The organism is Pseudoalteromonas sp. S3178, from assembly GCF_005886985.1.
Lineage (GTDB): Bacteria > Pseudomonadota > Gammaproteobacteria > Enterobacterales > Alteromonadaceae > Pseudoalteromonas > Pseudoalteromonas carrageenovora.
Window position 1 is genome coordinate 115,344 of sequence record NZ_PNCW01000019.1, and the last position, 84,543, is coordinate 199,886.

Consider the following 84,543-nt stretch of genomic DNA (forward strand, 5'->3'; position numbering starts at 1 on the left):
TCACACTTGCACCAATCGCTACGGTACTTGGTTTAGCCTTTAAAGTAGTTGATCCAGATGGCCTACTTGGCGGTAAAGAAAACCTGGGCATTACTTGTGCACTTATTCCAAAAGAGCACCCAGGTGTAGAGCTTGGTAACCGACACGACCCAATGGGTATTCGTTTTTACAACGGTACTACACGTGGTAATAAAGTATTTGTACCAATGGACTTCATTATTGGTGGTCAGAAAAACATCGGCCGTGGTTGGCAAATGCTGGTTAGCTGTTTAGGCGCTGGCCGTGGTATTTCTTTACCTGCGCTAGGTGTAAGTACTGCACAAGTTGCATTTAAATCAGCATCTGAATACGCAGCAGTGCGTGAGCAGTTTGGTTTAGCTATTGGCCAGTTTGAAGGTATTCAAGAAAAACTAGCCGACATTGCAGGTAAAACGTACCTACAAGAAGCAATGCGCGTGCTTACAACTGAAGGTTTAGGCATGGGCTTAAAACCATCAGTCGTTACTGCAATCGCTAAATACCACATGACAGAGCTTGGTCGCGATGTGCTAGATTCAGCTATGGATATTCAAGCAGGTAAAGCAATTCAAAATGGTCCGCAAAATACACTTGCGAGCGGTTATGTTGCACAGCCAATTGCTATAACAGTAGAAGGCGCTAACATTCTTACTCGTAACCTGATGATCTTTGGTCAAGGTGTTATGCGTTGTCACCCATACTTACAATCTATGGTTGAATCTATCCATAGTGAAGACAAAGGCGCAGATAAAGAGTTTAACGGCATTTTACGTAAAACAATTGGTTACAGCACAGCAAATAGCTTACGTGCGTTCCGTTTAGGTGTTTTACCATTTACAGCAAGCGCCAACTCTGATTTACCAGAAGTACGTGAATACGAAAAAGCAGTTCATAAGTTATCAGCTAAATTAGCGGTATATGCAGACTTCTCGTTACTTGTACTTGGCGGTAAATTAAAGCAAGCTGAAATGCTTTCTGCACGTTTAGGCGATGTTATGAGCTTTTTATATGCGGCAATGGCTTCAATCAAATATTACGAGCAAAAAGTAGCAAGCAGTGAACGCGAGCAAGCAGCGCCGTACTTCCATTACGCAACTCGCTTTGCTCTACAAAGCGCTGAAGAAGCACTGCATAAGTTTTTAGATAACTTCCCTGCAAGCGGTACGCGTAAGTTTATACGTTTTGTAACTATGAACTACTCAACTAAAATGCCAAAAATTAGCGATGACTTAATCCGCGAACTAGCTAAGCAAGCTCAGCTAGATACCGCATTTAAAGCGCAAATTACGCATTTAGTTAAACCAGTAGAAGGCGATGGTCATTACATTAATGAACAAGCTTACAAAGCTAAAATGGCATCACTTGGTGAGCTGGCTAAAGTTAAAAAAGCACTGAGAGCTAAAACAATTAAACCAGGCATTCGCTTTAACATTACGCTTGATAATGCACTAGCTGCAAACGTGATTACCGATGCTGAGCATGCTCAGTTAATTGATTACAACATTAAACGTGAAAAAGCGATTCGTGTAGATGAGTTCGACTTTGATATGAACTTACTAGATGATAACGCACAGCCAGTTAACCCACTTAAAAGTGTAGTTAACCAATAACATTAAATTCAATGATGCAAAGCGCCCGCAGTACCGGCGCTTTTATTCTCATTAAAAAATTAGTGTGGAGCCCCGCTTGTGTAAAAACAAGCGGGGCTTTTTTATGTGTGTTTCAAAGTAGCAATAGATAGCGGTATTGATTTGTAAGCGAGTATGTATGTGTAGGGGGTTGAAAAGAGACGTTTAGAATCCAGGGTCTAGTTTAGCTCCTTTTAGTATTCAATAAGATACGCATGCTAAGTATCATTACCCTAAGGCTAGATATTGATTGAAGTTGTGGATAGCTCAGTTAAATATCACTTAACTGATTGATAATACGGCAATGATGATGTTTTTTTGATTTACTTTATGGCATTTTATTAGTTATTTGTTTGGCTTGATAATTGGCTTTTTATCTGGTTTACGGCCTCCTAGGGAGTCTCTTAGCTCTTGAGTTAATTCAGCGAGTGTGTGTTGTTTTTCTTTGCCAATACGCGCTTGTATGTATTCGTCTACACTTGCCCATGCCATTTCTATGTCATCAATTATTGCTATTCCTCTGGGTGTTAGGCTAAGTAGATTTCGTTTAGCGTTAACTGGGTCTTTTTGGGTGGCGATGAACCCTAACGCAGTTAAGCGGCCTGTCATTGTGCTCATGCTAGCGGCGGTAATATCAAACTCTTTTGCAAGGTCTATTTGCGATGTTTTTCCTAAATGGTTTAACGCCTTAATAACACGTGCTTGGGATGAAGTAATGCCCAACGTTAATAGTTTTACACTTAGATACTCTTGAATTAAATCGGCGGAGTGCAGTAATAAATGAAACTTATGTTTAGATGGTTTAATAGTCATAGTCAGGTATTCCTTTATTTATAGTTAGCGTGCTAACATAGGCTATTATAGCGTCGTTAAAATTTTAATAGAAGCGACATTTTATTACTTATAGGATTTAAAGGAAGCAACATGGGTCAAGGTTCCTCGCGTATTGGCACTATTTTATTGTCCATTACTTTTTTATCGGTGTTAGCCGTTTTAATAATGATGTTTGGCGCTCGATTAGATTTTTGGGAGCCTATTGTTGGCTTTGGCTACTTTAGAACTTACCTTAACCCGATTGGTTATGTATTAGTTGCGCTAGGAGTTATTGGCTTTTTATTTATTCGTCGCGGCTCAGGTGCGACTAAAGCGATAATTACAGCCTTAGTTGGCCTGTGCATGTTAGCACCCATGATCTATGGGGTTGTTAAGCCAGTAAAACGCGGACCTCCTATTCATGATATTACAACAGACACTAGCAACCCTCCAGTGTTTCTATTTTTGGATGACAGCCGTGAAGGAGCTAAAAATACTTTAGTTTATGCCGGTGAAAAAGAAGCTGAAATTCAGAAAAAGTTATATCCACATATTGCGCCGATTGAATCTGATATAGCACCCGATTTAGCGTTTGAAAAAGCATTGAATATTGCAAAAGAAAAAGGTTGGGAAGTCGTTGCGCAAGATCCTGCTGCACTGCGCTTTGAGGCAATTGCGAGAACACCTGTGTTTGCGTTTGTGGATGATGTTGTTATTGTCGTGACTCCTAAAGCTCAGGGTAGCCGCTTAGACATACGTAGTGTGTCTCGTGTTGGTCGCAGTGACCAAGGTATTAATGCCGCAAGAATTAGCGATTTTATTGAAGCCTTTAACCTATAATGCAAATACGTATTTTACGCTTTTTGTTAATTTAAGCAAAAAGCGTAAAAAGGTTTTATTGCGTTAACCTCAACTCTAGCATTTAAGTTAATATCCCCGCTATTTATCTAATATAAGCAATTATTGCTTCATTAAATTCTGAATTACTTTTATCCATTCAATACCTAAAAGTTGGGTTTGTAATAGTGTGCTTAATTTAACTATGCTTTACATCTTAGCCAATCATCTCCACCTTTTGAGGCAGTAAAATCAGAAAGCTATCAATGCGTGATATATTTCCGCCGACTTTTTTAAATAATTGTTTTTTAAATGAAATATTTAATTTCTTGACCTTTTACAGGTTCTTCTTCTTTCAGTTTCTTCTGATATGCATGTGAGTATAAATGGTAAAAATCGTAGTCTGACCCAACAATAGCAATCAATAGAATAGAAAGTATTAGTTAATTTTATAATTTTTAAGACTTTAACCCAGTCTTAACCTTAGGGCTTATAAAGTGTGCTCATTATTGATCTATAGTAAAAGTGCGCATTTGCTCATTTGAGCGTTTGAATAAGTTAATTGAAATAAATAAGGACTACTATATGAAGATGTACCCGATAGCCTCATTAGGCTTTATGATGACGGCATTGTTACTATTAAATGGCTGTGATGATAAACCTGATATGCCTCCAATATCACGAGTTAATGAGGTATCTTATATTAATGTTACTTCTTCAAAGTATGAGATTGATACTCAGCTTCAAGGTCGTGTTTCAGCTTCACTTTCTGCTGATGTTCGCCCTCAGGTAAGTGGTATTATTCAAACCCGATTATTTAGTGAAGGGCAAGCGGTAAAGCAGGGCGATACACTTTACCAAATTGACTCTAAAACTTATCAAGCCGCTTATAACGAAGCTAAAGCTACATTAAATAGTGCAAAAGCAGCGCTGGCCTCAGCTAAGTTAAAAGATGAGCGATATGCGAATCTGTTAAAAATTGAAGGTATTTCCCAACAAGATGCTGACGATGCACATGCTGCGCATTTAGAAGCAAAAGCAGATATAGAAATGTATCAGGCTGCATTAGAAACTGCGGCTATTAACCTTGAATACACCCATGTACTTGCCCCTATATCGGGACGTATTGGTATCTCTGAAGTTACACCAGGCACTTTAGTTACGGCTCAGCAAGACACCAAATTGGCAACTATTCGTGCGTTAGACCCAATATACGTTGACTTAACTAGAAGCAGCAAAGCGTTATTACAACTACGAAAATTAATGCGCCAGAGTGAGATAAAACAAGGCACAGCTGAGGTTAAATTAATACTTGAAGACGACAGCACTTATGAGCATGTAGGTAATTTAAAAGTACAAGAAGTTGCAGTAGATGAGTCAACCGGTGCGGTCACTTTACGCGCCGAGTTTCCTAATCCTGATGGGTTATTATTGCCAGGTATGTTTGTACGCGCTTCGATAAGTGAAGCGGTTAATGAAAATGCGATTTTAGTACCCCAGCAAGGTATTTATCATAGTGCAACTGATCAGGCATACGCGTATATTATTTCTGCAGATAACAAAGTAAAAAAACGCATTGTTGAAACTGCTAGTGCCGTTGGTAATAAGTGGGTTGTTACGAGTGGCTTAGCTGTTAATGAAAAATTACTTGTTGAAGGGTCCTCTAAAGTAGGGCCAGGTAGCGAAGTAAAACCAGTTCAGGTCGGGTTAGATCAAGATGGTAATGTAGTTGCCATTGCTGATAACACAGCTGCAACGTCTATGGCTGGGAGTAAATAATTTATGTTAGCACGTTTTTTTATTGATCGACCTGTGTTTGCATGGGTCATATCAATTATTATTATGCTCAGTGGAATAGCGTCAATTATGTCGCTGCCAATTGCGCAATATCCAAGTGTTGCTCCACCGGTAATTAGTGTCAGCACAACTTATACAGGTGCTGATGCCCAAACCGTCGAGAACAGTGTTACTCAAATTTTAGAGCAACAGTTAACAGGGCTCGACGGTTTACTTTACTTTTCATCCTCGAGTACGTCTGCTGGTTCTGCAACGGTAGATATTACGTTTGAGCAAGATACAGATGCCGACTATGCGCAGGTTCAAGTTCAGAATAAAGTTGAACAAGTTACCTCTCGGTTTCCTGAGTCTGTGCAATCTGAAGGTGTAACGGTAACTAAATCAAATACCGATTTTTTATTGGTTGCTGCGTTATTTGATAGTAAAGATCAATCGACAGCTTCAGATATTTCAGATTATATTTCTTCAAATATGGAAGATGCATTAGCTCGGGTTGAAGGAGTAGGGGATACACGTGTGTTTGGCTCTGAATATGCGATGCGTATTTGGCTAGACCCAGCAAAGTTAGCAGCTTATGAACTTATGCCCTCTGATATTACTACAGCACTAGAAGCGCAAAATATACAAGTGCCTGCGGGTAATATTGGTGCAAGTCCTTCTTTAGCAAACCAAGAGTTAAATGCAACGGTGACGGCTCAATCAATGATGTCTAAACCAGAGCAATTTAAAAATATTATTTTAAAGTATGATGCTACCGGCGCAAATGTATTACTTAGTGATGTGGCTCGCGTTGAGTTAGGGAGCGAAAGCTACGATATTATTTCTAAACTTAACGGTCACCCAGCTTCGGGTATTGCAATTATGCTTTCGCCAGGCGCAAATGCTTTAGATACTGCAACAGCCGTAAAAAATAAAGTTGCGCAATTACAAGAAAGCTTACCAGATGGTTACGATATTGCTTTTCCACGTGACAGTACTGATTTTATTAAAATCTCTATCACCGAAGTAGTACACACACTAGGTGAAGCCGTAGTACTTGTTGTATTAGTTATGTGGATATTTTTGCAAAACTGGCGTGCAACATTGATCCCAGCAATTGCCGTACCGGTCGTATTGTTAGGTACGTTTGGTGTGTTATCTGCGTTTGGTTTTTCAATTAATACGCTAACAATGTTTGGTATAGTACTGTCGATTGGTTTACTTGTTGATGATGCGATAGTCGTGGTAGAAAATGTAGAACGGTTAATGGAAGAGGAAAACCTATCGCCACGTGATGCGACTATCAAGTCTATGTCTGAAATTACGGGTGCACTTATTGGTATAGCGGTGGTGTTATCTGCGGTATTTTTACCTATGGCATTTTTTAGCGGCTCTACTGGAGTGATTTATAAACAGTTTTCGGTGGCAATTGTATCTTCAATGATTTTGTCAGTTATTGTTGCACTTACACTTAGCCCAACTTTGTGTGCTACTTTTCTTAAACATAAAGCTCCTAAAGAAAACAACGGTACTGGCCGTGTAACTTTGTTTGCTCGCTTTAATATTATGTTTGATAAATTATCAGAGTCTTATTCGAATAAAGTTGCTCGTATCATCAACAAAAAAATACGTTGGGTTATTGTATATGCGGTGATCATTGGTGTACTTGGTATGCTTATAATTCGAATGCCAACGGGTTTTTTACCTAATGAGGACCAAGGCAGTATAATGTTCCAGGTTAATTTACCTCAAGGTGCATCAATAAAGCGCACGCGTGCTGTAGTGGATCAAGTTCAAGAGTACCTAATGGATGAAGAGAGCGAGGTCGTTAATAAAGCATTTGCAATCTCAGGCTTTAACTTCTCAGGTTCAGGGCAAAATGCAGGCATGGGTTTTGTTGCCATGTACCCATGGGATGATCGAACCGAAGATGATGAAAGTGCTGATGCACTCATCGAGAGGATCAATAGAAACTTATCGGGTATTCGTGATGCAAGTGTATTTGCTTTATCACAAGCAGTTATACAAGGCCTTGGCCAAAGTAACGGTTTTACCTTTGAGCTGCAAGCTTCAGCAAATACGAGTCGCGAGGAGTTAACGCAGTTAAAAAATGAGCTATTAGTTCGCGCTAGACAAAGCGAGTTATTAACTAGCTTGCGCGAAGGCATATTAAGCGATACGCCACAGCTTAATATAGAAATAGATAACTCTAAAGCGACTTCTTTGGGATTAACCTTGTCTGATGTTTCATCTACGTTGACTTCTGCATGGGCAGGTTCGTATGTGAATGATTTTATTGACGATGGAAGAGTGAAAAAAGTATACATAGAAAGCGATGCACAATTTCGATCAGAACCAGAGGATTTAAATCATTGGTATGTGCGCGGTCAAAATGATGAGGGCGAAACGACTATGACTTCATTTGAAGCTTTTAGCACCTCGTCATGGTCTAGTGCGCCGCAAACGCTGTCACGATTCAATGGTATTGCGTCGTATCAAATTCAAGGTTCTGCCGCCAGTGGTGTTAGTTCTGGTCAAGCAATGGAGGAAATGGAGCGATTAGCTGATGAAGTAGGTCAAGGTAAATTATCGTACTCTTGGAGTGGTTTATCATACCAAGAAAAGATTTCGAGTGGGCAGTCGACGACCTTGTACGCTATTTCTATTTTAGTCGTATTTTTAGCCCTAGCAGCTTTGTATGAAAGTTGGTCTGTTCCATTTTCGGTTATTATGGTTATCCCATTAGGTCTGATAGGTGCCGCTTTAGCATCTACTTTACGTGGTTTAGATAATGATATTTACTTCCAAGTTGCACTGTTAACTACTATTGGGCTTTCTGCTAAAAATGCAATATTGATTGTTGAGTTTGCTGAGGCGTCTTATCAAAAAGGCATGTCATTACTTGATGCTGCGGTCAATGCAGCTAAATTAAGACTTCGCCCTATTATTATGACCTCGCTGGCATTTATGTTTGGTATTTTACCTTTGGCTGTTTCTACTGGAGCGGGTGCTAATAGTCGTATTTCTATAGGTACTGGTATACTTGGTGGTACTTTAACTGCAACGTTATTAGGCATATTTTTAGTGCCAATGTTCTTTGTATTAGTTCGTGGTTTGTTTCCTAGCCGTCACCCTGTTTATAGTGACAAGAGCGATGATCAACAATCACTCGCGCAACCTACTAAGCAAGCGGAGAATGGCCATGAATAATGTTTTTAATGACTCAAGTTTTTATACTGTTAACACGATGACTAAAAGCGCGAAACAATTGACCAAGCGTGGTTGTAATCTAACATTTTTACCTCTTTTAGGCGCAATGATGTTAGTAGGGTGTAGCACGATGGCCCCCGACTATGAGCGTTCGCAGATGACTGAATCTAGCCAATGGCAAGTTAAACCATTGAAGAAAACCTCAGGAATATCAACGCAAAAAGCGTTAGATATTCCTTGGCAAGACTTTATTAAAGAGGAGCGTTTAACGCAGGTTATTGAACTAGCACTAAATAACAACCGCAGTTTACGCGAAGCATTAGCTGATGTTGAAGCTGCACGTGCTACATATCGAATTCAACGATCTGATTTATTTCCAGATGTAGATGTTAGCTTAAGTGGCAATCGAACTAAGTCATCAACGGGTGACATTAGCACGACCTATGAAGCTCAAGGTGGCTTTAGTAGCTACGAACTAGACTTATTTGGTAAAAACCGCAGTTTATCAGATGCAGAAATGCAAGCCTATTTAGCGAGTGCTGAAACGGCTAAGGCTGCCAAAATTACCCTTATAGGTGAAGTAGCAAATGCTTGGTTAACATTAGCGGCTGATAGTAATTTGTTAACCTTGGCCGAAGAAACGGCTAAAAATGCTCAGCGTGCTTTAGAGATCACAAATAAACGTTTGTCATATGGGGTTGATACACGAATAGATGTTACGAGTGCTGAAACTATCTATTATTCGGCATTATCTGATATTGCCAATTACAAAACACTAGTAGAGCAAGACAGAAATGCACTGAGTTTACTGGTGGGCGATAAACTAGATGAAGACTTGTTGGCTTATAGTCTTCCTGAAAATGAAGCGTTGGTTACTGATGTGCCAGCCGGCTTATCATCAACAGTGCTGCTAGAACGGCCAGATGTTTTATCTGCAGAGCATGATCTAAAATCAGCTAACGCGAATATTGGTGCTGCACGAGCGGCGTTTTTTCCGAGTATTTCGCTTACAGCAACAGGTGGCTTAGCTAGTTCTGTGTTGTCTGATATATTTACAGGTGGTGCTAGTTCAATTTGGAATATTGCTCCGAGTATTAGCTTACCTATATTTGATGGAGGCGAAAATAAAGCTAATTTGGCTTATTCTCAAGCGCAGCAACAAAAGTATTTAGCTGCATATGAGTATGCTATTCAAAGTGCGTTTACCGAGGTTTCAGACGCACTTGCAAGGCGAAGCACAATACAAGATCAGCTTAGTGCTGAAAATGCATTAGTTGATGCTGCAACACGTAGTTATAATCTTTCGTTTTCGCGTTATAAAAATGGCGTTGATAGTTTTCAAACTGCACTTGAATCACAGCGTACTATGTACAGTGCTAGTCAGTCGTTAATTACGACTCGCCAAACAGATTTAGAAAACCGTATTTCACTTTATAAAGTGTTAGGTGGCGGCTTAGCTGTAAACGAACAGGATCGTGATAGTTCACCACAATAACACTTATTTACTGCCATAAAAGCCGAAGACATGTTATTTGTTTTCGGCTTTTTGTTAGGCCCATTTATAGGAAACAGCTACCCTACTGCATTAACTCTGCTTTGCCTAAGCATGCTGCTGTAAATTCAACCAACAAACATGCCCTAGACGATATTAAAATTTTTTAAAAAATAAACTAGACACCCATCTTACATAAACAACTACATAAACAACTACATAAACAACAATGACACCCACACAAATATTTTACAGCAATAAACTCTAAAAAATAAAATAAGCAAAACCACAAGGCCAAATAGAACGTACCTTACTAATAAACTCTATTTTTAGGTTATGTTATGAAACACATCAAATACCTTGCCTTACTCGCATTCAGTTTGTTATCAAATGCCAGCGAAAGTATTCCATTAGATGATATTTTCACTTTACGGTGGAAAAACCGCCTAATAATTGTCAATCAACCTACAAATCCAGATAATGCATTAAGCCTTATGAAAAAATATTCAAAAGATATTAATGAGCGAGACATTGTTTGGTTTATTTTGAAAGAGGGTGGGGCTTTAACTAACTACTCTGGTCGGTTATCTGATTCATTCATGTCAAATGTCCAGCAGCAGTACCGACTCAAAAAAAATACTGTTACTTTAATAGGAAAAGACGGCGGTATTAAATCTCAAGAAAAGAGCATTGATGTTCAAACGCTTTTTTCAACCATAGACGCCATGCAGATGCGCCAAAGAGAAGTACAACTAAATCAATAAAAAACTAAAAATCAATATTAAACTCTGAAAGCTGTTTGTTATTTTTACTTGAGATTTTAGCATTCAGCGAAAAGTACAATAAACTAGACACCCATCCTAAATTTTGCGTCCTTAAAAGTTAAATAATAGCCTTTATTTAGCGCGAAAAACAAGCTAGGTGTCTTATGGCAATCGCAAGAAAGCGTCAAGTAAGTTTGGTTGATACAAAATGCTATCATTGTATTTCACGTTGCGTGCGTCGTGCTTTTTTGTGTGGTGAAGACCGTTTTACAGGCAAGTCTTGTGAACATCGACGAGGCTGGGTTGTAAATAGATTGCTTGTATTAGCAAAAATATTTTGTATTGATGTATGTGATTATGCCGTAATGAGTAATCATACCCATTTAGTACTGTATGTTGATGATAAAAAAGCGAGTAGGCTAAATGATAAAGCGATTGTTATCCGTTGGCATAAACTCTGTAAAGGCACATTGTTAACGCAAAAATATATACAGGGCGAAAAGCTAAGTAAAGTTGAGCTTATCTTATTTAATCAAACAGTCAAACAATACCGCGAACGTTTATCAAGTATTAGCTGGTTTATGCGGCTATTAAATGAAAATATTGCTCGCAGAGCAAATAAAGAAGATAACTGCACTGGTAGGTTCTGGGAGGGACGATTTAGCTCACAAGCACTTCTTGATGAAGTCGCACTTGCAGCTTGCATGGCCTATGTCGACTTAAATCCCATTAGAGCTAAAATGGCTAACACACCAGAAGAGTCAGACCATACCAGCGCTCAAGTACGCTTAATATGCGCAAAAGATGGCAAGCAGCCAAAACAACTACTTCGCTTTGCAGGTATGCCACGTAAGATTATGCCCAAAGGGCTGCCGTTTGAGCTTAAATCGTACCTTGAACTTGTTGAATTAACAGGGCGTTGTATACGAGAAGATAAACGCGGGTATATTGAAAGTACACACTTGCCTTTACTAGAAAGAGTGAATATATCTCCAGAAAACTGGTTAGAGCTTACAACCCAATTTACGCGCGTATTTCATGGCGCAGTGGGCAGGCCAGCCTCACAAGAAGGTTATTGTGAAAACTTAAAGCGAAAGCGGCGAGCGAATATCAGTAACTGCGAAAAGCTACTAGCATAAAACTTAAACTACTCAGTAAAACTATTCAGTAATAAATCACAACTGCACCATGCAGTCATTTTCATGCGTGCAATTTAGATTAGAGTGGGAGTCTAGTTTATCTGTTTCCTCTTTTATATGTTACGTAATAATACAGTAATCGATTGAACCAAAATAGGAACTCAGCTATGGTTTGTTTATCAATAAAAACAAACAAAAAACGAGTTAATCTACAGGCTCGTTAGGTGTTTCTCAGGTTTGGAATTCAAATGGGATTTAAGTTTTGGTTCGTTAGAGCAATAAAAGTTTTTCTTGGAGTAACTGCTTTACTTTTTATAGTTGAGTTGCTTAAACAGCATTCAGTCCAAGAAGCATTTTAAATAGGTGAATGAATGAGTGAACGGGAAATTGCTCTAACCATATTTATCATCATTGGTATTTATTTGATGATTACGGGTAAAATTAATGTCACTGTTTCTACTGGTCAGTCTGGAATTAATTCTCACGTAAGAGCCGACTCCCCTGAAACACCTATTAAAACTCAAGGAATAGCCGTCAGGATTCTTGGGTTTGCGATTTCTGTAATCTCTTTGTGGTGCTATCTGTATCTATAGCATTGTGGTGAAAGCGCTTTTTAGCTATAAAACATAATAATCACATTAAGTCGGTCGCAAGCTTTCTTGGGCATTAATGCCCTTGGAAATAAACAAGATGGAAATAAACAAGACACCCATTTTAAATTTTGCATTTCCAATAAGAATTTAGTGTACGCTTTGGGCAGGTAAATTAAGGTGAGTGTCTCCTTGAAAATATTTATTTTAGCCTCTGCTGTTTAGTTAATTGACAAACTAATTATGGCTCTGGCTCTGGCTTTGAATTAAGTTAACCCTCGCAAAGTGAACGCTAACACCGAGTGGGAGCCATTTTACCTATGTTTTAAAGGAATTTACACAGTATGGATATTGTTACAAATAATCTATTTAGTGGTGCTGATATTGTTCTAGCACTGTTCTACATTTTATTTTTTATCTTATGGCTTGCTGTTCCAATTTTCGTTTACTTGATTAATAAAAGGGTGAAGGAAATGAGAGACAATTCTCGTGAGTATCGTTTAGAAATCAAAGAACTCAATGCAAACCTCAAATACCTAAAGAGAAAGTTCAATGAAACAAACGAGTAACAAACATAATTATCGCCAACGACCAACTTCTGCTTAGTGCGGCGTTAGGCAATCATATGAGAAACCGAAGTGCTATATTGAGAGTAGTTTTGGGAGCACTCATTGCTCCATGTATTTACGTTATAGTCTGGAACCTTGCTGTGCTGGAGCATTCTGCACTCTATAAATGGACGGTTATAAACACTCTTACGGCATACATTGCATTCATTGTACTGTCGGGCATGTCGCATCTTAACTTGGCTCGCCTTAGAGCAACAAAGATAGGGTCGTACTGTCTTGTAATGTTCGGGGTGGCAGTTTCAGTGGAGCTTTTGTTGTCTCTATGGTCGTTAAGTGGCTATACCTCATTGTACTATGCGCAGACGCACGTGGTTGATAATCATGAAATTACAAAGGCGGGTTATTTGCTGAAAATCCAAGAGATGCTAATCTATGGTGCAATTCTAGCGTTTGCTAGGGCATTTTTTTGGTTCGTAGCGGTGTATATCCAATACGTAGGACGCATCATGTCAAATAATCGCAGTCATGGCGACGTGTTTGTCATTGAGGCAGTGTCTCCATTACAAAGCCCTACGTGTTGCGGACGTTAGGCGAATATGAAAAAGCAACGACCCACAATCCCAATTGCCGAATGGAAATTGGCTACTCATTTAGAGGCTACTCGACAAATTCAAAATCAAAAGTGTGTGCCTGCCTACGGCTGCTATTGTGAGTTTTGTTTTAACTTGAAACACAGCTTAAAGATTGTGCTTCCTGAAGAGTTGCAGCATCAGCTTACAAGGGTTGGGGTGGTGCTTGAACATCCTACTGAACTATATGAATTTGAAAGTGACGAGATTGGATCTTGCATAAGGGTTGTCTATCATGTCGTTGGCAAAATTCTAGAAGGCCCCTGCCAATGGAAAAGTACTGAACTAGGTAAAATGCTTATGTATTTCACAATCAGAAAGCAACCATATTTATCGTTGGTAGTGTTACCTCAAAGTTTGTCCCATGATAAAGCTCCGGTTCTTAATAATGAATCTGCAGGAGAGTTGGTGCGCATTGATTTACGCCTTGTAATACCAAACGAGGTAATGTTGAACAATGTACCAACTCTAGCCTAACAAATAGGGCTTTTAATGCCGTAGTTTTATTAAAAACGCCCAATAATGTTAAACTACAAAAAATTTAATTACTTATTATAGCAATGGCATTTTACATTCCTTTATTACAACCTCACTTTAAGCACATTGAAGTTGGCGATACACTAACATCGCTTTGGAGTGGGTGTGGCAGTATTGTTCAGTGCATGCTTGATGATGAGTCATGTGTTGTTAAGGCTATTAAAATACCACGATACATAAACCATCCTAAAATTAAGCAAAGCGAATTTGCACTTAAAAGAAAGCAGTACTCTTATAGCGTTGAATATAATTTTTATAAGCGTTACAGCCCGTTTTTACCTAGCACAGCAAAAAGCATCGAATGTATAAGTGCTATCAATAAGGTTGATGAATATGCGCTGGTGTTTAAAAACTTTACCCAACATGGGTTTACTCAAGCAGGGCCGCAACATGTTAAAGCTATATTAAAGTGGCTGGCACACTTTCATGCGTTTAACTTAAATAAACCCGCTAACGGATTATGGCAGCAAGGTAATTATTGGCATTTAAGCACACGACCCGATGAGTTTAATAAATTAAATGAACACGTCGATAAAAAGTCCGATATTAAAAGTGCTGCACATAAAATAGATAAAATACTGCAAACATCACACTACAAAACGCTGATTCATGGCGATGCTAAACTTGCCAACTTTGCAGCTAATGAGCAAAGTGAAGTACTAGGGTATGACTTTCAGTATGTGGGTGCTGGGGCAGGGATTATAGATGTAATGTACTTTATGACCAGTTGCTTTAATGATAGGCAGCTGCATGATTGTGCAGATGAATATTTAGCTTATTATTTTACGCATTTAAAAAGTGCGCTTACAATTTACCAGCCAGCTATTAATGCTGATGATGTTACTGCTCAGTGGCAAAAATTATGGCCGCTAGCATGGGCTGATTTTTATCGCTTTTTAGCAGGCTGGAGCCCTGAGCATTTTAAAATTAATAGTTACATGCTTAAGCAGGTAAATATCACGTTAGCAAGTAACATTTAATAAACGCAACGGGTTGGTGGCTTGCATAAATATCAATCAAATCAGTCAATTTTGGCACGATCTATGAAATCTTTACTAAAACTACAGGTCAAATGACCTTTTTTAATATAAAATACCGCAAATTCTTGTATCAGTAGGTTTATATCATGGCTATTCACGTTATTTCACACCCTCTTGTTCAACATAAACTAGGCCTAATGCGTGCGCATGGTATTAGTACTAAAAGCTTTCGTGAATTATGTTCTGAGGTGGGTACATTATTAACCTACGAAGCAACTAAAAACCTACAATTAGAAGATAACGAAATTACAGGTTGGGATGGCAACAAGTTAAAGGTTGAACACATTAAAGGTAAAAAAATTACCGTAGTGCCTATTTTACGTGCAGGCCTTGGCATGATGGATGGTGTAATGCAGCTTTTACCTGCAGCTAAGGTGAGCGTTGTTGGCCTTGAACGTAACGAAGAAACACTTGAGCCTGTTCCCTATTTTGAAAAGCTAGTGGGTAATATTGATGAGCGTTTAAGCTTAGTGATTGACCCTATGCTTGCCACTGGCGGCTCTATGATTGCAACAATCGATATGCTTAAAAAAGCGGGCTGTAAAGAGATTAAAGTAATTGTGCTTGTTGCTGCGCCAGAAGGCGTTGAAAAAACATTAGCGGCTCATCCTGATATCGAAATATTTACAGCATCAGTCGATAGCCACTTAAACGAAAAGGGCTATATTATCCCTGGTTTAGGTGATGCGGGCGACAAAATTTTTGGTACTGTTTAGGAGTATTCAGTGCAAAAAAATGACACTTTTTCAATAAAAACTATTTTAACTGGCGCGCAAATGCTGTTTGTAGCATTTGGTGCGTTAGTATTGGTGCCACTTTTAACTGGCCTTGATCCTAATGTGGCACTTTTTACTGCGGGTATTGGTACGTTACTGTTTCAATTAGTGACCAAAGGCCAAGTACCTATATTTTTAGCCTCTTCATTTGCCTTTATTGCACCTATTATAGCTGCTGTGCAAATGTGGGGCGTACCTGCCACTATGGGCGGCTTAATGGCGGCAGGCTTTGCCTATATGCTTTTAAGCTTATTAGTTAAGTTTAAAGGAGTAGCAACGCTTCATAAAATTTTACCGCCTGTTGTTGTAGGCCCAGTAATTATGGTGATTGGCCTTGCACTTGCACCTGTTGCAGTAAATATGGCAATGGGGAAAAGTGGTGACGGTAGTATTCAAATTATTGATTACAACAGCGCTATTTATATTTCGTTGCTCTCGTTAGTAGTTACGCTTATTTTTGCAGTGTGGGGAAAGGGCGTATTTAAGCTTATTCCTATATTAGCAGGCGTTGTAGCAGGTTATTGTTTATCGCTTGGTATGGGCGTTGTGCAATTTGATGCGGTAACTAACGCACAGTGGTTTGCTGTACCAAACTTCACATGGCCTGAGTTTAAATGGCAAGCTATTTTGTTTATGGTGCCTGTAGCAATCGCCCCTGCTATTGAGCATATTGGCGACATGATGGCTATTAGCCAAGTTACCAATAAAGACTTTTTGAAAAAGCCTGGACTTCATCGTACTTTGTTTGGTGATGGCCTTGCTACTTCTGCTGCATCGTTATTTGGTGGCCCGCCTAATACTACATATTCAGAGGTTACGGGCGCTGTCATGCTTACTAAAAACTTCAACCCAAAAGTAATGATGTGGACAGCTGTTATCGCCATTATTTTAGCCTTTGTTGCCAAAATGGGCTCTGGTTTACAAACCATACCAGTACCGGTAATGGGCGGCATTATGATTTTACTGTTTGGCTCTATTGCTGTAGTAGGTTTAAATACATTAGTTAAGTCGGGTGATGATTTAACCGCACCGCGTAATTTAAGTATTGTTGCACTTATTTTGGTATGTGGCATTGGCGGTATGCATATTGGTGGCAGCCAATTTAGCCTAGAGGGTGTAAGTTTATGTGCTATTTTAGGCATTGTTCTAAACTTAGTTTTACCCAAGGCGCAGCCTCAAGAAAATGAGTAATGCACGCAAGTTGAAAATATTGCACCATAATAGCGCATTTTAAATGCGCTATTTTTTTAAGTAACTAAAATATATACAAAAAAAATAATGGTCTAGTACCTGCATTTAACTCTTAGAACGCATTGTATGCAAAGGAGTTACTATGTCAGAGGCCAATATTGTGGATATAACCCCGTTTTTAACAAAACACCAACTGCCTTTAAAGTATCAATATTTAAGTGAACAATATTTTGTTCCACTTGCGCATGACATCCTAGAATCTAAAAAAACAAATACTCCTATTTTTGTTGCTATAAATGGATGCCAAGGCTCAGGAAAAACAACACTCGCCGATTTTTTAGTTACTTGGTTTTCTAAAAACACACCTTTTAATAGTGTTGCGTTGTCTATTGACGATTTTTATTTAGCAAAACAAGCACGCGCTGAACTTGCAAGCGATGTACACCCTCTATTTACCACACGTGGCGTACCTGGGACTCATGATGTGGCGCTTATGAATAGCACAATTACTAATCTACTCGCTGGCGAGACAAACGTACCGCTTCCTCGTTTTAATAAACACGAAGACGACTGCGTACCTAAAAGCGAATGGGTTACAAACGACAAACCCGTCGATATTGTTATTTTAGAAGGCTGGTGTGTAGGCAGCGAGCCGCAGCCACCATTTTCACTAAGCGAGCCACTTAACGAACTAGAGCAACAATACGATAAAGAAGGTGTTTGGCGTCGTTGTGTAAATAGTTGTTTGGCAAACGAATACAAATCTGTTTTTAGCTTAATTGATTACACCGTGATGCTTAAAGCGCCCAGTTTTAGCGATGTTTTTACATGGCGACAAGAACAAGAACAAAAACTAATTGCTAAAAAAGGTGAAGGCTCAGGCACGATGAATAACGAGCAGCTGGTGTATTTTATTTCTCATTTTGAGCGCATTACCCGTGAAAATTTAAATACACTAAGCGCTAAAGCCAATGCCTTAATTGAACTTGATAGCAACCGTGATATTAGCGGTATGCACCTTACAAGTGACGACACACTACAGCCTATTATATTTACAGATTTAGATGGCACATTGCTCGACCATGCTGACTACAATACAAATAATATCAGTGAGTTACTACAGCAATTACAAAGTGCGCACATTCCTGTTGTGTTTAATACTAGTAAAACATTTTGTGAAGTGGTTGAGCTTAAAAACGATTTAAATATTCAACAGCCCTTTATTGTAGAAAATGGCGCTGCTGTTTACATTCCTGAAGATTATTTTGAACTCAAGCCTATTGGTTGTAAAAAAGTAGGCGCATATTGGTGCTATGCACTGGCTAAGCCACTATCTAGTTTATTAAAGGATTTAGATACTTTAAAAAGCGATTATAAAGCGCATTATAAATTGTTTAGCGATTTATCGAGTGAGCAAATATCTGAACTTACAGGCCTCGATGATGCGCAAGCAAGGCGTGCGCAAACCCGCGATTATTCAGACCCACTTTATTGGTACGGTGACGATGAGTTACTCAGTGCCTTTGTACAAGATGTAAAAGCACTCGGCTACGATATTAAAATTGGTGGTCGATTTATTCACATTGCCAAAAATACCGACAAAAGCGTTGCGCAGCAGTGGTTAGTTAAACAGTTTACCCATCATTTTAGAAAGCCTCTCACGGTCATTGCACTAGGTGATAGCGATAACGATAAGCAAATGTTAGAGCACGCAAATATCGCCATTATTATTGCCAATCCGGCCAGTAAAAAGCCGGTTAAATTATCGCACAACAAAGCACGTTATTCTCAATCGCCAGCGCCACAAGGGTGGATTGAAGAAATAACGTCGCTGCAGTGCATTAGCAGTATTTTAAGTATTTCTGAGGAGCAAACATCTCATGGCTGATTTTTATCAAAATGGCATTATTACAACACTACATAATATTGCCGATAGACCAATAGAAGATCTAGAACAAGAGCTACTTAGCTTTAGCAAAAAACGCCCAATGGGGTTAATACTCCCGTCTTTATTTAGTGAGCTTGAAGGCCCTGCGCTGCAAAATATAGTAAGTGAACTACGTGATGTGCCTTACTTATCGCAAATTACGATAGGGCTAGATAGAGCCGATGAAGAACAGTATCGTCATGCACTTAGCTTTTTTAAAGAGTTAAATCAAAACCATAAAGTATTATGGAACGACGGACCACGCTTACAAGCGCTTGATAAAGAATTGCAAGAACTTGGTGTTGCCCCAAGAGAGCTAGGTAAAGGTAGAAACGTATGGTATTGCATGGGTTATAAGTTAGCCACTGCTGAGGTTGAATCAATAGCGCTGCACGATTGCGATATTTTAACCTACGATAGAAGCTTACTTGCGCGTTTAATTTACCCTGTAGCACACCCTCGTTTTAACTATGAATTTTGTAAAGGGTTTTACCCACGTACTGCAAACGGCAAAATTAACGGCCGTGTATCGCGTTTATTAGTTACGCCATTATTACGCTCATTTAAAACTATTTTGGGTAATACCGACTACCTTGAATATATGGATTCATTTAGATATCCATTAGCAGGTGAATTTTCGTTTAGACGCGATGTATTAAATGATATTCGCATTCCAAGTGATTGGGGCCTTGAAATTGGTGTACTGAGCGAAATGTACCGTAACTATTCACATAACCGCTTGTGCCAAGTAGATATTGCCGATAACTACGATCATAAACATCAAGCGCTTTCACTAGATGATCAAAGTGCGGGTTTATCTAAAATGTCTATAGATATAACTAAAGCATTATTTAGAAAACTGGCTACACAAGGCGTTACTTTTACAAGTGAAACCATTCGCTCATTAAAAGCAACGTATTATCGTATTGGGTTAGATTTTATAGAAACGTATCATAACGATGCACTTATGAACGGCTTAACGCTTGATGTTCACCAAGAAGAAAAAGCCGTTGAAATGTTTGCGCAAAACATTATGGAAGCAGGCCAACACTTTTTAGAAAACCCAATGGAAGCGCCATTTGTGCCAAGTTGGAACCGTGTTGTATCAGCAATGCCAGACGTACTTGAGCGCTTAAAAGAGGCCGTAGAGCTAGACAACGAAGAATATAGTTAAAATTAAAACTAATAAAAAAGGGGCGCATGTGATTTCAGTTAGCGATTTATTTTTACAACGAGTTGAGCAGCATCTTCATATTATTTACGAAGGTGTTGAACTGCCATTATCGGTTACTGAGCTTGCTCAGCAGCTTATTAAAATTATTTTAGGCAGTAATCCACTGCGCGACCCTACACCCCATACAAACCGATGGGATGAGCAAGATATAATATTAATTGCCTACGGCGACTCTATTATAAAACATGACGATAGTGAATTTGCTGTATCAAGCCCAATTGAAGCGCCGCTTAAAACGCTACATCGCTTTATTAAAGAGCGCTGTGATATGCAGCTTAATGCGCTGCATATTTTACCATTTTATCCGTACAGCTCAGACGAAGGCTTTGCGGTTATGAACTATGCCCAGGTAAATGAATCGCTGGGTGATTGGAATGATATTCAAAATATAGCTAAAGACGTAAAGCTTATGGCTGATTTAGTTATTAACCATTGCTCAAGCAGAAGTGTGTGGTTTGAAAACTTTTTAAACGACTTACACCCAGGTAAAGATTATTTTAAAACAGCCAGCTTAACAGATGATTTAAGCCAAGTGGTACGCCCGCGAACGTCACCGTTGTTAAATACGGTTACCACACCAAGCGGTGAAAAACACGTGTGGTGTACGTTTAGCCACGATCAGGTTGATTTTGATTTTGGTAACCCAGAAGTTTTAAAAGAATTTATTAGCATTATTCGCCATTATTTAGATAACGGAGTTCGCTTATTTAGACTCGATGCGGTTGCATTTTTATGGAAACAGCTTAATACCAATTGTATTAATTTGCCGCAAACACATGAGGCAGTTAGGCTAATACGTACCCTGATTGAGCATACTGAGCCAAGCGTGGTAATTATTACCGAAACAAACATACCAAACCAAGAGAATCTGTCTTATTTTGGTAATGCTAACGAAGCGCACAGTATTTATAACTTTGCCTTACCGCCTTTATTACTACATACATTACTTAGTGGCGATAGCACCGCAATTAAACACTGGATGATGAGCATGCCACCGGCGCAAAACGGTACCGCTTATTTTAACTTTATCGCATCGCATGATGGAATAGGGCTTAGGCCCATTGAAGGTTTGTTACAACCCAGCGAAGTTGCTTCGCTCGTAAGTACTACTATGCAATTTGGTGGTCGCGTATCTATGCGCACCAGTAACGATGGCACACATACACCGTACGAGTTAAATATAGCGTTATTTGATGCAATGCAAGGCACACACAATGGCCCAGATAAGTTTGGCCTAGAGCGATTTATGTGTGCACACGCCATCATGTTTGCACTAGAGGGGATCCCAGGGCTTTATATTCATAGTTTATTAGGTACTACTAACGATTACGATCGCTTTGAAAACTCACAGCATAACCGTGCTATTAACCGTCATCGCTGGCAAGAGTCAAAGCTACTCGCTGCAATTGGTGAGAAATACAGTCATCATCATAAGGTCTTTAATGGTATTAAGAGCTTATTGGCTGTGCGCAAAAAGCAAAGTGCCTTTCATCCTAATGCGACACAGTTTACGCTGCATTTAGCGGGTGGATTATTTGGTTTTTGGAGGCAAAGTATAGACAGACGCCAAAGTGTATTTTGTGTCTATAACATTAGTGACAAACCACAAACACTCACATTAGCTGATTTAAACTTAATTAATACTCAGCAATGGTTTGACTTAGTCGCTGATAAAACAATTGAAGAAGAGCAATTAACAATAGAACTTGAGCCCTATCAAAGTGTATGGCTAAGCAATATAAAATAAGGCGCAAGAATTACCAATCCTCAAAATAGAACACTTAATTAAGCGGATTGATATAAAAAGGCTCGCAGTGCGAGCCTTTAATTTAATCAATAACGTTGTTACTAATTATAAGCTGTAGCTTAAGTTAATGTAGCCAAAGCGGCCAATATTGTCGTAACTTGCGCTACCCGCGCTTGTACCACGTGAACCGTACGGAAGTTTACGGTTAAATAGGTTATCAACACCTACTTTAACGCCTAAGCCGCTATCGAAGTTGTAACCCACAGTCATATCGGTAATAAAGTATTTACCGTAAGACATTTGGTTACTTGGGTTCGAGTTGCTCTCAAGGTCAAAATTCGTGTAAAGATCGACTTCACTTAAAAAGCGTGTTTCAACTGTTGAGAAAAAATTATCCATAGCATAAGTTACAGATAGGTTAGTTTGCCACTTAGCTTCACCAGTTGTCCCTGCATATTCAATGTAGTTACTAGGGTCATCTTGGAACGGGTAGTCTTTACGTTCGATTAAGTAAGTACCAATTAAGCGTGTTTTAAAGCTACCTTCAAGCGCTTCAAAGTCATAACCTAATTCAAAATCAACCCCTGATGCTTTTTGACCAGCAACATTTAAAACAGAGTTTTGAATTAAAGTGATTTCGCCACTGGCGTTACGCGTAATTAAATTACAGTATTGGTTGTCTATGCCTGTTGTGCTATCTACACAACGGTCAAGAATATCTTGCGCGTCGATTGTGTCAATGGCGTCTTCAAGTTCAATTTTCCAGTAATCTATTGTAAGTACAGCGTTTTCTAAAAATTCAGGTTGGTAAACAATACCCACAGTTGTACTTGTTGACTCTTCACCTTTTACATCGCGGTTACCACTGCTTAAACCATCTAAAGAGGCTGCATCGTAACCTGAGTTAAAGTCACTCGCTACACCTAATGCGGCACAGTTTGCAGTACGTATTGCACCGTTTGATAAATCACCTAGGTTATCTGCGCGACACGGGTCGTTAACATTATAAAAAGTTTGGCTTGCTGCACCAAATACTTCACTAATGTTTGGTGCGCGAAGCGCAGCAGATTGTGTTACACGTACACGAAGCTCATCGTTTACAGTCCAATCAAGGCCAAGTTTCCAGCTAGTTGCTTCGCCAATTGTACTGTAATCGGCATGACGCACTGCGGTATCAAATACTAAATCTTGAATAAGCGGTAAGTCAGTTAAAATTGGCATTGTTGCTTCAAAAAATACTTCACGTACGTTGAACGATCCTTTATCTTCGCCCAGTGCGTTAAAAAATGTACCTTCTGCGTTATCAGGCTCTTTTGTTTCGCTTTCTTCTTTACGATACTCAGCACCAAATGCAACACCTACATAACCTGCTGGTAATTCAAAAATAGCGCCATTAGCAAGTGAACCAGAAACAACCGTTTGCTTAATAGTTGAGGTACCAACCGATACCGTATTTATATAATCAATCGCTTGTTGAGATGGTGCGCCAAAACCCATGATGTTTACGGGTACACAGCCATCAGCTTGTGCAGCAGCGCTGCGACATACAACGTTGCCATCTGCATCTTCAACAGCATCAAGGGCATTAAAGTAGTTGGCTAAAATCATATTAGCGCCGTTTTCACGCTCTAAGTCAGTTTGGCCGTATACAACTGACGTATCTAATTCCCAGTCTTCAAACACAGTCCCTTTTAAGCCTGTAACAAAGCGTGTTGTTTCGCGGGTATTGTTTTCAACACGACGTCCAAGGTCACTCATCATGCGGTTAATCATGATCGAATCAACGCCTTCTTCTTGCATACGCGCTTTAATAGTTGGATCTAGGTAAGGGTTATCAATTTTAATGCTGTTGTCGCTATCAAAAAAGAAAAATGCTGGTTGACCAATGCTTTCGCCTTGGCTGTTTACGTATTTAGCATCAAAGTAAACGTTTAAGTCGTCGGTCACATCGTAGTTAACTTTAAAGTTTACGTTATAACGCTCAAACTCAGGTTGAATTTCTTCAAATTGGCCTAAGTTAAAAAAGTCACATTCTGCACATGAATATAAATCTGCGTTATTACCTATGTATAAGTCGCGTGCGCTGCTATCAGCGTTAAAGCTATTAATATACTTAGTTTGATTTTCAAGTGCATAAACGCCTGCATCATTGATGGCGTAATAACCTGCATTAGGTGTTAAAATATCGTCTGGAAAGTCCGCGCTATTTTTGTTCTCATCCGTTTGGGCTTGGTTAGGTAAGCTGCTAAAAGATGTGCTAGTCCAAGGGTGGTCAAGTGCGTTTAATGAATCTTGGCCTGAGTACTCTATAGCGAAAGCTGCATTACCACGGTCGTTATCAAAATTTGAGCCGTACGAGAACGTTGCTTTTTCGTTGTTGTAGCTGTTTAAATCGGCAAAACCTCGGGTAACACTAAAATCCATACCTTCAATGTTGTCTTTTAATATAAAGTTCACAACACCTGTAACCGCGTCAGCACCGTATACAGCTGATGCACCACCAGTGATAATTTCTACACGCTCAACCCACACACTAGGAATAGTGTTTGTATCAACCGCTTGAGAGCCAGCTGAACTTGATACGTGACGCTTACCATTTACAAGTACTAAGGTACGATCAGTACCCATATTACGTAAATCAAGAATGTTTAAACCAGCAGTACCAATAAAGCGGCCTGAGTTAGCCATAGAATATGTATTGCTAAGTGCTGGTAAATTGTTAAGCGCTTCACCAATGTTTACAGCGCCAGTATTAATTAGCTGCTCGCCGCTTATAACTGTTACTGGTGCAGGAGCAATAGCACCTTCACGTAAAATACGTGAACCCGTTACTTCAACGCGTTCAATTTTTGTAGCTTGCTCATCTTGCGCAAGCACAGAATTACTTGCTGTTGCAGCAGCAGTAATTAATGCACATTTAATGCTAGTAGAAAGTAAATTATGACGTTTCATGTGTTTCCCAAAGGAGATTTCTAATAATTAAATACAATATTTCTTTTTACCGAATACAGTGTGTATTTGGTAAAAACCAATAACTTTTGTTACGAGGGCGGCGATTATTGCATGCTGATAATTTTATTAAAAGTAAGTAACTTACTGTTAAATAAGCAACTTGAAATAATCTTAATGGCCATAATTGTTTTTTTTACATTAGTTTTTGGGTGTACATAAATAACCATTTAAAGCTGGGTTACATTGTGTGTTTGTTATGTTTTTATATTATTTACATGTTTATTGTTTTAATAATTTTTTAGCTGGTTTTTATAGCGTTTATTTTTTATTTAAAAGTATTTAACTAGATAAGTATTAAGCTACGAAATAGGTGTTGGGCGTTATACGTACATATTTGTAAGTATTGTGTATGTAAATACTGTTTTGAAGTGTTTTTTATGTAAGATTTTTTTTCAAAAAAATGCATAGTTTGAATTTTTTTCATTACTAAAGAGCAAAAAAAGTAGTTGTAATGTGTAAAGCCCCTTTACAGTTTTAATAGCCTGAATCGCTCCATAAGTTACTTTGACACGTAAACTTGGTACAATTTGGCTGCTTTCAATTAATAGGTTTGATCATGAAGTTTTTATTTATTATTTTTACAATGCTGTTTAGTACAAGCTCTTTTGCACAGCAGGATGTCGATCTTGAAGTCAATATGAAAAACACAGGGCTTGCATATAAGCAGGCAGTACAGGCTAACGATTTAGCTGAGTTTAATACAGCAATTAATGAATTTATAAAGCTTGTTGAGGTAAGCAAAACGGCTAAATTTCATAAAGAGCCTGAGCAATCATTACAAGGTCTTGATAAGGTAATTACGCAAGCTAGGCTTGCTAAAAAAGCGGCTAACGAGCAGGGGCTTAATGCGGCCAAAGCGCCCTTAAAAAACATTGATAATTTACGTAAAAAATATCATGAATTACATGAGCCACCGGGGTTTTTTGAGTTATTATTTGGTTCATAGTTTAAATTTAGAATAAAAAGGAAAAACAATGGAAATTTCAGTTTCAATGTTAGAAGGTCAAAAGCAAAGTGCTAAATTTGGCGATTTAGAAGTAATAAGCGATCAAAGTGTAAATGCTGGTGGCGGTGCAGAGCATCCAGAACCGTTCGATTATTTTTTAGTAAGTATGGTTTTATGTGCTGGCTTTTATGCACGTAAGTTTTGTGAGCAGCGAGACATCTCTACCGAGGGTATGACCCTTACACAAAATAATGAAAATGTAGATGATAATGGTAAAAAGCTATTCTCGATTGAAGTTAATTTACCTGATGGCTTTCCTGTTAAATATAAAAAAGCACTTATTGCTGCTGTAAATACCTGTACAGTTAAAAAGGTGATTCAAGCCGTTCCTGAGTTTTCGGTAGTAGTTAAATAACCACAAATAAACTATAAAAATACCGCCGAGTAACATATAAGCCCGGCGGTATTGCTACAACAAATTAGTTACTACCTCTTCATACTTCTATTGCTTTAAGCTAAGTTTTAAAATCAGCAAGTTATTTTAACTTACAATACAAAACCCAAAGCGCACCCAAGCATGAAAAAAACTATCAATCAGCTTTTTTAGCCGTAGATAGATTTTTAAAACGACGATTAAATTGCGCCACACGGCCATCAGTTGCGACTGTTTTTTGCTTGCCAGTGTAAAACGGATGCGAGTCACTCGATACATCGATAGGAACATATGGGTAAGTATTACCGTCAATTTCTACCGTGCGATCTGTTTTAATTGTAGAGCCAATAATAAAATACGAGTCGGCAGCGGTATCGTGAAAAGCAACCACTTGGTAATCAGGATGAATATTTGGTTTCATAATACGCCTCATTAAATGATATGTGATAATATATCATTTAATTTAACGTATTTAAATTTGCATTGCAAGTGTGTATGTTCCTCAAAAAGGCCGTGATTGCTGGCTAATTGCGCAAACAAATCAAAAAATAGGCACTTGAATCAAAAATGCTGGCTATTGCTGTTTAGGCTGTTATAACTATATTTAAGAGTTAAAAACGGTTAAAAAGTTATTACAGAGGTTATGTATGAGCGACGCAATACAACAAGAACAAATTGATCAAGGGGTGATGGAAACCCTTAGAGAGCGTGACCATAGTGCCTTAGCACAACAAGTAAATCCTTTAACATGCAATCATAACGATATTGTAGAATTACTAGCACGATATATGGCGCTTAGTGAGCAGGACGATGATGAGTTGTTTGACGACTGGTTTGACAACCTAACAAAAGAGCAACACACAGTGCTAAAAGTATTTGAGGTTTACCGCGGCCAATACGAACACCAAAATTAAGACAGATTAAAAATTTAGTGGCTATTTAACGATTCTTATTTAGCTACTAAATGCTCCAAATTTACCACCTTACATTAGTAATTGGCGTTAATTACTGGTTTCTTTTTAGGTTTTTCTTGTATTGATTTATCTCACTTCAATTATTGCTATTTTTAAGTAATGCTCTAATTTTAAAGAGTTAGATTATTTATCGGCTAATAAAAATTCACCTCAATTTATATTAATAATTAATAGACCTCTAATGATTAAACCAGATACGCCAAGTAACGAAATAGAAAGATTACATGCATTAAGAGCGCTGCGGATTCTCGATACCGCGCACGAAGAGCGTTTCGATCGTGTTACTCGTATTGCCAAACGGATGTTTAATGTATCTATTTCTTTAGTTACTTTGATTGACGAAGACCGTCAGTGGTTTAAATCAAGGCAAGGACTAGATGTATGTGAGCTCCCGCGAGAGTCTTCTTTTTGCGGACACACAATTAATCAAAATGAATTGTTAATAATTCCTGATACGTCAATTGATGAGCGGTTTTTTGATAACCCTTTTGTTATTAGCGATCCTAAAATTAGGTTTTACGCGGGCTTCCCATTAAAGTTAAAACAGGGAGTGGTAATAGGCACGCTGTGCCTTGCTGATAATAAACCTAGAAACCTCAGTGATGAAGAAAAACAGCTACTAAAAGACTTAGGCACTTTAGTTGAGCAAGAAATACAATCAATTCAGCTGGCTACCATTGACGAGCTAACTAAAATTTCTAACCGGCGTGGGTTTTTAAACCTTGCAGAGTACACATTAAACCGCTGTAAGCAAAATAAGGTATCAATGTCTTTAATATTGTTTGATCTTAATAAGTTTAAGCAAATTAATGATGTGTATGGACACCACGAAGGTGATTTTGTATTAAGCACATTTGCGCAAATTATGCTTAGTTCATTTTGTGATTGTGAAGTAATAGGGCGCCTAGGCGGTGATGAATTTGTAGCGATGCTAAGCGATTCAAATCAAAAAAAAGCAAACGATGTGTTACAGCGCTTTGCTGAGGCTATTAAGCAAACTAATAATGTTTTAAATAAGCCATATAATATTGATTACAGCTTAGGGCTTGTAAACTTTAAATACGATACTGATAAAACAATAGTCGAAATGATTCAAGATGCTGATACCGCAATGTATAAACAAAAAAAGCAGTGTAACCCCTCTTAAATAAAACTAAAGGGCAGAGCATGTTTAGCTTATATGCTGCGTGAAAGCCAACTGATAGTAAATAATCACACAACATAGTCACTGATTTGCTTAATACATATAGCTCAGCTGTAAATTTAACCTCAAAAAATAAGTAACCCCTGATAAGTTAGGTCTATTGAGCTTAAATTTTATTTGGTAAATAAAGTTTAAGCTGAATAGTTATTTATTGCTGCATCTATTAGCCACTAAAGAGACATTTGGGTTCCAAATTCTATCCCATATTTTACTCATACTTCTTAAATTAGAGCGCTGGCTTATTTTTTCAAAGTTACCCACGTTCACGCCTAAATCGGTTTTTTCTCCCACAAGAAAGTTAAATACATAATTACACTCCATACCCATTCGTAAATCAGAAAGTATTATATTACTTTGCTGCAGGCGTACGTTGTAAAAACCTTTAGTAAACCACTGCAAGCGTTTGATGCCCCACTCATTATTTATATTATCTAATAATGAGGGCGTGGTGTTATAGGCATTTATTGTAACCTCATTTGGCTCATCAAATACCGACGCATATGCTACGTAGTATTGCCCATCAGACATAACGACTACACGCCATAACAATGTAGTGAGTGGCGCAGGAGTGCTTATATAATTGTTAACTTTTATTTGCCTGTCAGAAAGGGCCGTCGTTACTTTATCGTCAATAATTACTTTTAAAATGAGTGAACTACATAAATACAAACTGCTAAGTACAAGCATTGTGGTGTTTACTTTATATGCACGTGTACTATTTATTCTTGGCAATAATGTACAAGCTACACCAAATAATAAGGGCAGCGTATAGAGCGGGTCGACTATAAACATGTTTGAAATAGCAAAGGGGTGCTCAGTAAAAGGCCAAAGTAACTGTGTGCCATATACGGTTAAACTATCGAGTAAGGCATGGGTAGATAAACACAAAAATACCAGCCAAAACCAACGTGCTTTATAAGCTTGCATGCCGGTGTGTACTTTTAAAATAAGCCAAACAATGAGTGGGCTAATTAATAAATGTATTAATAAAGAGTGGCTAAAACCACGATGGTAAGTAAACGCTTCAACAGGGCCGCCGTAAGGTATAAATACGTCTAAATCGGGTAAAGTCCCTAGGGCTGCTCCCCATAAAACGGCTTTTCGGCCAACTTTATTACCTAAAACGGCATGGCCTACAGCACTGCCAAGTACTATTTGCGTTAACGAGTCCATAGTGTCCCTTTGTTTTTATAATACTGTTTATACTAACTTAACGCCCAAATGCGTCACTTATAATGAAAGCTTTGGCTTTATAAAATCTAAAAACGCGACAATGCGCGACGATACCGCGCTATTTTTATAATAAACAGCTTGCACAACCTCACGATTATTAGGTGTGACTATACTATTAGGTAGTACTTCTATTAACTTACCTGTTTTTAAATCATCACCAATCATAAAACGCGAAAGCAATGCAACCCCTTGGTTTGCTACACATAATTGGCGCACGGTTTCACCGCTACTGGCCATTAAACTAAACTTTAAGTGAGTAGTGGATTTTAGCGGCCAGTTATTTAATTTAGGGGAGTCTGTAAAGCCAATAAGTTTGTGTTGGTTTAAGTCACTGATTTTTGAAATACCTGGCGCAGTTTTTAAATAGGCTGGGCTTGCTACTAAATATAATTTACTAACGCCGAGCTTTTTAGCGTTCAGGTTAGAGTCCTTCAAATCTCCAATGCGAATGGCCAAGTCGGTTTTATGTTCTAGCAAATCAATAATGCTGTCGTGGGAGGTTATATCAAGCGTGATATGCGGGTATTGCTTTGTAAATTCATCAATGTGCGGCACTAATTGGTGTAATACAAACGGGCTTGCTGCATCTATTCTTAACTTACCGCTAGGCGCCTGCTTTAAAAGCTTAATTGCTTCTTCGCCAGTTTGCAGAGTGTTTAAGCCATCACGTGCATATTTTATAAAAGTATGGCCTTCTTCAGTAAGCTCTAATCTGCGTGTTGTTCTGTTTAATAAAGTGCACTGCAGTGTATTTTCAAGGCGAGACACCGCACGCGACACCTTAGCTACTTGTTGATCAAGCAAATTAGCCGCAGCAGAAAAACTACCGCTATCAACCACCGTTAAAAACATTTCTAAGTCTTCTGTTTTGGCATGTTGAGCCATACGTTAGCACCTTACTTTTGCATTAATTACAAAAGTATTTTGTCACTAATGCTATTTTTTGCAAATGCTTTTTTGGTCAAACTGCATGCCTAAACTAATTACGAGGATTTAACTATGCCACTGGCTTTGTGGGCGCTCACCTTAAGCGCATTTGCAATAGGAACAACCGAGTTTGTAATAGTAGGCTTAGTACCTACCATTGCAAACGATTTAGGCGTAAGCCTACCTTCAGCGGGTTTACTGGTGAGTTTGTATGCGGTAGGTGTAGCCATTGGTGCACCTGTACTTACTGCACTCACCGGGCGATGGAACCGTAAAATTGTATTAATAAGCTTAATGGGCTTATTTGTAGTAGGAAACTTACTTGCATGGCAAGCGCCGAGTTACGAAACACTCATACTGGCACGCATACTAACAGGCCTAGCTCACGGGGTGTTTTTTTCAATTGGCTCTATGATTGCCACAAGCTTGGTAAGTAAAGATAAAGAAGCCAGCGCTATCGCGATTATGTTTACTGGTCTTACTGTTGCACTTGTAACGGGTGTGCCGTTAGGTACATGGATTGGCCAACACTTTGGCTGGCGTGCAACGTTTTTAGTAGTGTCGCTACTGGGCTTAATTGCTCTAATTGGTAGCGCTATTTTAGTACCAAAAAACTTAAAACAGTCTATTCCGGCCACATTTAAAGAGCAGCTTCAGGTTATTGTTAAGCCGCGCTTATTGCTCGTTTATTTAATGACTATATTAGGCTACGGCGGTACGTTCACCGCGTTTACTTATTTAGCACCTATATTAGAGCAGCAAACTGGCTTTGAACCATCAGCTATTGGTTTAATAATGCTGGTTTATGGTGTGTCGGTAGCGGTTGGTAATATATGGGGCGGGAAATTGGCCGATAAACGCGGCCCAATTAGCGCACTGAGTATTATATTTAGCGCGTTAATAATTATTTTATTGGCTTTCACCTTTACCATGGAATCAAAAGTAGCCGCTGTACTAACTATTTTAATATGGGGGGCACTTGCATTTGGTAACGTACCAGGCTTGCAGCTTTATGTAGTAAAACAAGCTAAAAAGCACACTCCTAATGCGGTAGATGTCGCATCGGGCTTGAACATAGCGGCATTTAATATTGGTATAGCACTGGGCTCAATTATTGGCGGTAGTGTAGTAGAGAGCATGACCTTACAAGACACCGCATGGATAGGCGCAGCAATTTCTGCTTTAGCATTAATAGCAACCCGTTACAGTGGCATGCTTGATAAGCGAGAAGTTCAGCAAGCGTAAACTATCTTCTGTTAAGGTTGAAACTTAAATTAATGGCCTCATTACCTGTATTGAGGTCATAGATTTTTAAGTGACGACACAAAAGAAGTAAAAGGTGTATTTTGTAAAGCTTTAAAAGAGCTTGTTTTTAACCGATTATTTTATAAGGATAGAGCCATGACACAACGTGTAATTGAAATGCCAGATTTAGGTATGGGAACATTCCGTTTAGAAGGCGACACCGCCTACAATTCAGTAAAAATGGCGTTAGAAGTAGGATTTCGTCATATCGATACTGCGCAAATTTATGGTAACGAAGAGCAAGTAGGCCAAGCCATAAAAGACAGCAACATTCCGCGCAGCGAAATATTTTTAACCACCAAAGTGTGGAACAATAAACTCAATAAAACTGACTTTATTGCCAGTGTAAAAAAATCGCTTGAAAAGCTACAAGTAGAGTCGGTTGATTTACTGCTTATTCACTGGCCTGCGCCTTCAAATGATGAGCCAATGAGTGAATACTTAACTGAGTTATTAAAAGCTAAGCAGCTTGGTTTAACTAAACACATTGGTGTATCAAACTTTACCATTGCAAACTTAAACGAAGCAATGCAAACGCTTGACTCGCGTGAAATATTTACCAATCAGGTTGAGGTTCACCCATACTTAACTAATACTAAATTGCGCGCATTTTGTGCTCAGCACGATATACACGTGACTGCGTATATGCCATTTGTAGTAGGTAAAGTACTTAAAGACCAAACGATTATTGATATTGCCAATAAACATGATGCATCGCCAGCGCAGGTGGTTATTGCATGGGTAAACGCCAATGGCATGACAACCATTCCATCATCAACTAAGCGTAAAAACTTAGAAGATAACTTTAACGACCACGTTAAGTTAGATGATGAGGACATTGCCCGTATCGATGGCCTTGATTGCGGCGACCGCCAAGCAACGCCAGATTTTGCGCCGCAGTGGGATCAGTAATAAAATACGCAATATGACATTAGGTGCAGAAAATCTGCACCTTTATTTTTTAAAAAGGACTCAGCATGTTAACGGTAATCGCCACTATTTCGAGTAAAAATATTGATGCAGACGTTGTATTAACCGCACTCGAAAATCTACAAAAGTACTCGCGCCAAGAAGTAGGCTGCCTACGTTATGAGCTATCGGTTAGAAGTGATGCGCAGCAAACGACTTATTTAGTGAGTGAGCAATGGGCATCTGATGAGCATTTTGAAGCGCATAAAAATGAGCCGCATTTTAAAGCCTTTGGTACACAAGCAACAGGCTTAGTAACCAGTAGTAATATTGATGTGTACAAATCTATTGGCTAAGTATAACTAATTGATTCAATTAATTTAAGCGGCGGCGTAATTTTACATCGCCCTTTTTGTACTGCTTATTTATATTTGGAGGTTGAATTTGCAGCCATATGATTGGTTTTTAGCTAAAGTAGAGCCTATTTAATGTAGTTGCTACTTACAAATAGGCGATAACACAGGAGCAGTTACCAGTCCCGCGTGGCTTCAAATAACCCCCGGTAGAACAAACTTAAAAACATTAAAGTGATACCTAATATATAACTATCAAAACATTCCTCCCTGCATCATTAATTTCTTGTTTATATAAAAGTTAACTTGTGTGATTATAAAATATAATATTCAAAAATTATGATGTGTTATAAATATTGGACGTAATAAGAGCCTCTAAGTTCTAATAACTGAATTTGTTACTATGTTGCTCACTATATAAAACAATAAAACCTCAGGATATAAATAATGAGAAACTCAAGAAATGAGATAGTAAAATATGGTGTATCCTTCGGTACGGCGTTAGCAATTGCAATTTCGTGGAGTGAAAACGAATCTGTTATATGGGCAATTTTGCACGGTTTTTTATCTTGGTTTTATGTGATTTGGCATGTAATTACTCGCTAAGTGTTATTGCTCTTTAAGTACTTTATTTTTCTTATTATGGGTAAGGTAAAAGTTGATAAAGAGCGGCTTCAATGTAGAGGCTACGAAGTAAAAGCACTATTTAAGTAGAACCATTGCATTGTAAAAACATCTAATAAAAATATAAAAGGAATAAAAATGAAAGGTGCAGGCGGAAGCTCTGGTGGTATAGGGCATTTTTTTATTGGATTAATAATGATGTGTGGTGGCTTTTATATGCTGCTAAACGCAATCTCGGTAACCTCTAACTTTGGCCTTAGTTCTCGTATTTACAGCGTTAATGCATTAGGTGGTTTTGGCATTACAGGTGGCATGGTAATGATCCCGTTTATTTTTGGCGTGGGTTTAATTTTTTATAATTCCAAAAATATTTTAGGCTGGTTACTGTCTTTAGGGTCATTAACGGCTTTAATATTTGGTGTTATATCAAGCGTACGTTTTAGTATGCGTACAATGACCTCGTTTGATTTAATAGTAATTATAATTTTAGCGTTTGGTGGTTTAGGGCTTTTTTTACGATCACTTAAATCTATTGATACTTAAATAATTACCAATTTTTGCCTTAGAGATAGTTTTAATGCAGCCGTTTTGCTTGATGTATTAATGCTTAAATTAATAATCGCCCCTTTGCCGATTACTGCTTAACCAGTAGTTGCGTACTTTAAAGAGATTTTTGTGAATAACTCAATACAACTAAAATTAATTGCGACTCATTTATTAGCCCAAAGAGAAGAGAATCCAGCACGTTCAAATTTTCCTAAAGAGTTAATACTAGACTCGACTGATGATGCAATAGAAGTACAAAAGTTGATGATTTATTTAAATGATCAAACAGTATATGGCTGGAAGTGTATGCTGCCGTTAGATGATGGCTCAATTATATTAGCGCCTCTTTTACATGCACCTATAAAACAAGCTGAAAATTGCCCACTGTATACAACAAATAATAAAGCGCTGATAGAACCAGAAATTGCATTTATTTTGCAAAGCGATTTACCAAGTAATAATACCTATACAAATGAAGACGTGGATACTGCATTTGCCAGCGCCCACTTAGCACTTGAGCTTATTCAAAAAAGGTTTGATGAAAGCACTCCAAACACTCACATTGAAAAGCTGGCCGATGGTTTATCTAATCAAGGCATATATGTAGGCCCACAAATAGATAAAGCCAAAGCTTATAACGCAAGTAGTGTAAACATTAACGTTAAGCAAACTGAGATGGAGTTAAACCTTGCGGGTACTCACCCTGCCGAACTTGCGCAGCTTCCACTTTATTGGGCGGTTAATTACTTATCAGCCAAAGGAATCAACTTAAAAGCAGGGCACGTGTTTATAACTGGCTCTTATTGTGGTGTGGTTGAGCTTAATACTGATCAGTTAACCACCATTAGCTACGAAGGTTTAGATGCCTTTAGTACTACGTTTATATCAAAGTAAACTTAAATGTTATTTAATAGACAAATCGTATTTTAAAATAAGCGCATCTATGTAACGGGTGCGTAGGGTTTGTTGTTTTTCGTGATCAGCCCCGTGGCCTATCGCTTTGTTTAATAGCTTCATTGCGGGGTGTAGCTGTGTACGCTCCTGTTGATTTAAGGATGCTTTAGTGCGCAGCTCAGTGATGTCGTCAACTAATAATCTGCCAATATCAACACTTACTATTTCGTCAATTAAACCATTTTGTGTAAGCACACCATATTTACTACATAAAAACTGCTGCCATACTTGTTGTAGGTGTTCATCTATTTCACAACCAAACAATTCTTCGTTAAAGGTAAAACCTTGCTGAGCAAGTTTAGTAAGGCTTGCCGTATATTGCTGTGCAAAATAATTAAAGGCATTACTCGATGATTCAATCTTTTGTTTTATAAGCCCTTGGCCCCAATTTACGCAACCGCGCGGATAATAGTCATCGTATTCCTCACACTCATACAATCCAGAATACGAACTGCAACTTAATTGACTTTTTATACAATAACTTGGCTTAGGAAATACGCTGTGTTGTTGCCACGTATCTAGTTGCTCGGCATCAATATTTAAAGCATGGCAAAGCTCATCGGTATTATAAAAATGAGTGGCTAAGTAGTTAGATAAACGCATAAAGGCTCGCTTAAAGTTAAAAATACAGATACTGTTTAAATGTACAGTGTTTGTATTTTGTATTATCAAACTAAATAACACAAGCCATTTTACGTTTATTATTAGCTTAGGCCTGCAAAAATGCGTGCAAGTATGTTACAAATAGCGCAAGTTTTATAAATAATGAATTTTTATGCGCACCCTAGAACAAATTAAACAAGCAAGCTTAATTACCGCTATTAAAACCCCGTACTTAGCCAATGGTGAAATAGACCTAGCAAAGTACGACGAACTCGTTGAAATACAAATAGCAGCGGGAGTAGATGGCATTGTGGTTGGTGGTACAACCGGCGAAGGCCAGTTAATGAACTGGGAAGAGCATTTAATGCTTATTGCGCACAGTGCAAACAAGTATGGCAATAAGCTACTGATTGTAGGTAATACAGGCAGTAACAATACACGCGAAGCAATAAAAGCCACTAAATATGGTTTTGCCAGTGGCATGCATGCAGCGCTGCAAATTAACCCATATTATGGCCGTACGTCTATTGCCGGTGTTAACGAGCACTTTAAAAGAGTACTCGATATAGGCCCTGCGTTTATTTACAACGTAGCAGGGCGTACAGGGCAAGACTTAACGCCAGATATTATTGAGCCATTAGCACAGCATCCTAACCTAATCGGTATTAAAGAATGTGGCGGCAATGAACGTATTGCACACTACGAGCAGCAAGGTATTGCGTGTTGGTCAGGTAACGATGACGAAGCGCACGACGCGCGCCATGTACACAAAGCACACGGTGTTATATCGGTTACCTCTAATCTTATACCTGGGTTGTTCCGCCAATTAATGGATACTAAAAATGATGCGTTAAATAGCTCATTACAACCTTTAATGAACTGGTTATTCTGCGAGCCAAACCCTATTGCTATTAACACCGCAATGATGATGACTGGCGCAGTAAACCCGGTATTTAGATTACCGTATTTACCACTGAGTGATGAGCAGCAAAAAATCGGTTTACCACTTATAAATCAGTTAAATGAAGCTGATGTAGTTGGCGGGAAAGCGCAGTGTTTAAGTTTAGATGATGTTTTAACACTATCTTAATTAAGCTTTAAGGTAAAAAGTGAAACGTGCTTATACGGTTTCACTTTTGCCGATTTTATTGCCAGTAATAATTTAATTTAAGTTTCCAGCTTGTTAGGTTTGAATGTTTGTAACTAATGCGAATGTCAAAATTTTGATTTATAGGAATTGATATTTCAGCTTGAGTTGATGACTTATCATCATTTTCTAAAATAAATTGTTCGTGAGAAGCTCTTAATTTAATATCTGAGTATAGTGTTGTTATTAAACCTAGTTCTAACGATGCATCATAAATATCGTCTGTAGCAGCAAGATCTCCAATATACCCGTTAGCAAGCGTAAAGATCAGGGTTTTATTATTATTGGTCAGATAAGATTTACCTATTCCACCCATTAAAAACGTGTTTGTGCAGCTTTTGCAAAGTGTATTCTGCCTTTCAAAACCAGCATTGACCTTCCATGAAAGGTTATTCTCTTTTGGCCATTTAACATAGGCTGGTGAAAATGACTCTAAATCCAGTAAGTGCAGTTTATCTAGATACAAATTAGAGCTTGAGATAGAGACTTCAGTATCAACCATTTCTAAATTGGAAAACGCAATGCGTGCAACATCTGACGCTAAAGAGTCAAAATAACTGAGTCTAAATCCCAAACCAAAGTTGTGTTGTTTGTTTACCTGAGTTGAAGAAACAGACATATTTGATGGTTTTTGTCCTTTGTGAGGTGCCTGCTGGGTATATGATGAAACGAGCACTTCATTGCCAATTGGGAGCGTTAAACGCGTTTTAATAAGTGCTTTTTTTAAGCTTTTAATATGGTCAATATTGTGTTTTTTTATTTGCTGTAATTGGACTAGCTCAAATAATGTTTCAATAATTCGTTTTTTACTTTTTATATTGAGTGAGATGAAATCATCTTGCTCAAGAAAGTCAGGTGTTTTGTATATCTGCTCTGCAATGGTTGATTCGTTGCCAGTCAGCTTTTTCATGTACTCAATAAAAACAGTACTTCGAGATGGCGTAAAGCGTACCTCTTGAACCAGCTTTTTATTGTTATAAGTAGCCTGATTTAATTTTGAAAAAACAGTTGTTGGGATCATCCATGGCGAGTTGTTATTTGTTAACTGCTCTCCTATAACAAGCTCTATTAGTTGCGCAATATGAAACGCGCAGTTTTCATCAGCAAAATAGTAATCGAATTGCGCACCGAGTATTTCCCATAAATGATTAGCAATAAACTTTGTATCGTCATTTTTTAAGGCAAGCTTATATTCCCAAAGATCTCTGAGTTCTATTTCACCGTAATTATGTTGATGACGGTAAAATAATTGATCTGAAAACCCTGCTTTATAACCGCCAAACAAGCCTTTTGTTATATAAACTAGACCATTTTCGTTATCCGGTACATGAGCACCATAATTTATGCTGTAATCGAGTAATTTATTGTTTTTGGCCGATGACCGATTTAGTTTTAACAACAAATGCCCATAAAGTGATGCCGGATTACTCATATAACCAGATGCAAATATTAGGCTTATAGAATGTATAGGTTGCGCATCTCGCCATTGTTCTAGTTGAATACAGGAGGAGTTAGGCTGCGAAAATGTTAACCCTTGTTTTTTTAGCCAGGTGTATCGTGCAGGATATTTACATTGTGTTAGTGGGTCTTTGTTAAAGCTTTGTACTGTCGCTTTTAGCTCTTCAAAAGGACTTGTTGGTCCGCGAGAAGATATAAAAAATGATGTGTTTGTAATATAGCTTTCATTAAACGCGGGTTTTTTGTAATGGCCTAAACTTAACCACGTGGGATGTTGAGCTAATTGTTTTAATGTTACAGATGCTTGAAGATTAAATGAAGCAATAAAAAAGATAAAAATTATAAGAGAATAAATTTTCATAAATACCCAACGTGCTTGGGGTAGAAAAGGCTAAAAGGGCTAAAATTAGCCCTTTTATATATTATATTGCAGAACAGTTAGCTGAGAACTGGCTAGCAATATTGCTTTCAACAAGTGTATAAAGAGCCTGAGCATCGTTTACAGATGTTTGAGCAAAATCATTACGTATCGTTGAGATCATTTGAGAATGAGCTGAGCTATCACACCCACGTACATTTAACATTGCTGAGATGTACTCGCCTTCACCCTGTGCAATTTCTTGCTCTAGGATTGGGAATGTTTGTTGAATAAATTGTGCAGTTTTAACGTTTGCACCTTTACAGCTTTCTACAGATGAAACATTTGAAGAAACAGCAGTTGTACCTAAATCCCAAATAACATTTGAGATAGCAGCGGCTGTGCCATTATCAGGAAAAACCATTGCACCAATACCACATTGCTGCCATGGGTTAACATCTGCTTGCGCTGGGGTTACTACGAAAGTACTTGCTAATACTGCTGCAGCTAAACATCTTTTTATCATTATTAAATCCTTATTTATATGTCCCTTAAATGGGGCTTGAATTCTATAGATATCTTGGCTTTAGTGCAATAATACTTCTTATGAATTTAATGAAAAGTATATTTTGTTAAATTAAATGAGGGTAAGGCCTGATTTTAATCTGGCTTTACAGCATTAATTCGAAGATGTTTTTAAATCAATGGCTTTGTGATTCAACAAAACAAAATATTTAATTAGTAATATTGTTTAAAACTAACTGTTGACTCATTTTTACTGTATAATTTGCGACCCTTGATAATGTGGCCGCAGGTTATACAGCATGAATTTTAAATCTTTTAGTTTTGCCCCTGAACTTATTCAGGCGTTAGACGAACTTAATTACCACACCCTTACGCCCATTCAGCGTTCAGCTATTCCGGCTGTCCGTAAAGGTAAAGACGTTTTAGCAAGTGCCCAAACTGGTACTGGTAAAACGGCAGCGTTTGCTTTACCTATCATCCAAAAATTATTTGAATCAGAGCACAGCACAACGAATGCACCAAGTGCATTAGTACTTGCGCCAACTCGTGAGCTTGCAGAGCAAATAGCTAATAACTTTAAAGCTTACGCAAAACACACACCTTTAAAAGTAGTGAGCTTGTTTGGTGGTGTTAATACCGCAGGCCAAGCTAATTCACTAAAAGACGGTGTAGATGTTGTTGTTGCAACACCTGGGCGCTTACTTGATCATATCCGTTTAGGTAATTTAAGCCTTGCAAGCGTTAAACATTTAGTACTTGATGAAGCCGACCGTATGCTTGATATGGGCTTTATTGAAGATATGCAAAGTGTTATTAAAAGCTGTGACGAGCAGCGTCAAATTTTACTTTTCTCGGCTACGTTTCCAGCTGCGATTAAACAGTTTGCTTCTAAAGTATTAAAACAGCCTGAGATTGTGCGTGTTGATCAAACTAATAGCACAGCAAGTACCGTTCAGCACGTTGTGTACCCAGTAGAAGAGCGCCGTAAACAAGAGCTTCTTTCAGAGCTGATTGGTAAAAAGAACTGGCAGCAAGTACTTGTGTTTGTAAACATGAAAGAAACAGCCGATGAGCTTGTAAAAGAGCTTAACCTTGACGGTATTCCTGCCACTGTATGCCACGGCGATAAGTCGCAAGGTAACCGCCGACGTGCACTTCGTGAATTTAAAGAAGGCAAAGTACGTGTTTTAGTGGCAACCGAAGTGGCAGCACGTGGTATTGATATTGATGGCCTCCCACGTGTAATTAATATTGATTTACCGTGGCTTGCAGAAGATTACGTACACCGTATTGGCCGTACAGGTCGTGCTGGTAACCAAGGCCAAGCAATTTCATTTGTAAGCCGTGAAGAAGAAAATACTTTATTTGAAATCGAAGCGTTAATTGGTCAAAAAATTAAGCGTGTATATTTAGAGGGTTACGAAGTAAGTAACCGTGAAGTACTTATTGATAAAATTGGTAAAAAACCAGCGCATTTACGCCGTAGCCGTACTAATAAGCCTACAGGGCAAGCAACAGGCGAAGCACGTGCTGTAAATCGCTCGCGTATTTCAAATGTACGTAAAAGCTTAAAAGGCGCCAAGCTTACCCTTAAAAAGTAAGCTAAAACGCGAATTTTAATTAAAAAAAACCTGAGTTTACTCAGGTTTTTTTGTATTTAATGAAAGTGTTTTATCAATTATTTCAGCATAGGTGTACGCAGCTTGCTCTTGGTTTATATTAGCAATAATAGATAACCCAACCGGTAAGTTACTTACCTTGCCCACAGGGAGTGTTATATGTGTGCTTCCTGCTATTGCGGGCAAAGAGCTGCTGCTGCCTTTAAAATTATCACCGTTAATGAGGTCGGTTTTCCACGCTGGCGATACTGTTGGGGCAATAACGATATCTATATCATTATTTTTATATAAATTAGTAATTGCTGATTTAGCCAGTGCACGGTAGCGTGTTTTAACACGCTGGTATTTATCTTTATTTGTTAAATCAATTGCCAGCGATTGAGTAAGTATATCCTGTCCGAAGTAGGGCATTTCTGTTTCTTTATTTTGATTATTAAAGTTAATGAGTGCCTCTAAGCTTTTAGTTTTTACTTTTTTTGGTGTGTTAGATAAGTAATGATTTATTTCAACTTTAAAATCGTAAAGTAAAATGTAGTATTCATCAGCGAATAAAGTATCTAGATTGTCAGTTACCTCTATTTCAGTAACGGTATGCCCTGCTTGTTTAAGTGCATTTAATTGCTTTTTATAAAGCTGCTGAGTTTGAATGGTAAATTTATCACTTGGTAGCGCACCAATTTTGAGTGCTGATTTAGCCGTTAACTCTTTTGAATTTAAAACAAACTCATGTGTTGATACATCTTTTTTATCTTCGCCTTGTAATACTGCAAGCACAAGTAGCGCATCTTTTAGGGTATGAGCCATAGGCCCAACAGTGTCTTGGCTGCTTGAAAGGGGAATAACCCCATTGCGTGATACTTGGCCCATGCTTGGTTTTATAGCATATACACCGTTAACTGATGCGGGGCAGGTAATAGAGCCATCGGTTTCTGTGCCCAGTGCAATTGGTGCAAAGTTAAGTGCTACGGCCACTGCAGAGCCAGCACTAGAACCACACGGGTTTCTAGTTATATCGTGAGCATTATGTGTTTGTCCACCTACAGCGCTCCACCCAGAGGAAGAGTACGAAGATCGGAAATTGGCCCATTCACTCAAGTTTGCTTTACCTAAAATAATAGCACCCGCTTCTCGCAGTTTTTTAACTACAAAAGCATCTTTATTAGTAATATTGTTTTTTAAAGCCAAAGAGCCCGCTGTAGTCGGTAATTTACCTTTGGTCTCTATGTTATCTTTAAGCAGAACGGGTATACCGTGAAGTGGCCCGGCCCATTTAGAATTTGCATAGAGTAAATCTAAAGCTTTAGCCTGTTCAATAGCTGAGGGATCGATATTAATCACAGCGTTATATTGTGGGTTGAGTTTTTCTATTCGGTTTATATAAGCTTGTGTAATGTGTTGTGCATTTGTCGTTTTGTTTTTATAAGCTGCGTGAATTTGCTCTATAGTTTTTAAATTATTCGCTTTAGCACTAAATACACAAAGCACACAAATTAAAGAAATAATGGTTGTTTTGGTCATTCTATTAAGCCGCTAATTGTTATTTGTTATACATTTAGCACAAAAAAGCCTCACAAAGTGAGGCTTTTCGGTAAATAACTTAAAAACCCGGTTTAAGCGTTTTCTAACATTGAGAGTGCAACGGCTTCAGCCGCTTTAATACCATCAATGCCTGCAGATAAAATACCACCTGCGTAACCTGCGCCTTCACCTGCTGGGTATAAACCTGTTGTATTTATACTTTGGAAGCTTTTATCGCGTTTGATACTAATAGGCGATGATGTACGCGTTTCTACACCGGTTAATAAGCCATCGTTAGTTGAAAAACCACGAATTTGCTTATTAAATGCGGGTATGGCTTCGCGTATAGCATCGATAGCAAACTGCGGGAGTACTTTACCTAAATCGGTTAATTTAATCCCTGGTGTATATGAAGGCTCAACGCCGCCAATGTTACCCGATGGTTTGCCTTTTAAAAAATCACCGATAAGCTGAGCAGGGGCATCATAATTACTGCCGCCTAATGCATAAGCCTGCTCTTCTAATTTACGCTGTAAATCAATACCTGCAAGCGGGTGACCAGGGAAATCTTTTTCTGGGTTAATACCCACAACAATGGCGCTATTTGCGTTACGCTCACTGCGTGAATATTGGCTCATACCGTTAGTAACAACACGGCCTTCTTCAGAGGTTGCGGCTACTACAGTGCCCCCTGGGCACATACAAAAGCTGTAAACCGTGCGGCCATTATCACAATGATGAACGAGTTTGTAATCGGCTGAGCCTAAAATTGGGTTGCCTGCGTTATCTCCAAAGCGGCACTCGTCAATCATTGATTGTTTGTGCTCGATTCTAAAGCCAACAGAGAAGGGTTTAGCTTCTACATAAATACCTTTGTCGTGGATCATTTTAAAGGTATCACGAGCGCTGTGACCTACGGCAAGTACAACATGACGAGTATCTAGTTTTTCACCATTTGAAAGTGTTAAGCCGGTTACTTGTCCATCATCTAAATGAATGTCATCTACGCGTGTGCTAAAGCGTATTTCGCCGCCAAGCTCTATAATACGCGCGCGCATTTTTTCAATCATAGTAACAAGTTTAAACGTACCAATGTGCGGCTTACTTACATATAGAATTTCATCTGGTGCACCGGCTTCTACAAATTCGGTTATAACTTTACGACCATAATGTTTTGGATCTTTTACTTGGCTGTATAGTTTACCGTCTGAAAATGTACCTGCACCACCTTCACCAAACTGCACATTAGACTCAGTATTAAGTGTGCGTTTACGCCAAAAGCCAAAGGTGTCTTTTGTGCGTTCGCGTACTTCTTTACCACGCTCTAAAATAATCGGGTTAAAGCCCATTTGAGCAAGGACTAAACCCGCAAATAAACCACACGGACCAAAACCAATTACCACAGGGCGCTCGGTAATATTGGCAGGTGCTTGCGCTACAAATTTGTATGAAGTGTCGGGCGCCGGTTTTACGTGCTGATCTTTAGAGAATGTATTAAGGAGCGCTTCTTCGTTATCTACTTCAATATCAAGAGTGTAAATAAGTAAAATAGCTGTTTTTTTACGTGCGTCGTAGCCACGTTTAAACACATTATAGCTGTGCAATTGCTCAGGTTTTATTTTTAGTTTATCTACTATGGCTTGGCCTATAGCATCTTCGTTATGATCAAGCGGCAGCTTTATTTCGGTTAAACGTATCATTAGTATCTCTTTTAGGTGTCTTAGCGGGTTTATTTCCGCTCACAATAAGAAGTGTAGGGCACGTAATGGCTTTACATTGAGGGCGCATATACTACGTTAAATTGGCCAATTATGGCACTTATTTATTGTGTTTTTAGTGTGGTTGGGTATGATCCGCGCCTTAGATGATTAATTATTGGGTTTTAACTGTTATGGCGTTTGTAGTCACCGAAAACTGTATTAAATGCAAATACACAGATTGTGTGGCAGTGTGCCCTGCAGATGCCTTTTACGAAGGCCCTAACTTTTTAGCAATAAGCCCAATAGATTGTATTGATTGCGGCTTGTGTGTACCAGAGTGCCCAGCAGAGGCAATTTATCAAGAAGACGAACTTCCAGAAGATCAAAAAGAATTTACTGAACTTAACGCTGAGCTTGCTTTAGTTTGGCCGCGTATTGTTGAGGTAAAACCAGCCCCTGATGACGCAGACCAATGGAATGGTGTGGCTAATAAGCTTAAATTAATAGAAACCTAGCTTTTTAAATTAATCCTTTAATATTAATTAGTTAAAATATCCAATATTTTTAGTATCAAACTATTAACAAATGTACTGACTTAAATTACACTCCGTAGATAAGTTTACCTTTTTAGGGTAAATATCTCTAAATGGATGTTTATGCAGTACTTTATAACTATAAAAAAACACTTTAGTGTTTTGTTTGCACTTACTTTTGCACTTTTATTTACAACCCCACTATTAGCCGCTGAAAAAACACAGTATTCGCTGTCACATATCAGTACTAATATTACCGTTGATGGCGTACTTGACGAGCCACATTGGCAAAATGCCACATTAGTACCGATTGCGTTTCAAGATGAGCCTAACGAGAAGGGTATACCTCCTGTTAAAACCGACGCTTACATGTATGAAGATGGCAGCAACTTATATGTTGCATTTGTAGCCGAAGACCCACAGCCTAGCCAAATTACAGCGTCACTTCGTGATAGAGATACGCTTTGGCAAGACGACACGGTTATTTTAATTATTGATACCTTTAACGATGAGCGTTCAGCTTACGAATTTTATGTAAACCCATTAGGCGCGCAAGGTGATACTCGAATGAGTGACACCGATGGTTGGCAGTCAGACCCATCTTGGGACGCAATATGGGATAGCGCAGGTAAAATTACTGAGCAAGGCTTTGTAGTTGAAATACGCATACCTTTTAAAGCACTTCGATTTCCTGAAAATAAGCCCGATCTAACGTGGGGGTTTGCGGTGCTACGAAATTATCAGCGTGACGTGCTTTATCAACTTTCAAATATGGGTTTTGACCGAGATATAAAATGCAGCCTTTGTCAGTTTGATAAACTCCACGGTTTTAAAAACGTAAAAGCCAGTAAAAATTTACAATTAACGCCTACGCTTACAGCGCTTAGACATGATTCAAAGCCAACCTTACCTGGCAACTGGGATAACGGCGATATTAATACCGAAGCAGGACTAGATTTACGCTGGGGTGTTACTCAAGATGCGGTGATTAATGCGACAATTAATCCTGATTTTTCGCAAATAGAAAGTGATGCTTTAGAGCTTGATGTAAACACCACTTACTCGATATATTATGACGAAAAGCGACCGTTTTTTTTAGATGGGGCATCGTATTTTCAAAGTAGTTTATTTGAACTACTTTATACCCGCACTATTGCAGAGCCTGAGGTAGGAGCAAAACTGACTGGCAAAACGGATCAGCATAGCTATGCATTTATGTATGCAGATGACGATAACAGTAATATTTTATTACCTACAAACCAAGGCTCTGGTTTTGCTATTTTAGAGGAAAAAACTCACGCAGCAGCTGCCCGTTATCAATATGATATTGGCGAGCAAGGTACTATAGGGCTTAGTACTACTCATAGAGAAAGTGATGATTACTACAATACGGTGATCTCTGTTGATGGCAGTTACTGGTTTAATCAATCAGATACGCTTGCCTACCAAGTGGCAACGGCTGATTCTAAAAACTCAGCGTTTTTAACCAATAACTATAATTTAGCTAAAAATCAATCAGACGAAGCATACGCTATTGAATTCACAAGAGATAAGCGTGACTACAACGTGTCTGCGAGCTACGAAAATATCGGGGAAGATTATCGTACAGACCTAGGTTACCAAGAAAAAGTTGGTTACGAGAAGGTAGGCCTTGTAGGCGGACAAACTTGGTACAGCGACGAGTCAGGCTTATTAACGTCATGGTCTTACGAGGCAGACTGGAATAAAACATGGGCTCAAAATGGCGACTTACTTGAAGATGAATACCAAGGGTTTATAACATTAAAAGGCCAAAAACAGTCTATTTTTGAAATTGGCTTACTTCATCGTTATGAGAATTATAACGATACTTTTTATAACCAAAACATTGGCTTTGTTTATACAGGCTTTAAACCTAAAAATAATATATGGCTTTCGTTTTATGGTGAATATGGTAGCCGTATAGATTACGCCAATGAGCAAATTGGTGACTCGTACGCTACGCAAACACAAGCTAAGTGGGATATAAACGATCACTGGCAGGTAGACGTTAAGCATAATTACAGTGTGTTAGATAACCCTCAAGGTGAGCGAGTATATACCGCTAACTTATTAGATTTTAGGCTTTATTATAAATTTAGTATGCGTTCAATGCTTAAACTAATTTTACAATTTGAAGATATTGATAGAAATGAAGACGCTTACTTTTATCAAGTAAGTCACATAAATAAAGATTATGGCAGCCAACTTGTTTATTCGTACAAAATAAATGCGCAAACCTTATTTTACTTAGGGTACTCAGATAAAAGTTATCAAGACGACTCGCTAAAGCATGTTGAGCGTGATCAGCGCACATTTTTTACAAAAGTAAGTTATGCGTGGCAACTTTAAGCTTTAGTATTGTTAATTCATAATGACTGTTAATCAAATTGCTAAAAACTTGATGACGAGATAGTGAGAATAATTTATACATAATACTTAACAATTGGTTTATTTTTATTCACTACGCTCTATAATTAGTTAATGATCAAGCAATAATTTACTTCTTTATTATTGCTGGCCTTACAAATACTCATTAATAAGTATTGTATTATCGCTTGCTTAGTACTAAATGCAGGCGATATAATCACCTTTTAGTAACGGATTTGTAGGAGAAGTAATTTAGATGGATTTTTTTGATGAGTAAATTGAAGCCTGTTGGATTTATAATTTTAGTTTTAATCTTATTTTGCTTTTGCATAAATATAGAACTGACAAATCAAATTAATCGCATCAACCTATTTCACTCTGATATTGATATACGTAGTTTCGAAATAGCGAACACCTCGTTAAATATGGCCCCTTGGTATAATCCTATTATTAATGGCCATTACATAATAGAAGACTCTTCGGTAAATTATCTCCTTATAAAAACAACGGACACCGAATTTTTAGCGGCGAATGCTCAAAAACTAGTGCTGATGACATTAGCGTCACCTATTAATTTTTTAATTGTTTGTATTTTGCTATTTGGTTGTGGAGCTTACCTTCGCAGAGAGAGAAGAAAACGCCAATATAAAAACCAAATAGCTCAATTAAACCTTCAAGCAAACACGTTACTTAATGCCTTTAATTTAAATGTTAAACCAGCAGAAAACCCTTCAGGAGTGAGTAGTTTAAGCCAGTCAATCACTAGCTTAAATACACATGTTGCTAACTATTTAAAGCAAACCCAAACGAGCATCTGCCAAGATAAGCTTACTTTACTCATTGATCGTCACGCTTATATAGAACATATCGACAGACAAATTAACCACACATCAAAAGAAGAGCTCAAATGCGCACTTTTATTTATTGATTTAGATGGTTTTAAACAAGTTAATGACTCTTTTGGGCATAGTTTTGGCGATGAAATATTAGTACAAGTAGCGAGCCGATTAGCAAACGTTTTACGCCACCATAAATTAAGTAATATAAATACTGCAAACCAATTAGAGCAAAATTTATCTCGCTTAGGAGGAGATGAATTTTCTATTTTTATAGAGTCACTAGATGAAAGTGATAGAGTTGTAGAAATTGCTAAGCATGTTTTAAGTGAGCTTGAAAAAGATTTTGTACTGGGAAATAAAATAGTAAAAATTAGCGCAAGTATTGGTATTGCTACATATCCAGAAAGCGCATCAACCCCTCAGGCTTTATTACAACTTGCCGATGTTGCAATGTACCGAGCTAAAAGTGATGGTAAGGGTATATTTAAAGTTTACTCGCCTGAAATGGGTAACAAAATGCGTCGCTACCACTATCTATTGGAAGAGTTGCGGTTAGCTGTTGCGTGTAAAGATTTTTATTTATCTTTTCAGCCTATTGTGCACGTAGAAGATTGCATGATTGATTACTTTGAGGCGCTTACTCGCTGGGATCATCCCGTAGAGGGAATGATTTCACCTACTGAATTTATTCCAATAGCTGAAGAGTCTAATTTAATATTAGAGTTAGGCGATTGGATTATGCTTGAGTCGTGTAGACAAATGGCTGCTTGGCATAATGCTGGTATGCGTAAAGTTAAAATATCGGTTAATGTATCGGGTGTGCAACTTAAGCACCGGGATATTTATGACTGGATCATGAAAAAGCTGAAAAAAACCGGCTTGCCAGCAACATCGTTAATGCTCGAAATAACAGAATCTACCTTTATTAAAGCAAGCCCTAGAATAATTGAAGAATTAGGACGCTTACGCGCTGAAGGGATCACGATTGCTATTGATGACTTTGGTACCGGCTTTAGCTCATTAAGTACACTTGCTGACTTACCCATTGATGTAATTAAAATAGATCGCTCATTTATAACTCAGGCTAATAAAAGTCAAAAGTATAATGATATTTTAAATACAATTAGTGAACTTGGACAAAAGTTAGGGCTTAAAATTGTCGCAGAAGGTGTAGAAGAAATCGCACAATTTGAGTTAGTTAAAAAAATAGGTGTGAGTTCAGTGCAAGGTTATTTAGTTAGCCGACCCGAGACATCTATAAACGTTGGAAACAAAATATTACGTAATAATAATAGTAACTTATCTGCTTCAGGAACCAGTGCTTGGGATATTATTAGTTAGAGAGTAAAGAATTAATAAAAAATGCCACCCAATATAGGGTGGCATTTTTGTATCTATATAGCCTAGGTTCTGATAAAAATATTTTCTAGTTAGAGCCCAGGGCTATAACGATAATTAAAGGTCGAATGTACGAGACACTGCAAGCACAATACGCTCATCTGCATAATCGTAATCTAAGCTTGTGTTTTCTGCAGCAACTTCAATACCAAAACCTTCGTAGCTTGTTTGATATGCTAAACGGTAATGTTTGTATGATTTCTTTTGATTTACATCCCATGCCCATTTTTCGCCATCAAGCGAGTTAGAAATATCAAAGCTTGCACGAATAGCGTGGTTAGGCGCTAGTTCATAGGTATGTGCAACCATAGATATTACATGGCCTGCGCCAGTTCCAAAGTAATCCCAGCTGTACCAAAAGTTAAGCTCAGTTTGGCCGTATTCACTTGCGTAACCAAATTTAGTGTAAGCTTCGGCGTAGTTGCCATCGCTGTTATTACCTTGGTACGTGTAATACGCAATACCGTAATCAACACTTACTTCATCATTTAACTGCACATAACGCCCTAGGTATGCATCAAGTTCAAAATCAGTATCATCACCAAAGTCTACATTTGAAGCCCAAACACCTGCGTAAACACCGTTATCGAAAGCGTAATCAAGACTTCCTTGAATTGCAGGGTCGTTATCTGTTTGGCTTACACCGTTAAAGGTGTAATCAGATGCTGCAGTGATTGTTGTTGACCAATCTGCCGCAGCTGTTGTTGATAAGAGTGCGAATGGTACTGCTATTGCTAGTTGTTTTAATTTATTATTCATTGTTGATCCCTAATGTACAGTTTCTATTTTTGTATAATCAATTTTATTATCTTTTGGTGAGCTATCTATGTTCTTAACTGTTTTAAACTTGCTGTAACCAATAAAACCAGCACAGATAAAGAATAAGCCAATAACTAATGCGCCTACCCACTGAATTTGTAAAAATTCTAATTTAAACAATAGTGTAAGTAGTGATAGAGCAACAATATTACCTATCATGTATTTCATTTTTCCAAAACGCTTTACGGTAAAGTTTAGGTTATCTGTATATAAACGCACTAGTGAATCGAGAGAGTTAATTACAAATATGATACCTACAAATACCATCGCAAAGTTTTTAATACCTTGAGTTGGGATGCCCGCATCGTGGTAGTGATAAAGTACGCTAAACCAAATCGCAATAGGAATAGAAGGGAAAATCAACATCGCACCTAATACTTGGTAAGTTTTAAGTCCACCAACAAAGCGTGATGTAAATTGACCAATCATTATGCTCCACGCAAACCACCAGAATAAGTAAAACTCATGGTAATCATTAAGCGGTAAAACAAATTCATTAATGTTGGCAAAGTAAGTACCAATAGAGCCTAAGTTATCTGTAAATGCTGACATTTGACTATCACCAATAACAAATGCGCCAGCCCACATAAAGGCGATTAAAGCTAAAAATAACCACGTAGTAGAAATACTTAAAATACGTACATATTTAATATCAGTACTTGAGTAAACCGCAAAACAGATAGCCGCAAACACAATTAAATAAAACTCAGAAACTATACTTGTTCCATCACCAAACTCGGGTAAATACCACGGTAGATTTGAAAGCAATAAATAAGCAGTAAACGCACATGTACCAATAATTACTACATTATTGATAAATTTAACCCAAGGAATTTCAAAAAATTTAACTTTAGGTTCTATTACACAGAAATAAAAACACGTAAGAAAGTAAAATCCCCAGATCAAAAATCCCCAGTAACCAAACTCAATGGCCAGTGGATTTGCAAACGCGTATTCTGGGCTTGCTTTTATGTCTGCATAACCTGCAAACTCAGTTAAAGGAAACATAATAAGGCCAACATCAAGGCCTGATGTAAATAATATTGCTATAAACGTAAAGGTGCGAACTGGTGTTACGCCAACAACGCGAACATTACCCCATTTTATTAAAATGGTGATAATGGCAAGTAAGGTAAAAATGATGCCTGCATTAAGCCAAATAGTCATTGTTACCCTCCCAAAATGAATATATAGAATTCATAAGCACTCCGTATTTTATTGTTTTATTCTCGCATTAACACAACATAACCTATTTACATCGTGTGCCACTGCAAGGCACGCTGTGGTTTAACCCGACGAGGCTAAACCAAGCATGTGGCTAAAGTTAAATCTCCGTACTACGTTGTGTTTGTTGCCAATTAGTTGGTATGGCAACACTCACATCCGATTTCTGTAGTGGACTTTTACCTAAAATTAAATCAGCTGCTTTTTCAGCAACCATAATCGTAGGTGCATTAAGGTTTCCGTTAGGAACGGTTGGAAAAATAGATGAGTCAACAACACGTAAGCCTTTTATACCGTGCACTTGGGTATTAGAGTTAACAACGGCCATTGCATCTTCACCCATTTTGCATGAGCAAGAAGGGTGATAAGCGCTTTCTACGGCTTGGCGTACAAAAGCATCTATTTCTTCGTCTGTTTGAATATGTTTACCTGGTTGAATTTCTTCATCACGGTAATCATCAAAGGCACTTTGCTCAATAATGTCACGAGTTAAACGCACGCATGCTCTAAAGCCTTCAATGTCGTCTTTGTGCTGTAAGTAATTAAACAAAATTTGTGGCGGTTGCTCAGGGTTAGCTGATTGAATAGTAACGCTACCGCGACTTTTTGGTTTGTTATGACCTACGTGAACTTGAAAACCATGACCTGCAAATGCACTACGACCATCGTATCGCATAGCGGCTGGTAAAAAGTGATACTGAATATCAGGCCATTCAACTCCAGGCTTTGAGCGGATAAATGCACATGACTCAAAGTGGTTAGTAGCGCCTAAACCTTTACGAGTAAATAACCATTTAGCGCCTATTAAGCCCTTGGAAATAAGGCCCAATTTGCCGTTTAGTGTAATTGGCTGCTTACATTTGTATTGAAAGTAAAATTCAAGATGATCTTGTAAGTTTTGACCCACACCCGGTAAGTGGTGTTTAACTTCAACCCCTGCTTTTTCAAGGATGTCTTTATCGCCAATACCAGATAGCTGTAATATATGCGGAGAGCCAATAGGGCCTGCACTTAAAACAACATCTTTTGCTGCATGTGCTGTTTGAACATTACCGTTTACTTTGTACTCGATGCCTGTGGCTTTTTTACCGTCAAGAATAACCTTTTGAGCAAGTGCGCCGGTAATTACAGTTAAATTACTACGCGATTTTACAGGGTCTAAATATTCACGAGAAGCCGAGCTGCGTACACCGTCTTTAACGGTCATGTGCATTGGGCCAAATCCTTCTTGCTGTAACGCGTTATAATCATCTGTACTAGCATAACCAGCTTCTACACCGGCTTTTATAAATGTGGTGTACAACGGATTTTGCATTTCGTTACCGTTATTAACGCCAAGTGGGCCTTTACCACCTCGGTATGTGTTTTCACCAAGGTAAAAGCTTTCCGCTTTTTGAAAATACGGTAAACACGATTGGTAGTCCCAACCATTAGCACCATGCTGTTGCCACTCATCAAAGTCTTTAGCGTGGCCGCGTACATACACCATGCCATTAATCGATGACGAGCCACCGAGTACCTTACCGCGAGGGCAATGCATTTCACGGTTATCTAAATGTGGCTCTGGTTGAGTATGAAATTGCCATGCGTACTTATCGGTATTCATAGGAATAGAAAGCGCAGTTGGCATTTTTATAAAAATACTTTTATCACTGCCGCCGGTTTCAAGCAGTAACACGCGATTGCTTGAATCTTCAGATAATCGGTTAGCTAAAACACAACCCGCAGATCCCGCACCAACAATAATATAGTCGTAATGATTACTCATAGTAGGGCGCCTTAAAATGGGCTTTCTATGTCGGCCATACCAACATAAATAGACTTAGTTTGCGTGTAATGATCAAGTGTTTCGATTCCGTTTTCACGGCCAATACCAGATTGCTTATAACCACCAACAGGCATTTCAGCAGGTGAGTTACCATAGGCATTAATCCAACAAATCCCCGCTTCTAATTGATGAATAACACGGTGTGCGCGTTTAATATCGCTTGTAAATACGCCCGCAGCTAAGCCTAGGTGAGTGCCATTGGCACGTGCAATTACGTCGTCTTCGTCTTCAAAAACAAGTACGCTCATTACTGGGCCAAATATTTCTTCTTTAACGATAGTCATTTCATCGTTGCAATCAATGAACACGGTAGGTGCAACAAAGTAGCCATTAGGCGCAGATTCTGGTGAAAGCGTTGTACCACCAGTTAAAAGCGTTGCACCTTCTTCAATACCTTTATTAACGTAGCTCATTACTAGTTCTTGATGTTTTTTAGAAATAAGCGCACCAAAGTTAGTGTTTAAATCTTGCGGATCGCCAGCAATGATATTTTGCTCTGTACGCGTTTTAAGCTCATCAATAAATTGCTGATATATATTTTTATGAACATAAATACGGGTACAGTTAGTGCAAATTTCGCCTTGCGTATAAAAGTTACCTAACATAGCTGCTCTAACTGCTTGCTCAATATTGGCATCATCAAATACAACTAGGGGTGATTTACCACCAAGCTCCATTGTCACGTCTTTTAATGTACCCGCAGCGCTTGCAACTACTTTTTTACCTGTACCCACTTCACCCGTAAACGACACTTTGTCAATTTCGCTGTGCGACGTTAACCATTGACCTACATCGCCAGCACCTTGTACAACGTTAAATACGCCAGCAGGTACACCTGCTTCAACAAATACTTCGGCCAGTTTAATAGCGCCTAGTGGTGTTTCTTCAGATGGTTTAAAAATAAATGCGTTGCCAGCTGCAAGGGCAGGGCCTGATTTCCAACATGCTATTTGTAGCGGGTAGTTCCACGCACCAATACCGGCACAAATACCTAATGGTTCTTTGCGCGTGTAGTAAAAGTCATCACCTACCATTTGTTGCTGACCCACTTGTGCAGGGGCTAGGCCTGCAAAGTATTCGATTACATCAGCGCCGGTTTCTATATCAACACAGTTTGCTTCTTGCATTGGTTTGCCGGTATCAAGCACTTCTATTAAGGCTAGTTCATCGTTTCGCTGGCGAAGTATTGCGACTGCTTTTAATAAAATACGGCTGCGTTCAATAGGTGTCATTTTAGACCACTGTGCAAAACCTTGTTTTGCACTTTCAATGGCTGCGTTTTGAACAAATTCATCGGCAACTTCTACGCTATAAATAACTTCCCCTGTTGCAGGGTTAGTTACATCAAAAGTTTCACCGCTTTGGTTAGCAAGAAAATGGCCATTAATAAAGTTTTGATAGACTGGTGTGCTCACGCTAGGCTCCATATTGCTTGATGAGTGAATTTACATAGCTTTTTGCTAAAGTTTCACTGTGTTTAAACTGGTTTTCGTCGGATTTACTCAGTACTGTTCTTAACCATAGGCCATCGATCATGGCGGCGCTAAGTTCAGCAGCTTGTTTTGCTTGCTCAATAGGCATTAATTGCTTAAATGAAAATGCTAAATTACTTTGCAAGCGTTTACTGTTTACATTTTGCAGTCGGTGAAGCTCTTCGTCGTGCATTGATTGCGCCCAAAAGCTCAACCATGTCTTGGTGGTATCACTGCGCTGCTGCACAAGCGCAAAGTTAGCTTCAACAATAAACATAAGGCGCTGTGTAGCGCTGGTGTTATGGCTAACTTTTTCAATAAGGCCTTTTTTAAGATTAGAAAGCAAATAACGAACCGTCGCTTCTATTAAACCCTGCTTACCACCAAAATAATGACTAATAATGCCTGACGATAAACCTGCATTTTTACTAATGCTGTTTATAGTGGTTGCTTGTAATCCACGCATCGCCACTGACTCAATTGTCGCGTCAATTAACTGTTGACGCCTGACAGGTTCCATTCCAACTTTAGGCATAATTTTTATTAATTGAACGTTCAATAAAGATAAGCTTAAGGTAATAGGTCTAATAATTCAAGGGTGAAGTAAACCTTGAGATACCAAAATGTAGATGAATTATTAACAAATGAGACTAGCTTTTGTAAGAAAGAGGATATTTAACTGTGGTGGTTAATTTGTTTTAAAACAATAGGTTATGCTATTTATTGGGTTTTTCATTAACTGTACTGTTTTCTTTACTGCTTTATGCTAATAAAAGTAATAATAAAATATTTAGTGCGGTAATAATTAGAGTACTAATAGTATTTTTTTAAACCAATGACATAAATACAACCTAATTGCTTAGTACTCTAATAACTAACGGGTGGCAAATATGAGGAGATTTATCTTTCATCGAGCACACCTTTAAATAAAAGTGGATAGCGCCTGAGACGATTGCCTATATAATCGTCAGCTAAAATTTGATCGCATATAAAATTTACGTCATCACTGGCTTCAAATACCCAATCAAAACGTTCAATAGCGAGTAAAAAACCGCGCTTTAAGTGACGCTGATTACGATAATATTCTAAATTTTTACGGATGATGGCGAGTTTAGCGGGATCAGATTTAAGCGCAGCTATAACCTGATTTATAAACGAGGTATTGAGTTTACTGTCGCTACGCTTTCTAACTTTTCTAGGGTACATTATTCCTCGTTAGCAATATTAACAATTTTCTTTAAAAAATCGTCTTTGTGTTTGTCGTGTTCGTAATCTAGGTGGTAAGCGTTATGAAAACCAAAACGAAGAATTACACCGCTGCCTTGTAAATATATAGTATAACCGTCTATATCAGAATAAGCGGTAATACCTTGATAATGCTTACCTTCATTAGTTGCTTCTCCACGTTTTTGAATACGCTCGTATACTGCTAAAATTTGTTTATTATCGAGTTCGTTTTTCATATTTCACCTTTAAAAGTTAAATAGATTTACGTTATTGATATGCGGCTCGATCACCTAAAAAACAATGCTTAATTATGTGTAAATTTACTTTGTATTTTTGCATTTATAAACTATGCTCAGCGCTCATTTTTAGTTGAGCTTTTACTATGATAGACAAGGCGTTACTACTTAAAACACGAGAGTTATCTGATCAATTAATAGCGTTACAAACGCCTATCAGAATACTCGATGCTATTAATTGGGATAAACAAATAAAAGAAGAGTTTTTTAGACAAAAATGTCAAAAAAACCCTTTAATTGATCGTGCTTATTACCAGCAACGCGATTTAGGGTTTGTACCTAGTGAATTACGCCAAGCGTTTTCTACACTTAATAGAAATATTATAAATCAGCTAGGGCAGTTAAATCCTATTTCGCAATATATGGGTAAAATGTGTAGCGAATATAAAACGGTTCTAAGTATGCTGGAATACAGAGGCACACCTGAATTTCATGATTTATCAGTAGAGCTATTTGGTCACCCAAAAGATCTATTTCATGCAGGTGAACCCTCACTGTTCGAACTTGCAAATATGCTAGAAAAACCACTGCAAAATTTGTTAGTTGCCGATATTTTACCTGATGATCCTAAAAATATTGATGCGGTGGATGCCGTACGTATTTTGTCTGAGCAAGTTAATAGTAGTATGGCAGGTATTAATGTAGAAGTGATGCTTAGCGACGGCATTGTAAGTGATGCTGCAGCCGGTGCTAATAACATTAAACTAAATCAAGACGTTAAATTTTCTCAGCGCGAGCTTGATATATTAGAAGTTCACGAAGGCTGGATACACGTAGGTACGACGCAAAACGGGCTAGCTCAGCCTTATTTAACCTGTTTAAGTAAAGGCACTCCAAGTTCTACAGTAACCCAAGAGGGGTTAGCTGTCTTAACAGAAATAATTACTCTTAAATCAACACCTAGGCGTTTATCAAAATTAGTTAACCGTATTCAAGCGGTTACCAAGGTGATAGATGGGGCTGAGTTTGTAGACATATATAGAGATTATGTGGCGCAAGGGCTTTCAAAAGATGACAGCTACACATTAGCGCAACGGGTATTTAGAGGCAGTACAGCAACTGGATTACCATTTACAAAAGATATTGCCTACATTAAAGGTTTTGTTTTGGTGTATAACTTAATTCGCGTAGCTATTCAGCTAGGGCGTATTGATCAGCTGCCATTATTATTAGTCGGAAAAATCTCAATTGATGATTTTAGACTCATATCGCAACTGCATGATTTAGGTGTAATTGAGGACCCTAAATTTGTGCCTCCGCACTTCAAAGATTTACGTGGTTTAGCAACGTGGCTCAGCTTTGGTCGTTTTATAGGTGATTTGTCGTTTGAGCAGCTAGAAAACGACTACAAGCCGTTATTTTTGTAAAAGGAGCGTTAGCTCCTTTTTATTGCTTCAGAGGTAGAGCTACATTTATATCGATTGCAGAAAATATAAAAAAACGCAGTTGGAATGAGCAACTGCGTTTAAGTATATAGTTACAAGCCAACGTAACTATAGTTGAGGAAATTTAACCAATTAGCCAGTTAATACTTGGCTGTGTACTTGCTCGTTTAATACAACAACTTCAGCTCGTTTGAAAAAGTTAAAGTCGGTTGCTGTAGCCAGTGTGTATGCGCCCATCATACGGCTGATAATTAAATCGCCGTTGTTTAATTTTGGTAACATAATCGAGTCACTCACTACGTCTATGCTGTCGCACGTTGGGCCAGCAAGTACAGATTCAAAACGCTCGCCATCTTGTTTAGCACTGTCGATAGGGTATGCTGCTTCGTCAAACATTAAGCCGCTGAAAGAGCCGTAAATACCGTCATCTAAGTAATACCACGTTTTACCTTCGCGCTGCGCTTGGCCCATAACTGAGGCTACGCTAGTTACGCTATTTGCTACAATAAAACGACCCGGCTCTGCAATAATTTGCATTGTTTCAGGTAATTGCGCTAAAGCTACGTTTATTGGTGCACAAAAAACGTCAATTGGTAGTACATCTGCGCTGTATGGCACAGGGAAACCACCACCAATATCGAGTGTGCTAAGTGCTGGTAAGCCAAGCTCACTGACTTTGGTAATTACTTTTGCACACGCATTAATCGCTTCAACGTATTTAGTTGGGTTTGGTGATTGTGAGCCAACATGAAACGATAACCCTTTTATACGAATACCTAGTTGCTGTGCGTAGCTAATAATGTCAATTGCAGCGTCAGGGCTGCAGCCAAACTTTTTAGATAAATCTGCAAATGCATCTTTATTACGAAAGCTTAAGCGCACTAATATTTCAGCTTGATCTTTGTAGGCAATAAACTTTTCAAGCTCGTTTATGTTATCAACAACAAACACAGTGCAACCATACGCTAGCGCATCGCGAATATCACTGTCGCGCTTAATAGGGTGAGTATGAATAGTACGCTCACTTGGCACACCTTGGCTTGCCACTAAATCAACTTCACCACTTGTTGCTAAATCAAAGCTTGCGCCTTCTTCAAGCAAAGTGCGTACAACAGCAGCTAAAGGTAGTGGTTTTAATGCAAAGTGTAAAACAACGCCTGGTAGTGCATTTTTAAGCGCGTGGTATTGGCGACGAATAGCTTCGCAGTCCAGGACCATAAGTGGTGCGCCAAATTGTGCAGCAAGTTGTTCAATGTGCGTGTTGGTCGGTTGTACATAATCAAATGCTTGATTTGCAGCAACCGCTGCTGCAGGTACTTTAGTTACGGTGTCTTTTAGTTGAGTTGATAAAGCCATTATATTTTCCGAGTCAATTAAGCAACCGCTCGGGTTATGGTTTATCCACGAGTCGGTTGAGTGAGATCAATAGTGCTTACGCACAGTCAAATTCACTCTTGGATAGTTGCTCTATCGCCTTGCTACAAACAGGGTTTGTAATGTACTCGGATTGGCTATCATCAAGAAGCGGCGAGATAATAAAACGAGTTTTTAATCAGTGCAATAAAAATTTTAATAAAAATAAAATTATTTTATTATCTATAAATATCAGTGGGTTAGGTTGATTTAAATTACTTATCTTGACGATTAATTTTACTAATCTTTGGAGGGGTAACGAACATTTGCTTGTTAGCAAGCATGATTCCACTCGAGGTGTCAGCGCTATAAGAGTGCTGTGGTTGCTGGCGTAGATAATTATAAATTGCCGGGGATTTCATCAAGTGATTTAAGGCTTGAATGACTTTATTGCCCTGCGAAGTTTTACTACATGCAAAGTAGCCATTAACATACTCTGGGTATTCAGCTATTTCTCGACTGCCTATTTTTTTTAACTGCTTGTCGCTAAATGTTTCTTGAATATTTATTTCATAATCAATAATCATATCGATTCTATTATGTATAAGTAAGTTTGGTAGTTGAGAGCTTGTATCTTCACTGCTAATTGATGCAATTTGGTCTTTATATTTTTTTAATATGGGCTCAAGTTCTTTATAGCTAGTGCCTGAATCAATACCTAAGGTGTGGTTTTTCTCAAGTAACTCTGAAACAGAAACTCGTTTGGGGAGATTGTCCAAAAAGCTTTTAAATGCATAAACTTTTCTTTGCTCATAAACCGTTGTAGGGAGCTCTGAAAATATAATATGCTGTTCGCGCTCTGGTGTTTTAATTAAGTCGTAGCTGCAAACGGGTTCGTTAGTTGTAAGGCGCTTAATAAGGCGCGCTTGGTTGGTCCACTGTAACTTAGTAGTAAAAGCATGGCTTAAAAGGCGATTAAATGTTTCATCTGAATTTAAAAACCCATCAGAAGCGGCATTAGCCCGAGAGAGTAATGTAATAGGCTCATCTGCAACACTCATTTTTGATACGAGCAACAGGAGAATAATTAGAGAGGTTTTAAATATAGTCGTCATGGCTCTTAGTGTAATTGTTCTAGAATAAAATTGTCATAAAAAAAGCCCAAAAGGGCTTTTTTTACGTTGAAAACTTAACCACCGCGAGTATTAGCGTGCGTTGGTACTTTCAAATATTTTATCAGCTGAAGCTGCAACAAAACCAGTGTAAAGCTCGCCATCGGCCTTAGGGTATCTAATGGCAAATTCATAAAAACAACTAGGGATGCGCAGCTCGCCATCGCTAAAGTTAACGGCGTAATCATCAGCAAGCGTCGATGATTGCTCTAATAGCACTTCTGGTGAGCCTTTAACTTCGCCGCCTGATGTATTAAGCGTAAAGCCTGCGTCTTTAAGCGCTTGGTTAACATCGTGAATGTTATCAAACTTGGCAAGCATATTAATATTTACAGTAAAGTGATTGGCACGATAGCCCCAAGCCGACATCCACGCCGCATATTCGCTTTCTGCTAATAACTGTTTATAGGTTTCACCGCTTACTTGCCAATGTGTACCTGAATATAAGAAGTTTTCAGCGGTAACTGCGCTTTCATCGATTTGATTTACCATATCGGTAACAATAGCTTGCAACTCTGGTGAGCACTTTTCTACTAATAACTCAGAAATAAATACTTTAGGTTGATTTGGATCGCTGTGCTCGTAGTGTTTAGCGTATAGCTTTTTAGCTTCAAAGTGGTATTCGCCGCACTCTGTATAACCTAGCGCTAAAAAGTGTGCAGCTAGTTTTTCAAGGCCTACTTTTTCAATATTAAACGTACGTAGCGCAATATGATCGTTAATTATGTCGTCTTTTTGAGTTGAACCTAAAAGGTCATGAATTTTATCTGCCGATGGCGTAACGGCTAAATAGTTATCCCATAGGTTTTCAAATAATGTATTTACGTTGGTATGCATGTTAAATCCTTAAAAATGGGTATTATTCTATTACTAAGCCAGGTGCTAAAGTTTGCGGTAAATTCACTTTGTCTGATTCAACCGACGCAACAGGGTAAGCGCAGTAATCTGCCGCATAATAAGCGCTAGCACGGTGATTGCCACTTGCACCAATACCACCAAACGGCGCAGCACTAGAGGCACCTGTAATAGGGCGGTTCCAATTTACAATGCCAGCACGAATACGCTTTAAAAAGTGGCTGTAATCATCTTCGTTATCGCTAAGTAAGCCTGCTGATAAACCAAAGCTGGTGTTGTTAGCCTCTGCTATTGCGCTGTCAAAGTTGTTGTAGCGGTAAACTTTTATAAGCGGGCCAAAGTGTTCTTCATCTGGCATGTTAGCGATATTTGTAACATCAATAATACCTGGGCTTACAAAGCCTGTGCCTGCTTTTAGCTGCTTAAGCTCAACGATTATTTCGCCGCCGCTTTCAACTAGTTCATTTTGCGCAGTAACCATACCAAGGGCTGCTTTTTCGCTTATCATTGCACCCATAAATGGCTGGTCAGTTGCAAAACTGTCGTCAACGACAATATTTTTAGTCGCGCTAATAAGTTTTTCTAAAATGGCATCGCCATTGGTTGAATTCTCAATAAACACGCGGCGTGCACAAGTACAGCGCTGGCCAGAAGTAATAAAGCCAGATTGAATAATATCGTGTACTGCAGCGCTTACATCGGCAACATCTTTAACTATTAATGGGTTATTCCCGCCCATTTCAAGCGCTAAAATCTTACCTGGGTGGCCGGCAAACTGCTTATGTAGTAAATGGCCAGTGTTTGAGCTGCCGGTAAAAAATAAGCCGTCTATGTCTTTATGTGAAGCAAGTGCTTTACCTGTTTCTACTTCACCTTGCACTAGGTTAATGATACCCGCTGGTAATCCTGCTTTTAACCAAAGTGCTAAAGTAAATTCAGCAACGTGAGGTGTAAGCTCAGATGGTTTAAATACCACGGTGTTACCCGCTAAAATGGCAGGTACTATATGGCCGTTTGGTAAATGCCCTGGGAAGTTGTAAGGGCCAAATATAGCTACAACGCCGTGTGGTTTATGGCGTATAAATGCTTTTGCTCCTGGCATTGGGTTTTCTGTGGTGCCGGTACGCTCATTATAGGCTTTGATAGAAATGGCCACTTTACCTGTCATAGCGCCTACTTCTGTGCGTGTTTCCCAAAGAGGCTTGCCAGTTTCACGCGCTATAATGGCTGCAAATTCTTCGCTGTGCTCTTTTAATTGCACTACAAAGTTTTCAAGTATGGTAATACGCGACTCAATTGGCGTATCTGCCCATTGTACTTGTGCGGCTCTAGCTGCATTAATTGCAGAATCTACTTGCTCGGCATTTGCGCCATTGCCTTGCCACACAATTTCGCCGTTACTTGGGTTAACAGAGTTAAAAGCGGGGCCTTGGCCTGTATGCCATTGGTTATTTATAAGGTGTGTGTTCATATTTGTTTTACAGGCGGAAAAAACGCGCTGCATCTCCTTGTGATAAATTAAGGGCATCAGCCACTTCTTGGCTTATTACTAATGTGTGTTTTGCATGATTGTAGTGAGCGTGCTGGGTAAATGCAGCTCTAAACCCACTTACACCTTGGTTGCAAACGGCAAGTGTATCTGAGCTGTGCTGGCTAATATGTTCCAGCTCGCCAATTGTAATAGGGCATACTTGAGACTCACGAATACTGCGAATATTACCAAGCTTTGCTTCTACCGTTGGGCCTGCATCAAACAAATCTACGTAGCCTCGATGCTCAAAACCTTCTTTTTCAAGTAGTTTGAGCGCCGGTTTTGTTTTGTCATGCACATGACCTATAACTGCTTGGGCTTTTTTACTTAGTAAGTTTACGTAAATAGGGTATTTAGGCATTAACTCACTAATAAACACTTTATCGCCAAGCCCCACTAAGTGATCAGCCTGAGGAAACTCAATACTAAAAAAGTGCTCTTGCAACCACTGCCAAAACGGTGAATGGCCATCTTCGTCGCTTACGCCGCGCATTTCAGCAATCACGGTATCGGCAAAACGTTCGCTGTGCTGCGCCATAAATAAAAAGCGTGAGCGTGATAAAAAGCGGCCAGTTAAACCTTTGCGGCTGTTTTCGCGCAAAAACAAAGTACATATTTCAGAGCATCCGGTGTAATCGTTACACATGCTTAAAATATCAACGGTGTTATAAACATTAAGTGTAGGCGAGTGGTGTACTGTTTTACCTAAATGGTAATGGTACAAAGGCACAGATAAACCAACAGCGGCTTCAATGGCGGTAGTACCAATTACTTCACCTGTTTTGCTATCTTCTAAAACAAATAAGTAGCTTTCATCGAGTGGCTGATTGATATTTTTAGCAAAGCTTTTTTCGGCGCGATCTATTTTTTCTTTTAATTGCTCATCATCTACAGGCAGTGAGGTAAAGCCATGGCCTGACTCGATTGCAATTTGCTTAAGTGCAGCAAAATCTGCAGTGGTAATAGGACGTAATACTTGCATTTATTACTTGCTCCAACAGCGCGCCCTAGGGCGCGCCTTCTTAAATTAGCCGTTTACTACGTCGCTTACTGCTTTTTCAAAGCGTGCTAGGCCTTCTTTAATGTCTTCAAATGGAATTACTAAAGAAGGGGTAAAACGAATCACGTTCATGCCCGCCACTAAGTTCATTAAGCCATTGTTAGCACTGGCAACTAAAAAGTCGCGTGCGCGGCCTTCAAATTTTTCGTTTAATACAGCGCCAATAAGTAAACCTTTACCACGTACTTCACTAAATACGTTGTACTTTTCGTTAATAGCGTTTAAGCCATCGCGGAATAACTGCTCGCGCTCTTTTACGCCATTTAATACATCAGGCGTATTTACTGTATCAAAGGCTGCTTCTGCTACGGCACATGCCAGTGGGTTACCACCGTAAGTAGAGCCGTGCGTACCTACTTTTAAATGCTCTGCAATAGCTGTGCGGGTGATCATAGCACCAATAGGAAAACCACCACCAAGTGCTTTAGCGGTCGTTAAAATATCAGGCACTACGCCTAAGCCTTCGTATGCGTATAAATCACCAGTACGGCCAACACCGGTTTGTACTTCATCAAAAATAAGCAGTGCATTATGCTTAGTACATAACTCGCGTACTTTTTTAGCAAATTCGTCAGTAGGTGAAATAATACCGCCTTCACCTTGCAGTGGCTCCATCATTACTGCACACGTTTTATCACTAATAAGTGCTTCAAATGCTGCAATGTCGTTGTAATCACAATGAATAATGTCGCCAGGCTTCGGACCAAACCCATCAGAGTAAGCTGCTTGGCCGCCCACGGTTACTGTAAAAAATGTGCGGCCGTGAAAACCTTTATTAAAGGCAATAATTTGCGATTTTTCTTCGCCGTGCAAATCAAGTGCAAAACGACGCGCTAGCTTGAGTGCTGCTTCGTTAGCTTCTGCGCCTGAGTTTGCAAAGTAAACTTTATCAGCAAATGTAGCTTCAACCATTTTTTGTGCTAAACGCAGGGCAGGTTCGTTAGTCATTACATTTGATAAGTGCCAAATTTTCTCGCCTTGCTCTTTTAAAGCAGATACAAGCGCAGGGTGGCAGTGGCCTAAACAATTAACGGCAATACCACCAGCAAAATCAATAAACTCGTTGTTATTTTGATCCCATACACGTGAGCCTTCGCCTCGAACTGGAATAACAGCCGACGGATTATAGTTTGGCACCATTACATCGTTAAATAAGTCTCTTGTTACTTGCATTATGTACACCTAAAAATTGTGAATATTGAATAAAGATTAGCAAAATAAAAACGTTAGCGTTTTATCAGCTAGATAATTTTTATTATTGGTAGTTATTATCGAAGGTTACAGGTTAAATTTGCAGTGCTATTTTGTGAAAAATGATTACAATAAAAGTCAAATTAACGAAATTAATAAGCAATATGATAACTCCACAAGATGAAAAGCTACTTTCAATTTTAAAAACCAACGCGCGTGCAAGTATTTCTGACCTAGCACGTATGCTTAATCTATCGCGTTCTACTGTGCAAAGCCGTATGTTAAAGCTTGAAGAAACCGGTGTTATAAAAGGGTATAGCGTAGATTACGGTGAAGACTATTTAAGCAGTATGGTTTCGGCTCATGTATCTATAAAGGTGATGCAAAAACTCACAACCAAAACCAATTTAGAGCTTAAACAAATTGATGCTATTTCTCAGCTTTATGCAATAAGCGGTGAGTTTGACTTAATTGCTGTTGTACAAGCGCAAAACTTAGAAAAATTAAGCCACCTGCTTGATGATATTGGTAATTTAGATGGCGTAGAGCGCACAACCTCGTCAGTAATTTTGGAAACAAAATTTAAACGATAGGGCGTGTTGATCTTTGCGGATTGAAACTTGTTCAACCCAAGAAAGATTAAATTGCGTCGCGACGTTTGTATCCTAGTGGGCTCGGTAACTGCTCCCGCGTTATCGCCTATTTATGGGGTGTAAACACACTACATAGGCTCTGCCTTGCTTAAAAACAAATATACTGTTGCAAAATCACCCACCAAAGGTCAACACGCCCTAGCAATTGTTGTAATTATAATTAATTCCAAAATAAAAGTGTTAGCCTTTGATTCTATAGCTATATTTTATTTTTAAATTATGCATTATTCGTATGCTTAACTATACTTGTTTTAATTTTTGCAATTATTAGCAATGGATTATGCCTGCATACTTTTTTTTTATGTTACTTGGATTGTCTGAGCCGTTAAAGTTTGGCTCAAATTTACCGACCACGTCACCCGACAACGCTGTAAATCAAGTGCAGTGTATCCTATATGAAATGGGTACACCTTTTAAGCTGCATACTTTACCTTGGCTTCGTGCTCGTCGAGAAGTGAAACTTCACCGTTTAGATGGATACTTTACTACTCATTTAACGCCAGAAATGAAAGCATATGGAAAAATAACATCACCTGTTTTTTTAGAGAAGTGGTATTGGTTTACTCATCCGGATAGCGTTAATAAACCTGAAGAAAAAATACACTATGGTGCTGTAAGAGGAAGCTACCAAGCTAATTGGCTTAAATCTCAAAATATTCAGGTGCAAGTTGAAGTTAACTCTATAGAGGAAATAATCAAAATTTTACACCATCAAAGAGTAGACAGAATATTACTTGATTTAGATGATTTTGAGCATGTAACTTCACGTTTAGAAATAGATCAATCAGCTTACAGCAAAGAGTTTTTTCGGTATGTACCGCTAGGCTTGTTTGCTTCTAATTCTTTAATTAAACGCTTTCCTAATTTTATGAGTCAATTTGACGATAATCTTGCGACGTGTTCTCAAACTCCCTTTTCTTTATCAAAAAGCGAAAAAGATCACGTTTTAGGCTTTATATATAATCAAGCTAAAGCGTTAGCAGCGCAGGCAAGTTTAACAGAGCAAACTCTCATTAGTAACAGTTTGCCGTTGAGCGAAGATGAGCTGATTAAAGCTGATAAGCAATGGCAAACAGAGGTGAAAAATGAGCAAGCCAAGTTAGGTAAATTAATGCTCGATAAAGCGTTATCTAAAAAGCTAAATGATTGGCAATCTCAATTTAATGGAAGTGTGACCGAGGTAATTCTTACGGATAACCAAGGTAAAAATGTAGCTATAAGTAAATTAACCTCTGATTACTGGCAAGGTGATGAAGATAAGTTTAATAAAGTATTTACGCTTATAGATGACTATTATTTTGATAATGTTGAATATGATGCATCTACCCATCACTTTCAAGTACAGCTAAGTATACCTGTATTTAATGAGCACTATAATCACATCGGGGTATTAATAATTGGTATTGATGTAGAAAAGGTCCTGCGTTTAAACGCTAGCTTTACACCTATTTGACTTTAATACCAACCTGCATAAATTTTTGATCAATTTAACGAATTAAATTGCACTATAACGTTGTTAAAATTTTTTATTTAGAACAACTAGGTACAAAAATTTTTGCCTAGTTCTATCGTAATTTTCTTCACGTTAAATAGACCTGATATATAAGCAGATTGGTATAAGACGCTGATTAAGTATTACTTATCAGCGCTTTGAAGGTTAGATACTTTACGTATAACATTTTTAGTGACTTCATCTAATTTTATAAAGTAAGCATTGCCACCTATGCCTTTAAATTCTTCATCAGTAAACACAATGGTGTTGTCGTCATAAAAGGTGATTGCTTCTTTTTGAGTTACGATGCCTAGGTCAATACGCGAAACGTCCCCTGAGAAAAACTTATCACCTTTGAAATTTTCAAATAACCAAATACTTGTTGAATCTAACAGTACTAGCTTTTTACGATCGGGGCTTAAAGCCGCAGATGTTATCCAGCACAGTTTTTCCATAGTAGTACAAGTTTTAAAAGAATCGATAAGCTGAGCGTCAAAATTAGCAGCATGGTCGCCAACTTTATACACATTTGTTATTCCATCAAATGGTTCGGTACGGTTTTTTGTGAATAAGTATAAATGACGCCCAAGTGCAACAAAGGCTTCTAGGTCGTAGTTACGTTGCTCTGGTGTTACTGGGGTACCGTCAAGCTCAGGATAGGTAAATTTTATTATTTCGGCTTCAGTTGTATTGCCTTTAATATCTATCGGGTTTTCTATTTTGTAAATAGTTAGCCATTTGCGTTCGTTTTTATTATTGCCAAAGTCACCTAAAAAAAAGTGCCCAAATTTATTTTGGGTCATGTCTTCCCAATCAATGTTTTTAGCATTCGTCACTAAAATTTCTTTAGCAATAGAACCGTCTTTATTTAGTCTATAAAGCTTAGGCTCATCGCCACTGTCATTAATGGCCCACAAGCGTTGATGTTTATCAAATTCTATGCCTGAGATTTCTTTTAGTTTAGGGTCAACAGAAATCTCTTTTTTACTATATAAGGTGTATATTGAAGTACCAATAAATGCAGCTACAACTAAAAAAATAATGGCGGTAGTTATTAAAATGCTTTTTTTCAACATGAAATTAATTATATTTCAGAGTATTAGGATGCTGTGTATTATCCATGATGAAAGTATATAAAAAAAGAATTTAATACTTTTAATTTTATTTGGATTTAAGTGCCCTAAATATGTGTATATTGGGTATGTACCAGTTTTGTTGAGTTGGTTTAAATATTGCTCTGTATAAAAGTATCATTTTAAACGTAATATATTAATGATTAATGCACTTTGTTGGTGCGGTAAAAATAACATTTGCACTGTAATAAAGCGTAAATAAAGTTTTGCTTAACTAACAATACGTTTAATGATTTTGAATGGATTCCACATCGCCCTTTGATGTTAAATCGGCCCTGTGGCAAAGATTAAATACCCTTAATTGTTTAGTTGGAGCCTGTTATGTTGAATAAGCGTTTTTTTAAAACAAAAGATGAAGCTGAAGTAACCTTTGAATTTTCTCACCCTGAAGCAGAGCAAGTTTGCTTATTAGGTGAATTTACTGATTGGCAACCTGTGCCAATGAAGCTTAATAAAAAACAAGGCGTTTTTAAATTTAAACAACGCTTACCTGTAGACCAGCAATTTCACTTTCGTTATTTAGTAAATGGAGACATTTGGGATAACGATCATCAAGCCGACGGCTATATCGCAAATAATTTTGGTACTGAAAACAGCATAGTAAATACTCAACGCATTAATTAAGGCGGGTAAATGGACGCAATTTCGCAGTTGCTTTACCTGCATGGCATAGGCTATGAATTCACTAAGTATACAGGTGAACAGGTATTTTTTAGCGAAGACACGCGCAAACGTGCCTTACAATGTTGTGGCGTAGATACAAATAATGAAGCGCAAATAGCTCAACTAAATTATGATTTAGATGCCTCTAATTGGCTAGGTCTAGTCGCAAACGTTAGTTTGGTTGAGCAACAAAGCCCGCATTTAAAAATTAAAGTAGATGAGCGCCAGCAGAATTTACCAGTTAACATAACTGTACCTTCTTTGAATATAAATATTACACTCGATAATCTTTATAACTTAGCAGTCACAGGTGAATACTATTTACATGGTGTTCGTTATATCGAGCTTGCTGTGCCAATGAATGAAATGCCGATTGGCTATCATGATACAGCTGTTAAAGTAGGTGAACAGCTTGCTCGTACTCAAATTTGGAGTGTTCCTGATCAGGTTTTTCAGGTTAAAGACGTAAAGCGTACGGGGCTTTCAATTCAGCTTTATACGTTAAAAAATAAAGCACAATTAGGTGTAGGTGACTTTAACGATTTACTTGAGCTAACTGCTCTTTGTGGATCGAAAAATATGGATTATATATTACTTAATCCTCTGCATTTACTCTTTGCCACTATACCAGAGCGAGCAAGTCCATATAGCCCTAATAGCCGTGCGTTGCTTAATCCTCTTTATATTTCTGTCGCACTTAGTGCAGATGCACAAAATAATACGCAATTAAATGCACTTATGGATAGTGATGATGTAATTGATTTATTAAACGCAACCGATCAGTTTATTAATTACCATAAGGTTAGCCAGGTCAAATATGCTTTGTTTAAAGCGCTTTATAATCATTTTGAATTAACAGCCAGTACTGAAAGGCGTGAAGCGTTTAATAAATTTTGTAATGAAAATTTAAGTACGCTTTCTACGCTAAATTCAACAGAGCCAGCATTTGATTATTACTTACAGTGGCAAGCTACTGTGCAGTTAGCGCTTTGCCAACAAAGCTGTAAAGACCAAGGAATGGCAATTGGCTTAATCAACGACCTCGCCGTTGGTTGTGCTGGTGATGGTGCTGAATTTTATAATCAGCAAGCATTATTCTCTGAGGGAGCAAATGTTGGTGCGCCGCCAGATCCATGGGCAGAAGCCGGACAAAACTGGGGGCTACCTGCATTAAATCCACAGAGCTTACAACATAACAATTATCAATATTACCGCTCTTTAATACGCGCCAATATGCAAAGTGTAGGCGGTTTACGAATAGATCATGTTATGGCAATTAGGCGTTTATGGTGGTGCTTTGACACTAACGGACACCAAGATGGTTGCTATGTTTACTACCCGTTTGAGCATTTACTCGCTATTTTAAAAATTGAATCGCATATCAATCAAAGCATTGTCATTGGTGAAGATTTAGGCATAGTTCCACCTGAAGTCAAACATGCGTTATCTACTAGTGGTATTTTTTCAAATAGTTTATTTTATTTTGAAAAACAACATGATGGTGAGTTTTTATCAGTAGATGACTTAGCACCTCATTGCTTATTAATGATAGCTAATCATGACGTACCGCCTTTCTCGGGCTGGTGGTGTCACGATGATTTAAATATTAAACAACAATATGAACTGATTAATAAAAGTGAATACGAGCAACAAAAACAACAAAGAATTCAAGAGCAGCACAAGCTTTTACGTTTTATAAACAGCCATAGCAATAAACCTGAACTAGTATTAAATAGCAATGCAACAGATGTTTATGCACAGTTAGCGCTTTGTTTAGCCGGTTCTCAATCAGGCCTATTCGCACTACAAATAGATGATTTAGATGAGCAAAAGTACCCCGTTAACATCCCCGGTACAGATAAAGAGTATCCTAATTGGCGTCGTGTATTAACGCACTCAAGTAAAGATATTTTTACTAAAAATGCTCCGCTATTAGCTGCTATAGATTCAATAAGGAAAGGTTAAATGAGCAGTACAAATAATACAGAATATGATGAGCAGGTAAATGCATTAAATGCAGGGCGATTTAAAGACCCTTTTAGTTTTTTAGGGGCACATAAAACAAATTCAGATATAGAAATTCGTCTTTATTTACCCTCAGCAATCAGTGCAAGCATTACGTTAAATGAAAATAGTGTTGAAGCTAAACGATATAAACGCACTGATTTATTTATAGCTAAGGTAAAAGAGCTACCCACAAAGCCCTACCAATGCAGTGCTCAATATTCAAATACCCTCTCTACCTTTTATGACGAATATAGCTTTGAGAGCGCGCTTGATACAGACGCTATGTATTTATTTAATGAAGGGAGCCTAGAACATGCTTACTCTCATTTTGGCGCCCATTTTAGCTCTTTGCAAAACGTAGAAGGTGTACGTTTTTGTGTTTGGGCACCTAACGCAGCAAGTGTATCTGTAATTGGTGAGTTTAATTTTTGGCAAGCTAATCGTCATTTTATGCGCTTTCATCCAGCAAGTGGTGTGTGGGAATTATTTATTCCTAAGCTTGAAGCTGATATGTGTTACAAGTTTGCTATTACTGCGCAAAGTGGAGAAGTGCTTGAAAAAGCGGACCCTTTTGCTTTTAAAATGCAACAAGCACCGGGTACAGCAAGTGTTCTGCAATATAAACCTGAGCCAATAACGTTAAGTGAAAATGCATTAACTAATAGGCAAAAGCGAAATCATATAGATGCGCCAATAAGCATATACGAAGTACATTTAGGCTCATGGCAGCGAGAAGAGAATAATCGTTATTTAAGTTACACAGAGCTTGCCGACAAACTAGTTAGCTATGCGCAAGAGATGGAATTTACCCACTTACAACTTATGCCAATAAGTGAATACCCATTTGATGGCTCGTGGGGCTATCAACCCGTGGGCTTATTTGCACCAACTAGCCGCTTTGGCGACTACAACAGCTTTAAATATTTTGTAGAGCAATGCCATAAAGCCAATATAGGTATATTACTTGATTGGGTGCCGGGTCATTTTCCTAGTGATCCGCATGGGTTACATCGATTTGATGGCACTCATTTATATGAGCATGCTGATATGCGCCAAGGTTTTCATCCTGATTGGAATACCTACATATACAACTACGACCGCCCAGAGGTAAAAAGCTTTTTAATTTCTAATGCGATGTATTGGCTACATCAATTTGGTTTGGATGGGCTGAGAGTAGACGCTGTAGCTTCCATGCTTTATTTAGATTACAGCCGAAAAGAAGGTGAATGGGTCGCTAATTGTTATGGCGGACGTGAAAACTTAGGTGCAATAGAGTGCTTAAAACAAGTGAACATGCGCAGCTACAAAAATAATCCTGGCATTATGATGGTGGCTGAAGAGTCAACGGCTTGGCCTGGTGTAACTCAAAGTGTTGAACATAACGGGCTTGGGTTTGGCTATAAATGGAATATGGGGTGGATGAACGACAGCCTTCATTATATGCAGCATGACCCTTTGTACCGTCAGCATCATCACCACGAAATGACCTTTTCTATGGTCTACGCTTTTAGCGAAAACTACATATTACCGCTTAGCCATGATGAAGTAGTTCATGGCAAAGGCTCTTTAATTGAAAAAATGCCAGGTGATGATTGGCAAAAATTTGCAAATTTACGCGCTTATTACGCATTTATGTGGGCGCATCCGGGTAAAAAACTATTGTTTATGGGCGGTGAAATAGCTCAGCGTAAAGAGTGGGGGCATGACCACTCTATCGATTGGCATTTACTTGAGCATCAAAGCCATAACGGAGTAAAGCGAACGGTTAAAGCACTTAATACTGTTTATAAAAATCAACCTGCTTTGTACGAGCTTGATTCTAGCGCGGCTGGTTTTACTTGGATTGATAATAACAACAACCAACAAAGTATTTTGAGCTTTGTACGTTATGCAAAAACTGCCAAAGACTTTGTAGTTGTTATTGCTAACTTTACACCCGCTTCGTATGAAAATTACGTCATTGGTGTACCAAATAAAGGGCAATATAAAGTTATCTTAAATACAGATGAAACACAGTTTTTTGGTTCAGGAATTAAAGTAACAGATAACCCATCGCAAATTGTAAACACAATTGATGAAGACAATCATGGTTTCAAGCAAAGTATTTCTATTGCCATTGGTGGCCTAACCACTATTTACTTACAAAAGGTTGATGATGAGTAATCTATTCGATGCTGCCCATGGCAATGTAGAGCCACTGGGTTCGAGTGTTAGTGATAACGGCGTAAACTTTTCGTTATATGCACCAAATGCAAGCCAAGCTTATGTTTGTTTGTTTGATAAAAGTGGTCATTCAGAAATTTTAAAAATGGCAATGAACATCAACGAAGGTGGCGTGTGGAGTATTCATATATCACCACTTAGCGCAGGGGCACTTTACGGTTTTAGGGTTGAAGGAGAATATAATCCATCACATGGTTTGCTGTTTAATGAAAACAAGTTACTAATTGACCCATACGCGAAAGACATTTTTGGTGAGTTTACATGGAGTGAGCGCCATTATGGGCAAATGCCAATTGGCACAAAAAGCTGTGTAAATAATGCTATTGATGTTCCAAAATCTAAAGTGGCTGCTCAGGTTCATTACGAGCACAAAAAGCCAAAGCATCGCTGGTCTAATACTGTTATTTACGAATGCCACGTTAAAGGAACTACCTGTCGTCATCCTAAAATACCTAAATCTTTACAAGGTAAGTTTTTAGGGTTGAGTCACCCAAGTTTTATTGAGCATTTACATAATTTAGGCGTAACCGCAGTAGAGTTATTACCTGTTCATGCGTTTATTAGTGAGCAATTTTTAACAGCCAAAGGGCTGCAAAACTATTGGGGTTACAACACACTAAACTTTTTTACTCCCCATAAAGACTATTTAGTAAATGACGATATAAACGAATTTAAGCAAATGGTTAAGCAGTTTCACGACGCCGACATAGAAGTGATACTCGACGTTGTTTACAACCACACAGCAGAGGCTGGTAACGATGGCCCAATATTGTCGCTGCGAGGGCTCGATAACTTAGCTTATTATCGTACTGCACACGATCAACCTAACGTATATATAAACGATACCGGCTGTGGTAACACCATAAATATTGATCACCCAAAAACATTACAACTAGTACTCGATAGCTTAAGGTATTGGGTTGAAGTGATGGGGGTTGATGGTTTTAGGTTTGATTTAGCGACTATTTTGGCACGTTCTAAATCGGGGTTTAGCTCTGGGCATACTTTTTTACAAGCCATTGCACAAGACCCTGTATTAAACAAAGTAAAACTTATTAGTGAACCATGGGATATTGGCCCAGGCGGCTATCAATTAGGCGCATTTCCGCCACCTTGGCGAGAATGGAACGATCAATATCGTGATGTTATTAGGCGTTTTTGGCAAAGTGAAACCGGCATAATTGCAAACGTAGCTAAACGATTACATGGCTCGTTTGACATTTTTGAGCATAGCCAACGCGGCCCACTCAACAGCATAAACTTTATAACCAGTCATGATGGTTTTACTCTTGCTGATCTGGTGAGTTATGAGCATAAACATAACGAAGCAAATGGCGAGCAAAACAGAGATGGTCACAGTGCAAATCACTCATTTAACTGTGGCGTAGAAGGTTTTACCAGTGACGTAAAAATAACATCACTAAGGTTACAACAACAAAAGAACTTTTTACTTACTTTAATACTCTCAAAAGGAGTGCCAATGATTGCTGCTGGCAGCGAAATGGCACATTCTCAAGGGGGGAATAACAATGCTTATTGTCAAAACAATCGCACGAGTTGGCTTGCATGGAAAGACTCACAGCTGAATCATTCTTTAACACGATTTATAGACGACGCCCTTAAAATTAGACGTGCACACAGTGCGTTTAAACACAGTGTATTTTTAGACGATATAGACGAGCGCTTTACAGTTAAATGGTTTACCGAGCAAGGTAAAACCATGACTGATGCACATTGGCATGAAGACTCCAGACAATTTTTAATGTACAGCTTACTTGATAAGCAAAACAAACATGCATTGCTGATTGTATTTAATGCCAGTAAAAAAACAATTTTTTGCCAATTGCCACCTTCGCCAATTAAAGCGCAGTGGCAAATGGTTTTATCGAGTGTCAATAATGCATCTGCGAGAAGTAATGAAGATGCGATGGTTGAAATTTCAGCACAAAGTAGTTGGGTTTTTAGTGCCAATTTAGAGGACGTAGGTCATGGCTAAACAAGGTGAACAAGTGTGTGTAGTAAAGGGTTGGCAAGAAGGCCCTGTTATTGATGAAAGTACCCTTAAAGATGACTTAACACGGCATTTTTATTATACCCTCGGACGAGATAAAGTCGGCGAGTCGCAGCATTATTTGTATCATGCATTAGCACTTACTATTCGTGACAGACTTGTTGCGCGCTGTAGAGAAACAAACCAACAAATTAAACAAGATAAGCGCCGTAAAACGGCTTATTTATCGCTTGAATTTTTAATGGGGCGAGCTTTAGGCAATGCCGTATTAAACTTAGATTTAGATGAGCAAGTAAGCGCTGCACTGCAGGAGTATTGCACTTCAATAGAAACGATTGAAGATGCTGAGCACGATGCTGGGCTTGGTAATGGTGGCCTAGGGCGTTTAGCTGCTTGTTTTTTAGATAGTTGCGCGAGTTTAGCGCTACCGGTTGTAGGTTATGGCCTGCGTTACGAATACGGTATGTTTAATCAATCAATTAAAGATGGCAACCAAATAGAGCAGCCTGATAATTGGCTTAGGGAAGGTCATCCTTGGGAGCTTAGTGCGCCTGAGCATGCTAAACGCGTAAAATTTGGCGGCTATGTACAAAGCTACACAGATAAATACGCACGTGAGCATCGTCAATGGATAAGCTCACAGGATGTATTAGCCGTTCCTTATGATGTACCTGTACCTGGTTATAAAAACAATATTGTAAATACACTTCGCTTATGGAAATCAGAGGCAACTGATGAATTTAACTTAACCGAGTTTAATGCCGGCAGTTACTCAGAAGCGGTTGCGCAAAAAAACTTAGCAGAGCAAATTACGATGGTGCTGTATCCAAACGATAGCAGCGAAAATGGTAAAGAGCTTAGGTTACGCCAACAATACTTTTTGTCATCTGCAAGTATTCAAGACATTGTTGATCAGTGGGTAAGCCAACATGGCGAAAACTTTACAGACTTTGCTGATTATCATGTATTTCAATTAAACGATACCCACCCAAGCATTGCAGTGGCAGAGCTTATGCGTATTTTAATTGATGACTACGAGCTTGATTGGGATGATGCGTGGCAAATTACGACTAAAACAATGGCCTACACAAATCATACGTTACTTCCAGAAGCGCTGGAAAAATGGTCTGTATCGCTGTTTGCAAAACTTTTACCGCGCATATTAGAAATAGTATTTGAGATAAACGCACGCTTTTTAGCGCAAGTTGCCCAACAATGGCCTGGAGACGTTGAAAAACAACGTGCGCTGTCGCTTATAGAAGAGGGTGACGAGCCGCAAATTCGCATGGCTTATTTAGCTATTGTGGGTAGTTACTCTGTAAATGGTGTTGCGGCACTGCACACAGAATTATTAAAAGCAGGTTTGTTTAAAGAGTTTTACGAACTTTGGCCAAACAAATTTAATAATAAAACCAATGGTGTTACCCCAAGGCGTTGGCTTGCGCATTGTAATGTGAGCTTAAGCGAATTAATTAGCGAAAAAATTGGTAAAGATTGGGTTAAAGAGTTTTCTAAAATTAGTGATTTACGCCGATTTTATGATGACAAAAAATTTCATGGTCAATGGCAAAACGCTAAGCGCGAAAACAAGCAACGTTTAGTTGATTTAGTTAAAGCGCGATGTGGTGTTGAATTTGACGTATCAATGATGTTTGACGTACAGGTAAAACGTATTCACGAGTACAAACGTCAGCTTTTAAATATATTACATGTTATTCATTTATACGACCGTATTCGCCGAGGCGACACGCAAGGTATAGTGCCTCGCTGTGTATTATTAGGTGGTAAAGCTGCACCGGGTTATTACATGGCTAAAAAAATAATCAAGCTGATTAATAATGTAGCTGAGGTTATTAATAAAGACCCTTTAGCAGCGCCCTATTTACGAGTTGCATTTTTACCAAACTACAATGTAACAGCAATGGAAACTATATGCCCTGCAACAGATTTATCAGAGCAAGTATCTACGGCAGGTAAAGAAGCTTCTGGCACGGGTAATATGAAATTTATGATGAATGGTGCACTGACTATTGGCACATTAGATGGTGCAAACATTGAAATTAGAGATGCTGTTGGTGCTGATAACTTCTTTTTGTTTGGTGCACAAGCGCACGAAATTGACGATATTAAATCGCGTTACAACCCTGAGCACTTAATTGCACAAAATAGTGATTTAAATAATGTAATGCAACTTCTCGAAAGTGGGCATTTCAATTTATTTGAACCATGCTTATTTGAAGACATAACAAATTCGATAAAGAGCCCACACGATCCATGGCTCACTGCACATGATTTTGAAAGCTACGTAGCGGCGCAGAAAGAAGTTGATAAAGCCTATGCAGATCAAACCTACTGGACACAAATGAGTATTTTAAATACAGCAGCCAGTGGTATGTTTTCAAGTGATAGAACCATAAGCCAATACAGTGAAGATATTTGGCATTTAGAACCCCTCAATATTAGTGAAACAGACTTAACGACAACTACAAGCCATGCCACTAACAGCCTAGACTAAATGGAGAGAGTATTATGCCTAATTATGCAAATCGCTACATAAGTAGCCTAACCAGAGAAACTTACGCGTTAATACTGGCAGGCGGACGCGGTTCTCGCCTGCATGAGCTAACAGATTGGCGTGCAAAGCCTGCAGTTTATTTTGGCGGAAAGCATCGAATTATCGATTTTCCGCTATCAAACTGTATCAACTCTGGTGTGAGGCGTGTAGGTATTGCCACACAATATAAGTCGCACTCGCTAATACGACACGTTAACCGAGCATGGGGGCACTTTAAAAAGGAGCTTGGAGAATCTGTAGAGATTTTGCCTGCATCTCAGCGCCAAGGTGATGATTGGTATTGTGGTACCGCCGATGCCGTATTTCAAAACATGGATATTATTCGTCACGAGCTCCCTAAATACGTGATGATTTTATCAGGCGATCATGTTTACCGTATGGACTATGGTGCGCTACTCGCTGAGCATGTTCAAAAGGGTGCAGATATGACTGTTTGCTGCCTAGAAGTGCCAGTTGAAGAAGCTGCAGATACCTTTGGTGTAATGACCGTAGATGAGCAAAGCAGAGTATGTCGTTTTGATGAAAAGCCAGCTATGCCAAGTTCAGTACCAGGTAAACCAGGGACGTGTTTAGCCTCTATGGGTAATTACGTGTTTAATACTGAGTTTTTATTTGAACAGCTTAAAAAAGATTCAGAAAACGAAGGCTCAGGACGCGATTTTGGCCACGATATAATCCCAGCCATTATTGAAGAGCACAGTGTATATGCGTTTCCATTTAGAGACCCTCTTCAAGAAGGTCAGCCTTATTGGCGCGATGTAGGTACGCTTGATTCTTTTTGGGAAGCTAACATGGAGCTGGTAATGCCAGAGCCACAACTCGACTTATACGATCCAACATGGCCAATATGGACATATCAAGAGCAGTTACCACCAGCCAAATTCATTTTTGATGACGATGACAGACGCGGAATGGCACTGGACTCAACCGTTTCGGGTGGCTGTATAATTTCAGGCTCAGTGGTCAGAAAATCATTGCTGTTTTCTAATGTGCATGTTCGCTCTTTTTGTACCATTGAGGAATCCGTTATTTTACCCGGTGCAGTAATAAATCGTGGCTGTAAAATTAAACGCGCGATAATAGATAGAAGCTGTGAAATACCGGCAGGGCTTGAAATTGGTATTGATCGCAAAGCAGATCAAGAAAATGGCTTTAGAGTGTCTAAAAAGGGCATAGTACTTGTCACCCGTGATATGCTCACTGAGCTTGCAAAAAAGTTAGAGCGCCAATCTCAAGAGAATAAAAAGCTAGCGTAACAATTAGCTAAATAAGCACGACAACACAAGCTTGCTCATATTTGAGCAAGCTAATATAGGTTTATAGGAAGTAGTGAATTAATGCATGTATTAATGGTTGCAGCAGAAAACGACGCGTTACCAGGCGCAAAAGTAGGTGGCGTTGCAGATGTGGTTCGTGATGCGCCAAAAGCGCTTGCAGAGCAAGGTATAACAGTTGATGTGGTGATCCCCGATTATGGTATACACGATCTAAATCGAACTCACATTGGTGATGTAACCGTTGCTTTTAATGCTCATCCACATGTTTTAACACTTTTTAAGGTAGAGCAGAGTCAAAGTAAAGTAACGCAAATTGTTGTCAGCCATCCATTATTAAGTAATTCGGGCAGTGTGTATTGTAACGATGCCCCAGGAAGACCTTTTGCAACTGATGCAACCAAGTTTGCTTTGTTTAATGCAGCCGTGTGTGAAGCATTATTGCAAGGTGTATTAAAACGCCCAACAGCGCTTCATTTACATGATTGGCACAGTGCATGTGTTGCTGTTTTACTTAAATTTGAACCACGTTATCAAACATTAAATAACTTAAACATTGCCTACACAGTTCATAATATTGCACTGCAAGGAATAAGACCCTTTAAGTACGACGACTCAAGCCTAGAGGCGTGGTTTCCTTCACTTAGTTACGATGGCCAGCAACTGTGTGACCCCCGCTATCCTCATTGCTTTAATCCTATGCGCAGTGCAATTAACTTGGCAAATAAGGTTCACCTAGTGTCGCCAACGTATAGTCAAGAAGTACTAAAACCGAGTAATTATGAGCATGGTTTTTTTGGTGGCGAAGGGTTAGAGCAAGACCTAAAAAATGCCGCTGATAATGGAAAACTCGTTGGTATTTTAAATGGCTGCGAATATCCCAATAGCACAGATAAAAAAGTATCATTGGATGATTTATATAGCCAAGCACAAAACACCTTATTTAATTGGATGGCAAAAACGCCACAGCTTGAAAGTGGCTACTATATTGCTCATCAACGATTACAACAATTTATGGCATCACCTGTTAAAGGGCCATTAGTTACAAGTGTAGGCAGACTTACTGAGCAAAAAGTTTTGCTCTTGTGTCAGTCTATTGAAAGCTCATTAGCTATCGATAAAGTGTGTAAAATAGTGAATGAATTTAATGGCCGGATTATTATATTAGGTTCAGGAGATGAAGCACTAGAAGAGGTGTTTACTAAAGCAATGGCGCGCAATACAAACCTTTTATTTTTGAAAGGTTACGGACAAGGTGTTGGTGATTTAATGTATCAATTAGGAGATTTATTTTTAATGCCTAGCTCATTTGAACCTTGTGGTATTAGCCAAATGCTGGCAATGCGAGCAGGACAGCCTTGTTTGGTTCACAGTGTTGGCGGACTGAAAGATACCGTAAAGCATAATGAAAACGGTTTTAGTTTTAATGCTGGTACGCTTAGTAAGCAAGCCGATTCACTGCTAAAGTGTTTACATGAAACACTAACGTTACACAAAGAACAGCCTAAGCAATGGCAAAAAATTAAAGCTAATGCTAAAGGTGCACGTTTTTCGTGGACTCAAGTGGCAACTGATTATATTTCATACTTATATCAATAAAGTTAATGTAAATACACCTTAGCTCCGTGACATAGCAGCTTATTTACGTTATTAATTACTTGGTATTAGTAAATTTAATAAAAGTAGGTAATGTGTCTGTATTTGTTGCAAGGCAAGCGATATTTAATCGTCGTCAAAACGTAGTTGCCTACGAGTTGCTATTTAGGGACAGCCCCAAAAATTATTTCCCTGATATTTGTGAAGGCGAAGCCACTGCGCGCCTAATAATGGAAAACCAATTAAATCTCGGAACTCGCCATATTACCTCGGGTAAAAAAGCATTAATAAATATCGGCCCTGAATCGTTAGAGCTTGATTTATGTGCGTTTTTACCTTGCCAGGATGTTGTAATTGAATTGCTCGAAACCATAGAGCCAAATGATGAAAATTACGAGATGTGCCGTGACTTATTTCATCGTAATTACAATTTAGCACTTGATGATTTTGTTTATAAACCGCAGTGGGATAGGTTTTTAAAGCTTGTTAAATTAATAAAGTTTGATATTTCAATTACACCATTAAGTGAAATAACACCTGTAATAGAAAAGCTTCAGCAACATAAAAAAATTAAGCTTTTAGCTGAAAAATTAGAAACCCAAGAGGACTTTGAATTAGCCCATAAAATGGGGTTTGATTATTTTCAAGGGTACTTTTTTGCAAAACCCACCATGATCAAACAAAACGACATTGATTATAACTATGCTTTAGTCGTCGCTATTTACGCAGAAATAATGAAACCCAGTCCAGATATAAAAGCCATTGCTGGTTTGTTTGAACTTGATGCTGCGTTAGCCTATAAATTGCTTAGATTAATCAATAGTGGTGTTTTTCCTATTCAAAGTAAAATATCATCACTTAAACAAGCCTTGGTCTACCTTGGGCACGAGCGATTAAAAAAGTTTGTCAGCCTTATTGTTACTGCTCATACCGCAGGTAAAAAACCTGCAGAGCTAATGCAGGTTTGTGTAGTACGCGCACGTTTTTGTGAGTTATTAGCAAAAAAGGTTAATAAGAGCCTGTCAGGTGAAGCATTTTTAACAGGATTATTTTCACTACTCGATGCAATACTTGATCAACCCATGAGCTTACTCGTTGAAAAGCTCCCTTTTCCTGATGAAATAAAAACGGCATTATTAGGGGATAAAAACACACTGTATTATATTCTAAATGTTGTTAAAGCGTACGAAACTGGAAGCTGGTGGGCGCTTGAACAAGCTGTAATATTAATTAATCTCGATAGCAAAGTATTACCTAACTTATATCAACAAGCTGTTGATTGGGCTGATAATTATAAAAATAAGAGTTAAAGGAAGTTAAATCTCAGTTATGCGTAATTATAATATGGATTTTATACGCGGTATTGCAGTGCTTTGCCTTGTTTACATGAACGGTTATGCTTTTGGGTTAGGGGAATATATCTATACACCATTAGCTACTCCACCTTTTAGCGATGTTGTTATTCAAACCCTTAGTAGTATTTTTATTGATGGGCGTTTTAGAACGCTGTTCAGCCTTCTTTTTGGTGCTGGGCTATTTATTCAGTGGCAGCGCTACAAATCAACTATTCCTATAAAAGCGAGACTGTATTGGCTCATTATTTTTGGTTTAGCACATGGTTTTTTACTTTGGGCTGGCGATATTTTATTTGTTTACGGGGTATGCGGTTGGTGGGTGCTTAAATTTGTAGAAACTAATAATAATATGCTTTTAAAAAGAGGCATTATATTTATGTTATTAGCTTGCGCAGTGACCTTTTTGTTTTTAATGAACTTGCCTGATGAGAATATTTATCGCGACTCTCAAGCATTTATAGATTTATATAGCCCGCACTATAAGGACTATTTTATCAGTAACTTAGGTTACAATATGATTGCAGTTGTAGCGGTTCCATTCTTAGCTTTTTTGATGTTTTCTGGCATTATGCTCATTGGAATATACTTATATAAGTTGGAGGTATTTACCAAAGGGCTTACTTCGCAGCAGTTATTTGTGTGCGTTAGTGGGGCGTTTGTTTTTACAAGCTTAAGGCTTTTAATACCTCAGGGAAATGATGGTTTAAGTCTAGCTACTCAAGAATTAGTAAATACATTTGCAGCGCTTTTTATAGCCGTGCTTTATATTCATATCATAGTTAAATTTTGCAATAACAGGGTACACGTTGGCACGCTTATTCAACAAGTAGGGCGATTAGCATTCACCCTATATATAAGCCAAACCATAATGCAATTAATGCTTTATAAGGTTTTATTTCCGCAGTGGGTATTAAGTTTTAATCGTATAGATTATTGGTTAGTAGCAACCGCTTTGGTCATTGTGCAACTGTTATTTACAGCGCTATATAGCCGCTTTTATGCACAAGGGCCGCTTGAATTTATATGGCGTAAGCTCACTCAATTAAAAATTAGCGCCTAAACACCTATTTATATTAAATTAGGGGCGAAAAATAAGTGTGTGTGGTTTACACTAGTCGCCTTTAAAATTACGACTGTTAAGTGCCATGACCGAATTAAAACGTTTAAATAAATTTATAAGTGAAACTGGGTTTTGCTCACGTCGTGAAGCCGATAAATATATTGAGCAGGGTCGTGTTACGGTTAATGGTAATATGCCAGAAATGGGCGTAAAAGTAGCAGATACTGATACCGTTTTGATTGATGGTAATCCCCTTCGCGCAAAACCAAAGCGTGTCTATATTGCTTATAATAAACCGGTTGGTATTACGTGTACTACCGAGAGTAAAATTCAAAGTAACATAGTTAAAGCCGTTAACTACCCAACGCGTATTTTCCCTATTGGACGATTAGATAGACCATCAGAAGGGCTAATCTTTTTAACCAACGAAGGCGATATCGTAAATAAAATTTTGCGCGCTGGTAATAACCACGAAAAAGAATACGTAGTCACGGTTGATAAACCACTAAACCGCCAATTTGTGACCAAAATGGCAAACGGTATCCCTATTTTAGATACTGTTACCAAAAAGTGTAAAGTTACCCAAACGGCTCCTCAAGAATTTAAAATTGTCCTTACTCAGGGTTTAAACCGTCAAATTCGCCGTATGTGCGAATACTTAGGCTATGAAGTTGTGACATTAAAACGTACACGCATTATGAACGTGACGCTTAAAGGCTTAAAAGTAGGGCAGTGGCGTCATTTAACCGATGTAGAAATGGCGCAAATTAACGATTCGATAGCCGATTCGGGTAAAACGCAAGAGCACTCGGTTGATAATAACAAGCAAAATAGCATGAGTAATAACAATAAAGGCGAGCCTAAAAAGCGTGATTTTCAGGGTGAAAACCCACGCGCTTTTAATAATGAACGAGGCACTCGCACGCAAAGAAGTAATTCACCCTATCAAAAACGCTCTACTACCTATGTAGGTAAAGGCGGAGCTAGTAAAAATACGCAAGACGATAGTAAAAACTTAAATAACAACAAGCCAGCAAATCGTAAAGCTCGTTCATCTGGCACGTTAAGTTTAAAAAAGTAGTGTCTTAAAAGTTCAACTACCACTGTATTTGATGAACTATAGACCCTAGTGGGCTTTTAACGCCCACTATGTTTATATTTTCATTTTGTAAGCGTTGCAACTTACTCTTATCTAAATACCATCTAAAAGAGCGCTTTCTGTAAGTATTTAAATCTAACACAACCAGCTTAGCGCAGCTGTATTCGTAATCAGTCGGGCATGCCTCTACAGCGAGTAGTTGATACTCTTGCTGCCAGCTATTATCGCTATAATAATAAGCCCAAAATTTCATTGAAATACAAAAAGCAGCCCACAGCCATAAGTAAACTAAAACAGGTATAAACAAAATACCAAGCCAGCCCCTAAGCTTCCCATCGTGCTATAGGGCCTGTTGACCTTTCAGGATTAAAATTTGTTCAAACTAGGGGCGATTTAATCGCGGCGCGAGGTTTGTAACCTAGTGGGCTAAGTAAAAACCGAGCAACAAAGAGTAAATTGCCCCTAGGCAGAACCCTTCGGGCAGCGCATGTTTGGCATTTATGCTGCGTTATCGCCTATTTATGGGGAATAACCACACTACATAGGCTCTGCCTTGCCTAAATGCC

Annotated in this window: 69 protein-coding genes (1 of these 69 cut by a window edge); 44 read left to right on the forward strand and 25 right to left on the reverse strand. The window is 38.5% G+C overall.

The window, feature by feature from the left end; genetic code table 11:
- A protein-coding gene (locus tag CWC11_RS05330; RefSeq protein ID WP_138681834.1) for an acyl-CoA dehydrogenase crosses the window boundary here: on the forward strand, window positions 1-1,628 show its 3' portion. Its footprint begins 628 nt before the window's first position; only the last 1,628 of its 2,256 coding nucleotides appear in the window; the start codon falls outside the window, past its left edge; its stop codon occupies window positions 1,626-1,628.
- Between the two features lie 363 nt (window positions 1,629-1,991).
- Here the strand turns inward: CWC11_RS05330 and CWC11_RS05335 are convergent, their stop codons facing one another.
- Window positions 1,992-2,459, reverse strand: a complete 468-nt coding sequence (locus CWC11_RS05335) for a MarR family winged helix-turn-helix transcriptional regulator (RefSeq protein ID WP_138681835.1) — start codon at window positions 2,457-2,459, stop codon at window positions 1,992-1,994.
- 111 nt (window positions 2,460-2,570) lie between these two features.
- Between CWC11_RS05335 and CWC11_RS05340 the strand changes: the two genes are divergently transcribed.
- The 15 genes from CWC11_RS05340 to CWC11_RS05410 all read left to right on the forward strand — a co-directional run bounded on the left by CWC11_RS05340 (window position 2,571) and on the right by CWC11_RS05410 (window position 21,917).
- Window positions 2,571-3,299, forward strand: a complete 729-nt coding sequence (locus CWC11_RS05340) for a DUF1499 domain-containing protein (RefSeq protein WP_138681836.1) — start codon at window positions 2,571-2,573, stop codon at window positions 3,297-3,299.
- Window positions 3,300-3,881: 582 nt separating this feature from the next.
- A complete protein-coding gene (locus CWC11_RS05345) occupies window positions 3,882-5,075 on the forward strand; it encodes an efflux RND transporter periplasmic adaptor subunit (RefSeq protein WP_171038396.1) in 1,194 nt (397 codons plus the stop codon).
- Window positions 5,076-5,078: 3 nt separating this feature from the next.
- A complete protein-coding gene (locus CWC11_RS05350) occupies window positions 5,079-8,282 on the forward strand; it encodes an efflux RND transporter permease subunit (RefSeq protein ID WP_138681837.1) in 3,204 nt (1,067 codons plus the stop codon).
- 109 nt (window positions 8,283-8,391) lie between these two features.
- Complete coding sequence (locus tag CWC11_RS05355) at window positions 8,392-9,777, forward strand: efflux transporter outer membrane subunit (protein ID WP_138681892.1); 1,386 nt, start codon at window positions 8,392-8,394, stop codon at window positions 9,775-9,777.
- 338 nt (window positions 9,778-10,115) lie between these two features.
- Window positions 10,116-10,538 carry a DUF4174 domain-containing protein gene (locus tag CWC11_RS05360; RefSeq protein WP_138681838.1) on the forward strand — a complete coding sequence of 141 codons (423 nt, stop codon included), beginning with the start codon at window positions 10,116-10,118 and terminating at the stop codon, window positions 10,536-10,538.
- A 164-nt stretch (window positions 10,539-10,702) separates the two neighbouring features.
- Window positions 10,703-11,677: a transposase gene (locus CWC11_RS05365; RefSeq protein WP_138681839.1), complete on the forward strand. Its 975-nt coding sequence runs from the start codon at window positions 10,703-10,705 to the stop codon at window positions 11,675-11,677.
- A 371-nt stretch (window positions 11,678-12,048) separates the two neighbouring features.
- Window positions 12,049-12,270: a hypothetical protein gene (locus CWC11_RS05370; RefSeq protein ID WP_138681840.1), complete on the forward strand. Its 222-nt coding sequence runs from the start codon at window positions 12,049-12,051 to the stop codon at window positions 12,268-12,270.
- 341 nt (window positions 12,271-12,611) lie between these two features.
- The gene (locus CWC11_RS05375; RefSeq protein ID WP_138681841.1) at window positions 12,612-12,836 is read left to right on the forward strand and encodes a hypothetical protein; all 225 of its coding nucleotides are present in this window, start codon (window positions 12,612-12,614) and stop codon (window positions 12,834-12,836) included.
- Between the two features lie 596 nt (window positions 12,837-13,432).
- A complete protein-coding gene (locus CWC11_RS05380) occupies window positions 13,433-13,942 on the forward strand; it encodes a hypothetical protein (RefSeq protein WP_138681842.1) in 510 nt (169 codons plus the stop codon).
- A gap of 83 nt (window positions 13,943-14,025) precedes the next feature.
- On the forward strand, window positions 14,026-14,982 hold the full coding sequence (locus CWC11_RS05385) for a protein kinase family protein (RefSeq protein WP_138681843.1): 957 nt from the start codon (window positions 14,026-14,028) through the stop codon (window positions 14,980-14,982).
- A gap of 146 nt (window positions 14,983-15,128) precedes the next feature.
- Window positions 15,129-15,758, forward strand: coding sequence for a uracil phosphoribosyltransferase (gene upp, locus CWC11_RS05390; RefSeq protein WP_138681844.1), 630 nt, complete (start codon window positions 15,129-15,131; stop codon window positions 15,756-15,758).
- A 9-nt stretch (window positions 15,759-15,767) separates the two neighbouring features.
- Entirely contained in the window at window positions 15,768-17,009 is a 1,242-nt protein-coding gene (locus tag CWC11_RS05395) for a uracil-xanthine permease family protein (protein WP_138681845.1), read from the forward strand.
- 142 nt (window positions 17,010-17,151) lie between these two features.
- Entirely contained in the window at window positions 17,152-18,897 is a 1,746-nt protein-coding gene (locus tag CWC11_RS05400) for an HAD-IIB family hydrolase (protein WP_138681846.1), read from the forward strand.
- Window positions 18,890-20,110, forward strand: coding sequence for a glycosyltransferase family protein (locus CWC11_RS05405; protein ID WP_138681847.1), 1,221 nt, complete (start codon window positions 18,890-18,892; stop codon window positions 20,108-20,110). Before CWC11_RS05400 ends, CWC11_RS05405 begins: the two co-directional genes overlap by 8 nt.
- 28 nt (window positions 20,111-20,138) lie before the next feature.
- On the forward strand, window positions 20,139-21,917 hold the full coding sequence (locus tag CWC11_RS05410; protein WP_058550208.1) for a sugar phosphorylase: 1,779 nt from the start codon (window positions 20,139-20,141) through the stop codon (window positions 21,915-21,917).
- Between the two features lie 105 nt (window positions 21,918-22,022).
- Here CWC11_RS05410 and CWC11_RS05415 read toward each other — a convergent pair whose 3' ends face one another.
- Window positions 22,023-24,869 (reverse strand): TonB-dependent receptor domain-containing protein, encoded by a 2,847-nt coding sequence (locus CWC11_RS05415; protein ID WP_138681848.1) that lies wholly within the window; start codon window positions 24,867-24,869, stop codon window positions 22,023-22,025.
- Between the two features lie 616 nt (window positions 24,870-25,485).
- Here CWC11_RS05415 and CWC11_RS05420 point away from each other — a divergent pair.
- Together CWC11_RS05420 and CWC11_RS05425 are read left to right on the forward strand one after the other, a co-directional pair.
- The gene (locus CWC11_RS05420) at window positions 25,486-25,875 is read left to right on the forward strand and encodes a cytochrome b562 (RefSeq protein ID WP_138681849.1); all 390 of its coding nucleotides are present in this window, start codon (window positions 25,486-25,488) and stop codon (window positions 25,873-25,875) included.
- Between the two features lie 28 nt (window positions 25,876-25,903).
- A complete protein-coding gene (locus CWC11_RS05425) occupies window positions 25,904-26,290 on the forward strand; it encodes an OsmC family protein (RefSeq protein ID WP_138681850.1) in 387 nt (128 codons plus the stop codon).
- A gap of 175 nt (window positions 26,291-26,465) precedes the next feature.
- On the opposite strand, the gene CWC11_RS05430 is transcribed toward CWC11_RS05425, so the two are convergent.
- Complete coding sequence (locus CWC11_RS05430) at window positions 26,466-26,729, reverse strand: type B 50S ribosomal protein L31 (RefSeq protein WP_138681851.1); 264 nt, start codon at window positions 26,727-26,729, stop codon at window positions 26,466-26,468.
- A gap of 226 nt (window positions 26,730-26,955) precedes the next feature.
- Here CWC11_RS05430 and CWC11_RS05435 point away from each other — a divergent pair, with 226 nt between their 5' ends.
- Both CWC11_RS05435 and CWC11_RS05440 read left to right on the forward strand, forming a co-directional pair.
- A complete protein-coding gene (locus CWC11_RS05435; RefSeq protein WP_058550212.1) occupies window positions 26,956-27,222 on the forward strand; it encodes a hypothetical protein in 267 nt (88 codons plus the stop codon).
- 241 nt (window positions 27,223-27,463) lie between these two features.
- Window positions 27,464-28,429, forward strand: coding sequence for a sensor domain-containing diguanylate cyclase (locus CWC11_RS05440; protein WP_138681852.1), 966 nt, complete (start codon window positions 27,464-27,466; stop codon window positions 28,427-28,429).
- A 201-nt stretch (window positions 28,430-28,630) separates the two neighbouring features.
- Here the strand turns inward: CWC11_RS05440 and CWC11_RS05445 are convergent, their stop codons facing one another.
- Window positions 28,631-29,659: a metal-dependent hydrolase gene (locus tag CWC11_RS05445; protein ID WP_138681853.1), complete on the reverse strand. Its 1,029-nt coding sequence runs from the start codon at window positions 29,657-29,659 to the stop codon at window positions 28,631-28,633.
- Window positions 29,660-29,716: 57 nt separating this feature from the next.
- Window positions 29,717-30,604, reverse strand: coding sequence for a LysR family transcriptional regulator (locus CWC11_RS05450; protein WP_138681854.1), 888 nt, complete (start codon window positions 30,602-30,604; stop codon window positions 29,717-29,719).
- 114 nt (window positions 30,605-30,718) lie between these two features.
- On the opposite strand from CWC11_RS05450, the gene CWC11_RS05455 reads away from it, so the two are divergent.
- The 6 genes from CWC11_RS05455 (at window position 30,719) to CWC11_RS05475 (ending at window position 35,277) form a co-directional block, all read left to right on the forward strand.
- Entirely contained in the window at window positions 30,719-31,891 is a 1,173-nt protein-coding gene (locus CWC11_RS05455; protein ID WP_138681855.1) for an MFS transporter, read from the forward strand.
- A gap of 156 nt (window positions 31,892-32,047) precedes the next feature.
- A complete protein-coding gene (dkgB, locus tag CWC11_RS05460; RefSeq protein ID WP_138681856.1) occupies window positions 32,048-32,863 on the forward strand; it encodes a 2,5-didehydrogluconate reductase DkgB in 816 nt (271 codons plus the stop codon).
- Window positions 32,864-32,928: 65 nt separating this feature from the next.
- Window positions 32,929-33,216, forward strand: a complete 288-nt coding sequence (locus CWC11_RS05465; RefSeq protein ID WP_138681857.1) for a putative quinol monooxygenase — start codon at window positions 32,929-32,931, stop codon at window positions 33,214-33,216.
- A 444-nt stretch (window positions 33,217-33,660) separates the two neighbouring features.
- The gene (locus CWC11_RS22790) at window positions 33,661-33,819 is read left to right on the forward strand and encodes a hypothetical protein (RefSeq protein ID WP_165491333.1); all 159 of its coding nucleotides are present in this window, start codon (window positions 33,661-33,663) and stop codon (window positions 33,817-33,819) included.
- Between the two features lie 156 nt (window positions 33,820-33,975).
- On the forward strand, window positions 33,976-34,380 hold the full coding sequence (locus CWC11_RS05470; RefSeq protein ID WP_138681858.1) for a hypothetical protein: 405 nt from the start codon (window positions 33,976-33,978) through the stop codon (window positions 34,378-34,380).
- A 132-nt stretch (window positions 34,381-34,512) separates the two neighbouring features.
- Window positions 34,513-35,277: a 2-keto-4-pentenoate hydratase gene (locus CWC11_RS05475; protein WP_138681859.1), complete on the forward strand. Its 765-nt coding sequence runs from the start codon at window positions 34,513-34,515 to the stop codon at window positions 35,275-35,277.
- Between the two features lie 9 nt (window positions 35,278-35,286).
- On the opposite strand, the gene CWC11_RS05480 is transcribed toward CWC11_RS05475, so the two are convergent.
- Window positions 35,287-35,940, reverse strand: a complete 654-nt coding sequence (locus CWC11_RS05480) for a DUF6058 family natural product biosynthesis protein (RefSeq protein WP_138681860.1) — start codon at window positions 35,938-35,940, stop codon at window positions 35,287-35,289.
- A 172-nt stretch (window positions 35,941-36,112) separates the two neighbouring features.
- Here CWC11_RS05480 and dapA point away from each other — a divergent pair, with 172 nt between their 5' ends.
- On the forward strand, window positions 36,113-37,030 hold the full coding sequence (gene dapA, locus CWC11_RS05485) for a 4-hydroxy-tetrahydrodipicolinate synthase (protein WP_138681861.1): 918 nt from the start codon (window positions 36,113-36,115) through the stop codon (window positions 37,028-37,030).
- 55 nt (window positions 37,031-37,085) lie between these two features.
- Here the strand turns inward: dapA and CWC11_RS05490 are convergent, their stop codons facing one another.
- Window positions 37,086-38,906 (reverse strand): Lnb N-terminal periplasmic domain-containing protein, encoded by a 1,821-nt coding sequence (locus tag CWC11_RS05490; protein ID WP_138681862.1) that lies wholly within the window; start codon window positions 38,904-38,906, stop codon window positions 37,086-37,088.
- A gap of 61 nt (window positions 38,907-38,967) precedes the next feature.
- Window positions 38,968-39,429 (reverse strand): DUF3015 family protein, encoded by a 462-nt coding sequence (locus tag CWC11_RS05495; protein ID WP_138681863.1) that lies wholly within the window; start codon window positions 39,427-39,429, stop codon window positions 38,968-38,970.
- 298 nt (window positions 39,430-39,727) lie between these two features.
- Between CWC11_RS05495 and CWC11_RS05500 the strand changes: the two genes are divergently transcribed.
- Complete coding sequence (locus CWC11_RS05500) at window positions 39,728-41,029, forward strand: DEAD/DEAH box helicase (RefSeq protein WP_104644063.1); 1,302 nt, start codon at window positions 39,728-39,730, stop codon at window positions 41,027-41,029.
- A gap of 36 nt (window positions 41,030-41,065) precedes the next feature.
- Here the strand turns inward: CWC11_RS05500 and CWC11_RS05505 are convergent, their stop codons facing one another.
- Both CWC11_RS05505 and CWC11_RS05510 read right to left on the reverse strand, forming a co-directional pair.
- On the reverse strand, window positions 41,066-42,565 hold the full coding sequence (locus CWC11_RS05505; RefSeq protein ID WP_138681864.1) for an amidase family protein: 1,500 nt from the start codon (window positions 42,563-42,565) through the stop codon (window positions 41,066-41,068).
- 92 nt (window positions 42,566-42,657) lie between these two features.
- Window positions 42,658-44,265 carry an NAD(P)/FAD-dependent oxidoreductase gene (locus CWC11_RS05510; protein ID WP_138681865.1) on the reverse strand — a complete coding sequence of 536 codons (1,608 nt, stop codon included), beginning with the start codon at window positions 44,263-44,265 and terminating at the stop codon, window positions 42,658-42,660.
- Between the two features lie 191 nt (window positions 44,266-44,456).
- Between CWC11_RS05510 and fdxA the strand changes: the two genes are divergently transcribed.
- From fdxA to CWC11_RS05525, 3 genes are all read left to right on the forward strand, one after another.
- A complete protein-coding gene (fdxA, locus tag CWC11_RS05515; protein WP_058550364.1) occupies window positions 44,457-44,780 on the forward strand; it encodes a ferredoxin FdxA in 324 nt (107 codons plus the stop codon).
- A gap of 141 nt (window positions 44,781-44,921) precedes the next feature.
- Window positions 44,922-47,168, forward strand: coding sequence for a carbohydrate binding family 9 domain-containing protein (locus CWC11_RS05520; RefSeq protein ID WP_138681866.1), 2,247 nt, complete (start codon window positions 44,922-44,924; stop codon window positions 47,166-47,168).
- Window positions 47,169-47,455: 287 nt separating this feature from the next.
- Complete coding sequence (locus CWC11_RS05525; protein ID WP_138681867.1) at window positions 47,456-49,366, forward strand: putative bifunctional diguanylate cyclase/phosphodiesterase; 1,911 nt, start codon at window positions 47,456-47,458, stop codon at window positions 49,364-49,366.
- 114 nt (window positions 49,367-49,480) lie between these two features.
- Here the strand turns inward: CWC11_RS05525 and CWC11_RS05530 are convergent, their stop codons facing one another.
- The 7 genes from CWC11_RS05530 to CWC11_RS05560 all read right to left on the reverse strand — a co-directional run bounded on the left by CWC11_RS05530 (window position 49,481) and on the right by CWC11_RS05560 (window position 56,229).
- Complete coding sequence (locus CWC11_RS05530) at window positions 49,481-50,182, reverse strand: TorF family putative porin (RefSeq protein WP_138681868.1); 702 nt, start codon at window positions 50,180-50,182, stop codon at window positions 49,481-49,483.
- Window positions 50,183-50,191: 9 nt separating this feature from the next.
- A complete protein-coding gene (locus CWC11_RS05535) occupies window positions 50,192-51,409 on the reverse strand; it encodes a BCCT family transporter (RefSeq protein ID WP_138681869.1) in 1,218 nt (405 codons plus the stop codon).
- Window positions 51,410-51,566: 157 nt separating this feature from the next.
- Window positions 51,567-53,234 carry a choline dehydrogenase gene (gene betA / locus CWC11_RS05540; protein ID WP_138681870.1) on the reverse strand — a complete coding sequence of 556 codons (1,668 nt, stop codon included), beginning with the start codon at window positions 53,232-53,234 and terminating at the stop codon, window positions 51,567-51,569.
- Window positions 53,235-53,245: 11 nt separating this feature from the next.
- Entirely contained in the window at window positions 53,246-54,709 is a 1,464-nt protein-coding gene (gene betB, locus CWC11_RS05545; protein ID WP_138681871.1) for a betaine-aldehyde dehydrogenase, read from the reverse strand.
- Window position 54,710: 1 nt separating this feature from the next.
- A complete protein-coding gene (gene betI, locus CWC11_RS05550; RefSeq protein ID WP_138681893.1) occupies window positions 54,711-55,286 on the reverse strand; it encodes a transcriptional regulator BetI in 576 nt (191 codons plus the stop codon).
- Between the two features lie 380 nt (window positions 55,287-55,666).
- Window positions 55,667-55,972 (reverse strand): hypothetical protein, encoded by a 306-nt coding sequence (locus CWC11_RS05555; RefSeq protein WP_138681872.1) that lies wholly within the window; start codon window positions 55,970-55,972, stop codon window positions 55,667-55,669.
- Window positions 55,972-56,229 carry a DUF3081 domain-containing protein gene (locus CWC11_RS05560; RefSeq protein WP_104644069.1) on the reverse strand — a complete coding sequence of 86 codons (258 nt, stop codon included), beginning with the start codon at window positions 56,227-56,229 and terminating at the stop codon, window positions 55,972-55,974. Before CWC11_RS05560 ends, CWC11_RS05555 begins: the two co-directional genes overlap by 1 nt.
- Window positions 56,230-56,375: 146 nt before the next feature.
- On the opposite strand from CWC11_RS05560, the gene CWC11_RS05565 reads away from it, so the two are divergent.
- Window positions 56,376-57,656: a flavohemoglobin expression-modulating QEGLA motif protein gene (locus CWC11_RS05565; RefSeq protein ID WP_138681873.1), complete on the forward strand. Its 1,281-nt coding sequence runs from the start codon at window positions 56,376-56,378 to the stop codon at window positions 57,654-57,656.
- Window positions 57,657-57,806: 150 nt separating this feature from the next.
- On the opposite strand, the gene CWC11_RS05570 is transcribed toward CWC11_RS05565, so the two are convergent.
- From CWC11_RS05570 to CWC11_RS05595, 6 genes are all read right to left on the reverse strand, one after another.
- Window positions 57,807-59,030 (reverse strand): type III PLP-dependent enzyme, encoded by a 1,224-nt coding sequence (locus CWC11_RS05570; protein WP_138681874.1) that lies wholly within the window; start codon window positions 59,028-59,030, stop codon window positions 57,807-57,809.
- A 272-nt stretch (window positions 59,031-59,302) separates the two neighbouring features.
- Window positions 59,303-60,088: a transporter substrate-binding domain-containing protein gene (locus tag CWC11_RS05575; RefSeq protein WP_171038397.1), complete on the reverse strand. Its 786-nt coding sequence runs from the start codon at window positions 60,086-60,088 to the stop codon at window positions 59,303-59,305.
- A 144-nt stretch (window positions 60,089-60,232) separates the two neighbouring features.
- Entirely contained in the window at window positions 60,233-61,036 is an 804-nt protein-coding gene (locus tag CWC11_RS05580; protein ID WP_138681876.1) for a DUF1338 domain-containing protein, read from the reverse strand.
- A 22-nt stretch (window positions 61,037-61,058) separates the two neighbouring features.
- On the reverse strand, window positions 61,059-62,525 hold the full coding sequence (gene astD / locus CWC11_RS05585; protein WP_138681877.1) for a succinylglutamate-semialdehyde dehydrogenase: 1,467 nt from the start codon (window positions 62,523-62,525) through the stop codon (window positions 61,059-61,061).
- A 7-nt stretch (window positions 62,526-62,532) separates the two neighbouring features.
- On the reverse strand, window positions 62,533-63,567 hold the full coding sequence (gene astA, locus CWC11_RS05590; protein ID WP_138681878.1) for an arginine N-succinyltransferase: 1,035 nt from the start codon (window positions 63,565-63,567) through the stop codon (window positions 62,533-62,535).
- Between the two features lie 45 nt (window positions 63,568-63,612).
- Window positions 63,613-64,818 (reverse strand): aspartate aminotransferase family protein, encoded by a 1,206-nt coding sequence (locus tag CWC11_RS05595; RefSeq protein WP_138681879.1) that lies wholly within the window; start codon window positions 64,816-64,818, stop codon window positions 63,613-63,615.
- 182 nt (window positions 64,819-65,000) lie between these two features.
- Between CWC11_RS05595 and CWC11_RS05600 the strand changes: the two genes are divergently transcribed.
- Entirely contained in the window at window positions 65,001-65,429 is a 429-nt protein-coding gene (locus tag CWC11_RS05600) for an Lrp/AsnC family transcriptional regulator (RefSeq protein ID WP_058550238.1), read from the forward strand.
- Between the two features lie 340 nt (window positions 65,430-65,769).
- Window positions 65,770-66,942: a cache domain-containing protein gene (locus tag CWC11_RS05605; protein WP_138681880.1), complete on the forward strand. Its 1,173-nt coding sequence runs from the start codon at window positions 65,770-65,772 to the stop codon at window positions 66,940-66,942.
- Between the two features lie 182 nt (window positions 66,943-67,124).
- On the opposite strand, the gene CWC11_RS05610 is transcribed toward CWC11_RS05605, so the two are convergent.
- Complete coding sequence (locus CWC11_RS05610; RefSeq protein ID WP_058550240.1) at window positions 67,125-68,057, reverse strand: hypothetical protein; 933 nt, start codon at window positions 68,055-68,057, stop codon at window positions 67,125-67,127.
- Between the two features lie 378 nt (window positions 68,058-68,435).
- Between CWC11_RS05610 and CWC11_RS05615 the strand changes: the two genes are divergently transcribed.
- From CWC11_RS05615 to rluF, 10 genes are all read left to right on the forward strand, one after another.
- Window positions 68,436-68,738 carry an isoamylase early set domain-containing protein gene (locus CWC11_RS05615; protein ID WP_058550241.1) on the forward strand — a complete coding sequence of 101 codons (303 nt, stop codon included), beginning with the start codon at window positions 68,436-68,438 and terminating at the stop codon, window positions 68,736-68,738.
- A 9-nt stretch (window positions 68,739-68,747) separates the two neighbouring features.
- On the forward strand, window positions 68,748-70,742 hold the full coding sequence (gene malQ / locus CWC11_RS05620; RefSeq protein WP_138681881.1) for a 4-alpha-glucanotransferase: 1,995 nt from the start codon (window positions 68,748-68,750) through the stop codon (window positions 70,740-70,742).
- Complete coding sequence (gene glgB, locus CWC11_RS05625; RefSeq protein ID WP_138681882.1) at window positions 70,743-72,947, forward strand: 1,4-alpha-glucan branching protein GlgB; 2,205 nt, start codon at window positions 70,743-70,745, stop codon at window positions 72,945-72,947. It abuts the gene before it with no gap.
- Window positions 72,940-75,003 carry a glycogen debranching protein GlgX gene (gene glgX, locus CWC11_RS05630; RefSeq protein WP_138681883.1) on the forward strand — a complete coding sequence of 688 codons (2,064 nt, stop codon included), beginning with the start codon at window positions 72,940-72,942 and terminating at the stop codon, window positions 75,001-75,003. The genes glgB and glgX overlap by 8 nt, the downstream gene beginning before the upstream one ends.
- Window positions 74,996-77,533 (forward strand): glycogen/starch/alpha-glucan phosphorylase, encoded by a 2,538-nt coding sequence (locus CWC11_RS05635; protein WP_138681884.1) that lies wholly within the window; start codon window positions 74,996-74,998, stop codon window positions 77,531-77,533. Before glgX ends, CWC11_RS05635 begins: the two co-directional genes overlap by 8 nt.
- Window positions 77,534-77,547: 14 nt before the next feature.
- Complete coding sequence (gene glgC / locus CWC11_RS05640; protein WP_138681885.1) at window positions 77,548-78,849, forward strand: glucose-1-phosphate adenylyltransferase; 1,302 nt, start codon at window positions 77,548-77,550, stop codon at window positions 78,847-78,849.
- 81 nt (window positions 78,850-78,930) lie between these two features.
- Entirely contained in the window at window positions 78,931-80,466 is a 1,536-nt protein-coding gene (locus CWC11_RS05645) for a glycogen synthase (RefSeq protein WP_138681886.1), read from the forward strand.
- A 92-nt stretch (window positions 80,467-80,558) separates the two neighbouring features.
- On the forward strand, window positions 80,559-81,773 hold the full coding sequence (locus CWC11_RS05650) for an EAL and HDOD domain-containing protein (RefSeq protein WP_138681887.1): 1,215 nt from the start codon (window positions 80,559-80,561) through the stop codon (window positions 81,771-81,773).
- 19 nt (window positions 81,774-81,792) lie between these two features.
- A complete protein-coding gene (locus tag CWC11_RS05655; RefSeq protein ID WP_502704792.1) occupies window positions 81,793-82,878 on the forward strand; it encodes a DUF418 domain-containing protein in 1,086 nt (361 codons plus the stop codon).
- A gap of 85 nt (window positions 82,879-82,963) precedes the next feature.
- On the forward strand, window positions 82,964-83,959 hold the full coding sequence (gene rluF, locus CWC11_RS05660) for a 23S rRNA pseudouridine(2604) synthase RluF (RefSeq protein WP_138681888.1): 996 nt from the start codon (window positions 82,964-82,966) through the stop codon (window positions 83,957-83,959).
- 16 nt (window positions 83,960-83,975) lie between these two features.
- Here the strand turns inward: rluF and CWC11_RS05665 are convergent, their stop codons facing one another.
- On the reverse strand, window positions 83,976-84,230 hold the full coding sequence (locus CWC11_RS05665; RefSeq protein WP_212748082.1) for a hypothetical protein: 255 nt from the start codon (window positions 84,228-84,230) through the stop codon (window positions 83,976-83,978).
- Window positions 84,231-84,543: the final 313 nt, after the last annotated feature.

Coding starts and splice junctions, on each gene's coding strand:
- astD (WP_138681877.1), bottom strand. CDS start 62,525: ATGAACACACACCTTATAAATAACCAATGGCATACAGGCCAAGGCCCC.
- CWC11_RS05615 (WP_058550241.1), top strand. CDS start 68,436: ATGTTGAATAAGCGTTTTTTTAAAACAAAAGATGAAGCTGAAGTAACC.
- CWC11_RS05635 (WP_138681884.1), top strand. CDS start 74,996: ATGGCTAAACAAGGTGAACAAGTGTGTGTAGTAAAGGGTTGGCAAGAA.
- CWC11_RS05345 (WP_171038396.1), top strand. CDS start 3,882: ATGAAGATGTACCCGATAGCCTCATTAGGCTTTATGATGACGGCATTG.
- CWC11_RS05560 (WP_104644069.1), bottom strand. CDS start 56,229: ATGAAAAACGAACTCGATAATAAACAAATTTTAGCAGTATACGAGCGT.
- CWC11_RS05415 (WP_138681848.1), bottom strand. CDS start 24,869: ATGAAACGTCATAATTTACTTTCTACTAGCATTAAATGTGCATTAATT.
- fdxA (WP_058550364.1), top strand. CDS start 44,457: ATGGCGTTTGTAGTCACCGAAAACTGTATTAAATGCAAATACACAGAT.
- astA (WP_138681878.1), bottom strand. CDS start 63,567: ATGCAAGTATTACGTCCTATTACCACTGCAGATTTTGCTGCACTTAAG.
- CWC11_RS05360 (WP_138681838.1), top strand. CDS start 10,116: ATGAAACACATCAAATACCTTGCCTTACTCGCATTCAGTTTGTTATCA.
- CWC11_RS05340 (WP_138681836.1), top strand. CDS start 2,571: ATGGGTCAAGGTTCCTCGCGTATTGGCACTATTTTATTGTCCATTACT.
- CWC11_RS05450 (WP_138681854.1), bottom strand. CDS start 30,604: ATGGCTCAACATGCCAAAACAGAAGACTTAGAAATGTTTTTAACGGTG.
- CWC11_RS05535 (WP_138681869.1), bottom strand. CDS start 51,409: ATGACTATTTGGCTTAATGCAGGCATCATTTTTACCTTACTTGCCATT.
- CWC11_RS05420 (WP_138681849.1), top strand. CDS start 25,486: ATGAAGTTTTTATTTATTATTTTTACAATGCTGTTTAGTACAAGCTCT.
- CWC11_RS05375 (WP_138681841.1), top strand. CDS start 12,612: ATGGATATTGTTACAAATAATCTATTTAGTGGTGCTGATATTGTTCTA.
- CWC11_RS05495 (WP_138681863.1), bottom strand. CDS start 39,429: ATGATAAAAAGATGTTTAGCTGCAGCAGTATTAGCAAGTACTTTCGTA.
- betA (WP_138681870.1), bottom strand. CDS start 53,234: ATGAGTAATCATTACGACTATATTATTGTTGGTGCGGGATCTGCGGGT.
- CWC11_RS05505 (WP_138681864.1), bottom strand. CDS start 42,565: ATGACCAAAACAACCATTATTTCTTTAATTTGTGTGCTTTGTGTATTT.
- CWC11_RS05610 (WP_058550240.1), bottom strand. CDS start 68,057: ATGTTGAAAAAAAGCATTTTAATAACTACCGCCATTATTTTTTTAGTT.
- CWC11_RS05605 (WP_138681880.1), top strand. CDS start 65,770: ATGCCTGCATACTTTTTTTTTATGTTACTTGGATTGTCTGAGCCGTTA.
- dapA (WP_138681861.1), top strand. CDS start 36,113: ATGCGCACCCTAGAACAAATTAAACAAGCAAGCTTAATTACCGCTATT.
- CWC11_RS05655 (WP_502704792.1), top strand. CDS start 81,793: ATGCGTAATTATAATATGGATTTTATACGCGGTATTGCAGTGCTTTGC.
- CWC11_RS05570 (WP_138681874.1), bottom strand. CDS start 59,030: ATGGCTTTATCAACTCAACTAAAAGACACCGTAACTAAAGTACCTGCA.
- CWC11_RS05445 (WP_138681853.1), bottom strand. CDS start 29,659: ATGGACTCGTTAACGCAAATAGTACTTGGCAGTGCTGTAGGCCATGCC.
- dkgB (WP_138681856.1), top strand. CDS start 32,048: ATGACACAACGTGTAATTGAAATGCCAGATTTAGGTATGGGAACATTC.
- CWC11_RS05335 (WP_138681835.1), bottom strand. CDS start 2,459: ATGACTATTAAACCATCTAAACATAAGTTTCATTTATTACTGCACTCC.
- glgX (WP_138681883.1), top strand. CDS start 72,940: ATGAGTAATCTATTCGATGCTGCCCATGGCAATGTAGAGCCACTGGGT.
- CWC11_RS05530 (WP_138681868.1), bottom strand. CDS start 50,182: ATGAATAATAAATTAAAACAACTAGCAATAGCAGTACCATTCGCACTC.
- CWC11_RS05645 (WP_138681886.1), top strand. CDS start 78,931: ATGCATGTATTAATGGTTGCAGCAGAAAACGACGCGTTACCAGGCGCA.
- CWC11_RS05600 (WP_058550238.1), top strand. CDS start 65,001: ATGATAACTCCACAAGATGAAAAGCTACTTTCAATTTTAAAAACCAAC.
- CWC11_RS05425 (WP_138681850.1), top strand. CDS start 25,904: ATGGAAATTTCAGTTTCAATGTTAGAAGGTCAAAAGCAAAGTGCTAAA.
- CWC11_RS05665 (WP_212748082.1), bottom strand. CDS start 84,230: ATGAAATTTTGGGCTTATTATTATAGCGATAATAGCTGGCAGCAAGAG.
- CWC11_RS05575 (WP_171038397.1), bottom strand. CDS start 60,088: ATGAGTGTTGCAGATGAGCCTATTACATTACTCTCTCGGGCTAATGCC.
- rluF (WP_138681888.1), top strand. CDS start 82,964: ATGACCGAATTAAAACGTTTAAATAAATTTATAAGTGAAACTGGGTTT.
- CWC11_RS05405 (WP_138681847.1), top strand. CDS start 18,890: ATGGCTGATTTTTATCAAAATGGCATTATTACAACACTACATAATATT.
- upp (WP_138681844.1), top strand. CDS start 15,129: ATGGCTATTCACGTTATTTCACACCCTCTTGTTCAACATAAACTAGGC.
- CWC11_RS05435 (WP_058550212.1), top strand. CDS start 26,956: ATGAGCGACGCAATACAACAAGAACAAATTGATCAAGGGGTGATGGAA.
- glgB (WP_138681882.1), top strand. CDS start 70,743: ATGAGCAGTACAAATAATACAGAATATGATGAGCAGGTAAATGCATTA.
- CWC11_RS05355 (WP_138681892.1), top strand. CDS start 8,392: ATGTTAGTAGGGTGTAGCACGATGGCCCCCGACTATGAGCGTTCGCAG.
- betI (WP_138681893.1), bottom strand. CDS start 55,286: ATGGAACCTGTCAGGCGTCAACAGTTAATTGACGCGACAATTGAGTCA.
- CWC11_RS22790 (WP_165491333.1), top strand. CDS start 33,661: ATGAGAAACTCAAGAAATGAGATAGTAAAATATGGTGTATCCTTCGGT.
- CWC11_RS05365 (WP_138681839.1), top strand. CDS start 10,703: ATGGCAATCGCAAGAAAGCGTCAAGTAAGTTTGGTTGATACAAAATGC.
- CWC11_RS05465 (WP_138681857.1), top strand. CDS start 32,929: ATGTTAACGGTAATCGCCACTATTTCGAGTAAAAATATTGATGCAGAC.
- CWC11_RS05385 (WP_138681843.1), top strand. CDS start 14,026: ATGGCATTTTACATTCCTTTATTACAACCTCACTTTAAGCACATTGAA.
- CWC11_RS05455 (WP_138681855.1), top strand. CDS start 30,719: ATGCCACTGGCTTTGTGGGCGCTCACCTTAAGCGCATTTGCAATAGGA.
- CWC11_RS05520 (WP_138681866.1), top strand. CDS start 44,922: ATGCAGTACTTTATAACTATAAAAAAACACTTTAGTGTTTTGTTTGCA.
- CWC11_RS05500 (WP_104644063.1), top strand. CDS start 39,728: ATGAATTTTAAATCTTTTAGTTTTGCCCCTGAACTTATTCAGGCGTTA.
- CWC11_RS05510 (WP_138681865.1), bottom strand. CDS start 44,265: ATGATACGTTTAACCGAAATAAAGCTGCCGCTTGATCATAACGAAGAT.
- CWC11_RS05555 (WP_138681872.1), bottom strand. CDS start 55,972: ATGTACCCTAGAAAAGTTAGAAAGCGTAGCGACAGTAAACTCAATACC.
- CWC11_RS05525 (WP_138681867.1), top strand. CDS start 47,456: ATGAGTAAATTGAAGCCTGTTGGATTTATAATTTTAGTTTTAATCTTA.
- CWC11_RS05440 (WP_138681852.1), top strand. CDS start 27,464: ATGATTAAACCAGATACGCCAAGTAACGAAATAGAAAGATTACATGCA.
- CWC11_RS05400 (WP_138681846.1), top strand. CDS start 17,152: ATGTCAGAGGCCAATATTGTGGATATAACCCCGTTTTTAACAAAACAC.
- CWC11_RS05490 (WP_138681862.1), bottom strand. CDS start 38,906: ATGAAAATTTATTCTCTTATAATTTTTATCTTTTTTATTGCTTCATTT.
- CWC11_RS05430 (WP_138681851.1), bottom strand. CDS start 26,729: ATGAAACCAAATATTCATCCTGATTACCAAGTGGTTGCTTTTCACGAT.
- CWC11_RS05580 (WP_138681876.1), bottom strand. CDS start 61,036: ATGCATACCAACGTAAATACATTATTTGAAAACCTATGGGATAACTAT.
- glgC (WP_138681885.1), top strand. CDS start 77,548: ATGCCTAATTATGCAAATCGCTACATAAGTAGCCTAACCAGAGAAACT.
- malQ (WP_138681881.1), top strand. CDS start 68,748: ATGGACGCAATTTCGCAGTTGCTTTACCTGCATGGCATAGGCTATGAA.
- CWC11_RS05565 (WP_138681873.1), top strand. CDS start 56,376: ATGATAGACAAGGCGTTACTACTTAAAACACGAGAGTTATCTGATCAA.
- CWC11_RS05480 (WP_138681860.1), bottom strand. CDS start 35,940: ATGCGTTTATCTAACTACTTAGCCACTCATTTTTATAATACCGATGAG.
- CWC11_RS05370 (WP_138681840.1), top strand. CDS start 12,049: ATGAGTGAACGGGAAATTGCTCTAACCATATTTATCATCATTGGTATT.
- CWC11_RS05470 (WP_138681858.1), top strand. CDS start 33,976: ATGAAAGGTGCAGGCGGAAGCTCTGGTGGTATAGGGCATTTTTTTATT.
- CWC11_RS05380 (WP_138681842.1), top strand. CDS start 13,433: ATGAAAAAGCAACGACCCACAATCCCAATTGCCGAATGGAAATTGGCT.
- CWC11_RS05350 (WP_138681837.1), top strand. CDS start 5,079: ATGTTAGCACGTTTTTTTATTGATCGACCTGTGTTTGCATGGGTCATA.
- CWC11_RS05595 (WP_138681879.1), bottom strand. CDS start 64,818: ATGCAAGTAACAAGAGACTTATTTAACGATGTAATGGTGCCAAACTAT.